Here is a 112,372-nt window from a genome sequence, read left to right as displayed (position 1 = left end):
GATGGCAGTGGGCGGACGATTTCGACCGCGTGATCGATGCCTTCGGGGGCGAGAACGTCGTGCGCGAATACGAGGTCTCGATGCTGCCGGAAGACGCGGATCGGCACGAATCACTAGACCGCTTCGTTCACATCCCGGCGATCGTCACCGCCGTCCCCGCTGCCGCCACCCGCGACGCGGCGAGGCTTGCCGCCGCCAAGCGCGCGCTGGCGCGCCGCGAGTCCCTTGACCAGGCCCACGGCGAGCTGCACCCGATGGGGGCGAACTGGTTGCGCTCCGCGGACCAGCTGCTGCGACTTGTTCCCGGGTGCGAGGAGAAGGTGGCCTACGCCGCCGAGCTCGCCTCGCAATGCGCGTTCACGCTCGACCTGGTCGCCCCGGAGCTGCCGGCGTACCCCACGCCCGAGGGGCACGACGAGATGAGCTTTTTGCGCCTGCTCACGCTGTCTAGCGCTCAGGTCCGCTACGCTTCCCGGACGCTGGATGTGCGTGCGCGGGCGAAGAAACAAATCGAGTATGAGCTGATGGTGATCGAGGAGCTGAACTTCCCCGGCTACTTCCTTATCGTCCACGACCTCGTCGACTTCTGCCGCCGCAAGAACATCCTGTGCCAGGGCCGCGGTTCGGCGGCCAACTCCGCAGTCTGCTTCGCGCTCGGCATCACCAGCGTGGAACCGATCGAGGCGGGCCTTCTATTTGAGCGATTTCTCTCTCCCGACCGCGACGGCCCGCCCGACATCGACTTGGACATTGAATCCGGTCGCCGCGAAGAGGTCATCCAGTACGTCTACACCCGCTACGGGCGCGACAACGCCGCCCAAGTGGCCAACGTGATCACGTACCGCACGAAAGGCGCTGTCCGCGACGCGGCGCGGGCGCTCGGGTACGCCCAGGGCGCCGCCGACAGTTGGTCGAAGGGGATCGCGGACCCGCCTGTTCCCGTCGCCGAGCTCGCCGAGCAGTTCCGCGGCCAGCCGCGCCACTTGGGCATCCACTCCGGCGGCATGGTGATCTGTGATCGCCCGATCGCGGACGTGGTGCCCACGGAGTGGGCGCGCATGGAGGACCGCTCGGTGGTGCAGTGGGACAAAGACGACTGCGCCTCCGCGGGCTTGGTCAAGTTCGATCTGCTGGGCCTCGGCATGCTCGAGGCGCTGCACCACATGATGGACTTGGTTTTGGACACCACCGGCCGCGAAGTGCGCCTGTGGGAGCTCCCGCTTGACGACGCCCACGTGTACTCCATGCTTTCCCGCGCCGATTCCGTCGGCGTGTTCCAGGTGGAATCCCGCGCGCAGATGGGCACGCTGCCGCGGCTGAAACCACGCTGCTTTTTCGACCTCGTCGTGGAGGTGGCGCTGATCCGCCCGGGACCTATCCAAGGCGGGTCCGTCCACCCGTACCTGCGCCGCCGCGACGGGTTGGAACCGGTCACCTACGACCACCCGGTGCTTGAGAAGTCGCTGGGCAAGACGTTGGGCATCCCGCTGTTCCAGGAGCAGCTGATGCAGATCTGCGTCGACGCCGCGGGTTTTTCCGGCCGAGAGGCCGACGGGGTGCGCCGCGCCATGGGCTCGAAGCGCTCCCCGGAGAAGATGGAGGCGCTCAAGCAGCGCTTCTTCGACGGCTGCTGGTCCACCAACCGGATCGAGGCGGAGGTGGCGGACCGGCTGTGGCAGAAGATCGTGGCGTTCGCCGCCTACGGTTTTCCGGAGTCGCATTCCCAGTCCTTCGCTTCGCTGGTGTACTTCTCCGCCTGGTTCAAGTTCTACTACCCGGCGCAGTTCTGCGTGGGGCTGCTGCGGGCTCAACCGATGGGGTTTTACTCGCCGCAGTCGTTGATCCAGGACGCGCGGCGCCACGGCGTGCGCGTGCTGCCTGTCGACGTGAACGAGTCGGGGCGCGAGGCGCGCTGCCTAGGCGGCGACCGCAGCGGCGGGACCATTCGTGTGGGCTTGAACCTCATCCGGGGGTTGGGCGATGCCGCCGCAGACCGCATCGAGGCCGCCCAGCCGTTTAGAGGCATCCCGGACCTCGCGCGCCGGGCGGACCTCACCGTGGAGCACGTCGAGGCGCTCGCCCGCGCAGGCGCGCTCGACTGCTTCGGCGTGGACCGCAGACAAGCGATGTGGCAGGCGGGTATCGCCGCCACGGAGCGGGAAGGCATGCTGCCGGGCATGTCGGCGATCAGCGCGCCCGCGCTGCCTGGCATGAACGCGTTCGAGCTGATGGCTGCGGACGTCGCCGCCACCGGTGTCACACCCGGCACTATGCCGGTGGAGATGCTGCGCAGCCGCCTCACTGCCGAGGGGGTTCTGCGCGCTAGCGAACTTGCCCACGTTGCGGACGGCACTCGTGTGCGTGTCGCCGGTGTGGTCACTCACCGCCAGCACCCCGCCACCGCCGGAGGCGTGACATTTCTCGGGATGGAGGATGAAACGGGGCTGGTGAACGTGGTGATCTCGGTGGGGCTTTGGAACCGGCAGAAGGTGGTTGCGCGCACGTCGAAGGCGATGGTGGTGCGCGGGATCGTGCAGAACGCCTCGGGCGCCGTCAGTGTGGTGGCTGACAGGTTGGAGGCGCTGGCAATGGGCGACTGGCTCTCCCGCGGCTCGCGCGATTTCCGTTAAGATTCAAGGCATTTACAAGGGGAGTTCTGTCAGGGGATGGAACAGGGGGCACGGTGGAACTATCGACAAATCCCGTGGATTCAGTGACGGCAGGGGTGCTACTGCAGTCCTTGCCAGGACCACTGCGGGAAAACTACGAGCAGCTGGCAGGAATAGGGGGAGAGGTGCTTGCTGCAAAGCTCTACCTCTGGAACACATACCTTGCGGCAGTGGTGTTACGGACTACCGGGGTTGTTGAGGTTGAGCTCAGAAACACCATTGATAATGGGTTTTCCTCGTGGAACCTCCGCAATGGCGGAACACCCGACTGGATCACGGCACCGGTGGATACTCGAGGCGTTGGAAAGGTCCCCCCTTGAATGAGGACAGCCCCCGTCACAAAGACGAGGGCCGTTGCCAATGTGCCGGCAAAATCCGGCTTAGTGTTCTTGACTATATCGCGCTAAGCGCTCGCTGGCAATGGGCGACTGGCTCTCCCGCGGCTCGCGCGATTTCCGTTAGCGGTTGCCGGTAGCCTGACACGCATGGCCAGCGTGACCTCCCCAGCGACCCCCACCGTGCTCTCCACCAACATTGCGCGCCCCGTCCCGGATCCGGGCGGGCTGAAGCGGCAAAGCGGCATCAACAAGATCCCGGCGGAAAAGATCGACGTGATCATTCCGGGACCGGACTACGGCGACGGCTCCGGTATCGCAGGCGACCACATCGGCGACACCAAGCACCACGGCGGCCAGCAGAAAGCGGTCTACGCCTACTCACGCGAGCTGCTTGACCAGTGGGGGCGCGAGCTCAGCCGCGAGCTGCCGAACGGTGCGTTCGGCGAGAACCTCACCACCTCGGGCATTGTGTGGGCGGACGCGGTGATCAACCAGCGCTTCCAGATCGGGGAAGCGGAACTGGAAGTCAGCGTGCCGCGCACCCCGTGCCGCACATTCGCGCAGTGGATGGGCGAGCGCGCGTGGGTGCGCCGCTTCACCGAGGCGGGGGACTGCGGCGCCTACTTCCGCGTCATTCGGGAGGGGGTGGTCCGGGCAGGTGACGTGATCGCGGCCAAGCCTGCCCCGTCGCACGGTTTCACCATGGGTGAGGCGTTCGCCGGCTGGATGGGCGACGACCAGCTTGCCCGCAAGATGTGGGAGCTGAACATCCTTCCGCCGTTCTACCAGCAGCGTTGGGACAAGCGCTTCGGTTAGATCCCGCCTGCGAAACCAAGCTGGCGCCACGCCTCGAACACCGCGACCGACGCTGAGTTGGTCAGGTTCATCGAGCGGCGTCCCGCGACCATCGGGATGCGCAGCCGGTCGGTCACGCGCGGGTGGTGCGAGTGCTCCTCCGGCAGCCCGGTCGGCTCAGTGCCGAAGAGCAGCGCGTCGCCCCACTCGTACGCCACATCCTGGTAAAACGTGGTGGCTTGCGTGGTGAACGCGAACACGCGCGCGTCCGGCAGCGCAGCCAGGCACGCATCGAGGTACTTATGGATCTGCACGTCCGCCAGATCGTGGTAATCCAGGCCCGCACGTTTTACGTGCTTGTCGTCGAAGTTGAAGCCGAGCGGCTCAACCAAGTGCAGCACGGCGCCCGTGTTCGCGGCGAGGCGGATAGCGTTGCCGGTGTTTCCGGGGATGACGGGGTTGTCGAAGATGATGTTCAGGGGGCGCACGGGGGTTAAGTCTAGAATCGAGGGCGTGACTGCGATCAAACTGGACGGAAAACTTTACCGCGAGGAGATCTTCGCTGATCTCAAGGAACGCGTCGCCGCGCTCAAGGAGCGCGGCATCACCCCGGGGCTTGCCACGGTGCTCGTCGGCTCGGACCCCGCCAGCCAGAACTACGTGCGCATGAAGCACAAGGACTGCGAGGAGCTTGGCATTGCTTCGATTCAAAAGGAGCTGCCGGAGGATACGACGCAGGAGGAGCTGGAGCAGCTTATCGACGCACTGAACAACGACCCAGCCGTCACCGGATACATCGTGCAGCTGCCCCTGCCGAAGCACCTCAATGAAAACCGCGTCCTCGAGCTGATCGACCCAGATAAGGACGCCGACGGTCTGCACCCGGTGAACCTGGGCAAGCTGGTGCTCAATGAGCCGGCGCCGCTGCCGTGCACCCCGAACGGCTCGATCAAGCTGCTGCAACGCTTCGGTGTGGAGTTGAACGGCGCGATCGTGTGCGTCATCGGCCGCGGCGTGACCGTGGGCCGGCCGATTTCGCTCATGCTCACCTCCCGCGGCGTCAACGCCACCACCGTGCTGTGCCACACCGGCACGAAAGACCTGGCCGCGGAAACGCGCCGCGCGGACGTGATCATCGCCGCCGCCGGCAAGCCGCACATGATCACCGCGGACATGATCAAGGAGGGCGCCGCGCTTCTCGACGTCGGCGTTTCCCGCGTCGACGGCAAAACCGTGGGCGACCTGCACCCGGATGTGTGGGAGAAGGCCGGCTGGGTCTCCCCGAACCCGGGCGGCGTGGGCCCAATGACCCGCACGTTCCTTGTGCGCAACATTGTGGAGAGCGCCGAGCGCCAGGCTGCGCAGTAACAACCGTGACGCATCCGACCCTGGACAACCCGCACGACCGCGGCAACGCGGCCTCCCCGCTGCCCAGATGGGCGCAGCGGGCGATGTGGGTGCTGCTTGTGGTCGGGGTGCTTGCCTCCGGCGTGTTCGCGGCCACTGAACACTGGCGCCGCGCCACATTTACCCTCGGCGCGTCGATGGTGTGGCTCGCGCTCATGCGCCTGACCTGTGACTCCCGCGAAATTGGGCTCGTCGCCGTACGCTCTCGGCGTTTCGATGCCGTGTTCGCCTCCGCGCTAGGTGCCGCGATGATGTGGCTCGCGTATTCCGTCGACGCGCTCGGGTCGTAGGAAAGTTCATCGAGTCGTAACTTTAAAGTAATTGACATATTACTATTGACCGTTATCATGCCCCGAGTGATTTTGGAAGGTACGAACCAAGTCTCCCTGCGCGGCGTGCGGCGCGAGTTTGCGGACGGCACCGGTCTGCACGAGACATCGCTGGATATCAAGAAAGGCGAGTTCGTCTCCATCCTCGGCCCGTCCGGCTGCGGCAAGTCGACGCTGCTTCGCTGCATCGCGGGCCTCGAAACCCCGGACGCTGGTGTGATCGAGTTCGCCGGAAGGGAAGTTTTCGGCCCCTCCGTCAATGTTCCCGTGAACAAACGCAACCTGTCCATGGTGTTCCAGGACCTTGCGCTGTGGCCGCACATGACTGTGGCCAAGAACGTCGAGTTCCCGCTGACCACCGGCAGCCAGAAGGTGGCTAAGTCCGAGCGTGAGGCGCGCGTCGCCCGCGCGATGGACATGGTCGGCATCAGCTCGAAAGCGCAGCAGCGCCCGAACCAGCTTTCCGGCGGCCAGCAGCAGCGTGTGGCCATCGCGCGTGCGCTGGTGTCCGACCCGGAGCTTTTGCTTATGGACGAGCCGTTGTCCGCCCTCGACGCCGCCCTCCGAACCCAGATCCGCTCGGAGCTGACCAAACTCGCCTACGAGTTGAACCTCACCGTGATCTACGTGACCCACGACCAGGCCGAAGCGCTGGCCATGTCGGACCGTGTCGCGGTCATGAACGCCGGCAACGTCCGCCAGTTTGCGGACCCGGTGGAGATGTACGACCATCCGGCCGACGCGTTCGTTGCCGGCTTTGTCGGCGTGACCAACACGCACGACCGTCTTCCGGCGAACCGGCCGGAAGATGTGCAGGTGACCCCGCTCGATGGGCAGCCGCCGGAGCCCCTTCCGGCGGACTCCATCGTCGGCGAGGTGGTGGAGAGCCACTACACCGGCGGTCGCTACGACATCCGGTGCACTGTTCCCGGCGCGGACGAGCCTTGGCTCGCCTACACCCGGCACCGCCTGGGCCGCGGCGACCAGGTTCTCCTGACCGTCAACGCCCGTTGATTGTTTCCCCTGTTTGACCAGAAGAAGGATTGTCATGAAGAAGTTTGCTTCGGCCGTTCTCGGCCTGTCCGCCGCGCTCACCCTCGCGGCCTGCGGCTCCGTCGAGTCGAACGACACCGCCACCCCGACCAGCGGCGCAGCTGACTCGAACGCTACCGCCGCGGAGTGGAAGGCACCTGAGGGCCTCTCCGGCTCCATCGACTACTACTCGGCGAACCCGCAGGGCCTGACCGACGCGCTTGTGGAGGCTTTCCAGGACCGCACCGGCGTCACCGTCAACGTCTTCGCCGGCACCACCGGCGACATCACGGCCAAGATCAAGGCTGAAGAGGCTAACCCGCAGGCCGACGTCGTCTACCTCGCATCCTGGAACGCTGCCTCCAAGCAGGCCGAGTCTGGCGCACTCGAGGCGTACGCGCCGGAGAACATTGCGGACGCCAACGCTGACTGGAACGCCTCCGACGACACTTTCCACGGCCGTGACGGCTCCGCTCTCGCCCTCGTTGCCAACACCGACGTTGTCTCCGACATCCCGACCGACTGGGAGGACCTGACCGACCCGAAGTACAAGGACCAGGTCATCATGCCGGACCCGCGCGAGTCCGGCACCGCGGCCGATTTGCTTGCCGCGATGGTGTCCGAGTGGGGCGAGGAGAAGACCTGGGAGATGTTTGACAAGCTCTTCGACAACGGCATGATCGTCCAGGGTGCTAACGGCCCGGCCCTCGATATGGTCACCTCCGGCTCGAAGGGCATCGTCTTCGGTGGCGTTGACTACTCGGCCTACTCCGCACAGGGCAAGGGCGAGCCGCTCGAGGTTGTCATCCCGTCCTCCGGCACCACCGTCACCCCGCGCCCGGTCATGATCATGAAGACCACCGACAACATGGATGCCGCTAAGGCGTTCGTCGACTTCATGTTCTCCGAGGAAGCGCAGCAGATCTCTGCGTCCAAGAACATGATCCCGGCGAACAAGAACGTCGAGCCGAAGAACGGCCCGGCGCTGAAGGACATCAAGCAGATCTCCGACGACTGGTCCGCGATCTCCAAGGAGTCCAAGAACATCCGCGAGCAGTTCGCGGATCGCTACCTGAAGTAAGTAGGACACCGCGCTCATGAGGACGAAAGCGAAGCCCAACGCCGGGCTCTACCTGGTGCTGGTCATCTTGCTCATTCTAGTAGCGGCACCGCTGTTCTCCGTGCTGGTGACAGCGGTGACCGGCTACCGGGGTGAGGACTCCGCACTGGACACGCTGCTGCGCCCGGAGATGCTCCGCATCATCGGCAACACGGTGTGGCTTTCCGTCCTCGTCGTGTTCTTCTCGACTCTCTTCGCCGCGCCGCTCGCCTTCTTCCGCGCATGGACGCCCATGCGCAAGGCGGGCTGGGTCGAGGTGATGGTCATGATCCCGTTCATGACCCCGCCGTTCGCTGCGGCGCTGGCGTGGATGGATTTCACGCGCCTGCGCGGTGTTGCCGACATGCTGCTGGGGGAGACCGCTGGCTCCGCTGTGCGCTCCGCCGTCAACTCCGTGTGGGGAATGGGCTTCGTTATGGCGGCGGAGCTGTTCCCCTTCCTGTATTTGATTCTGCGCAACGCACTCGCCTCCATCCCCGCCTCACAGCTCGAGATGGCGCAGGTCGCCGGCGCCAGCCGCTGGCAGCAGTTCACCCGAGTTGTCGCCCCGATGGTGCTCGGCCCGTACTCGCTCGGCGCGCTGATCGTTTTCATCAAAGCCGCGGGCGAGTTCGGCACCCCGGTTACGCTCGGCAACGCGATCGGTTACCAAGTCCTCGTGTCGTCGATCTACCAGGATGTGACGATTGATCCGCTGAACTTTTCGCAAGCGGCGGCGTCGTCAAGCGTGCTCTTTGCCCTCGGTGTGACCGCCTGGGCTATTCAGCAGTGGGCAGGGCGCGGCGGCCTTGCAAGCGGCGGACGCGTCTCTCGGCCGGTGTCGTTGCGGGTCTCGCGCGCTGGGATGGTGCTGGCGTGGATGTTCACCGCGGTGGTGTTCATCCTCACCGTGGCGATTCCGTACATTTCGATCACGCTTGCCGCGATGACGATCCTGCGGTCGAAGCCGCCAACACTGGACAACCTCACCTTCGACTACTTCGGGATCGTGCTGTCCATGCCCTCGGGTCAGGAGGCGCTGACCCGCTCGATCATCCTTGGCGCGATCGGTGCTACGACCGCAGTGATTTTGGCGCTGGCCGTCACTGTGCTGACCATGCGGCGCACCTCGCTGCCCGCGAAGCTCAGCGACTTTTTGGCCGTCGCGCCGGACACCGTGCCCGGCATCGTGCTCGCCATCGGTTTCATCCTGCTGTGGAACTCGCCGCGTCTGCCGTTTACGCCGTACGGCACTCAGTTCATCTTGGTGATGGCATTTACCGTGCTCTTCGTGCCTATGGCGGTGCAGAACATCAAGACGTCCGCGGCGTCGATGTCGCCTACGCTTTCTGAGGCCGCGGCTGTCGCGGGCGCGACCCGCGGGCAGTCGTTCTGGCGCATTACGCTGCCGATGCTCGCACCGGGCATTTTCGCTGGCTGGTTGCTCGCGTTCTTCGTCGGCATCCGCGAACTGGTGATGTCGTCGCTGATCCGCCCGACCCGCATCAACCTGCTTGCGCCGTGGATCATGAACCAGTTTGAGCAGGGCCACCGCGCCGAGGCAATGGCGATGACGCTCATCGGCGTCGGCACCTCCACTGTGGTGCTTGTGCTGATCCGCTGGTGGCAGTCGCGCGGCGCCGCGCAGGTGCAGTAGGAGCTAGATGTCGTAGGCGCCGCGGGCAACCGCGAGGTCGTGCGCAGACGGCGTGTCTCCTGTCAGCGCGATGAAGTTTCGCAGAATCCTGTCCATCTGGCGCGCCTCCACCAAAAACGCATCGTGCCCGACGGGGGATGACAGCTTTGCCATCGCGAGGAGGTTTCCCAGATTGCGGGAGATGTGTTCCTGCTGGTGGTAGGGGTAAAGAATATCTGTGTCCACACCAACGACCATGGTGGGCACCATGGAGCTCGCCAGCGCTTTGTTCAGCCCGCCGCGTCCGCGGCCGACGTCGTGGCGGTTGAGCGCTTCGGTGAGGGTGACGTAGCACGCGGCGTCGAATCGCTCGGTGAGCTTCTTCCCCTGGTGCGCGAGGTACGACTGCACCGAGAAGCGCTGCGCATCGTCACGGTAGGCCCCGAGCGGGTTCTCTCCCGGTTGCGCGGAGGTGCCGAACCGCTCGTCGATCTCCAGCTCGCCGCGGTAGGTCAGGTGGGCGATGCGGCGCGCGGCAGCGAGTCCTGCGTCGGGGGAGCGGCCGGTACCGAAGTAGTCTCCGCCCTGCCACGCCGGGTCTTGGGTAATTGAGGTGATCTGGGCGGACTGGATGCCGATCTGCCACGCGCTGGCGCGCGCCGACACGGCGAGGACGAGCGCGAAGTCAACCTGGTCGGGGTAGAGCAGCGTCCACTCCAGGGTGCGCGCGCCGCCCATGGAGCCGCCGATGACGGCGTGGACGCGACCGATCCCGAGCTTGGTTATGAACGCCTGCTCAGCCCGGACCATGTCGCGGATGGAAACTGCGGGGAAGCGCGACCCCCACGCGCCGCCGTCTGGGTGTTCGCTCGCGGGTCCCGTCGAGCCGTAGCAGGAGCCGAGCACGTTGGTGCAGATCACGCACCACTTGTCGGTGTCCAGCGCCTTACCGGGGCCGACCGCCTCGCACCACCACTCGGCGGCGTTCGAGTCGCCGGTGAGCGCATGCTCCACCAGCAGAATGTTGTTCTTGCCGTTCAGGTCCCCTTTGCGCGCTCCCCAGCGGCGGTACGCGATCTCCACATTGGGTATGCGGACGCCGGCTTCGGTGACAAGATCCCCGATGCTGATCGTGGCGAGCTCGCCCTCTGCTGCAAGGTGGGCCATGGGTGAAAAATCTAGTTGCTGCGGCACCGATACTGAACCGAGCTGTCTGTTATGGGGAGATGGCCTGCCGTTTTGGTTGAATAAATTTTCCAGACGGAACCAGTGGGGGAGTGGTGGCGTCTGATAGCTATGGCTGTTGATTGGGACCAACGGAAGTCGGAACTGAGTTCGCTCATCGTCGATCAGCGCAAACACACGCACCGCGGGCCGAAACTGGGCGACGTCGTGCAAGTCGGCGTGGTGACGTTCTTCCCGGCGCGCGAGTGGCAGGGGCTGCAGTATCACGAACGCCGCTACGTGGAGGAGAAAGCGGCCGCTATGGAGAGCAACGCTGCAGTCCTGCTGGGGCGCTCCGCCGCGCGAATGCACGGCCTACCGGGATGGTGGCCGCGGAACTTGAAACAATGGGTCGGCGCAAAAACATCAAGACAGCGCGAGAGTGGTTGCGCCACGCAACTGCGTTGTCAGACTCGCAGTACGAGTCCTACCCCGAGCGCTGCTGATCGCCGCGGGGATCTTGGGTACTGAGGCCCAAGTGGAAGTCAGGGGGTACCGCGTCGACCTGCTTATCGACGGCTGGCTCGTCATCGAGATAGACGGCAACGTCAAGTACAAGGACCCCGATGCGGAACGCGTCCGCCAAGCTGAATTTCTGCGGCAGAAACGTCTCAGCAACGAGGGGTACTACTTTCTTCGTTACACGCCCGAAGACATTCGCCGGAGCCCTCGCTCGTTCGTTGATGAGGTGAAGAGCACTTTGTGGTGGACGCCAATCGGGTGTCTAGAAGTGCGGGTTTGGAGGGCGATCCACTGTGCTGCCGCGCCACCCCGCCCAGAACAAAAAGCCCCGAGGCGGGGCACCTGCACCCCGCCTCGCGGCTCCATGCGGTGAACGCGATGCCGCAGCGGAAACTTACGCCTTCAAACCGTCGATGATCTTGTTGAAGGTCTCGGACGGACGCATGACCGCGGAGGTCTTCTCCTCGTCCGGCCAGTAGTAGCCGCCCAGGTCTGCGGCGCCGCCCTGTGCGTTCAACAGCTCGGCGTCGATCTGCTCCGCGTTGGCGCGCAGCTCCTCGGCGACCGGCGCGAACTTCTCAGCCAGCTCGGCGTCCTCGGTCTGCTTCGCCAGCTCCTCTGCCCAGTAGGTCGCGAGCCAGAAGTGGGAACCGCGGTCGTCGATCTCGCCGACCTTGCGCGACGGGGACTTACCCTCGTTGAGCAGCGTCTCGGTAGCGCGGTCGAGGGCGTCGCCCAGCACGCCGGCCTTGGCGTTGCCGTTCTGGTTCAGCTCGTGGCGGAAGGACTCTGCCAGTGCGAGGTACTCGCCGAGGGAGTCCCAGCGTAGGTGGTTCTCCTCTTCAACCTGCTGGACGTGCTTCGGCGCGGAGCCGCCGGCGCCGGTCTCGAACAGGCCGCCGCCAGCCATCAGCGGGACCACGGAGAGCATCTTCGCGGACGTGCCCAGCTCGAGGATCGGGAAGAGGTCCGTGTTGTAGTCGCGCAGCACGTTGCCGGTGACGGAGATGGTGTCCTCGCCGCGGCGGATGCGCTCGATGGAGGTCTTTGTGGCCTCGACCGGGGACTGGATGGAAATGTCCAGGCCTTCGGTGTCGTGGTCGCCCAGGTACTTCTCCACCAGGGAGATCAGGTTGCGGTCGTGGGCGCGCTCCTCATCCAGCCAGAAGATGGTCTTCATGCCGGACAGGCGTGCGCGGTTCACGGCGAGCTTGACCCAGTCCTGGATCGGGGCGTCCTTGGTCTGGGTGGCGCGCCAGATGTCGCCCTCCTCGACCTCGTGGGAGAGCAGGACATCGCCTGCGGAGTTGCGGACCTCGACGGTACCGGCGGCTGGGATCTTGAAGGTCTTGTCGTGGGAACCGTACTCCTCGGCCTTCTGTGCCATGAGGCCAACGTTCGGCACGGTGCCCATGGTGGTCGGATCGAATGCACCGTTAGCGCGGCAATCATCGATAACGGCCTGGTACACGCCGGCGTAGGAGGAATCCGGGATGGTTGCCAGGGTGTCCTGCTCTTGGTCCTCGGCGTTCCACATGTGGCCGGAGGTGCGGATCATCGCCGGCATGGACGCGTCAATGATCACGTCGGACGGCACGTGGAGGTTGGTGATGCCCTTTGAAGAGTTCACCATCGCCAGATCCGGGCCGTCTTCAAGCGCCTGCGTGAACGCGGCGCGGATCTCCTCGCCGTTTTCCAGCTCGGACAGGCCGTCGAGAATCGCGCCGAGGCCATTCTCGCCGTCGAGGCCGGCTGCGATGAGCTCCTCGCCGTACTTGTCGTAGACGTCCTTGAAGTACGCGCGCACCACGTGGCCGAAGATGATGGGGTCGGAGACCTTCATCATGGTCGCCTTCAGGTGCGCGGAGAAAAGCACGCCCTCCTCTTTCGCGCGGTTCACGGCGCCCAGCAGGAACGCGTCGAGGGCGCGCGCGGACATGTAGGTGGCGTCGATCACCTCGCCCTCCTGCACCTTGAGCCCGTCCTTCAGCACCGTCTCGTCGCCGTCGGCCTGAACCAGCGCGATGGTCAGCTCGTCGGCTGCCGGCATGATCACGGACTTCTCGTTGTGACGGAAATCGCCAGCGTCCATGGTCGCCACGTTGGTCTTGGAGTCATCAGACCATGCACCCATGGAGTGCGGGTGCTTCTTGGTGAAGTTCTTGACGGCCTCCGGGGCGCGGCGGTCGGAGTTGCCCTCGCGCAGCACCGGGTTCACGGCGGAGCCCTTCACCGCGTCGTACTTCTCCTGCGCATCCTCGTAATCGGGGATGTCGAAGCCGGCGGCCTGCAGCTCAGCGATAGCCTTCTTCAGCTGCACGAGCGAAGCGGAGATGTTCGGCAGCTTGATGATGTTGGCCTCCGGCGTCTTGGCCAGCTCGCCCAGCTGCGCGAGAGCGTCGTCAATGTGCTGCTCGTCGGTCAAGCGGTCCGGGAACTGCGCGAGGATGCGACCGGCAAGCGAAATGTCGGCGGTTTCCACGTCGATGCCCGCCTGGGACGCGAACGCCTCCACGATCGGCTTCAGCGAGTACGTGGCGAGCAGCGGTGCCTCGTCGGTGCGGGTCCAAATGATCTTAGACATATAGCTCCTTTGTTTTGTTCAGACTTCAACCCTCAAGCGTACCGGCTTGGTCCCGCCTGTAGGGTCGAAACTCATGAGTCTGACCATCGCCAGCGTCAACGTCAACGGCATCCGCGCCGCCACCAAAGTGCGCAACGAGGTCAACCCGGGAATGCTCGCCTGGCTCGAACAGACCCCCGCAGATGTGGTGCTGATGCAGGAGGTCCGCGCCACGGAAGCGGAGGCCGCCGCAGCGCTCGCCCCCGCGCTCGAGCAGGGCTGGCACCTCGAGGTCGCGCCGGCGGCAGCGAAGGGTCGCGCAGGCGTCGGCATCCTGTCGAAGCTCCCGCTCTCACGGGTTGAGGTGGGGATTACAGGCTTCGAGGATGCAGGGAGGTTCATCAGGGCTTCGCTTGACGACGCCACCCAGATCGCCTCCCTCTACCTCCCCTCAGGATCCGCCGGGACGGAGAAACAGGACGAGAAGTACCGCTTCCTCGATGCCTTCGAACCACTACTGGAACAGTGGTCGGCCGAGTACCCGGACATGGTCATCGGCGGCGATTGGAACATCTGCCACCGCCGCGAAGATCTGAAGAACTGGAAGACGAACCACAAGAAGTCCGGTTTCCTGCCGCACGAGCGCGCCTTCATGGACGCTGTCTTCGGTGCCTTCCCGGACGAGGAAGCGCAAGACCTCGAACTGAAGTCCGCACCGGGCTGGGCGGGCGCTGTCGATTACGCCTCCGACGCGCCGGGGCGCTGCGCCTGCGACAACCCGAACTGGTTCGATGTGGCCCGCCGGTTAAACCCGGACGACGCCGGCTACACGTGGTGGACGTTCCGCGGCCAAGCCTTCAATAACAACGCTGGGTGGCGCATCGACGTGCAGGCCGCCACCGCGAACATGCTCGAGCGTGCCCAAAGTGCGTGGGTGGATAAGGCTCCCACGGTGGAGGAGCGGTGGTCCGACCACGCCCCGCTGTTGGTCGAGTACCGCTAAGCGCCAGGGGATAGTATCTGCAGCCCGGCTTCGTTAGCTGCCTTCAACATGCGCTTGTCGTAGGCAATGAGGGTGTCCGCCTGCATATCCAAGGCAGTCGCGACGTGTAGGGCATCCAGGGATCTCAGATGCCGGCCCGGAAGTAATCCGGCTTGGTTGAAAACAGGTCGGTCGATCTGAACGACGTGAAACTTCCGCAGCAGGTTGGAGACGAGCTGCTGGGTGAGATTCTTTTCGCGCTGCGCCGCACGTCGCAACTCGGTCATGCATGTTTCGTGTCGCTGCAACCAACTGCGGAGACTCGGCCTCCCTCAGCAGCAGTTTCAGGGCGGCGGACGTGTCAAAGTACCAGGCGACCATAGCTTCCAGTTGCTAATCGCTCCGCAGTGCGGCCAGAATTTCTTCGGAACTGAGTTCGCCGTCGGCCATGTCGTCGACACTGAAACTGGCGGGCTCCGTGGGTGGGGTGATCACGAGGCGGCGCGTTCGCACATCGCGCGCTTCCTTACCTGCCCGTGCCCCAGCTCGCCCAGCCACGGTCCGACTAGTGCGGTACGTTCCCGACACAGACTTTTTAATCTTTACCGACCTGCTGTTCATACGCACAGGGTGTAGAGCTAAGTCGGGGCGGAGGGAATAGTAACTGCGGGAGCCAATTCCTGAACATCGTTCAACTAAGGCGCTACACTGCCACACATTCCCTGTTGTTGAACGGCGTTCAGGAGTACCCATGACTGCACCAGTTGAAACCAAAGACATCCTCGACATTGCCCGCGAGAAATGCCTCGAGCGCGGCGAGGGCCTGAACCAGGACGAAATCCTGCAGGTGCTGCAGATTGAGGACGACCGCCTCCAGGAACTGCTGGACCTCGCCCACCAGGTGCGCATCAAGCACTGCGGCGTGGACGTGTCACTTGAGGGCATCATCTCGCTGAAGACCGGCGGCTGCCCGGAGGACTGCAGCTTCTGCTCCCAGTCCGGCCTGTTTGAGTCGCCGGTGCGCGCCGTGACGCTGAACATCGCCGAGCTGGTGGAGGCCGCGAAGCAATCCGAGAAGATGGGCGCGAGCGAGTTCTGCATCGTGGCCGCGGTGAAAGGCCCGACCGACGAGCTGCTGGACCAGGTGGCCGAGGCTGTCACCGCCATCACCGAGGAAGTGGATATCTCCATTTCCGCGTCCCTGGGCATCCTCACCCGCGAGCAGGCGCACCGCCTCGCCCAGATGGGCGTGATGCGCTACAACCACAACTTTGAAACCGCGAGGTCTTTCTTCCCGAACGTGGTCACCACCCACACCTGGCAGGAGCGCAAGGACACCCTCGAGCACGTGCTCGCGGAAGGCATGGAGACCTGCTGCGGCGGCATCATCGGCCTCGGCGAGACCCTGGAACAGCGCGCGGAGTTCGCAGCCCAGCTGGCTGAGATTACGCCGCACGAGGTGCCGATGAACTTCCTCGATCCGCGCCCGGGCACCCCGTTCGCGGACCGCCCGTTGGTCCCGCAGGGCGAGGCGCTGCGCGCAGTCGCCGCGTTCCGCCTAGCCATGCCGTCGACCCAGCTGCGCTTCGCCGGCGGCACCGAGCTCGCGCTTGGGGACGACGGCACCGAGCAGGGCCTCCTCGGCGGCGCCAACGCGATTATCGGCGGCAACTACCTGACTACCTTCGGCCGCCCAATGGAGAAGGACCGCGACGCGGTTGACCGCGTGATGGATTCCAACCTGAACCTCTCCATCACCCCGGTGGGCCAGAAGCAGAACTCCGGCCACGGTGCGCTGTACGACACGCTGAAGTCCCTTTAATGCGCGTCCCCGATTCGACGGAGCTGGCCGACGCCGTGCTCAGCGGCGAAATCCAGCTCCCCCTCGATCCGGCGCGCCCCTACGACGCACCGCGCATTTGCCCCCTGTGCGGCCGCCGCATGGTGGTGAAAATCAGCCCCATGGCGTGGGAGGCGTGCTGCTCCCGCCACGGGCTGCTGCGCTCGGAGTGGCTGGAGCGGTAGGACCAAGCCTGTTCACAGTTAAAGGTCCAACTGGATCCGAAGGGCCCAATCAAGCTCAGATATTTGCTGATGGGAGAGTTGTGCGATGCGCCGGCTAAGCCGGTGCACGGAAACCGCTCTGATTTGCTCCGGTTGAGTTTTCGAGTCCAGCCGGAGGCCCGTTTCGTCAGCATCGAGCAGCGTCTGAAAGGGGTAGACGTTGGTGGTGTTCGAAGTAATCGGCACCGCCGTCACTACGCCTCCGTGGATGGCCGCGCTCTGGTTGGCGAGATCGTTGCTGACTATTACTGCTGGCCAGGTTTTATTGGCTTCGTGACCAACGGTCGGCTCAAAGTCCACCAGATAAATTTCACCCCTGAGCATCTGCGAGTCCATCTCCGGATACGACATCCCATTGTTCAGCTTCGGCTTTCCACGTGGGATCGCTGAAGCAGGAATCATAAGCACGAGCTAGGGATTCGCGCTGGAGCGCCCGGATTGCTGCTCTCACCCCCTGGGAGCGAGTCTGAAACTTATATTCCGAGACCAGAGCATCGAGCGTTAATTTTGACAACGTCAGTCATACCAAGAAACGTAGCCGCCACCGGGAATTGCGGTCTAGGGCTGTGCGCGCCCACTCATCGCACAAAGCTACGCGTGCGGGCGAACACAATCGCACACGCCGCCAGCACGATGCTTGCACCGAGCGTGACGGCAATGATGTAGGAGGTGGTGTGGAACGGAGCGAACGGATCTTCCGTTACCACACCGACTAAGACACCGACGAAGCTGCCGATGAACAGCGCGCCCATCAGTAGCCACAGCATGCGAGTGTCTTTTGCAAGACCGACTGCGAGGCCGACCAGCGCGATCGTGAGAAAGATGACGAAGTGGAACAGCAGGGTCAGCGCGGCCGAGGATGCGTCTTGCGCCGCCCCTTCGACGAGGTAGGGCTCGCCGTTACCGTCGATCCAGAGCATCGGCTCGCCGTTGGTGATGATGAACGGGTCGTACCACAAGTAATACGGACTGTGCGCTTGGTGGTACACCGCGGATGCGGCCGTTAGCGGCGCGAGCACAACCGCCGCCACCAGCGCCGTCAACACCGCCGAGTTCATCCAGCGGTTGAAGCTGGCCCCGAGCTGATTCAACGCTGGCCAATTCGCTGCGCCGGCCGCGAAGAACAGGCACAGAGCGGCGGCGCTCGCCATGGTCCACAGGCCCCCGTCGCCGAAAGCGAGGCGGCCGAGGGGAGCGACCAGGCACAACAGCACGAACCCGCCCAAGTAGATCGCCGGTTTGAAGGGGCTGAGGAAGAGTTTCATCGTGCGGTCCTTTCGGTGGCCATGAGGTCAATCAGTTCGGCGTCGTCCGGGTAAGAAATGGGCAGGTGGCACTCCTCATCGCGGAGGGGTTCGGCGAACGTGGCGCGCGTTGTCGGGCCGAGGCTGGACAATTCGGCGACGGGGAAGCGAGCGGCCAGCTCCTCTATCTCGGCGGTGGGGCCCGTGACCGTGGGGAAGCACAGACGCGCGTCATCCAGCGCCACCGGGCGCGAGACCTCACGGCCGAACACCTGAATCACGTGCGTGGCCAGGCCCGCGAAGTCCTCCGGCCGGTGCGACGCCATAATCACGGTGCGTTCCGGGCTTTCCGCCAAATAATCGATGAGGCGTTGGCGGACCTGTTTGCGCGTAGCGACGTCGATGCCGTCAAAGGGTTCGTCGAGAAGCAAAAGCTCTGCGCCCGTGGCCAGCGCGACCTCGATGGTGAGCAGTCGGCGCTGACCTACGGAAAGGTTCTTGATGCGCGCGTCGGGGAAATCCACCCGCGACATGGGGCGGGCGGTGCGGGCGGCGCGCAGATGATCGCCCACCGTGGTGCCCGCGAACTTTGCATCCGCACCCGCGGGGACGAATGCAGCGTGCGGGCCCATCAGCGAATGGAGGTAGTAGGTTTTGCCTGCGGCATTCGGCCCGACCAGGGCGTAAAAACCGGGGGTCAGGTTCATCGGTTGCGCTCCTTGGCAATCATGTCGGTCAGTTCTTCCGTAGTGAATCCGAGCTGGTCGGCGGCGTGGACAAAGGGTTCAACGAAATCCCGGGCAAACGCTTCACGACGAGTGCTTAACACCTGCTCCCGCGCCGAATCCAGCACGAACATGCCGAGGCCGCGACGCTTTTCCAGCAGGCCCTCGTTGAACAGCTCGGTGAGCGCTTTGGCCGAGGTGGTGGGGTTCACAGAGTGGTAGGCGGAGAGCTCGTTGGTGGACGGCACGCGGTCGCCCGGTGCCAGGGTGCCGGCACCGATCATGTCGCGGAGCTCGTCCGCAATCGCTTGGTATATGGGTTTACCACTCATGTGGGTAACTATAGAACTGGTGGGGCGTTCGTGTCAATGAAAAAACCAGGCCGTCACTCGGAAGTGAAGGCCTGGAATGGGGTTAAGGGTCTACGAAAGCTCGAAAGCGGCGAGTTCGCGGATCTTCGGAGTAATCTCGACGCGGCCCTTACCTTCCTGCTCGCGCTTGACCATGAGCTTCGCCGCCGCGATTTGGCCGCGTGACGGGCGATGTCCGGTGCTCCTTTGAGTGGCCCGAGATGAGTGTGTCGGAGTTGGCATTGTTCCTCCCTTCCGGCTCTTTCATCGACCATCCTAGATTGAATTACTAGTTCAGGGAATGTCGTTAACCTCATCGTGACCAAGCGCCGTTTTCTAGGGGAGCTGAGATGTGCGCTCGCTTGAACTTGCCTTTTGAAGCATCCCAGGCTTCCGAAACTGGTGGCACCCCATGTGCTGAAATACTAGTGAGCTTGGATGTGATGTCCATGGATAGACTGATGCGCATGACAAAGCAGCGCGTCCTCTCCGGCATTCAACCCACGGCGGATTCCTATCACCTCGGCAACTACCTTGGTGCGCTGAAGCAGTGGATTGACCTGCAGGACAACTACGACGCGTTCTACTTCATCCCGGATCTGCACGCCATCACCGTGGAGCAGGACCCGGAGGAGCTGCGAAACCGCACCATCGCCGGCTGCGCGCAGCTGATCGCCCTGGGCATCGACCCGGACAAGTCGACGCTGTTCGTGCAGTCGCACGTCCCGGCGCACGCCGAGCTGACCTGGATCCTGCAGTGCCTGACCGGGTTCGGTGAGGCGAGCCGCATGACGCAGTTCAAGGATAAAAGCGCCAAGCAGGGCCAGGACCGCACCTCGGTGGGCTTGTTCACGTACCCGATGCTCATGGCCGCCGACATCTTGCTCTACTCCCCGCAGCTTGTGCCGGTGGGGGAGGACCAGCGTCAGCACCTCGAGCTCACCCGCAACCTGGCAGAGCGCTTCAACGCGAAGTATGGCGAGACGTTCGTGGTGCCCGACGGGTTCATCCCCGAAGGCGCGGCGAAGATCTACGACCTGCAGGAGCCGACCGCAAAGATGAGCAAGTCGGGTGCGAACCCGAAGGGCATTATCAACCTGCTCGATGAGCCGAAGACATCCGCCAAGCGCATTCGCTCCGCGGTGACGGACGCCGACGGCGTGATTGCCTACGACAAGGAGAACAAACCCGGTGTGTCCAACCTCCTGGTGATCCAGTCGGCGCTGACGGGCACGCCGATCGACGACATCGTCGCAGGGTACGAGGGGCAAGGCTACGGGCAGCTCAAGGTGGACACGGCGGAAGCGCTCGAGGCGTTCACCACCCCGCTGCGCGCTCGTTACGACGAGCTGATGAGCGACCGCGGCGAGCTCGAAGCGATTCTTGCCCGTGGCGCGGAGCGCGCCCGCGAGGTTGCGGAGCCGTTGCTTGAAGACGTCTACGGCAAGGTTGGTTTTCTCGCCCCCAAGCGCTAGGCGCCGCCGGTGCTCTACGATGTAACTCCGGCATACGTAGGGCCTCGAAGAGGCACAGTGAACGGGAAGGGACGCCGATGGCAACTTCTACCTCGCCTCGAAAGGCATACACCGACGACCACGGCATTGAGCGCGCCACGAAGAAGCAGAAAAAGGGCGCGGCCGACGAGCTGAAGCAGAAGGCACCGGCTGTCGGCCACTTGATGCGCATGCAGGAACGCTTCGGTTCCGAGGGCGGCAACCAGTTCGCAGCCGGCATCACCTACTTCTCGGTGTTGGCGCTGTTCCCCCTGCTGATGCTGATGTTCGCCGGACTCGGTTTCTTCCTCAACGCCCGGCCTGAGCTGATGCAGGAGATCCAGGACCAGATCACCCAGAACCTTGAAGGGGAAGTGGGCGACAAGGTCAATGAGCTGGTGCAAACTGCGATCGATCAGCGTGGCGCGGTTGCCGGTGTTGGTTTGCTCACCACCTTGTGGTCCGGTTTGAACTGGATGAACCACCTACGCGTCGGCATTTCCGCAATGTGGGGCATCGATGCGAACGAAGGCGGGAACTTTGTGATGAAGAAGCTCTGGGACCTGCTTGGCCTCATCGTGCTCATCATCTTGTTCGTTGTCGCGTTCGGTGTCACCGCAGTCGGCACTTCCGGGTGGACTACCCAGCTAATGGCGCACTTCGGCCTGGGCGACTTCCCCGGTTCCCGCTTCGTGGTCTGGCTGGTTGGTCTTGCCGTGGGTGTCTTGGCCAACTTCATCGTCATGGTTTGGATGATGATCTACATGCCGCGCACCGACGTACCAGTGAAGTCGGGCCTGAAGGGCGCGCTGCTCGGCGCCGTTGCGTTCGAGCTGATCAAGCAGTTCGCGACCGTGATTGTCAGCTCCGCCACCGGCAACCCGGCCGGTGCGATTTTCGGCCCGATCATCGCGCTGATGGTAGTGCTGTACCTGATCTGGCGCGTGGTGCTCTACGTCGCGGCGTGGACCGCCACCACCGAGGAGTCGCTCAAGGCTGCCCCGGCCGATGCACCGGAGCCCGCCGTGATCAACGTGCGCGCCGGTGCAGCTGCCTCGCAGCACACCAACACCGGTGCAGCTGTGGGTGTCGGCGCGGCGCTCGGCGCGATCGGCGTTGGCATCGCCTCACTGCTCACCCGCAACTAGCGGCGCCCGAGCCCGCCGAGCCGCCTGCTGAGCCAGGCCGCTAAGGCGGCCAACACCGCGACACCGGCAACAATCGCAACCGGCAGCCACGTCTCCCGTGGGCCGGTTGCGGTTTCTTTTTCCGGCTCCTCGGTCACCGGAGCCGGCGTGGTTGTGGGGCTGGGCTCGGGACTCGGCTCCGCCGCGGGGGCGTTCAGGTTTGCCACCGACGCCGCGGGCGAGATCGGGTACGCGGCGTGGAGGAGCATTTGCGCTTGCTGCCACGCGCCGTGGTCCCACGCTGTGGTGTCCAGCACGACGGCCAGCAGCCGGCGTCCGTCGTGGTCGACCGCGCCGACGAACGTGTGGTTCGCGTCGTCGGTGTAGCCGGTCTTGCCGCCGATGCCGTCCGGGTCGTACAGGTACAGGTGGTTGTCGTTCCAGAGCTTGAACCCGGGTAGCTCGTCGAAGCCGGGGAAGTCGTAAGACTCCGTGTCGGCGATCTCAGCGAAGACCGGGTTGGTAAACGCCTCGCGGTAGGCCAGCCCCATGTCCCACGCGGAGGTGGACATGCCGGCGGCGTCGAGGCCCGAATAGGACGCTGCCCGGGTATCGGTCATACCGAGCTCCGCGGCCAAGGCGTTGACCTTGCTCAGCGCCACCTCATCGCCGCCGAGCTTTTGGGCGAGCGCGTGCGCGCAGTCGTTGCCGGAGTTTAAGATCAGCCCGTAGAGCAGATCGCGGACGGTGTACTGGCCGCCTGCGCCAATCCCAGCTGCGGATCCCTCCTGATTTGCTGATTCGGTGGAGACATCCACCGCGTCGTCAAGCGGAAGCTCCTCAATCACCACAAGGGCGAGCAGCACCTTAATGATGCTGGCGGGCCGGTAGCGCCCGTGCGGGTCTTTCATCGCAACCACGTCGCCGGTGTCCAGATCTGCCACCAGCCACGCGGAAGCGACCACCTCCTCCGGCACGTTGTAGCCGTCGGCCGCGGTGATGCCGCACGGCCCGTCGTAGGTCGCGGCCAGCGGGGTGGGGGAGCTCGCCGCGCGCTCGGAGGTGGAAACCGGTTCCGGCGGCCAGGTGGCCTGCGGGCAGGCATCGGTGTCCGGCGCGTGCTCGCGGCTCGGGGGCAACCATTCGGTCGTCGTCGTGGTTGCGGTGGTCGCTTGGGCTAGAGGACTCAAGCACAGGCTTATCGACGCCACCATCAACGCCCCCGCCGCTCTTTTCATCTACTCGTCTTCCTGGTTGTAGCGGGTGACAAGGCGGTCGATGAGCTCGTCGGTTAAGGCCTCGTCGGCAAGAATGATATCTAGCATGTCGGCGTTCACCGCCTCGGTCTCGGCCGGGTCGGGCTGCGGCGCGTCGTCGTAGGAGTCGCCGGCGAAGTCCACGCCCACGCCGTCGAACAGGCCTTCCTCAACCAGCTCCTCCGCGGCCGCAGCGGCGATGATCTCCGCGTCGATGGCGGGGAACTGGTTGGTGAACTCGTTGAGGAACTCGTCCGCGTCGTTGCGCGCGTCCACCGGCCGCTTGCCCTTGCGGATTTCGGCCTCGATGCGGCGCTGCAGCGCCTTTTCCATCTGCTTGTGGCGCCACGACCGGACGGTCTTCGGCTCGAGCTCGCGTGCTACGGCGCGCGACTTGTGCTCGGCCTTCTTGGCCAAGTGGGCGACCTGGGTCGCAGTCGCGTTCACCGGTGCGAACTCTGGATCTTGACTGATGCGCCAGTTGCCGTAGTAGCCAAAGAGGAACATGACGAAGCTGACCACGGGGCCAACGACCATCGCCACGGCCAAATATCCGGTCGCGTTGCCGATCAAGGTAATCACCGCGCATGCCACTGCCGGGATCACGGTGGGTTGGTTGCCGCCGAAGACCGACGGCTCGCGGCCCATCACCACGTCGCGGATCATGCCGCCGCCGGTGGCGGTGAACACACCCATCATGATGGTGGGAAGTGTAGGAAGGCCGTACTGGATCGCCTTCGATGCACCGGTAGAAGCCCACAGCGCGGAGACCAGTGCATCACCGTGCGACTGCAAAAACTCCCAGGCGCGGCCTTTGAAGTAAGTGAATCTGGCGATGAGGGCGCCGGTGAACGCGAGGATCAAGTATTCCGGCTGGCTCATCGCGGCGACGGTGCCTTGGTTGATCAGGACGTCGCGAAGCATGCCCCCTCCGAGCGCCGAGAGCATCGCGATGAAGAAGAACCCAACGATGTCGTACCCCCGCTGGCGGGCGAGCGTGCCGCCGATGATGCCCATCAGCAACACGCCCGAGACATCCATCCAGCGGTAGATAGAGCTGATGAGCGGGTCGACCTGGTCCACTGACATAGGTCGAAATTGTAAAGGTGCCACGTTTCGGCGGCACCTTCGGGCGCTGGGTCTAGAACTTGGAGAAGCGCTTGATCAGCTGCTCTTCCATCTCCGCCCACGCCTGGGCCTTGTCCGTAAACGGCGGGGACGGCACGTAGCCGGCAGCCTCGGTCGAGCCGAGCATGTACGCGAGGTAGTCCTGCATGCGCGGGTTGGCCAAAAGGAAGGAGTTCAGCGAGTCGTCCTTGGCCCAGTCGGCTGCGTCTGCCAGCAGCTCGTACGCCTTGCCCATCTGCTGGGTGTCCACGGCGTCAACGCTTTTCGCAATGTCATCGGTCAGTCCGCTGAAGGAGTAGGAGTTGTCCGGGTGGACCTCCACCTTCAGCTCGCCCGCGTGCGCGGTGTTCATCACATCCTGCCAGGTCGACACCGACGCGAGATCGTGGTCGTCGTTTTCTAGAATCCAGCGGCCGAGGTGCTTTGGGGTGGGGAAGGTGAAAATCTCGCCGTACTTGCCCAAGAACACCGGCGCGGTGCCGAGGTAGGTACGCAGCGTGTAGACCGTCTTGCCCTGGATGGTGATCTTCACCGGGTCGATGCCAGCGCGGCCCCAGTCGGAGGCGTCGTACGGGTCCTGCGCCGCAGTGCGCGCGGCCTCCGCGTCTTGGCGTTCCTGCTGGGCGCGCTCGTTTGCTTCCGCGGCCGCGGCGATAGAGGCCGCTGCCGCCGCAACCGCTTGCGGGTCGAGCTGGTCAGTCTCCACTACGCGGACGGCGCGGTCGAGGGAGTGCACGACCGACTCCCAGTTCTTCAGCACGACCCGCCCCACGCCGGACCATTCGTCGAGGCCGTTCTCGCCGGAGTAGTGGTCGGAGCCGCGGGTGACGTTGTTCAGGATCGAGTGCGAGGCGAAGAAGATTTGTGCCTGCTCGGCGCTGGCAACATCTGCCAGCGAGCGGGAGATCTGAAATACGCGCGACAGCGAAGAGACGTTCTCGTGGCTCGGGCGGCCGGCAAGGAAATCTGGCGCGCCAACGATGTCGTAGTACTGCTTGTCGTTGGGCACCACGCGGGCCTCGCCCTGGGACTGGAACTGCGCCCACTTGGGGTGGTCGCTCAAGTCGTGGCGCGGGGTTGAGTTCAAAAACGCGAGCAGCTCCTCGGGGGAGCGGAAGACCAGCACGGATTCGTCGTCGCCCAAGAAGGCCTGCCACTCGGAGCCCTTCTCCTTCCAGGTTGGCGCCCAGAGGGTGTAGAAGTCGCCCTCGGTTAGGGCCAGTTTGACGGGGAGAATCGCTCGCGTGCTCATGGGCGGAAAGTTTACCCGGTGGGCCTCCAGAACCCTTGGAATCCCATCCCCATGTTGCTCGTGCGCACCGGGTTCATTTGCACCGGGCTACCAGCCTCAACCATCATGCCGTCGCCCACGTACATCGCGGCGTGCCCGGTCCACAACACCAGGTCTCCCGGCAACAGCTCGTTGTAGGAGACCTGCCTGCCTACCGTCTGCGCCGCGGCAGTGCGCGGAATCTCTACACCGGCCTGCCTGTACGCCCACGACGTAAGCCCCGAGCAGTCGAACCCGCCCGGCGCCGCGCCGCCCCACACGTACGGGGTGCCGATTTGGGATTTGGCGGCGGCGACCGCGGCTTGGGCAGCCGGTGTCGGCCCCGCGCTTGAGCCCGACTGGCCCATCGGGTCCACCGTCGGCGGCGCGTGCACCACCTCCACCGACGCCGGCTGGGTGCGGGACGGCACTGCCGAAGGGCTCACCTTGGGCGGTGCGGCCGCGCTAGGGGTTACGGCTGGGGCAGGAGCGGATCCCACGAAACCGCGCAGCGTCTCCGACGCGGCGCTGGCGCCTGCGGAACCACCCGGTACCGCAACTGCGAGCAAGGCCGCGGTGGCGAGTTCGAGCTTGTCTTTCAACACACCGAGTTCGCGGTGCAGCGCCTCCAGCTCGTTGCACGCTTTTTGCACTCCATCTTGCATCACCACCGCTGCCGCAATGCCAGCACCGACGGGGCCGAGCACGCTCCCCAAGGCGAGCGCCCGCGACCCCTTATCCATCGTGTCAATGGCGATCGCCGTCATCTTCGAGGCCGTCGAAGCAACTAACAGCGACGCGGCGGCCACAGCGTCGCTAATCTCGCCTCGGTAGTCCCGCAAGCCCTGCACCATCGCCATGTGGCGCGCCGGGTCCGCGCCGACCACGGCGGCGAGCGGAGCGAAATCGTCGAACCCGGGTGTGCGGTAGCGGGGCATGGTCGGGATGAGGTCCGGCTTGTGCGCGAGGATCTTCAACCCGACTGAAACCGGGTCGAGGATGTGGCTGCCCAGGGCAGAAAACACAGGCGAGAGCGTCACAGCAGTGCCCCCAACCCGGCGCTTGTGGCACCGTCGACGCTGTCGGCTGCGTACACGGTCGTCTCCATGTTCGCGGCTATCCGGCGCGCTTCGTCGCGCACTTGCTGCGCCCGCCGCTCAGCCGCATCGATGGCGGTGCGGTACGCGGCGTGGAACACCTCGAAGGGAAAGCCGCTTGGGACAGGGACGTGGGGCAGGGGTGTGAGTGCGCCCGCATCCGCGCGCAGCGAGTCGGTGTGGGCGAAGACGGCGTGAGCATCCAGGGCGAAAGTTTCCATGGGTATTAGACGCCCAGCGGCGGGTGACGGTTCCCCCAGGCGCGAAACTTCCTACCATGGTCGTATGCACATCACCGTTGTGAACCACCCGCTGGCGGCGTCCCGCCTGACCATCATGCGCGATGAGCGCAGCAACAACGCGGCCTTCCGCGCCGCCCTGGCAGACCTCGGCGCCATGCTGATCTACGAGGCCAGCCGCGACCTCGAGGTGGAAACGTTCGATACCGCGACCCCGGTTGGCACGGCCAAGGGCTCCCGCTTGAAAACGCCCCCGATCGTCGTCCCCATCATCCGCGCAGGACTCGGCATGGTCGATCCCGCTTTGTCAATGATTCCGGACGCGCAGGTCGGCTTCATCGGCATGGCCCGCAACGAGAACACACACGAGCCGGTGCCCTACCTTGAGGCGCTGCCGCACGACCTGTCCGGCCAGCCGGTGTTCCTCGTCGACCCGATGCTGGCCACCGGCGGGTCCTTGATCCACGCGATCGACCTTCTGGTGGAACGCGGCGCGGACGACATCACCTGCGTCTGCATGGTCAGCGCGCAGCCCGGCGTGGACAGGCTTGAGGCGCACGGCGGCCCGGTGCGGCTGGTCACGGCGACCATCGACCCGGAACTCAACGCCGATGCGTACATCGTGCCGGGCCTCGGTGACGCGGGCGACCGCCTCTACGGTCCGCGCAACATCGATCTCTAAACACTTCGCCTGCGCATCCCTGGCGCGGTTTCTTAGCCTGTAATAAGCTGCTTCACAACAACTTTGGTGGGGTACTTGGGGGAGAAATCCGATGTCGGAATTGTTGCCGCAGTCGTATTGGGCGAGCTACGCCTTAACGTTGGGTCAGCGAGTGAAAATGTTGCGGCAGATGCGCGGGCTCACGCAGGTGCGGCTGGCGGAAATCGCCGGCGTGTCGAGATCGCTCGTGTCGAATTTGGAACGCAACGACTACAACGGCTCGCGCGCGGCCGATCCAACCATCAGCACAATATATCGCCTGGCAGGAGCGCTGTACGTCCCGCCAGCGGCGCTACTGCCGGGGGCTGGGGTGGTCGTCGAAAAGCTGTGCGTTGTACCCTCCGGCGACGACGTTGCGGTGACCGTCAACTGGCCGGCTGCGCCGACGGATACTGCGCGTTTCGCCGACGCCTATCTCAAGTGCGGCGCACCGCACGGCGTCGACAGGTTTCTGGCCTAGCGTAAAGTAACTGACTGGAACTTTTACGGGGTGGTGCGGTTCGGTGAAGGAGGAGCACTTCGGTGACAGAGGCGGTCGCAGCATCGATCTCGGCGCATGTGGATGCGTGGTTCGCAAAGCATGAGGACGCGGTGATCGGCTGGCGCCGACACATCCACTCGCACCCGGAGCTGTCCAACGAGGAGATAGCGACCACCGACTTCATCGTCGACGTCCTCGCCGAGCACGGACTCGAGGCGGTGCGGTTCCCGGGGACCGGTTGCTACGTGGATATCGGCCCGGCGCAAGGAGAGCGCATCGCGTTCCGGGCTGACATCGACGCGCTGCGCGTGCCGGAGCAGACCGGCTTAGAGTTCGCATCCGTTCACCCCGGTGTTTCGCATGCGTGCGGGCACGACGTCCACGCAACCGTGGTTTTGGCCCTCGCCTGCGCGCTGTCGACGGCGGACCTTTCCGTCCCGGTGCGGTGCATCTTCCAACCTGCTGAAGAAGTGATGGGCGGCGGCGCGCTGGATGTCATCGAGTGGGGCGGGCTGAGCGGCGTGTCCGCGATTTTCGCGCTGCACGCAGAACCGAAATTGCGGGTGGGCCAGATTGGGGTGCGCGCTGGCGCCATCACCTCGGCGTCTGACGTGCTCCGGTTGCGCGTGGAGGGCCCGGGCGGCCACACCGCGCGCCCGCACATGTCGGCGGACGTGGTCTACGCGCTCGGCGCGGTGGTTACCCAGCTGCCTGCTCTGCTCTCGCGCCGCGTTGACCCGCGCACCGGCACTGTCCTAGTTTTTGGGCACGTGGAGGCGGGCGACGCCGCGAACGCGATTCCGAAGCAAGGCATCCTCGACGGCACGGTTCGAACCGCCGACATTGGCACGTGGCGCGAGCTCGAGGGGATTCTGACCGACTTAATCGACCTGATCATCGCCCCCACGGGCTGCACGTACCACCTGGACTACGTCCGCGGCGTGCCGCCGGTACTCAACGACGACGCGGCAACGGCGATCGCGGTAGCGGCCGGCCGGTCGAAGGATCCGCACGCGATTGTCACCGCGCCGCAGTCTTCCGGCGGCGAGGATTTCTCCTGGTACCTGGAGCAAGTGCCGGGCACGATGGTGCGCCTCGGAGTGTGGAACGGCCAAGGCGCAAAGCCGGACCTGCACCAGGGCAATTTGCTTGTCGACGAGCGCGCCGTCGGCGTCGGCGTCCGCCTTTTCGGCGCCGTGGCGGAGCACTACTACTCGGCCACCTGCAAGGGCGGAGCTGAGAATGTGCCGGTAGACTAGCTGGCGATTTTGCCCCCAACGTTTGCCCTCAAGCTTTTAAGGAGAGTGCTGGTGTCGAAGAAGATTGTGATCATGGGCGGCGGCCCGGGCGGCTACGAGGCGGCGCTCGTTGCCTCAAAGTACGGCGCGGACATCACCTTGGTGGAGAACCAGGGCGCGGGCGGCTCCGCGATCCGCAAAGACGTCGTGCCTTCCAAGAGCTTCATTGCCGGCGCGAACATCAAAACCGACCTGCGCCGCGCCGACGCGATGGGCTTGAACCACGAGCTGGGTGAAGCTCGCCTGGCAATCAGCGCCTTGAACAACCGCGTGGTCGCGCTCGCTTCCGAGCAGTCCCGCGACATCCACGCGCAGCTAGAGCGCGCCGGGGTGCGCGTGCTTAACGGCCGCGCCCGCTTCTCCTCGGAGCAGCTGGGGCACACCACCCACCGCGTTGTCGCCGAGCTGGCCAACGGCGAAGAGGAGCGGCTGGACTGCGACATGGTGCTGGTGTGCACCGGCGCGTCGCCGCGCGTGCTCAAGGGCGCGGAGCCGGACGGCGACCGCATCTTGAACTGGCGCCAGATGTACGACCTGATCGAGATGCCGACGCACCTCATCGTCGTCGGCTCCGGCGTGACCGGCGCCGAGTTCGTCTCCGCGTACGCCGAGCTCGGCGTTGAGGTCACCATGGTTGCCTCCCGCGACCGCATCCTCCCGCACGACGACGCGGACGCCGCCGATGTGTTGGAGACCGTGCTCGAGGGCCTCGGCGTGCACCTGGAGAAGGACGCGCGCGTGGAGAGCGTGGAGAACACCGGCGACGGAGTCATCGTGCGCACCACCGACGGCCGCGAGATTCGCGGCTCGCACGTGATGATGTCCATTGGTTCCATCCCCAACACCGCCGACCTCAACCTTGAGGCGGCTGGCGTGGAGACGACCCCGTCGGGCCACATTCACGTCGACCGCGTGTCGCGCACGAACGTCGCCGGTATCTACGCCGCGGGCGACTGCACCGACCTCATGCCCCTGGCGTCGGTCGCGGCGCAGCAGGGGCGCATCGCCGTCGACCACGCGCTCGGCGAGGGTGTCGTGCCGATCCGGTTGAAGACGGTGGGCAACGCCGTCTTTACCCGCCCGGAGATCGCCGCTGTCGGCGTCACCGAGCAGCAGATCCGCGACGGCGAAGTCGAAGCCGACATCTACAAGCTGCCGCTGGCCACAAACGCCCGCGCGAAGATGCGCTCGCTGCAGCACGGTTTTGTGAAGATCTTCGCCCGCAAGGGTTCGGGCCAGGTCCTCGGCGGCGTGATCGTCGCCCCGACCGCCTCGGAGCTGATCCACTCGATCACCATCGCGGTGGCAAACAACCTCACTGTCCGCCAGCTGGCGGACTCGATGGCGGTTTACCCGTCACTGTCCGGCTCGGTGACGGAAGCTGCGCGGCGCCTCATCGCGCACTCTGACCTGGATTAGCCGGAAACGACCGCTGCGGGCACTGCTCGCGCGGGCACGTCTCGCACCCGGGCCCGATGGGGGTTGCGGAAGCAGGGGAGAGGTCCAACCCGTCGGCGTAGACCAACCGGTCGGCGTGCGCGGTGTCGCAACCGAGCGCGACCGCGTTCTCCTGCCTCGGTGAGCCGAACTCGGCCGCAGGTCCCTGCACCATGCGCGCCACCCACAGGTAGGTGCGCCCGTCCGGCATGACCGCTACTTGGCGGGTGACGCGGTTCGGTGTCTCAAACGCGCGGTGCACCACCCACAGCGGGCAGGTGCCGCCGCGCTGGGAGAAGTGGAACGCGGTGGTGGACTGCCGCTTGGAAATGTTGCCGGCGCGGTCGGTGCGCACGAACGCGAAAGGCACTGCCCGCGCATTCGGCCGCTGCAGGGTGCCCAAGCGCTGGCAGGTGGACTCGAAGCCGGTGCCGAAGCGCGCGGCGATCATGTCGATGTCGTAGCGCGTTTCCTCGGCCGCGGCAAGGATTTCGCCGTAGGGCATGGTCACCGCGGCGGCGAAGTACTGGGCCAGGCCGTGGCGGCCGAGGTTTGCTGCCGCCGGGTCGGTGATGGGGTTGAGGTGGGCGTCGATAAGCAAGCTGTGTCCTATCAACCCGTAGTGGTACGCGAGCTCGAAACACTGCTGCGCCTCGGTGAGCCCGGTGCGGAGCCGAAGCTCACGCGCTTCGGCGCTGCGCGCGGAGCGGGGGCCTGCGTCGTAGTGGTTGAAGCGGACGGTGTATCCGAGGTCCCGGTCGAACGCCGCGGCGAGGCGGGTGAGCCGAAGCTGGCGCGACGGCGCCTGCAGCGCGAACGCCTCCGCGGCGGTGTCGAGGTCGTCGAAGTAGTTGTTGTTGTCTTGGAAGAAGTCTCGGACGGTGGCGTGCGGGTTGCGCGCCGCGGGGTCAATCAGGGCTGGGATGTCGCGCACGGCGTCGGCGATGCGGGGGAAGCGCACCGCGAAATCGGCGATCTCGTGCTCGTCGACACCGGGGAGCAGCTCCGCCAGCTCGCCGACGGTGCGCTGCTGCGAATCGGGCGAGAAGTACGACGCGTCCAGCCCGAACACCCGGCTGAGCTGCAACAGCACCGTGACGGTGAGGGGGCGCTGGTCGTTTTCAAGCTGGTTGAGATAGCTGGCTGAGACGCCCAGTTTCTTCGCCATGTCCACCTGGGTGAGCCCCTGGGCCTCGCGCAGTGTGTGGATTCGCGCCCCCGCGTACAGCTTCGACATCCTGCTCCGTCCGTGAAAACGTGTGTCTACCTTGTGGTTTACAAAGTTTACATACTCGCTGTATTCACGACACAAAGATTCGCAAGAGCGAACATGATCTGAAACACACTTTGCTTCTTACTATGACGTGCAGCACCCATCCCTTGCTGAAAAGGAGCGAGCCGCATGATCGACCATGAAGTACGCACACGCAAATCCGCCGAGGATTTCCCGGTTGAGGAGCACCTCGCCTACAAGATCGCCCAGGTCGCTGCCGACCCCGTCGAGGTGCCGGAGGACACCAAGGAGATGATCATCAACCGCATCATCGACAACGCCTCCGTTGCGGTTGCCTCTTACGCCCGCCGACCTGTGACCACCGCCCGCGTGATGGCGCAGGCGCACCCGGCCGCCAGCGGCGGCGCCCAGGTCTTCGGTATCGACGGCGCATACTCCGCCGAGTGGGCCGCCTTCGCCAACGGCACCGCGGTGCGCGAGCTCGACTACCACGACACCTTCTTGGCCGCCGAGTACTCCCACCCCGGCGACAACATCCCCCCGATCCTCGCGGTGGCCCAGCACAAAGGCCTCGACGGCAAGGCGTTGATCCGCGGCATCGCCACCGGCTACGAGATTCAGGTGAACCTGGTCAAGGGCATCTCCCTGCACCAGTTCAAGATCGACCACGTCGCCCACCTTGGCCCTTCGGCGGCTGCCGGTATCGGCACCATGCTCGAGCTGGACGTGGATTCGATCTACCAGGCCGTCGGCCAGGCGCTGCACACGACCACCGCAACGCGCCAGTCGCGCAAGGGCCTAATTTCCTCGTGGAAGGCGTCTGCGCCCGCGTTCGCCGGAAAGATGGCCATCGAGGCTGTCGACCGCGCAATGCGTGGTGAGGGTGCCCCAGCCCCGATCTGGGAGGGCGAGGACGGCGTGATCGCCTGGATGCTGCACTCCCCGGACCGCACCTACACCGTCCCCCTGCCTGCACCTGGCGAAGGCAAGCGCGCGATCTTGGACACCTACACCAAGGAGCACTCCGCCGAGTACCAGGCGCAGGCGCCGATCGACCTGGCCCGCCGCATGAAGCAGACGATCGCCGGCGCCGGCAAGACCACCGCGGAGATCGACTCAATCGTTCTGCACACCTCCCACCACACCCACTACGTGATCGGCACGGGCGCGAACGACCCGCAGAAGATGGACCCGACCGCCTCCCGCGAGACCCTCGACCACTCGATCATGTACATGTTCGCCGTCGCACTCGAAGACGGCGCCTGGCACCACGTCGACTCCTACACCCCGGAGCGCGCCGGCCGCCCGGAGACCGTTGCGTTGTGGCACAAGATCTCCACGGTTGAGGATCCGGAATGGACCCGCCGCTACCACTCGAGCGACCCGGACGAGAAGGCGTTCGGCGCCCGCGCCGTAATCACCTTCACCGACGGCAGCGTGATTGAGGACGAGATAGCCGTCGCTGACGCCCACCCGCTCGGCGCTCGCCCGTTCGTGCGGGAGAACTACATTGCCAAGTTCCGCACGCTTGCGAGCGGCGTCGTGGACCCCGAGGAGCAAGAGCGTTTCCTTACCACAGTCCAGGACCTGGAAAACCTGACCGATCTCAGCGAACTGAACATCGCCGTCAATGACGCCGCTCGCGCCGAAGCACCGCAGATCCCCGGAGGCATCTTCTAATGTTCACACCCGAATCCACGCCCCACGAGCGCAGACAGAACTTGAGGGACTCGCTGAACAGTGAGACGATCACCAAACTGCCCGGCGCGTTTAACCCGCTCACCGCCCGCCTGATCGAGGACATCGGCGCCTTCGAAGGCGTGTACGTCTCCGGTGCGGTGATGGCGAACGACTTAGGCCTGCCGGACATCGGGTTGACCACGCTGACCGAGGTCGCCGCGCGGGGCGGGCAGATCGCCCGGGCCACCAACCTGCCGGTGCTCATCGACGCCGACACGGGATTCGGCGAGCCGATGTCGGCGGCGCGAACCCTCGCCGAGTTTGAAGCCGCCGGTCTTGCGGCACTCCACCTGGAAGACCAGGTGAACCCGAAACGCTGCGGCCACCTCGACGGCAAAGAGGTCGTGCCCCGCGATGTGATGGTGCGCCGCATCACCGCAGCGGTGCGGGAGCGCCACGACGACGCGTTTGTTATCTGCGCGCGCACCGACGCAGCCGGCATCGAGGGCATCGACGAGGCCATTGAGCGCGCCAAGGCGTATGCCGACGCGGGTGCGGATCTTATCTTCACCGAGGCGTTGTATTCGGAAGAAGATTTTGCGAAGTTCCGCGCTGCCGTCGACACGCCACTGCTCGCCAACATGACCGAGTTCGGCAAAACCGACCTGATCCCCGCGCCGCGCCTGGAAGCGCTCGGCTACAACGCGGTGATCTGGCCGGTGACCACCTTCCGCATCGCGATGGGGCAGACCGAGGCGATGCTGCGCGACATCGCCGAAACCGGCACCCAAAAGCCGTGGCTGGACAAGATGCAGCACCGTTCACGGCTCTACGAGCTGGTGAAGTACGACCAGTACAACCAGTTCGACCAGTCCGTTTTCACCTATTCCAAAGACACCTACAGCTCGACCTTCAACTAGCTCGACCTTGTTCGATTCCAAAGGAGTGAACCAGAAATGACTGATCAAGACATCCGCAAGGGCCTCAACGGCGTTGTTGCCGACTACACCGCCGTGTCGAAGGTCAACCCGGAGACCAACTCGCTGCTCTACCGCGGCTACCCGGTCCAGGAACTGGCCGAGCACTGCACGTTCGAAGAGGTTGCGTACCTGCTGTGGCACGGCGAGCTGCCGAACGAGGAGCAGATGGCGGAGTTCCGCAGCGGCTGCATGGCCAACCGCGACATCGACGAGGAGTTGATCCAGATCATCAACTTCCTCCCGACGGATTGCCACCCGATGGACGTGCTGCGCACCGCGGTGTCCTACCTGGGCACCCACGATCCGGAGAAGTTCACGCCGGACGCAGACCACTTGCGCTCCATCGGCCGCCAGCTTTTGGCCAAGCTACCGACCATTGTGGCGACGGACATCCGCCGCCGCCAGGGCAAGGAGTACATCGCGCCTTCCAAGGAGAAGGGCTTCTCCGAGAACTTCCTCTGGATGGTCTTCGGCGACGACGAGAAGTCCCCGGCGAACATTCCGTCTGACATCGAGGCGTTTGAGAAGACCATGATCCTCTACGCGGAGCACTCGTTTAACGCCTCCACGTTCACCGCCCGCACCATCGCGTCGACCATGTCTGACGGCTGGTCCGCCATCACCGGCGCTATCGGCGCTCTGAAGGGCCCGCTGCACGGCGGCGCCAACGAGTTTGTCATGCACCACATGGAGGAGATCGGCGACCCCGCCAAGGCGGAGGAGTGGTGCCTGGACAAGCTGAAGAACAAGGAGCTTGTCATGGGCTTCGGCCACCGCGTGTACAAGAAGGGCGACTCGCGCGTGCCGACCATGGAGGCCGCGTTTAAGAAGCTCGCCGCCGAGCACCCGGAGAAGGACTCCCAGAAGTGGGTTGAGATGTACGACATCATGGCGAAGACCATGTACGAGAACACCTCGATCAACATCCGCCCGAACCTCGACTTCCCGTCGGGCCCGGCGTATTACATTCTCGGCTTCGACATCGAGTTTTTCACCCCGCTGTTTGTGATGAGCCGCATCACCGGGTGGACCGCCCACATCATTGAGCAGTTCGAGAACAACTCGCTCATCCGCCCGCTGTCAGCGTACAACGGCCCGGAGGAGCGCCACATCGAGCGCTAGGGTTCCACCCCCGAAACGCGGGCTGTTGCTTGTCGACGCCCGCGTTTTCCCACCCCCACCCACACAACGAATGATGTGACCTGTATTAAACTGATGGTGTTCTATGACCCTCGTCCTTCCTTGAGAAAGGAACAATATGAACCCGGATAACCTCCCGCTGAACGACCTGCCGTCTTTCAAGAAAATCCTGGTAGCGAACCGCGGCGAGATCGCGGTGCGAGCGTTCCGCGCAGCGTTCGAGACCGGTGCCAAAACCGTTGCCGTCTACCCCCGCGAAGACCGCAACTCGTTCCACCGCCCGTTCGCGGACGAGGCAGTCCAGATCGGTATCGAAGGTCAGCCGGTCAAGGCTTACCTGGACGTCGAAGAAATCATCCGCGCCGCCAAGAAGACCGGCGCGGACGCCGTCTACCCCGGTTACGGTTTCCTCTCCGAGCGTGCGGAGCTGGCACGCCGCTGCGCTGAGGAAGGCATCAAGTTCATCGGCCCTACCGCCGAGACCCTCGAGCTGACCGGCGATAAAGCGGCCGCAGTGCACGCCGCCGAGCGCGCCGGGCTGCCGACGCTGAAGGACTCCGAGCCCTCCAGCGACCCGAAGCAGCTGGCGGAGTACGCCAAGGAGTTCGAGTTCCCTGTCTTCGTGAAAGCTGTGGCTGGCGGCGGCGGCCGCGGCATGCGCTTCATCGAGAAGATCGAGGACGTTGAGAAGCTCTCCGCCGAGGCGTCCCGCGAGGCTGAGGCCGCGTTCGGCGACCCGAACGTCTACATCGAGCGCGCTGTGATCAAGCCGCAGCACATCGAGGTGCAGATCATGGCCGACTCGTACGGCAACGTCGTCCACCTCTTCGAACGCGACTGCTCCGTGCAGCGCCGCCACCAGAAGGTCGTGGAGATTGCCCCGGCTCAACACATCACCGAGGAGCAGCGCCAGCGCATCTGCCAGGACGCGGTGAACTTCTGCAAGGAGATCAACTACGAGGGCGCGGGCACAGTCGAGTTCCTGGTTGACGAGAACGGCAACCACGTCTTCATTGAGATGAACCCGCGCGTGCAGGTCGAGCACACCGTGACTGAGGAAGTCACCGGCATCGACATCGTGAAGAACCAGATGTACATCGCGGCTGGCGCCAAGCTGGAGGACATCCACCTCACCCAGGACCTCATCGAGGTCAACGGCGCTGCGCTGCAGTGCCGCATCACCACCGAAGACCCGAAGAACGGTTTCCGTCCCGACTCCGGCACGATCACCGGATACCGCTCCCCGGGCGGCGCCGGCGTGCGCCTCGACGGCTCGGTCGCTGTCGGCACCCCGATTACCCCGAACTTCGATTCCCTTCTGGTGAAAATGACCTGCCGCGGCCGGAACTTCCAGGTCGCCATCGACCGTGCCCTGCGCGCGCTCAACGAGTTCGCGGTAGACGGCGTTTCCACCAACATCGGCTTCCTCCGCGCGCTGCTGTCGGAGGAGGAGTTCCGCCACGAGCGCGTCAACACCGGCTTCATCGCGGACCACCCGCACCTTCTCGAGGCACCCGCCGCGAAGGACGACGCGGGCAAGATCCTGAATTACCTGGCTGACGTCACCGTGAACAAGCCGAACGGCGCCCGCCCGACCACGATCCAGCCGTCGAAGAAGCTGCCGAAGGCCGATTACGGCGACCTGCCGCGCGGCTCGCGCGACGACTTGCTCGAGCTCGGCCCGAAGAAGTGGGCGGAGAAGCTGCGCAATCAGACCGCCCTCGGTGTCACCGAGACCACGTTCCGCGACGCGCACCAGTCGCTCCTCGCCACGCGCGTGCGCACCAACACGCTTGTGGCGGCGGCCAAGCACGTCGGCTACCTCACTCCGCAGCTGACCTCTGTGGAGGCGTGGGGCGGCGCCACCTTCGACGTGGGCATGCGCTTCCTCCACGAGTCGCCGTGGATGCGCCTCGACGAGATCCGCGAGGTGATGCCGAACGTGAACATCCAGATGCTCCTGCGCGGCCGCAACACCGTCGGCTACACCCCGTACCCGGACACGGTCACCCGCGCCTTTGTGCAGGAGGCTGCGACCTCGGGCATCGATATTTTCCGCATCTTCGACGCCCTGAACGACGTGGACCAGATGCGCCCGGCGATCGACGCCGTGCTCGAGACCAACACCACCGTCGCCGAGGTTGCGATGGCCTACTCGGGCAACCTGCTCGACCCGGCTGAGGACCTCTACACGCTGGACTATTACCTCAACCTCGCCGAGGAAATCGTGGAAGCCGGCGCTCACGTGCTGGCGATCAAGGACATGGCCGGCCTGCTGCGCCCCGCCGCAGCGACCAAGCTGGTCACCGCGCTGCGCGAGCGCTTCGACCTGCCGGTTCACGTCCACACCCACGACACCGCAGGCGGCCAGCTGGCAACTTACCTGGCGGCAGCGTACGCGGGCGCCGACGTGGTCGACGTCGCCTCCGCCCCGCTGGCCGGCACCACCTCGCAGCCGTCCATGTCCGCGCTCGTCGCGGCGTTCGCCGACACCGACCGCGACACCGGCATCTCCCTGCAGGCTGTCTCCGACATGGAGCCGTACTGGGAAGCTGTGCGCCAGGTTTACGCGCCGTTCGAGTCCGGTATCCCCGGCCCAACCGGCCGCGTGTACAAGCACGAGATTCCGGGCGGCCAGCTGTCCAACCTGCGCACACAGGCCAAGGCACTCGGTTTGGAGGACCGCTTCGAGCTCATCGAAGACTACTACGCGGCGGTGAACGACATCCTCGGCCGCCCGACCAAGGTGACCCCGTCGTCCAAGGTCGTCGGTGATTTGGCGCTGCACTTGGTTGGCGCCGGTGTCGACCCGTACGAGTTCGCCGACAACCCGCGCAAGTACGACATCCCGGAGTCCGTGATCGGCTTCCTGCAGGGTGAGCTGGGCACGCCTCCGGGCGGCTGGCCGCTTCTGCGCGAGAAGGCGCTTGAAGACCGCGCCGAGGTCGACCACACCGTGGAGGTGCCGGAGGAACTCGCGCCGGACCTCGAAAGCGAGGACCACGAGACCCGCCGCATCGCGCTGGACAAGCTGCTCTTCCCGAAGCAGTACGACGAGTTCCTCGAGCACCGCCGCACCTACGGTGTGACGGACCAGCTCGGCGACAAGACGTTCTTCTACGGCCTCGAAGAGGGCGAGGAGACGATGATCTACTACGGCGAGATCGACGACAACACCCCGCCGCTGGTGGTCCGCCTCGATGCTGTGGGCGAGCCGGACGAAAAGGGCATGCGCCAGGTCATCCTGACCGTCAACGGCCAGGTGCGCCCGATGTGGGTGCGCGACAACAACGCCGAGTCCACTGTCGCCGAGGTGGAGAAGGCCGACACCTCCAACCCGGGCCACGTGGCCGCCCCGTTCGCCGGCGTGGTGAACGTGACCGTCAAGCCGGGCGACGAGGTCAAGGCCGGCGACCAAGTCGCAACCATCGAGGCGATGAAGATGGAGGCTTCCATCTCCGCCACCAAGGACGGCACGGTCGAGCGCGTCGCGCTGCAGCAAGCCACCAAGGTGGAGGGCGGCGACTTGGTTGTGGTGATCAACTAACCGCCATGCCCCGCCGCAGTTCGCGGCGGGGCAGTTGCTTTTTTGCTGTCTGGGGCTATTTAGAGGTCAAACACCATGGTGTCGGGGTGGCCGTCCACGTCTTTGAACCCGAACTTCTCGTAGCGGTGGCGCGCCCGGGCATTGTCCGGATCCACCCACAACGCGAGCTTCGGTGAGCCCTTCTCCCGCGCGAGCGCCGCTGCCTCCTCAAGAAGTTGCGCAGCGAGGCGGTTGCCGGCGAAACGCTGTTCCACTGCGATCGCGATCTCGGGGATGTCGGCACCGAAGTTTGCGTGGCCATCGTCAGGCTGCGCCCAGTACCGCAGCCACACGCCACCAGCAGGTGTGCGCCACTCGTCGAAGGCAATGATGCCGCCGTCGCGCTCGGGGTCCCAGTCGTCGACGTAACCCGCGATGCCCTCGCGCTCTTCAGGTCCAATCTCTGCAGTCTCGTCGCCGAAGACGTCGGCGAGGAAGTTCAAGCGCTGAAGGTACGTGCGGTCTGATTCTGTGGCGTGTCGGAAGGTGAACTCAGGCATAACCACATCCTATTGGCTTTGCTTGAGGCTGCGCAGATGGTGGCTGTAGGCTGAGCCACCATGAGACAGGTTCCGGTGGCGGTTGCCGTGGCCGCGGTGATGGCAATTGGCGCGGCTCCGGCTGCGAACGCCCAAATAGTCGGCGTGACTCAGGGCAAGACAATCCGGGTCGGCTCCAACTCCCAATGCACGCTCGGCTTCATCGACAAGACCGAAAGCGAGCAGGTCGGTTACACCGCCGCGCACTGCGGCAGGAGCAACGACCGGGTCGCCGTACAGGTCGGCGGCCAATGGCACAACATCGGCCGCTTTAAACCTTCGGCAAACTACGTCGCACCCGGCACCGGCAGCGACTGGGGCCGAGTCGAGTTCGACCGGCCCCTCCACGGCTACAACCGGTACACAGGCGACACTGCCGCCGATATCGCCGATCTGCGACCGGGCGACCGCATCTGTTTTCACGGAGCGGCGAGCGGGTCGACTACCTGCTCGAACCTGATTGGGACGCTCGGCGGCAACATCTACTGGGAGGACACCGGCGCAGTCGCAGGCGACTCCGGATCGCCCGTGTGGATTGAGGGCCGAGACGGATTCCTTGGTGTGTTCACCGGGCAGAATATCGTCTACACACCGGGCGGGGAGTACCGCGCGCTGAGGGCCTCAGTTGCTCGAGACGTCCAAGGCCCGACCTCCGACCAAGAGATGGAGCTCATTGCCAAGCACTACGGCGAGCACCGGCCAGCCACCATTCAGGTGCGCACGCCAGTTGTCGTGCCCGCGGGTGGCGCGCAGACGCAAAATGTGAGCAACGACGGTGCGGACATCCGGCGCGTCACGCTTATTACGATCGCCGTGCTCTCGATCGTGGTTGTGGCGGCGCCGTTTATCGCGCAGGCGGCCGGGTTCTAGTCCTTCAGCTCCATCAGCACGGCTGCTTTGTTCACCTGCGCGCCGGGCTCGACTGCCAGCGCGGTCACGCGGCCAGACTTGTGGGCCTTAACCGGGTTCTCCATTTTCATCGCCTCGAGCACGAGCAGCACGTCGCCCTCGGCGACGTCTTCGCTCTCGGCCACGTTGACCTTGATCACCGTGCCCTGCATGGGGGAGGCGACGGCATCGCCTGAGATGGCGGTTTTGGCGCCGGCGCTGCGTCGTTTAGCGGGCTTCTTGCGCCCCGCGCCAAACACGAGGGAGCTGGGAAGCGCGATCTCGATGCGGCGACCGTTGACCTCCACAGCGTAGGTGCGCTTCTCGTCCGCCGCGTTCTCATCGGGCTCAGCGTCGGCGGGGGAGTTGAGCGTGTTGTCCCACTCCTCCTCGATCCAGCGGGTGTAGACGTCGAACCCCTTGTCGGTGCCGATAAAGGCCGGGTCGTTCAGCACCGCCTGATGGAACGGGATGACAGTGGGAAGGCCTTCGACGGTGTACTCGCCAAGCGCGCGGCGGGCGCGCTCAATTGCCTCCGCGCGCGTTTCTCCTGAAACGATCAGCTTTGCCAGCATCGAGTCGAACTGACCGCCGACAACGGAACCGGCGCGCACTCCGGAATCCACCCGCACGCCCGGGCCGGACGGCTCGGCGTACTTGGTGATGGTGCCGGGCGCCGGCATGAAGTTCTGCGCCGCGTTCTCGCCGTTGATGCGGAACTCGAACGCGTGGCCGCGCGGTGCGGGGTCCTCGGTCAGCCGCAAGGTTTCGCCCGCGGCGATGCGGAACTGTTCGCGCACGAGGTCGATGCCGGCGGTGACCTCGGTGACGGGGTGCTCCACCTGGAGGCGGGTGTTGACCTCGAGGAACGAGATCAACCCGTCCGAGCCGACCAGGTACTCCACCGTGCCGGCGCCGTAGTAGCCGGCCTCCTTGCAGATGGTCTTCGCGCTGGTGTGAATGCGCTCGCGCTGCTCATCGGTGAGGAACGGTGCGGGAGCTTCCTCCACGAGCTTCTGAAAACGGCGCTGCAACGAGCAGTCGCGCGTGCCCACAACCACCACGTTGCCGTGCTGGTCGGCCAGCACCTGAGCTTCGACGTGGCGGGCCTTGTCCAAGTACCGCTCGACGAAGCACTCGCCGCGGCCGAACGCAGCGGTGGCCTCGCGAGTCGCGGACTCGAACAGTTCGGGGATTTCCTCGCGGGTGTAGGCAACCTTCATACCGCGGCCGCCGCCGCCGAACGCGGCTTTAATCGCGATGGGCAGGCCGTGCTCGTCGGCAAAGGCAACGACCTCGTCTGCGTCGGCGACCGGCTCCTTGGTGCCCGGAGCCATCGGCGCATCGGCGCGCTCCGCGATCCGGCGGGCCGTAACCTTGTCGCCGAGCGCGGCGATCGATTCCGGCGAGGGGCCAATCCACGTCAGCCCGGCGTCGATCACTTTCTGGGCGAACTCAGCGTTTTCTGAGAGGAATCCGTAGCCCGGGTGGATCGCGTCTGCCCCGGCGTCGGCCGCAGCCTTCAAAATCTTGTCCATGTCCAGGTAGGACTCCGCTGCCGTCGCTCCACCGAGGGCGAACGCTTCGTCGGCGAGCTCCACGAACGGTGCGTCAGCGTCGGGCTCGGCGTACACGGCTACGGAAGCGATGCCGGCATCCTTCGCGGCACGGATAACTCGCACGGCGATCTCGCCGCGGTTGGCAATCAGCACCTTGTTGAATTCAGACACGAAAAATTTCCGTTTCTTCTCGATGTCACGGTCAGTTGAATAGATTTATCTAATCTATATCGTCGTCCGCGTCATCTATTACGGCAGGCGCGAGCGCGGCGGGATCAACTTCGATCGGAACCCGGACCATGTTGCCCCATTCGATCCACGAACCGTCGTAAAGCGAAACGCTTTCGAAACCCAAAATGTGCTTAAGCACGAACCAGGTGTGCGCCGAACTCTCGCCGCGCTGGCAGTACACCACGGTGGGCGCTTTGGGGTCGAAATCGTCGTAGATGGCGGCGATATCGTCAATGCTGCGGAACAGCGAGTTTGGGAAGACGGAGCGGCCCCACGGCACGTTGACAGCACCCGGAATGTGCCCGTGGCGGAGCGTCTGCGGCTGGGGGGTAGTGCCGGCGTAGAGGTCGGGCGTGCGAGCGTCAATAAGCTGAATGTCCTCAACACCCCCGACGAGTTCTGCGGCGAACGTGCGCATCGGTGAATCTGCGCGATCAACCGCCGGGTAGTCAGTCGCCGGGTAATCGGGCACCACGTAGGACGTGTCGCGCTCTTCGCCCATCCACGCGTCGCGGCCGCCGTCGAGGAGACGCACGTCTGGGTGACCGAACAGCTCGAACACCCATGCGGTGTAGGCAGCCCACCAGTTCGCCCGGTCGCCGTAGACCACCACGGTGTCGTCGCGGGAGATGCCGCGGTCGCGCATGAGCGCAGCGAAAGCCTCAGCGTCCACGAGGTCGCGCATGACCGGGTCGTTGAGATCGCGGGTCCAATCGATGCGCACTGCGCCGGGGATGTGGCCGATGTCGTACAGATAGGCGTCCTCGTCGCTTTCCACCACCTTCAGCCCCGGGGTGCCAAGGCGCGCGGACAGCCACGCCGCAGACACGAACTTCTCCGGGTGGGTGAAGCTTTGAAACTGCGGACTGCTGTCGAATTCGATGCCCACTTTGGTCTCCTCAACTCTGGCGCTTCTGAACCGTAAATACCGACGTTAAACGCTATAGGTAACACTACCTGTGAGAAAAAGCGCGCACGTGGTTCCAGCGCTGGACGACGCGTGGGGAAGCGCGCTGACGCGGGACGTTTGTGCGGTGTGTGAGGTTAAACACTAAACCTTGTGCCTGTCCTGTGAGGTCACCACTTCCGGCATACCCTTGAAGAGGAACAACTGGGTTTCCCGCGCCGCCTTTCGTGCGGTGACAATGCTAACCATTACGAGGAAAGGGATCGCACGTGAAGAAAGCGATTGTAGTTTTCGAGGTTGAGGGCGGCTCCGACAAGTCCTTCGACGGCCACCGCAAGGACACCATGCCCATCGTCAACGCCATCAAGGAAAAGGGCTGGCACTCCGAGGTCGTCTACTACCGCCCCGACTGGAGCGATGACCTCTTCAACTACGTTTCCGAGAACTTTGATGCCTACATCTCCCGCGTGAACCCGGGCAACATCCCGGGCGGCGAGAAGGGCTACTTCGACCTGCTCACCCGACTTTCTGAAGCTGGCCTTGTCGGCATGTCCACCCCTGAGGAAATGATCTCCTACGGAGCGAAGGACGCGCTGGTGAAGCTGAACCAGACCGACCTGGTTCCGTCCGACACCGCCGCCTACTACGACGTCGAGACGTTCAAGAACACCTTCCCGACCTCCCTGTCCTACGGCGAGCGCGTGCTGAAGCAGAACCGCGGCTCCACCGGTTCCGGCATCTGGCGCGTCCGCCTCGCAGACCCAGAGCTGGCCGAGTCTGTCGAGCCGGGTACCGCGCTGCCGCTCGACACCAAGCTCAAGTGCACCGAGGCTGTGGACAACCACACCGAGGACCGCGAGCTCGGCGAGTTCATGGACTTCTGCGAGCAGTACATCGTGGGCGACAACGGCATGCTGGTTGACATGCGCTTCATGCCGCGCATTGTCGAGGGCGAGATCCGCATCCTGCTGGTCGGCCCGCACCCGGTCTTCGTCGTGCACAAGAAGCCGGCTGAAGGCGGCGACGCGTTCTCCGCAACCCTGTTCTCCGGCGCGAAGTACACCTACCAGAAGCCGGAGGAGTGGCAGGAGCTCGTCGACATGTTCGCCGAGGCCCGCCCGGTCATCGCCGAGAACCTCGGTGGCGACAACATCCCGCTGATCTGGACCGCTGACTTCATGCTCGCCGACGACGATGAGACCGGCGAGGACACCTACGTCCTCGGCGAGATCAACTGCTCCTGCGTCGGCTTCACCTCCGAGCTCGACATGGGCATCCAGGAGATGGTGGCTGATGAGGCTATCAAGCGCGTTGAGGAGAAGCACGCGTAAGTTGGCGCCGCTTTACTAGCGCCTGTTTATTGGTCCGCTGACCGCAGCTTCGGGTGAGATTCCCGGAGACTGTGTCAGCGGGCCTTTTTCCGCGCAAAGGGGACTATGCGCGGCCTGTATGCGCGGCATAACAGTCTCAACCTCAACCTGACCGTTTTATGCCTCGCATAATCTTGCGCCGCGCAGAACCGTGCGCGCCGTCTACACGGTGCGCACGGTGTACGGAGATGCGCAGCACAGGCAGCCTTACTGTCCACCAACTACAGTTGGGTACCGAAATCATTAACGGAAGACGTAAGGAGACAGCACATGTCTACGCCGTACAACCCGACGGGTTCGAACGACAACAACGACCAGCCGGATTACCTGACCGACCGCAGCGCGGAGTCCTCGGAACCGACCACCAACTTCTCCCGCAGCGAGTCTGCGTCCGAGTGGGGCACGGGCGACGCCGCGTCATCTTCCGAGTGGGGCACCAGTGAGTCGTCGTCCTCCGCTTCGACCTCGGGTTCCAGCTCCAGCTCGTCGAACGAGGACAACCCGTGGGGCGCGCAGTCCCACGCGCAATCCCAGAACGGGCAGTCCGATTACTCGCAGTCCGACTACTCCCAGTCGGGCTACGGTCAGGCTCAGTCCTACAACCAGTACGGCCAGCCGCAGTACGGCCAGTCCGACTACTCGCAGGGTGATTACTCCCAGTCCGGCTACGGCCAGTCCGGTTACGGTTCGCAACCTCAGCAGCAGGACCAGTACCAGGCGCAGTACGGCGCGCAGCAGGGCCAGTACCCGCCGCAGAACCAAGGCCAGAATCAGGGCCACGCGCAGACCCAGTACGGTCAAAACGACTACTCGCAGTCGCAGTACCAGGGCCAATACCAGCAGGGCCAGTACCAGCAGCCGGCGCAGTTCGGCGCTCCGCAGGGCGGGTTCCAGCAGCCGGGCAAAGTGGGAAAGGGCGACCGCGACGGCTTCTTCAAGGCGCTGTTCGACTTCTCCTTCAGCCGCTACATCACGATTGACTTTGTCAAGGTCATCTACGCAATCGTGCTGGCGTTCATCGCACTAGGCTGGGTTGTCGGCCTCTTCGCTTCCTTCTCCGGCTTTGCTGACGGCGTTGGCACCGGTTTCCTCTTCCTCTTCGGTTACCTCATCTTCGGTACCGCAGTGGCGTTTCTGGCGTTGGTCTTCGCCCGTATCGGTCTGGAGTTCTACGTGGCGATGGTGAAGACCGCGCAGAACACCTCCAAGCTGGTGGAGTACGAAAAGGACAAGGCCTAAGCCCAGAAGTCGCTGGCGTCGAGGCCGAACGAGTAAAGGCTTCGGCGCAAGAGCGGCATCGAAAGGCCGATGACGCTGGTGGGGTCGCCGTCGATGGAGTCGATGAACCAGCTGCCCAGCGCTTCGAGTGTGAATGCGCCGGCGCATTCCAGCGGCTGCCCGGAACGGGCGTAGGCCTCAATATCCGCGTCAGAGACTTCCCCGAAGCGGATTGTGGTGGCGACGGTGTCCACCACCCACTGACCCCGGTATGAAACCGCGTGACCTGTGAGCAGGCGCGCGGTTTTTCCGCGTTGGGCCTTCCACCGCTCAATGGCCCGCTCGACGGTGTGGGGTTTGCCGAGTAGCGCGCCGTCAAGCAGCAGCATCGAATCGCACCCCACCACGACATCCTCGGGAAACTCCTCGGCAGCAGCAGCGGCCTTCGCCCTGGCTAAAGCCGCGACGACGTCCTCCGGCTCGACCCCGCGCATAGAGGCGATGACGGCGTCTTCATCGACGTCGGAGGGCCGCAGTACCGGTTCCACACCGCCCTGCGTAAGCAGCATGCTTCTCGACGGCGACTTCGACGCCAACACCAACCGCACGCCTTTGCCAGCCATAACTTTTTAGTAGTATGCGGCGCTGCCGAACGCGTGCGGGTTGTAGAGCGGCGATTGGTGGTAGCCGGGGCGGCTGACGCCCCAAGCGTTCCGGTCAGCCGGGGTCTGGGACTTCGTCGCCTCGTTGTGCAGCTGGCTGAGCAGCTGGGACAGGGCCTCGAGCTCGTCCGCGCTCGGGTTACCCTTCGTCACTTCGATATCCATTGAAGGGTTCTCCTTAGAGCGGGATGTTGCCGTGCTTCTTCACCGGCGGGTAGACGACCTTGCGCTCGAGCAGGCGCAGGCCTTCGAGCACGTGGCGGCGGGTGTGCGACGGCTCGACCACCGCGTCGACGAGCCCGCGCTCAGTTGCGACGTAGGGGTTCAGATTCTCTGCCTCGTACTCGGCGGTGTCTGTGCCGATCGCCTCGGCAGCCGTGGCAGCGTCCGAAAGCGCGATCTGCGCGGTCGGCCAGGCGAAGACCAAGTCCGCTCCGAGGCCCTTGGAACCGAGCACCATGTACGCCTCGCCGAACGCTTTCCGGGTGATGACAGTGATTATGCCGACTTGGGCCTCTGCGAACGCGTAGGCGAGCGCGGCAGCGCCGCTCAGCGCCTGGTCGTCCGCGAACCCCGGGCAGTCCACAAACTGCAGCACGGGAACGTTAAAAGCGTCGCAGGTGCGGATGAACCGGGCAGCTTTGCGGCCGGCGTCTGCGCTCAGCTTGCCTCCGGTTACCTTCGGCTGGGTGGCAACCACACCGACTGCGCGGCCGGCGACGTGGGCGAAACCGGTCAGCACGCTCCCGCCTTGCTCCGCGCCGAGCTCGAGGAAGTCGCCGTCGGTGACAGCGTTGACCACGTCGCGCATGTCGTAGGCTTCGTCGTCGTTGTCGGGCATGAAGACATCGAGATCGGGGCCGTCCGCACCGTTGCCGCCGTCAGCCTGGCCCAGCGGGGAGGCGGCGAGGTTGTTCTGCGGCAGGAACCCCAGAACCGCGCGGGCCTGCTCAATCGCCTCCGTGTCGGTCGCGGTGGTCAGGTGCGCCTCGGCGTCGACGCTTGCGCCCTCGACCTGGATGATGAAATCGGCGACCGGGATCGTCGTCGCGGCGATAGAGGAGGTGTCACCCGCAACGATTGCGATCTGCGGCACCAGCCCGGAGGCCTGCGAGACGGCCCGCAGGATCTTGGCTTGCATGTGGGCGGTGACGATACCTTCCTGGTAGCGGGGGCCGGCGGAGTCGTAGATGCCGACAACCGGCACGCCGGTCTTCGTCGCCAGCTCGTACAGCTTCAGGACCTTCTCGGCGTAGACTTCGCCGATCGCGCCGCCAAAAATCGTCGCGTCCTGGGAGAAGACGAACACGCGCTGGCCTTGGATGAGGCCGTAACCCGTGACCACGCCGTCCGTGGCCGGCTTGGTGCGGTACATCTTGTACGCCTCGACGCGGTGGCGGGCGAGCGCGTCGGTCTCGACAAACGTGCCGCTATCAAGCAGCTGCTCCACACGCTCGCGGGCGGTAGCGGAGCCGGCGGCGTGCACGGCGTCGACAGCGTCCTGACCAACCGGAGCTTGCGCCTCATCGAGGCGGTTGCGGAGGTCTTCTAAACGACCGGCTGTGGTGGTCAAGTCGGGTTTCGAAGTCATAGGGCTTAAGTGTAGATCGGGCCGAAACGTTTTCCGACTTACGGCTCCTGCCAGTCCAGGCCCCGCCGGATACGGATCGGGCCCTTCACGCTGGCGAAATCTACCTCATCGTCGCCTTGGGTGATTCTCACAACACGTTGCTGCGCAAGCTTGCCGGCAACCGTGCGCACGTCGTCCATGTAGTCGCGCCACGGTGTCAGCCGAGTACAAGTGACGTGCGGCCTCGGAGGGGCAGATGGAAGACTCGGGCTTGCGTTGCGCGAGAAGACCGAGGGTCGCCGCCTCGATGTCGCCAGCGGTCACATCCTGGTCAGCCACGCTTGTACACACGCCACGCGGAGCGAATGAGCGGTAGTTGCAGCGGGAGCCGGCCCAGCGCCACCGCCTTCTTCGCCAAGGGCTTGTCGCGCCACTGCCAGGCCATGTAGAAGTTCGCGGGCCAAACCGCAGTGAACAACGCGGCCGAGAACAGCCCGCCCGCTCGTCGCATAGCAGCGGAACGCCGGCGGTGGTCTGCGTTGCTGCGGGGGCCGAGGATTGGAGAGGCCAGCAGCACCGCCGCCGTGAGCTCCGCGGCGCCGGAGGCGTAGGTGTACATGCGGGCTTTGCCGGGCAGGGACGGCGGAACGATGTCATCGAACGGTTCCGGTTTGATGAAGTGGAGCGCGCCGGCGCCGGCCAGCAGTGAAACGAGGAAGCGGGGGGATAACTGCATTCCTCCAGAGTAGTCCGGCAGCCATCAACCGTAGTTAGACCACCCGTTCGAGAAAGCCAAAGGGCGTGTAGAGCTCAAATTTATACTTGAACGCGTAAACCAACGACCACCAACCCATGGCCCAGGGAGGCGCTATGACTGCGAAGCAACTGTCTTTTTCCACCACCATCCACGGCGTCGACCTCGAGGCTGAAATCTCTGTGGGTCCGCGCGGCGGCGGGTACGCCACGGAAGAACACCTCGAGTACGCGCGGGCGCTCACCGAGCACCTGATGGACCTCACCGCGGAGTACGAGCCGGAGGAAGACGCCCGCAACGAGTCGCTGGACGCGTACGCGGTCTTAGCTAACACGCTGCAGGTGCTCGACTTGGCGCGCGATTCAGAAGACACGACCGCGAAGCAGATTAAGGAGTACCTCTTCCACGCAGCGAGCAACTTGGAGGTGCTCGCTGCCTGGGACCCGCGTTTCGCCATGGCGTACCACTTGGCCAGGCTGGGTGAGGCCGAGGCAGGCAACTTCGACTACGTGCGCGTCTCCGACCTCGTGGAGAGCATCGAGACGTGGATGCCGCTGCGGTACGCGGATGCGGGGTACACGCCGCACCGCGTGATTGTGGACGACCGTCAGAGCGAGGAAGATTTCCAGGCCACCCGCATCCCCGACCACACCGCCGTCAGCATCCGCATGGTGGGCGACGAGGACGTGACGGATGACGATTTCAACGTCACCGGCCGCATGGTGTTGCCCGCGCCCATGTTCCCCGACGGCACGCTTGAGAACCGCGTGACGGTGCAAAGCCTCATGCACGACAAGACGGTGGTCTGCCGCTTCACCACGAACCGCGACGCATTCCACCTGCTGCGCACGCTCGGTGAGGCGGTGGAGATGTACACCACTGAACGCCGCGGCGAGCTTCCCATCGACTTCTACACGGAGCTCGCGTACGCGAAGCAGCTGTGCTGGGTGGCCGGCAGCAAGCGGTTCTTGGAGGACGGTATTTACCGCCGCAGCGTGATTGACGAGCTCTACCCATCGCTCATTGTCTTAAGCCTCTTCGGCCCGGAGTACGAGATGCCGAAGCACCTGGCCAAGCTCGCGGAGACGCTGAACGAGGACATGACCAGCGACGCAGCCATCCACATCGTCAACACCATCGACGCGTGGCTGCCGCGCGATGTGAAGGATTACGTGCCCGCCGGGTGGGGCGAAGACTTCGACGCGCAGATGCCGATGACGCTGCTCGACGGCATCAACGCCCTGCCGGGCGCCCGCTTCGTGGTGGTGTTCGACGACCAGACGCGAGAAGATTTCGAGGCCACCGGGTTGCCGGACAAGTCCAAGCTCATCCCCATGGACATCGGCCCCGAAATCGACCCGCGCGTCCTCGGCTCAGGCGGCGGGATTCAGGTGTTCCGCACTTGGGTCTAGCGCGGGTCTAGCGCGCCCTAGCGGTCCCAGACGCGGTGGCCGGCCAGCAGGTCCTTCACGGGGGCTGCAGCCGCGTCAGCGGTGTCCACTGCGGCGATGCCCGGCTGGTCCGCATCCACGCGCGCTGCCTCCAGGGCCGCTGCGCCTGACGCGCCCACCACAGCGATCGCCTTCTTGTGGCGCTCGAACTCGCCCAGCATGGTGTTGACGTCCGTGTTCGCCGGCGGGTTGACCACAACGGCGGCGTCGAACTCGATCGAGCTCGCCGTCAGGTAGGTGCGGGAAACCGAAACGTCCTTGCCGCCCACGGTGACCTTGCCGCCCTTGTCAGAGACCAGGAACGGGGTGGTGCCGGCGGCAAACAGGTCGTCGACAAGCTTGCCCACAGCCTCGGCGTCGTCGCCGGAAAGCTCGGAGGAGATCAGGATGGCGACCTGGCGGGCGTCGATAGGCCAGCTGCCGCCCGTCTGGGACAGCGCAGGGGACGGCTCAACGTCGGCCACTTCCTGCTTCTCCGGGTGCGGCAGGCCGAGGTTGTCGGCCACCGTCTCGGCGAGATCCTGGTCAACGTGCGCCAGCACGTCGAGGTAGCGGACCTTCACCGCCTCCTCGTAGCACTTACCCAGCTCGAAAGACAGTGCCTGGGTGAGGTGCTCCTGCTCGACATCGGTCAGGGAGATGTAGAACAGGCGGGCCTGCGAGAAGTGGTCGTCGAAGGAGACCGGGTGCTCACGTGTGATCTGGCCTTCGACGGGGCGCGGGACGTCGATAAACGCACCCTCTTCAACCGTCGCTTCCTTCGGCAGCCCACCGTCGAGCGAGTTCGGCTTGTACGGCGCCACACCGACGTGGGAGCCCTGCTGGCCCATTGCGTCGCGGAAGTTCGTGTTCACTGCCGTGTGCGGGCGGTTGATCGGCAGCTGGGTGAAGTTCGGGCCGCCCAGGCGCGAGATCTGGGTGTCCAGGTAGGAGAACAGGCGACCCTGCAGCAGCGGATCGGCGGTGACGTCGATGCCCGGGGGCAGGTGGCTCGGGCAGAACGCGACCTGCTCGGTCTCCTCAAAGTAGTTGCGCGGGTTCTTGTTCAGCGTCATCGTGCCGATGATCTCAACCGGTGCGAGCTCCTCCGGCACGATCTTGGTCGGGTCGAGCAGGTCGATGCCCTCGAACATCTCGTCCTCGGTGTCCGGGAACACCTGCACGCCGAGATCCCACTGCGGGAAGGCGCCGGCCTCGATCGCGTCGTACAGATCGCGGCGGTGGAAGTCCGGGTCCATGCCGCCGGTGATCTGCGCTTCCTCCCACACCTGGGAGTGCACGCCGAACTTCGGCTTCCAGTGGAACTTCACCAGCGTGGTCTCGCCGGCGTCGTTGATGAAACGGAAGGTGTGGATGCCGAAGCCCTCCATCATGCGCAGAGAGCGCGGGATGCCGCGGTCCGACATGTTCCACAGGGTGTGGTGGGTGGCCTCGGTGTGCAGGCCGACGAAGTCCCAGAAGGTGTCGTGCGCGGACTGCGCCTGCGGGATCTCGCGGTCCGGGTGCGGCTTGCCTGCGTGGATAACGTCCGGGAACTTAATCGCGTCCTGGATGAAGAAGACCGGGATGTTGTTGCCCACGAGGTCCCAGTTGCCCTCTTCGGTGTAGAACTTGGTGGCCCAGCCGCGGGTGTCGCGCACGGAATCGGCGGAGCCGCGGGAGCCGAGCACAGTGGAGAAACGGACGAAAACCGGGGTCTCTTTGTCCTTCTTAAACACGGCGGCCTTGGAGATCTTTTCTGCCTTACCGTTGGCCACGAACACGCCGTGGGCGCCGACACCGCGGGCGTGCACCGCGCGCTCGGGGATGCGCTCGTGGTCGAAGTGCGTGATCTTCTCGCGGAAGTGCAGGTCCTGCACCAGCAGCGGGCCGCGCTCGCCGGCGCGCAGCGACTTCGACGTCTCGCTCAGTCGCGCGCCCTGGGAGGTGGTGAGGTACTCGCCCTGCTGCGCGCGCGGGTCCGGTTCGGAGGCGCCAAAGTGGAACGGGCAGCCGTTGACGCTGACGGCCTCGGGGGCCTTGGTGGCCTCAGACGGGTTGTCCGCGCCTGCTGGTGCGCCGGACACGGTGTCACCGGCCGGGGATGCCTGGGTGACCGACGGCTTCGGATCTTGCGCGTTTTGCTCTTGCTGTGAAGCTTCTGAATTTGCCATGACCTTTACCTATGTGCTCGGGGTTATGGGACAAATCCGAGCATAGGCTGAAACGGGGACGCGCGTTGCGGGTGTGCTCGGCGCTAGGCTTAGTGCCCATGAGCATCAAGGATGTGCAGGCAGTGCAGGAGGCCGTCGCCGAGTACTGGCCGGACGTGCGGTGGGTCGAATCGACCGGTTCAACCAACGCGGACATGCTGCGCGAGGGCGAGCCGGGCACGGTGCTGATCGCCGACGAGCAGACCGACGCCAAGGGACGTTTGGGCCGCCAGTGGGTCACGCCGAAGGGATCGCAGCTGGCCATGAGCATGGTGCTGGACGCCTCGGAGCACCCGGGCGACTTCGGCCTTCTGTCCATTACGCCGGGCGTGGCCGTCACCGACGTGGTGCCGGAGGCGCAGCTGAAGTGGCCAAACGACGTGCAGATCCGCGGCAAGAAGATCGCCGGCATCCTCTCCGGCCTGGACATGCCGCGGGTGGTTGTGGGCATCGGCATCAACGTGGCGATGCGCCCAGAAGACCTGCCTGTGGAGACCGCGACCGCACTCAACCTCGAGGGCATCGACGTCGACTTCGACGACTTCACCATCGACATCCTCAACGCCATGGGCCGCCGCCTCACCCAGTGGCGCGAGGGCGACCCGCAGCTGCTCGAGGATTACCGCAAGGTCTGCGCGACCATCGGTCAGCGCGTGCGGCTGGAGCTGCGCACCAGCGACGACGAGGGGGAAGTCACCGGCACCGTCGACGGCATCAACGACCAAGGCGAGTTGCTTATCGACGGCACCCCGTACGCCGTCGGCGACGTCCACCACCTCCGCCCGAGCGAAGCGTAGTGGCGAGGCAGGCCGACTTTGCAGTCGGCGAGGACGAGGTAGTCCTCGCCGACGTCAGCGCGCCGATTTCGACGTTGGTCTTCCCCCTGCTGGAAGCGGTAGTGGTCACCGGCGTGGTGTGGATCGCGATCGGCTGGTTCGACGTCAACACCGAGCTCGACCCGCTGGTGCGCAACCTCGTCGTGCTGGGGTGGGTGCTGGTGGTGATCTGGCGCTTTATCGTGCCAGTTTCGCGCGCGCGGCGCCGCCGGTTCGTGGTCACAGACCGGCGCGTGCTCTCGCGCGGCCCGCGTGGCGCGGTTGATTCTATCCCCCGCCAGCACATCCATTCTGCGCGCAAGTCCGGCGGCGGCATCTCGCTTTCGGTCTACGGCTTCGAGCGGCCGCTTTTCTTCGACCAGGTGGGCAAGCCGAAGCAAGTCGAGAAGATCATCAACTCCTAGTTCTTCACCTCGGTGTGGTGGATCTGGTCGTCCAAGTCCTCCGGCGCGAGGTTGCCGCCCGCGAATTCCGCGGTGATCGGCAGGTGCAGCTCCATGTCGGTACCGGGGCACAGCTCGATGACAGCGTCGTCCACGGTGTAGTCGAGCACGTGGCCGCCCGAGGTGCGGTCGTCGTTGACGAAGTGGACGTGGCACCCCGGCACGCCGATGCCCTTGGCGTAGGCCGGTGTGCGGAAGCCGCCGATGATGCCGCTGACGTCGGTGAAGTTGTGCTCCGCATCGTCGCCCACCGCCTGCGACATCGGCGGGTAGGGCTTGAACTGCTTGCTCACCGTGCGCGTGGACACGTGGGAAAACGTGCCGGTGATCTTCACTGCGGTGAAGTAGTTGCCGCTCGGCTCTACGCTGTCGATGAAGCTGGACAGCTCGGAGCGGCGCATGCCCCGCGGGGCCTCGACGCGGATCCGCGGGACGAAGTTCGTCACCACGGTAAACGGGGTCCGCTGCTCCAGGCCGGCGACGCGGGCTTTGCCGTCGGAGGTGAGCTGGTGGCACACCCCGTCGATAATCAGCATCTCCCCGTCCAGCCCGTCGAACGTGCCGAGCCCGAAGTTGCCCTTCGACAGGATCTCGCCGATGGTCAGCTCTCCGTCGTAGATCCCGTCGAGCAGGGCGGTCATCAGCGAATTCTGGAAGATCGTGTGCCGCTGGATAGTTTCAGCCATGGGTGCGATGGTACTTCGAACTGCGACTACAGTGTTGGGAGTGAGTAACGCGTATGGGATGCCGGTGGTTGCGATCATCGGCGACGGGCAGCTGGCCCGAATGATGCAGACTGCCGCCATCGAGCTGGGGATTGAGACCCGCGTGCTGGCGGGAAGCAACGAGGCCTCCGCGGCGCAGGTGATTGCCGACGCCCGCCTGGGCGATTACACCTCGCTCGAGGATTTGGAAGCCGCCACCGAAGGAACCGACGCCGTCACCTTCGACCACGAGCACGTGCCCAACGAGCACCTGCAGGTGCTGATCGACAACGACCTCGATCCGGAGCCGCGCCCGTCTGCGCTCATCTACGCCCAGGACAAGCTGGAGCAGCGTCAGCGCCTCAACGCGCTGGGGGCGCCGGTGCCGGAGTTCGCCGCCATCAACACTGCCGAGGACGCGGAGGCGTTCTGGGAGCAGGTGGATGGGCAGGTCTGTCTGAAGGCCACCCGGGGAGGATATGACGGGAAGGGGGTGTGGTTCCCTGCGTCGTTAAGCGAACTGCTCTCCCTGGTTGAGGAGCTGGACCTGCCACTTATGGGTGAGCGGAAGGTGCCGTTCGACCGCGAGCTGTCTGCCATGGTGGCGCGCGGCCGCACCGGCCAGATTGCGGCGTGGCCGGTGGTCGAATCGATCCAGGACGGCGGCATCTGCCGCGTGGCGATCAGCCCGGCGCCGGGCTTGGACGAGAAGCTGGAGCGCGAAGCCCGCGAGCTGGCCTCCCGCATCGCGCAGGAGCTCGACGTGACCGGCGTGCTTGCCGTGGAGCTGTTCGTCACCGGCGATACCCTGCTGGTGAACGAACTTGCGATGCGCCCGCACAACACCGGCCACTGGACCCAGGACGGGTGCGTGACTTCGCAGTTCGAGCAGCACCTGCGCGCCGTGCTGGACTGGCCGCTCGGCGCGACGGAACCGACGGCGCCGGTGACCGTGATGGTGAACACGCTCGGCGGCGACACCGATCCGGAGATGCCGATGGCCGAGCGCGTGATCGAGGTGATGCGCCGCTACCCGCAGGCAAAGATCCACCTGTACGGCAAGGGCCACCGCCCGGGCCGCAAGATGGGTCACGTCAACGTCGCCGCGGATACGGTGGTCGAGGCGCGCGCCGTCGCGGAAGATGCCGCGCACTTCATCGTGAACGCGACGTGGCGCGACGAAAGCGCCGCAGGAGAGGAGTAAGAGGTATGCAACCGCTTGTTGGCCTGATCATGGGCTCGGATTCGGACTGGGACACGGTCGCGCCTGCCGCAGAGGTGCTCCGCGACTTCGGAGTGCGCTTCGAGGTGGGCGTTGTGTCCGCCCACCGCACGCCGGAGAAGATGCTGGCGTACGCGAAAAGCGCCCACACCCGCGGCCTGAAGTGCATCATCGCCTGCGCCGGGGGAGCGGCTCACCTGCCCGGCATGGTCGCCGCCGCCACGCCGCTACCGGTCATCGGCATCCCGCGCGCGCTTGCGGATCTCGACGGTCTCGACTCCCTGCTCTCCATCGTGCAGATGCCGGGCGGCGTGCCTGTTGCCACCGTGTCTATCGGCGGTGCCAAGAACGCCGGCCTGCTCGCCGTGCGCATCCTCGGCGCGGGCGACGACGCGCTGGTGGAGAAGATGGCCACCTACCAGGCCGACCTCGCCGCCGACGTCGAGCGCAAGGACGACGCGCTCCGCCAGCGCCTGCTCGGCGACTAATTGGTGAACCCGATCGTTGTCCTCGGGGCAAGGATTATCGACGGCCGCCCCAGTCGCATGCTCGCCTCCCGGTTAACCTCAGCGCTGTCGATTTACAACGCCGCACCCCGCCCCATTGTGGTGAGCGGGCGAGGCGAGGCCGAGGTCATGGCCTTATGGCTTGCCGAGCGGGGTGTTCCCCTCGAGCACATCGTAGTTGAACCGCACGCCACCTCCACCAACGAAAATCTCGAGCGGGCCCGCGCTCTTTTCCCAGATGCCGCGCGGTTGACGGTGGTCACCAGCAACTTCCACGTCGCTCGCACCGCTGTCTGGGCGTGGCACCTGGGCATCCCCGTCGACCTGGTCGGTGCCCCCATGCCGCCCGGGTACCCGAAGAGCAAGATCAAGAACTACTCGCGCGAACTCATCGCGGTGCCCCACTCCTTGGCCCGGGTACTGTGGCGCCGTCTGGTCGCGCAGGTGCGCGGGTGATTATGCCGCGCATAATCTTGGGGTCTCGGCGCGTAGCGCACCGAGACCCCAGCTGGTTGTAGCCAGCGGCATGAGCCCGCCAGCCGAAGACTGGCTACCCCTTCACGCCGCCGGCGGTGAGACCGGAGACGATTCGGCGCTGGAAGACCAGCACCATGATGATGAGCGGGATCGTCACCAAAGAACCCGCAGCCATGATCGCGGCGTACGGGTACTCGAATGCGCTCGGCCCGGAGAAGCGGGCTATCGCGACGGTGACGGGCTCGGTCGCGGTTGTGGACAGCTGGCGGGCGAGCATGAACTCGTTCCACGTGGTGATGAACGCGATGATCGCGGTGGTGAAAATCGCCGGCGCCGCCAGCGGCAGCAGAATGAGGCGGAACGCTTGTCCCCGGGTCGCGCCGTCGACACGCGCTGCTTCCTCAAGCTCCCAAGGGAGTTGCTGGAAGAACGAGATGAGCGTGTACACCGTCAGCGGCAGCGCGAACGAGATGTTGGGAATGATCATCGCGCGGTAGGTGCCGATCCACCCGAGGTCGCCGAAGAGCTGGAACAGCGGCGTGACCAGGGCGATACCGGGGAACATCGAGGCAGCCAAGATGATGCCCGTGATGAACCCCTTGCCGGGGAAGTTCAGCCGCGCGAGCGCGTAGGCCGTGAATACGCCGACGAGGACGGCGAGCGCAGTCGTGCTCACGGAGATGATCAGGGAGTTGCCGATCGCACCGAGGAAGTCGTTGCCCTTATCCGTCGCGAGCGCGTCGCGGAAGTTGTCCAGCGTCACGTGCGTCGGCCAGGGCGTGGTGTCGAAGGTGTAGCGCTTGTCGCGCAGCGCCGTTATTAGCATCCAGTAGAACGGGGCGAGCCCCCAGAACATGATGAAGATGACACCGAGGAAGTGTCCTACCTTTTTCATCGCGCAGCCTCCGACAGTCGTGCGTCTAGCGGTTCAGCGTCTTGAGCAGTTGCTTGTCGACGCCGCCTTTTCTTCTTCCTCTTCCCTTCTTCCTTCACAGCGCCGCCGACATCCGCGCCGAGGAACCGGATCATCACGAACGCCACGAAGAAGATCAGCAGGAAGATCAGCGTCGACAGCGCTGATGCCGAGTTGAAGTTGCCCTGCCTCATGTCCTCAACCACCAGCTGCGAGATCGTTGCTGTAGGCGAGTTCGAGGACCCGGAAATCATGATCACCGGCAGGTCGTACATGCGCAGCGCGTCGAGGGTGCGGAAGAGCACTGCCACCATGAGAGCGGGCCGCACCAACGGGAGCGTGATGCGGGTGAACTGCTGCCACGCGTTTGCGCCGTCGACGCGTGCTGCCTCGTAGATGTCCTGCGGGATCATCTGCAGACCGGCGAGGATGAGCAACGCCATGAACGGGGTGGTCTTCCACACGTCGGCGATGACGACGGCGAAACGGGCGGCCCACGGGTCCGTCGTCCACGCGATGCTCTGGCCGAGCAGCGAGTTAACAATGCCGTTGGGCGCGAACATGAACTGCCACAACTTCGCGGTGACAGCGGTGGGGATCGCCCAGGGGATGAGCACCGCGGCGCGGATCATGCCGCGCACCTTGGAGGGGTGGTTCATGATCATGGCCATCGCCAACCCGAGGATCGTCTCGAGCGCGACGGTGACCACGGTGAAGAAGAGCGTGATGCGCACTGCCGGCCAGAAGTCGGTGCTCAAAACGCCCGGCGGGCAGGAGCCCACCACCCCGGAGGGGCTCATGCACCGGTTCGTGAGCCAGTACAAGTAGTTGTCCAGGCCCGCGAACCCACCGTCGACGAAGACGCCCGTCTTGGGGTCGAGGTGGCGGTTTGACTGGAACGACAGCCAGATAGCGCGGACGATGGGGTAGCCGATAACGATGGCGAGCACGATCAGTGCCGGAGCCACCAAGCCGTAGGCCTTACCTACGTCGGACTGCTTCTTCTGGGTAACGGTGCTCATACGCGCCCTTCTCGTTGCACGTGGGGAGAAATGGGCTCACGCCCGCAACGGATTCTAAACCGCGCGGGCGTGAGCGTTTAGCAATGAGGCGTGTGAACTACTGCGCCTGCTGGATGGCTGCAGCCATGTCCTTGGTCGCGTCGTCGACGCTCTTGCCGGAGGTCAGCGCTGCGTACGCGTTGTCCTGGATGGCCTTGGAAATCGCCGGGTAGAACGGGGAAACTGGGCGCGGCTTCGCGTTCTCCAGGGACTCCTTGAGTGCCGGGAGGTACGGGTGGTCCTTGATCAGCTCCGCGTCGTCGTAGATGGAGGCAAGCACCGGCGGGAACGAAGCTTCGGCGAAGGAGAGCTGGTTCTCCTCAGAAATGATGAACTCGATGAAGTCGCGGGCGGTTGCCTTGTGCTTGGAGTTCACGTTGATGCCGTTGTTGTAGCCGCCGAGGGTGGAAGCGCCGACGCCGTTCTCGCCAACGAGCGGCTGCACCTCGAAGTTGACGCCAGCCTCTTCAGCGTTGGAGTACATGTACGGCCAGTTGATCGCGAACGCGGTCTCGCCGCCGGTGAACGCGAGGTTGGTCTCCTCCTCGGTTGCCGCGGTGGAGGCCTTCGCAATGGTGCCGTCCTCGTACGCGTCCACCAGCGCCTGCAGACCGGCCTTCGCCTCTGGGGACTCGATCGTCGGCTGGCCAGCGTCGTTGATGACCTCGCCGCCCCAGCCGTGGATGAAGCCGAGCGTGTTCACGGTCAGGCCCTCGTACTGCTTGAGCTGTGTGGTCAGGCAGTCGGTCTCGATTGCTTCGCACGCGGACTTGATATCGGCGAACGTGTCCGGCGCCTCCGGGATGACGTCGGTGTTGCGGAACAGGAGCTGGCCGTTGGTGTTCTGCGGCAGCGCGTAGAGCTTGCCGTTGTAGGTCGCGGAGTCGACGGTCGACTGCAGCAGGTCGGAGGTCTCGACGGCGTAGTCGCCCTCGAGCGGTTCCAGCCACTGGTTCGCCGCGAAGTCGGCGGTCCAGACAACGTCGAGCGCCATCACGTCGTAGTCGGCGTTGCCGGCCTGCAGGGACTGCACGAGGGTGTCGCGCTGGTCGTCGGCCTCGCCGGCGAGCTCGGAAAGGGTGACCTTCTCGTCAGGGTGCTCGGCGTTCCACTTGTCGATGATCGGGATGATCTTGTCGGTGTCGTTGCGGCCCATGGCGAAGGTGATGGGGCCGCGGTCTTCGCCGGCGTCGCTCGCCGCAGCGTCGCTCGCGGCGGCGGTTGTTGCGCCGGTCTCATCGTTGGTGGTGCCGGCGGTGTCGCCATCGTTGGAGCAAGCCACCAGTGCGGTGGAGGACAGTGCGAATGCGCAGATGGCCGCGCCGGTCCTGCGGGTTGCGTGACGGTTCATTCAAAAGGCCTTTCGGATCACAAGTCAGATCGGAGGTGACTAACAATGTAGAACCCAAAAGATTCGAGAACCGCCATTTTTGGTGTTTACCCAAATATGGGGGTGGATCTGGCGACTTAACCTTGAGTTAAGAAGTGCGTTACCTTTTCTGCCTGCGAGATGCGGTCTAAGTGCTCGGCCGGTATCAGCCCCGTCGCTACCACGACAGAACCGCCGGCCGCCAGCGGAGCGAGAACGTGCTCCTCGAACTGCGCTGCGGTACTCCACGGTGCCGACAGGTAGCGGTGGGGTCCGTACCCGGTGCGGGTAAACTGCCCGAGATCGGGGGAGTCCCCGAAGTAGGCGTCGCCGTAGAACCGCACCGTGGGACCGAAGTCCACCGCGCCCGCGGGCAGCGCGCCACCTGCTTCCTCCACGCCGCGGCCAAACGGGTCGTCCGACACCACCACGACATCCGGGGTGGCAGGCCACTGCTCCGCCCGTTCAGGGGAGGTAAAGACGACGGGCCAGGTGCTTGCCGACGCCGTCGCGTCTCCCTTCACCGCAAACTCCGGCTTCACCCCCGCGTTGTAGGCGCCGAGGGCGATCACGGCGGACTGCCAGCTGGGCGCGAGATCAATAAGCGCGGTATCGCCGGCTGCAAGGTCGAACTCCTCCTCGAGCATGTTGGCGACCTTGCTGGCCCAGTTGTCCAGCGTCTGCGCGGAAAATTCCATGCGGGTTCCGCGGTCCTCGTCGTACACCGTCAAGCGCGGCGAGGCGGGGTCGGATGCGAGAAGCGGTTGAAGCAAACTCATGCCTGCCCAGCGTAGAACAATTAGTTTACGCAGCGCGGGCCCGTTCCCTCCGCGGTGAACTCGGGCGCGATCTCCGCGGCGCCGAAGTCTTCGCCCGGGGTGCCGATCGGCTCGGCGTATTCAGTCCCGTCCGCGCCGCCGTCTTCCTCGATGGCGGCGGGGCCGTCGTAATCGTCGGCCACCACAACGATCAGGCTGCCCGGCTCGAGTCCTTCGTTGGAGGTGATTGGCAGCCCGCCCAGCATGCGGGCGAGCTCCACCGCCGCCGGGTCTGCCGGGTCGGCGGCTACAACCTGGGAGGTCGAGTAGATGCCGTCCAGGGCGTTCGAGACGCTGGCGACAGTTAGACCTTCCTTCTCAAGGTGCGTGCCCACAGCACCCGCCTGTCCAGGGCGCGCCCCGGCGTTGAGAACGTAGGCCTCGTAGCTGGTAAACACCGCAGCAGCCGGCGCTGACTCCGATGCGGCAGTGGAATCCTCCTCCGTCTCCTCCTCAGGTGGGTTGGCGGCCTCCTCCATGAATCGGTGCACTTGGCCGATGTCGACGGTGACGATGGATTCACCGTAGTCGCCCACGCCGTTGACCGAGGTCACCGGGATCGTGGCAAAGGTAACGTCGCCGCCGGCAAGCCCCGACATCTGCTGCGCGAACGCCATAATGTCCCAGCCCTGGTCCAGGGTGACGGAGCGCTCTGCGGCTGCGGCCAGGTCGCGCAGGCGCGCCGGGTTGGTGAGCGTGCCTGCGGACAATGTCTTCTGCACCAACGAGGCCATGTACGCCTGCTGGCGCACGATACGGTCGAAGTCGCCGCGGGGCAGGTCGTGGCGCTGGCGCACAAACGAAAGCGCCTCCGCCCCGTCGAGGGTTTGCCGGCCAGCCGGGAAGTGGGCGCCGGACAACGGCTCGTCGACGGCGTTGTTGAGGCAGACCTCGACTCCTCCCACGGCGTCTGTCAGCAGCGCGAAGCCGAGCAGGCCCACTTGCGCGTAGTGGTCGACTTCCACGCCGGTGAGGTCCGCGACCGCCTCGATCAAACCCAGCTGCCCGGCGCGGGCAACCTGCTGCTCAAGTTGCGGGCCCTGCGACATGCCGGCGGCGACCAGATCCTCGCGGCGCTTCTCCGCGTGGGCGGCGTAGACGCCGTTGATCTTCAGGTTGCCGAAGTCATCCGTGTGGACGTACGTGTCGCGGGGGATAGAGACGGCGGTTGCGCGGGAGCCGTCTTCGGGTACGCGGACAACCATGATGGTGTCGGTGTTGATCTCGCCGTCGGACACCCCGGCGTTGAGGCGGGCGAGCTCCTCCTCGGACAGGGGGTTGCCCTGGGCGTCGGTGCGGGAGTCGGAGCCGACAAGGAGGATGTCCACCGCGCCGTCGACAAGCGCTTGCTTCTTGGCGCCCTTGCCCCCGCGCTTCGGGGTCTGGATCTCCAGTTCTGAGGCGCTGAGCTGGTTGCCGAGGCGGCCGACGGTGGCGTACCCGACGCCGGAAACCAATAGGGTGGCGGCGGAGAAAAAGGCGAGCACGGCCTTCGCCGCCGGGTGGCCCGCTTGGCTCACGTCGCGCGCACGCGACGGCGCGGGTGCGATGCTGCGCGCGCGGCGGGGTTGGCCTTTGCGGGAGTTGTCCGTCACAGCCGGAAAGTATAGTGCGCGCGCCTGCCCGGGCTGACATGCAGCGCTGGGTAAGCTATCCCGCATTGTGATCGACGCTTTGCACCTTGACAGCAACCGCGGCCCCGCCTCAGAAGCACCTCTGGCCGTGGTCGCGGTGACGTATTCGCCCGGCCGCCACCTCGGTCAGCTGATCTCGTCGCTCAAGGCAGCGACATCCGCAGGCACCGTACTCGTCTGCGCGGACAACGGTTCCACTGACGGGGTGCCGCAGGCGGCGGCGCGCGAGCACGACAACGTCGAGTTCGTGCCCACGGGCGGAAATATTGGGTATGGAGCGGCGATTAACGTGGGTGTCGGCAAGCTGCAAGCTCTTCGGGCCCGCGGCGCGGTGAACCCCGACTACTTCCTGATCGTCAACCCCGACGTGGAGCTTGCGCCGGGCAGCGTAGACAAGCTGCTCGAGTGCGCCGATGCGAGCGGCGCTGGCGCGACCGGTCCGAGGATCGAGGAGGCCGACGGGTCGGCGTACCCGAGTGCGCGGCAGGTGCCCGGGCTGATCAACGGTATCGGCCACGCGCTGTTCGGCGACATCTGGCCGTCGAACCCGTTTACCGCGTCCTATAAGAAAGGTGCGGACATGGACACCCAGCGCACCGCGGGGTGGCTCTCTGGCGCGTGCCTTTTAGTGCGGTGGGACGCGTTCGACGCTGTCGGCGGGTTCGACGAGCGCTACTTCATGTACTTCGAGGACATCGATTTCGGCGACCGGTTGAGCCGTGCCGGGTGGGACAACTTCTACTGCCCGTCGTCGGTGATCTTCCACGATCAAGGCCACGTGGCCGGCAAACACAGCCGGGTCACCGTGCCGGCGCACCACGCCTCCGCGTACCGTTTCCAGCGCGATCGCCACCCGCACTGGTGGCAAGCCCCGATCCGCGCGGGATTGTGGCTCGGACTGAAAGTGCGCAGCGCGGTTTCGCTCGCTCGCGGGTAACTACCAGACAAAAGGAAGCAGCATGGTTGAGCAAGCACACCAGGCCTCGGGCCAGGTCCACCCAGCCGAGGTCGACGCCGTCATTCTCGTCGGCGGCCAGGGCACGAGGCTTCGCCCGCTGACGGTGTCGACCCCGAAGCCGATGCTGCCGACAGCCAACTACCCCTTCTTGAGCCACCTTCTGGCCCGCATCGCAGCCGCGGGAATGAAGCACGTGGTGCTCGGGACGTCGTACCGTGCCGAGGTGTTCGAGGAGTACTTCGGCGACGGCACCGACTTCGGGCTCGAGATCGAGTACGTGGTGGAGGAGGAGGCGCTGGGGACCGGCGGCGCGATCCGCAACGTGCACGACAAGCTGCGCTACGACACGGCGATGGTGTTCAACGGCGACGTGCTTTCCGGCGCTGACCTCACCGCGATTCTGCGCACGCATATCGAGGGCGACGCGGATGTCACGCTCCACCTCGTGCGAGTGCCGGACCCGCGCGCTTTCGGCTCGGTGCCGACGGACGAGGACGGTCGCGTGCTCGCGTTTCTGGAGAAGACCGAGGACCCGCCGACCGACCAGATTAACGCTGGCTGCTACGTGTTCAAGCGCGAGGTGATCGAGCAGATCCCCGCGGGTCGGGTGGTCAGTGTCGAGCGCGAGGTGTTCCCGGGCTTGCTTTCCGACGGCGCCCGGGTCCTCGGCCACGTCGACTCGTCGTACTGGCGCGACATGGGCCGGCCCAGCGACTTTGTGCAGGGCTCGTCCGACCTGGTCCGCGGGATTGCCCACTCACCGCTGCTCGAGGGCAAGACCGGCGAGTCGCTGGTTGACCCGTCCGCGGGCGTTGCCGCCGGGGTGATCTTGGTGGGGGGTACGGCAATCGGCCGCGGCTCGGTCATCGGCGCGGGCTCGCGTATCGACGACTCCGTGATTTTCGACGGCGTCACCGTCGAACCGGGCGCAGTCGTGCGGAACTCAATCATCGCCTCCGGGGCGACTATTGGCGCCAACGTGAAGCTGAAGGATTGCGTCATCGGCGAAGGCGCGCGCATCGGCGCCCGCTGCGAACTCGAGGGCGGCATGCGCGTCTGGCCGGGCGTGGAACTCCCAGATTCGGGGGTGCGTTTTTCGCCGGATGCATAAGCGACACGCCGAATCGCCAAACTAGTTAACTTCGGCGGGGGTGCCTACCAGATGTAGTACCCCCGCCGACTACCCCTGAAGGCGCATGGGTGAAACGCGTGTGACTGGTGTGACTAGCGCGCTGGGGGAACCATAGTTTTCGTGCTCGATCGGGCGGGCGAGGTTGCGGCTATTTAGTGGATGCGTGTTGAATCGCAAGCGTGTAATCCACCGGATGACCGGCAGACCTGAAAAACAACGGAGGAAGGGAGGGCGTGGAGTATGGGAGACGACGCATTTCTCCGCGGCGCGGCCGTGGGGGGCATGACGCTGGATGAGTTGTTCGGCACCGTCGAGCAGGAATGGCAGGATCAGGCCCTCTGCGCGCAGACCGATCCGGAGGCGTTCTTCCCTGAGAAGGGTGGCTCCACCCGCGAGGCGAAGCGTATCTGCAAGGCATGCGCTGTCCGCGATGAGTGTCTCGAGTACGCCCTCGAGCACGATGAGCGGTTCGGTATCTGGGGTGGGCTCTCCGACCGCGAGCGCCGCCGCCTGAAGAAGCAGCTCGGCTAGCACTTACCAGGGGAAACTTTCGTCGATGTCGCGCGGGTCCATGTTGAGGTAGTACGCGACAAGCGCAGTGAGCACCCAGGTAAGAAGTTCAGCCCGCTCTTCTCCCGAGCGGGCTCTTTGCTCGATGGGACTGCGGAAGACGACGAACCTGGCGCGGGTGGGGTTGCCGTTGCGGTCCACACCAGCCTCCAGCACGCGGCCGAGCGGCACGGGGCCATCGGCGACGATCTCTTCCGGCATCACCGTCATGTCTGCGCGCAGACGCATCCGCGGAATCATGTCCACCGCCAGATCCACGCCGGTGAGCTGGTCGAAGTAGGCGTTGTGGAGCGGTGCGTACATCTCTAAAACGAGTTGGTCGAAGGCCATCGACCGGCTGCGGTAGCGGGGGACACCGACGGGCACGAGCGGTCCGCGGGCGCCGCGGCCGTGGCGGTCGCGCCCCGGACGCAGGTGCAGGGGGCTAGCTGAATCGGTGCGCATACGGCTAGATAGTAGGGCTCGCGCGCGTACAGGTAGTCGGGGCGCGCCGCGTGCTACTCCCCGAAAACTCAAGCAGGGGTTTAGACTTAGGCGCCGTGAGCACTTTTCGACGTTGTTGCAGGCCCGGCTGCGGCCGGCCGGCTGTGGCCACGCTCGTCTACGCCTATGCCGAGTCCACCGCTGTGGTCGGCCCGCTAGCGCCGGTGCCGGATCCGCACGCCTGGGACCTGTGCGAGCGCCACTCTGCCCACATCACCGCCCCGGTCGGCTGGGAGATGGTGCGTGTAGAGCAGGTCGACATCACCGATGAAGAGTTCGACGCCATGGACGAGTCCGACCTCACCGCGCTTGCCGAGGCTGTGCGCGAGGCGGGCCGGGTGACCACCGGGCTGGTGGACACATCGCAGGACCCGATCGAGTACCAGCCATCGAAAGACTTCAACGACCCGGCAACCTCCAACCACCCGGTGCACCGCACGAAGCGCGTGGAGGAGCAGGCGGCAGCGCAGCGCGCGGCGCGCCGCTCCCACTTGCGTGTGGTGCCCGACCCGTCGAGCGGTGAAGGCGAGGCAGAAAGCTAAGCTTTCCCGCATGGTTTACACCAGCGAGCGCTTGAGCAAAGTAATTAAGGCGTACGACATCCGCGGCGTCGTCGGTGAGACGGTGGATGCGGATTTCGTCCGGCAGGTGGGCGCGGCGTTCGCGCACATTCTCCGCCGCGAGGGGGAGACCCGGATCGCAGTCGGTCACGATATGCGCCCGTCCTCGCCCGAGTTGGCGGCGGCGTTCGCCGACGGCGCCGCGGCCCAGGGTCTGAACGTGACGGTACTTGGCCTGACCAGCACCGACGAACTGTACTTCGTGGCCGGCACCCAGAGCTGCGCGGGCGCGATGTTCACCGCCTCGCACAACCCTGCGCAGTACAACGGCATCAAGCTGTGCCGCGCGGGGGCGGCGCCGGTGTCGACAGACACAGGGCTGGGGGAGATCCGCGAGCTGCTGCTCTCCGGTGAGTTGGAGGGGGCGGATGCGGGTGTTGAGGGGGGCGTCGACAAGCAAGATGTGCTCGGCGCCTACGCCTCGTTCCTGCGTGAGCTGGTGCCGGTGACGCGACCGCTCACAATCGCCGTGGATGCGGCGAACGGCATGGCGGGGCTGACGGTGCCGGCTGTGCTCTCCGACATGGACATCCGGCCGCTGTACTTCGAGCTCGACGGCACCTTCCCCAACCATGAGGCGAACCCGCTGGACCCGAAAAACCTGGTTGACCTGCAGCGCTTCACGCCCGAGCAGGGCGCCGACATCGGGCTCGCCTTCGACGGCGACGCCGACCGCTGCTTCGTGGTGGACGAGCGCGGCGAGCCGGTGTCCCCGTCGGCGATTACCGCGCTGATTGCCGCGCGCACCCTCAAAAAGAACTCGGGTGCGACGATCATCCACAACCTGATCACCTCCCGCGCAGTGCCCGAGATCGTCGCGGAGCTCGGCGGCACCCCGGTGCGCACCCGCGTCGGCCACTCCTACATCAAGGCGGAGATGGCCGAGCGGGGGGCGCTTTTCGGCGGGGAGCATTCGGCGCACTACTACTTCCGCGAGTTTTTCAACGCGGACTCCGGCCTCGTTGCCGCGCTGCACGTGCTTGCGGCGCTGGCGGAGCAGGACAAGCCGCTGTCCGAGCTGATGGCTGAGTACGAGCGCTACGTCGCCTCCGGCGAGATCAACTCCGAAGTGGAGGACCAGCAAGCGACGATGCAGCGCGTCGTCGACGCTTTCGCCGACCGCGCCTCGGACGTGGACTACCTCGACGGGGTCACCGTGTCGCTGAAAGACTCTAAGGCGTGGTTCAACGTGCGCGCTTCCAACACCGAGCCGCTGCTCCGCCTGAACGTGGAGGCTCCGACCGCGGAGGCGGTGGACGAGCTGGTCGCCGAAGTGCTCGGAGTTATCCGCGCGTAACTGCCTAGACTCGCGGCCATGGATTACTACTCCGGTGCCGGCCACTACGACCGCGAGACGGTTCGCTTCTTTGACGTCGCCCACGAGGGCGCGCAGCTGCGCGCGGTGGCGGGGGCGCTGCCTCAGATCGAGCGGCTGGGGGGTATCGAGCCGCGCTCGCTGGTGGTCATCGCAACGGACCAGCTCGCGGCGGCGGTTGCGCGGGCGGCGGTCGCGCTGTGCGAGCCGCATAAGCTGCCGGTGTGTGTTGCGGACCAGTTGCCCGCGTACGTCGGCCCGCTCGACGTGGTGCTGATCGTGGGCGAGCGCGCGACGCGGGAGTCCGATTCGCGCGCGCTCATCACCGCCTCAGGCCGCGGGGCTGAGGTGCTCCTCGCAGGTCCCGCTCGGGGGCCCTTGCTTAACGACGCCCCCGCCACCACCACAACCATCCCCGCCCTTCCAACCGCCGCGGGTCCCTCGCCCGCGCGCACGATTGCGGCAGTCACCGCGGTGTACGACGTTATTGCCGGCAGCGGGGCAGATGCGGCTGCCCGCTTGGAGGCCATCGCCGAGCAAGTGGATAGCGATCTCGCCGCCCTCTCCCCAGAGCGCGAGGAATCGGTGAACCCTGCCCGCCAGTTGCGCGCCTTCGCCGCGGACTCGCTGGTGGCGCATTCCGCTGCCGAGGTGGACGGCCTGGTGGGCAGCACGGCTGTAGGCCGTGCGGTGGCCGCCGTCGCCGCGGAACTATGGTCGGCGCGCGGCCTCGTCTCGGGCTTTGTCGCGCCCGAAGAGATGCCGCTCGACCAGTTCCAGGCGGGTGAGTTCCAGCTGGTACCGTTGAAGACCGTTCTGTGGGCGCTGCCGGGCGCTGCCGCCGAGGCGGCGTCGGCCGCGCCCAACACGCGCGCCGAGTCGGTTGAGGACGCAGGCCTCGGCCCGGTAGCCCAGTGCGTGCGGTTGGTTACCCGCGCGTACGCCGTAACCGCCTTCGACCCGCCGGCGGAGGAGATGTGGAGATAAGGAGCAGCCCGATGGAGTATCTCGAGCCCGCGTTGCGCACCTATCCCTGGGGTTCGCGCACCATGCTCGCCGAGCTGCGCGGAACCGAGTCCCCGGCGCCGACCCCCGAGGCGGAGCTGTGGTTCGGCGCCCACCCCGCGGCCCCGTCGACCGTCGGCGGCCGTTCGCTGCACGACGTGATCGAGGAGGACCCCGTGGCCGCGCTCGGTGCGCGGGTGGCGGACGCCTCCGGCGGGGAACTGCCGTTCTTGGTGAAGCTGCTCGCTGCAGGCGAGCCGCTGTCGATCCAGGCGCACCCGTCGAAGGCGCAGGCCGTCGAAGGTTTCGAGCGGGAGAACGAGCAGGGGATCGCGTTGGACGATCCGCGCCGGAACTACAAGGACGCGAACCACAAACCCGAACTCATCGTCGCGCTGACGCCGTTTAGGGCGCTCGCCGGGTTCCGGCCGACGCATCTCACCCGCGAACTGTTCGACGTGCTCGGTCCGCTCGAGCGCTACAGCGCGTTGCTCAGCGGCGACGACCCGCAGGAAAGCCTTCGCGCCGTCTTCACCACGTTGATCTCGCTGCCTGCAGGTCTGCGCGTGGCGCTGCTCGGCGGCGTCGAGGTGTCTGCCCGAGAGCTCATCGCCGGCGGGGCGGCAGACTGGATGTTCGAAGTGGCGGAGACGTTTTTGCAGCTGTCCGAGCGGTACCCGGGCGACGTGGGCGCGCTGGTCGCGCTCATGCTGAACCACGTCACGCTTGCGCCCGGCGAGGCGCTCTTCCTCGGGGCCGGGCAGCCGCACGCGTACTTGCACGGCCTCGGCGTGGAGGTCATGGCGAACTCGGACAACGTGCTGCGCGGCGGGTTGACCTCGAAGCACGTCGACGTGCCGGAACTTGCGCGCGTGCTCGACTTCACGGCGCTGAGCGACCCGCGCGTCGCCGCCGCCGAGGTCGAAAGCGGGTGTGAGTACCAGCTGCCGATCGACGAGTTCCGCGTGAGCCGACACCCCCTCGCCGGGGGAGCAACACTTGCGGTGGACAACGACGGTCCCGCAGTCGTCTTGTGCACGGCGGGTCGTATCCGCCTAGGCGGGCTCGAGATTGCTCCGGGAGCTGCGGTGTGGGTCCCCGCTAGCGCCGAGGCGTGCGTTGTTGAGCTAGCTGGGCAGGAGCCCGCCGAGGTTTTCCTCGTCCGCGTCTGATTCGGCGTCGCTCGGGGCCTCGCTGGCCGGGGTGGCGGCTGGCTCCTCAACCGAGCTGGCCTCAGCGCTTGGTTGCGCTTCTCCGCTTGTCAGCGTCTTTTTGTCTCCGGGTTCCTGCGGCGCGCTCGTCGGTTCTACCGGTGAGGTGGCGGGCGTCGTCGGCGCGTCAGTGCGCGAGGGTTCTGTCGGTTGTGTGGGCTGCGCTGGCTGCGAAGTCTGCGGGCTCTGGGTCTCAGGGACGCTGGTTGAAGGCGGCTGCGACGCCGGTGTCGGCGCGGTAGCGCGCGGTGCGGACGGTTGCTCCGGCGCAGTGGTCACCTGCTGCTCCGCCGGCCGCGCGTTGGTGGGGCGGTAGTGCGTGGTCGGGCCCACCGTAGGCGGCTGCGACGTCACTGCGTGCGGCGGCGCCAGCGGGTCATCCTCCATGCGGTACCGGCCCGGCGCTGGGGCTGCTTGAATGGCAGCCTCGTCCCCCGTCCCGCCGGCGGGTGCGGTGGGGTCGTAGCCGGCGTCCGCGGTGCGTCTGCGCTTGGAGGAGGGCTTCGGCGCCGCGCTTCGTGAGCTCTCTGTCTTGCCCGGGCGCGGCTGGGTCTGCGGGGGTGCCGGCGTGCGCTGCGGCGACGAGACATACGCCGCGCTGCCAACCGCCTCGTCAGCTTCCTGGGTGTAGCCAGCGGTGACGGAGCGCTGCGGCGTTGAAGTGTTCCACACCGCGAGTCCAATGACCACGGCCAGCACGGAGCCCGCGACCATAAACAGGCCAATGCCTCGCTGGTTGTGGCTCATTGCGGCTCCTTGGGCGGAATGACACTATGTTCGCGTTTATAACACGTCCGGCGCGGATCTTAAATTATTGTGGCCGGTAATACAGCCGGAACGCTACGCACAAAGGAGCTGAAACAAGGTGAGCACGTGGGACCAGGAAATCTTCGCTGACGACGCGAACATCGATTTCCTCGATGAGCTGGTGGATCTGGAGCCCGAGGAGATCCTCGAGGCCGTGCACGACGCCGTCCTGCTCGCCGCCGGTGAGGCTCCCAGCGACGAGGAGCTCGCCAACGGCCGCGCCGCGGCGACGATGGCCGCGATCTGGGCGGGAGCGCCGTTCTCCGCCGGCGAAGCCGCTGAAGCGTACCCGTTCATCCGCTCCAACCCGGGCGAGATCAGCGACCAGCTGGCGGAATCGGCCGTTGCGGTGCTCGAGGCGGCCGCAGAGGACACCGATTCGGACACCGACATCGACCAGTTCATCGAAGCGCTGTCCTAGCGCGCCGCCGTGTTGGGCGGTAGCGCTACAGTGGCCTGTGGTTTGTGAAGAAGCAGATTCACTGTTGAGGAGCGCACACTGAACATGGCAACGACGGATTTCAAGATCGCCGACATCAACCTGCACGAGTCGGGCCGCAAGCAGATTGAGCTTGCGGAGTACGAAATGCCGGGGCTCATGGCCCTGCGCGAGGAGTACGCCGCAGAGCAGCCGCTGAAGGGCGCGCGTATCGCGGGCTCGATCCACATGACCACGCAGACGGCAGTGCTGATTGAGACGCTGACTGCGCTTGGGGCGGAGGTGCGCTGGGCGTCGTGCAACATTTTCTCGACTGAAGACCCGGCGGCGGCCGCGGTGGTCGTCGGCAAGCACGGCTCCCCTGAAGACCCCCAGGGTGTGCCGGTCTTCGCCTGGAAGGGCGAGTCCCTGGACGAGTACTGGTGGTGCCTGCGGCAGGTGTTCAACTGGGGTGACGGTGTGTACCCGAACATGATCTTGGACGACGGCGGCGACGCCACCATGGCCGTGATCAAGGGCACCGAGTTCGAAGCTGCGGGTGCTGTGCCGCAGCCGCAGGAGGGCGACTCCGACGAGCAGATCGCCTTCTACAACATGCTGCGCGAGGTGCTCGCCGAGGATGCGACCCGGTGGACCACCACCGGCGCCGAGGTGAAGGGCGTCACCGAAGAGACCACCACCGGTGTGCACCGCCTGTACCACTTCGCCAAGGAGGGCCTGCTGCCGTTCCCGGCGATGAACGTCAACGACGCGGTGACCAAGTCGAAGTTCGACAACCGCTACGGCACCCGCCACAGCGTGATCGACGGCATCAACCGCGCAACGGACGTGCTCATCGGCGGCAAGAAGGTGCTGGTCTGCGGCTACGGCGACGTGGGCAAGGGCGTGGCTGAGGCGCTCAACGGCCAAGGCGCGATCGTGTCGGTCACCGAGGCCGATCCGATCAACGCGCTGCAGGCGCTGATGGACGGCTACGCCGTAGTCACCGTCGAAGATGCGATCGCGGACGCGGACATTGTCATCACCGCGACCGGCAACCTGGGCATCATCACCTTCGAGCACATGATGCGCATGAAGGACCACGCGATTTTGGGCAACATCGGCCACTTCGACAACGAGATCGACATGCACTCGCTGACCCACCGCGACGATGTCACCCGCACCAACATCAAGCCGCAGGTCGACCTGTTCGAGCTGCCCAGCGGCAACGCCATCATCGTTCTGTCCGAGGGCCGCCTGCTGAACCTGGGCAACGCCACCGGCCACCCGTCGTTCGTGATGTCCAACTCGTTCGCCGACCAGACGATCGCGCAGATCGAGCTTTTCACCAACTCCGCGAACTATGAGAACGAGGTGTACCGCCTGCCGAAGGTGCTGGACGAGAAGGTCGCCCGCATCCACGTCGAGGCCCTCGGCGGCACGATCACCGAGCTGACCAAGGAGCAGGCCGAGTACATCGGCGTCGACGTCGCAGGCCCCTACAAGCCCGAGCACTACCGGTACTAGTGCGATGATCATTGCGGTAGAAGGGATCGACGGCGCCGGCAAGCACACGCTTGTCGACGCGCTGTTGAACCACCTCAGCGCCACCTCCATCGCATTCCCGCGCTACGAGGATTCCGCAGCAGCTCAGCTCGCTCAGGCCGCGCTGCGCGGGCAAATGGGCGACATGGCGGAGTCGGCCTACGGCATGGCCGCGGTCTTCGCCCTCGACCGCCACGGGGTGAAAGGCGAGCTCGACCGCTTCACGGGTAACCCGGACGAGACGGTGATCTTAGACCGGTACTGCGCCTCCAACGCGGCCTACACCTGGGCGCGCACCGGCGACGAGACCGCTGTGCGGTGGGTCGAAGAGCTGGAGTTCGAGCGCCTCAGCCTGCCCCGGCCGGATCTCCAAGTGCTGGTGCCCACGAGCCCCGAGGTGGCTGCGGAGCGCGCCGCGCGCCGGGAGGCTGCCGACGATTCGCGCACGCGCGACCGCTACGAGCGCGATTTCGCGCTCCAAGAGGCCACGTACGCCGCCTACGCTGCGCTCGCGGAGCGGTCGTGGGCGAGTCAGTGGCTGGTCACCGCCGATCCGGCGGTTATCATCGATGCCATCAGCGCGAGAGCGACAAAGCGCTAGGCCGTAGCGAGCAGCAGTAAGGAGCCGACATGCCGCCGAAGATTTTGGTCGTGGATGACGACCCCGCCATCAACGAAATGCTCACCATCATCCTCGACGCGGAAGGGTTCCAAACGGAGTCGGTGACCGACGGCGCCGAGGCGGTGCCGGCGTTCCGCTCCTCCAACCCGGATTTGATCCTGCTCGACCTCATGCTGCCGAACATGAACGGCGTGGACGTCTGCCGCGAGATTCGCAAGGAGTCCGCGGTGCCTATTGTGATGCTCACAGCAAAGACGGACACCGTCGACGTGGTCTTGGGCCTGGAGTCTGGGGCGGACGACTACATCACGAAACCGTTCAAGCCGAAGGAACTCGTCGCCCGTATTCGCGCCCGTCTGCGCCGCACCGACGACGAACCGACCGAGGTGCTCAGCATCGGCGACCTCACCATCGACGTGCCTCAGCACATGGTTACCCGCGACGGCCAGGAGATCGCGCTTACCCCGCTGGAGTTCGACCTGCTTTTGGAGATGGCTCGACGCCCGAACCAGGTGCACACCCGCGAAGAGCTGCTGGCGAATGTGTGGGGCTACCACAACGCCACCGACACCCGCCTGGTCAACGTTCACGTGCAGCGCCTGCGCTCCAAGATCGAGCACGACCCGGAAAACCCCGAAATCATCCTGACCGTGCGCGGCGTGGGGTACAAGACGGGAAAGACCGAGGGTGCCTAACGCGAAAGCGCTGGCGGAATCCCGTTCGCTCCGCGGCGCGGGGGAGCGGATGTCCGAAGCGTGGCGCACCTCCCTGCAGCTGCGCTTCGTCGGCACGGTGCTCTTAGTCTCCACTGTGGTGATGCTGGTGCTCGGCTTCACACTTGCCACCGTTGTCTCGCAGCGCATTGCCCAGACGAAGATCGACGCCGCCAGCGCGGAAATCGACCGCGCCCGCGTGTTGGTGGAGGAGCAGATCGAGTCCAGCAGCGCCACCTCGTCCCTGCAGTCCCGGTTAAACTCCGCTCGCGCGAGCCTGACGCAGCGCACCCAGCAGAGCTCGGACGTGGCCAACGTCTACGAGCCCGTCATCATGGTCCAGTCGTCCGTCGGGGTGACCACCACCTCGCCGGAGTCGTACCGGCTGCCGGAGCAGCTCGTGCAGTACGTATCCCAGGGCAACGTGGCCTACCAGTTCGCCGTCGTGGAGCGCGCCGACGGCTCGCAATACAACGCGCTGATCGTGGGTACGCCGACGGACGCCGACGTGCCGAACTTGCAGCTGTACTTAGTTACCAACATGGACAACGAGGCGTCCACGCTCGCGCTCATGCGGGGCCTGCTCGCCTCAGCCGCGCTGATTGTCATCGTGCTCTTGGTCGGCATCGCGTGGCTCGCCTCGCAGCAGATCGTCGCGCCGGTGCGCTCCGCGTCGCGCACCGCCGAGCGCTTCGCCGCAGGCCATCTGCGCGAACGCATGCCTGTGGAGGGCGAAGACGAGATGGCGGTGCTCGCGCTGTCGTTCAACAACATGGCCGACAAGCTGTCCCGCCAGATCAACCAGCTGGAGGAGTACGGCGACCTGCAGCGCCAGTTCACCTCTGACGTGTCGCACGAGCTGCGCACGCCGCTGACCACCGTGCGCATGGCCGCGGACATGATCGCGGCGGACCAGGACAGCTTGGAGCCGGCCCAGCGCCGCGCTTCCGAGCTGATGACCCGCGAGCTCGACCGCTTCGAGGCGCTGCTCACCGACCTGCTCGAGATCTCCCGCCACGACGCCGGTGTGGCTGAGCTGGCGAGCACCGTCATGGACGTGCGCGCCCCGATCGAATCGGCTTGGGCTCAAACCCAGCATCTCGCCGAAGAGCTGGACGTTGCGGTCGAGTTCGACGTCCCTGCAGACGCGATGCAGATCGAGGGCGACCCCCGCCGCATCGAGCGCATCGTGCGCAACCTCATCGCCAACGCCATCGACCACTCGGAGGGCAACCCCGTGCAGGTGGCGCTGGCGCAGAACGACGAGGCAGTGGCCGTTACCGTCACCGACTGCGGCGTGGGCCTGAAACCTGGGCAGGAAGAGCTGGTGTTCAACCGCTTCTGGCGCGCGGACAAGTCGCGCAAGCGCCACTCGGGCGGCACCGGTTTGGGTCTTGCCATTGCCCGGGAAGACGCGCAGCTGCACCGCGGCTTGCTCGACGCGGCGGGCGTGCCGGGGGTGGGCTCCCAGTTCCGCCTGGTGCTGCCGAGGCATCCCGAGGAAGGTTTCGCCCGCGCGCCGGTCGAGCTGCAGGCACCGGGCGAACCGGACGGGGTGGCAGAGGCGCGCGCTGCGATGGAGGGCGCCGACGAGAACACTGTGGAGGTGGATTGCGATGCGAACGGTTCTCGCACGCAGGAGTAGGCGAGCGCAGCTCACAGCTGTGGTGGCGGTGACGGCGCTTTTGAGCAGCTGCGCGAGCTTGCCGTCCACCTCGAACCCGCACGTGCTGCGCACGTACAACTCCGAGGCGCCCGCCGCGCCGGTGATCGCCCCCGAGGCCGGCCGCGAGCCCGACTTGCTGCTGCGCGACTTCTACGCAGCCTCCGCGATCCCCTCGTCGGATTACGAGGCGGCGCGTGCGTTCATGACGCAGCAGGCCGCGCGCACGTGGGACCCGAACGTGGAGACCCTCATCGTCGACCGCATCGGTGTGACCACAATCGCCGGCGGCACAGGCGGGCGCCGCAGCTTCTCTGCCCACGGCAACGTCGTCGGCGTCCTCGGCGCGGGGGGCGCGTTCCGCCCCGAGCGCGGCTCCTACGAGGCCACGATCGACATGGAGCAGGTCGGCGGTGAGTGGCGCATCTCCTCCCTGCCGCCGGGTGTTGTCCTCGAGCGCACCGAGCTGCGCAACCAGTACCAGCCGCTCAACCTCTATTTCTTCGACAACCGCGGCCAAGAGTTGGTGACCGACCGCCGCTGGGTCTACTCCCGGCGCGAGACGCTGCCGAGCGCGCTCATCGCGCTGCTGATGGAGGGGCCGTCGCAACGCCTCCAGCCCGCGCTCAGCTCGATCCTGCCCGCCGGAGCGGCGTACCTCGGGGTAGAGGACGGCGCCTACAGCTTCTCCGGTTTCGGCGGGGTCAGCGAGGAAGACCGCGGGCGCTTCGCGTCGCAGGTGGTGTGGACGCTGGCGTCGGCAGGCATCAACGGCCCGTTTCGGCTGCTTGCCGACGGTGCGCCCCTGCTCACCTCCGCCGACACCCTGACCACGGACGACTTCGCCGACCTAAGCCCGGTGGTTCAATCCGCCGGCGCGTCAACGCTCTACTCGCTCACCGACGGGAGCATTTCGCTTATCGACGCCGCCTCGCCCACCCCCTTAAACTCCGAACTGTCCTCCGGCAACGTCGCCAGCGCCGAAATCACCGCGAGCGGCGGCTGGGTCGCCGTCTTCACCGACGGCCAGGGCACTTCCCGCTTGCGCGCCGGGTCGCTGGACTCCGGCGGGAAGGAGTCGTTCGAGCTGCTCGAGGCGGGCACCTTCACGCGGCCGTCGTTAGAAGGCAAGGCCTCCGCCGTCTGGACGGTTGCCGACGGCACCCGCATCCTTCGCTCCGTGCGCTCCGCCGCCAGCGGCGAGGTGACAAGCGAGGAGATTGTCGCCGAGCTGCCAGAGGGAGTCAGCGGCAACATCTCGGTGCTGCGGCTGTCGCGCTCCGGCGCGCGGGTGGTGATGGTCATCGACGGCCACCTCTACACCGGAATCGTGGCCCGCCGGGCGCCCGGCGACCGCGCCATCATCAACGTGATGGAGTACGCGCCCGACCTCGGCGGCTCTGTCGTCGCCGCCGATTGGCAGCCCGACGGTTCCCTGATCGTGGGCACCTCGAGCTCCGTCTCGCCGGTGCTGCGCGTAGAACAGGACGGCTCCTCCGCCGCGCCCCTGTCGGTGGGCAACATCTCGGCTCCGGTGGTGGCCGTCGCCGCGTCGCCGAACATGCTCTACGTCACCGACGCCAACGCGATCCTGCAGCTGCCCAACACCGGCGCCGACAACCCACTGTGGCGCGAAGTGCCTGGTTTGCAGGGAGTTCGCGCGCTCCCCATCGTCGCGCGCTGATCTGTGGCAAGCTAGTGCAGTTGTGGGGATCTTGGGGGACGTCGCCGAACTGTTGCTGCCTCGTCACTGCGCCGGCTGCGGCGAGCCGGGGCAGCTGCTTTGTAGCGACTGCCGCGTCCAACTCGCTCACCCTCCTGCGCGGGTGTTCCCGCCCACCTCGCCCCACGTCCCAGTCTTCGCGCTCGGTTCCTACGCAGACGCTCACCGCTCGGTGGTGCTCGCCATGAAAGAGCGCGAGAACCTCGCCGTGCGCCGCCACGTCGGTGCCGTCCTGGACGCTGCGCTGGACTACCTCGAGGCGCGCGGCGACATTCCCGACAGCTGCGCGCTCGTGCCCGCACCCACGCGGCCGTCTTCCGCGAGGGCGCGCGGTGGCGACCCCGTCGAGGCGTGCTGCCGGTCCACCCGTCGATCGGTTGTCCCAGTGCTCAGCCTCCGCGAGCGCACGGCGGACCAGTCGGAGCTCGACGCAGCGCAGCGGCGAGCCAACCTCGCCAACGCCGTGCGCATCTCCGCAGTGCCGGCCCAACCGGTCATTGTGGTCGATGATGTGGTGACGACGGGGGCGACGTTGCAGGCGAGCGTCGAAAAGTTGCTAGCCCACGGCGCCGATGTGAAAGCCTGCGTCGCATTATGTGCGGCATAACATGAAAACCACATTAACTCCGCATGACCAGCTGTATAATCAGAGGTGAACCCGGTTCCTACTACCTTCCGAGGAGGCAGAACATGACTTCTGCAGAGTATGACCAAAACGTTGGCTTGAGCCCCGCCGCCCAAGTCACCATCACCGGCCGAAACGTCGAAGTTCCGGAGCACTTCCAGGAGCGGGTCAACGGCAAGCTGGCGAAGATTGAGAAGCTCGACCCCTCGCTGACCTCCTTTCACGTGGAGCTGAAGCACGAGCCGAACCCGCGCCGCGAAGCGCAGGCCAACCGCATCCAGATCACCGCCTCGGGCAAGGGCCACCTCGCCCGCGCCGAGGCGAAGGAAGACAGCTTCTACGCCGCACTTGAATCCGCGGTGGGCAAGCTGGAGCGCTCCCTGCGCAAGGTGAAGGTGCGCCGCGAGATTTCCCGCTCGGGCCACCGCGCGCCCAAGTCCACCGGTGTCGTCGCCGCTGAGCTCGCTGCCGAGGCCGCCGACGTCCGCGAGGCGCAGCCGGGCAAGTACGACGTTGACCCGTACGCAGATCAGTTCGCCGACTTCGAGCCGGGCCAGATCGTGCGCAGCAAGCTGCACCCGAACACTCCGATGAGCGTCGACGACGCGCTGTCTGAGATGGAGCTGGTCGGCCACGATTTCTTCCTCTTCATCGATGAAGAAACGCAGCGCCCGTCGGTGGTCTACCGCCGCCACGCCTACGACTACGGCCTGATCGCGCTCGCCTCTGAGTCCGAGATCGCCGAAAACGGGGGCGAGGAGCAGTAACGTCTGCTTACGCCTGACTCTTCTCATCCACCCGCATCCTGGACCTCAGGGTGTGGGTTGTTTTATGCCCGGCATAATTTATGCGCGGCATAGTCGGCTACTCGAACGACAGGTCGGACCTGAACTCGTACTCACGCATGGGACCTTCGTAGTCGGCGGCGCGCTCCGGAAGTCCCCGATTGCGCGAGATGAAGCGGCTGCCGTCCTTGAACCTGAACTCTAAGTCGGGCCCTTCTTGCGTAATGTGTGCCAGTCCGTGGCTGACCTTGGAGTGGCAGGTTGAGCACAGGGGGATGAGGTTTCCGATATCGGTCCGACCCCCTTCGGACCACTCCTTAATATGGTGAATCTCGATGAAGCGGGTATGCGTGCAACCGGGCATAGCGCATTGGTGGCCCCATACATCGAGCAGCGCGCCGATCTGTGCGTCGCTGGCGAAGCGCCGTTCGCGCCCGTACGACAACGTCAACCCCGCGGGGTCCGTTATGTGCATGCGGTACATGGCGTTGGCGACGTAATCGCGCACCACCGACGACGGCACTTGTGGGTTCTGGGGCATCCACGCCTTGCCGTCCTCGGTCAGCATGATCGCCACGTTGGCGCCGGGAGCGCGGACCGGGGTGACCGGGTTTGCACGGACCATCTGGATCATGTTTACGAACGCGTTGTACAGGTCAACGTTGGCCACTGCACCGAAGCGGGTGGGGACGCGTAAGAGCTTCTCCATGGTGATCTTGGTATCTGGTCGCGGCGCGGCGACCTGCTCTCCGGGGCAGGCCTCTTCAATATCAGGACGCGGGACCGCGCATTCGTCCTCGGCGGTTGCCTGAGGGTCGCACGCGTCGACCAGCGCGTCGCCGAACATTTCGCGCAGTTCTTGCTCCATGACGGCCTTTACGTCTTCGTTGAGTAATCCCTCGATGTCCTCGCCTTCGAGGTCGTAGTTGGCCAGCTGGGCAATCTTGAGCGCCGATTTCAATATTTCGCCCATCATCGGTGTGAGAAGGAAGTCGCCAGCCCACATGCCATCCGACCGAGTGTCCAAGTTGAAATACGGCTCGTCCGGGTCCCTGTCGTCATCCTTCGGTGCCCCGGCGAGCGCTTGCCGCAGTTCCGCGTGGCACAGGGTGCGACCTAACTCCACCAGATCCGATTCGTTGGCTGCAGTCATGTACTGCAGCAGGAACCTGACGGTGGTGTAATCCAGCTCCGCTTTGCGGAATGCAGCGGCAAGCAGGGGAAAGTCCCGCAACTTTCGGCCGACGCGGACGTACTCGTAGGCAGTTGAGACGGGGTAGCGCAGCTCCCGTTGCAGCCAGTCAACGGTGCTGGACGCTCCGAGCGCCTCCGACAACTCGTGCTCGTCGAAATGGGCAATCAGTTCTAACAACTCGGCCTTAGCGACGTTGGTAAGGCGGTGCTGTTCGCGTATCTCACCCGCGATCGTCTTGGCATCGGTGCTGCGGCGGGGAGGGAGAAGCGTTGTGGTCATGGCGGTTTCCTTGCTCTGGCTGGGGAATTGTGGAGGTGAAACATCGGTGCGAACACTATACAAACCGCCTCGAACATACGATCGCACGTTATAGAACAAGCGTTCGAAAATTATGCCGCGCATAATCGGACGACCTCATTCACCTGCGCCCACCGGTCGCCCAATAAGGAAGTTCCCAGCCGGCTGCATCCTGGTTGCAAGGTAGCGGTGGGTACACTGGTTCGTTGGTATACCTGCAGAAACCTACAAAAGGATTTCTTTAACGTGTTTCAAGGACTAACGAAGCTGCTTCGCGCCGGCGAGGGACGCACCGTGAAGCGTCTGGCCAAGATCGCCGACCAGGTGATGGCGCTTGATGATCAGTATGCGGCGTTGACCGATGCGGAACTGAAGGCGAAGACTGACGAGTTCAAGGCGCAGCTTGCCGACGGGGCGTCGCTCGACGACATCCTCATCGACGCGTTTGCCACCGCCAGGGAGGCGTCGTGGCGCGTGCTCGGCCAGAAGCACTACAAGGTGCAGATCATGGGCGGCGCCGCGCTGCACTTCGGCTCGGTCGCCGAGATGAAGACCGGTGAGGGCAAGACCCTGACCTCGGTACTGCCGGCGTACTTGAACGCGCTTGAGGGCAAGGGCGTCCACATCGTCACGGTGAACGACTACCTGGCCAAGCGCGACGCGGAGATGATGGGCCGCGTCCACCACTTCCTTGGTCTCGAGGTTGGCGTCATCCTCTCCGAGATGCGCCCGCCGGAGCGCAAGGCCGCCTACGACGCGGACATTACCTACGGCACCAACAACGAGCTCGGGTTCGATTACTTGCGCGACAACATGACGCGCTCGCCCGCCGAGATGGTCCAGCGCGGCCACAACTTCGCCATCGTGGACGAGGTTGACTCGATTCTTATCGACGAAGCCCGAACCCCGCTCATCATCTCCGGCCCGGCTGACGGCTCGAGCCAGTTTTACACCGTGTTCGCGCAGCTGGCGCCGCGCATGCGCGAGGGCATCCACTACGAAGTGGACCAGCGCAAGCGCACGATCGGCGTGAGCGAGGAGGGCGTCGAGTTTGTCGAGGACCAGCTCGGCATCACCAACCTCTACGCGCCGGAGCACTCCCAGCTGGTGAGTTACCTCAACAACGCCATCAAGGCGAAGGAGCTCTTCGAGCGCGACAAGGACTACATCATCCGCCAGGGCGAGGTCCTGATCGTGGACTCGTTCACCGGCCGCGTGCTGGCAGGTCGCCGCTACAACGAGGGCATGCACCAGGCGATCGAGGCGAAGGAAAACGTCGAGATCAAGAACGAGAACCAGACGCTGGCGACCGTCACGCTGCAGAACTACTTCCGCCTCTACACCAAGCTCGCCGGTATGACCGGTACCGCGGAAACTGAGGCTGCGGAGCTGCACCAGATTTACAAGCTCGACGTGGTGGCGATCCCGCCAAACAAGCCGAACCAGCGCGTGGACCGCGACGACCTGATCTACAAGACCCAGGAGGCGAAGTTTTCCGCGGTCGCAGACGACATTGCGGAGCACGTCGAGAACGGCCAGCCCGTGCTCGTCGGCACCACCTCGGTTGAGCGCTCTGAGTACTTGTCCCAGCTGCTCACCCGCAAGGGCATCCAGCACAACGTGCTCAACGCGAAGCACCACGAGGAAGAGGGCCGCATCATCGCCGAGGCGGGTCTTCCGGGCAAGGTGACCGTGTCCACCAACATGGCCGGCCGCGGCACCGACATCGTGCTCGGCGGCAACCCCGAGGTGTTGCTCGACGCGAAGCTGCAGGAACAGGGTCTTGACCCGTTCGAGGACGAGGAACGCTACCAGGCGGCGTGGGACGAGCAGCTCCCGGCGGCGAAGGAACGTTCCAAGCAGCTCGGCGACCAGGTGCGCGAGTCCGGTGGCCTGTACGTGATTGGTACTGAGCGCCACGAGTCCCGCCGCATCGACAACCAGCTGCGCGGCCGCGCGGGCCGTCAGGGCGATCCGGGCGAGACTCGCTTCTACCTGTCGATGCGCGACGAGCTGATGGTCCGCTTCATGGGCACTTCCATGGAGAACATGATGAACCGCCTCAACGTGCCGGACGACGTCCCGATCGAGGCGAAGATGGTCTCGAACGCAATCAAGTCGGCCCAGTCGCGCGTGGAGAACCAGAACTTCGAAATGCGCAAGAACGTGCTGAAGTACGACGAGGTGCTCAACGAGCAGCGCAAGGTGGTCTACCGCGAGCGTCAGGAGATCCTCGATTCCAAGGACATCGCGGGCCAGGTGCGCCGCATGATCGACGAGACTGTCGGCGCTTACGTCGACGGCGCGACGCGCGAAGGCTACGTCGAGGACTGGGATTTGGACGAGCTGTGGAACGCGCTGGATGCTCTCTACGGCCCGTCGGTAAGCGCACAGCAGCTTATCGACGGCAACGAGTACGGCCGGCCAGGCGAGCTCACCCCAGCCCAGCTGCGCCAGGCGCTTGTCGACGATGCCCAGGCCCAGTACGACCAGCTCGAGGAGAACGTCGCGTCGATTGGCGGCGAAGAGCAGATGCGCAACATTGAGCGCATGGTCATCCTGCCGGTGATCGACACCAAGTGGCGCGAGCACCTCTACGAGATGGACTACCTCAAAGAGGGCATCGGCCTGCGCGCGATGGCGCAGCGCGACCCGCTGGTGGAGTACCAGAAGGAAGGCGGCGACATGTTCAACGCGATGAACGAGGCCGTCCAGGAGGAGACCGTGCGCCAGCTGTTTATGATGCGCAAGCAGTTCGAGCAGCCGGCTGAGTAGGGCGAAGTCGCTACAGCACCTTGAACGAGATGAGGCGGCCTGCGCGGATGCGGGCCGCGTATCCGTAGGGCTTGCCGCCCACTTCAACCGTGCCGAAGTACTCGCCGCGCTCGCGGGCGTGGCACGAGGTCACGGTCACTTTGCCCTTCGCGTCCGAGAAGCGGTAACGGGAACGCACGTGGGAACGGACCGCGAGGTCGAACAACGCGCCCGTGAGGGACTCGGGGTCGCGCTGCCCGAAGGATGCGTCGAGCGCCTGGCGCACCAGCGGGGCCATGGGGCTCGGCGGAAGCGCGTGCGCAGCGCGGGCGTGGGGGATATCGGGGCGGTGCGCACGCGGTACGACGACCTTGACGTGCTGGTGGCCCGGTGCCTGGTAATACACAGGTAGTATTGTGCACGTTCGCGCGGGGCCAGAAGAAGCGCCACCGCGTCCAAGAAAGTGAGCATGCGGGGCGGAACCGCAGGTCGACGACGAAGTGGAGATGTGATGCAGGGTTTGATCATTGACTACGCCGGGGTGCTGGACCAGGACCCGGAGGACCAGCAGCGGTGGCGGACCCTGATCGCGGCTGTCCGCGAGCGCGGTTTCTCCACCGCGATTCTCTCCAACGAGGCGGCTGAGGGGGAGGAAGCCGAGAAGATCCGCGAGTGGGAGTTCCGCGGCGATGTGGACGCTGTCGTGCTCAGCGGCGAGATTGGGGCGGAGAAGCCGGAGCGCGCCGCGTTCCAAGCCGCGGCTGACGCCCTCGACGTCGCGCTGAACGACGCGGTCATGATCGACGACGACATCATGAACGTTCGCGCCGCCGTGGAGTACGGCATGATCGGCATCCTTCACACCGCGTTCGACCGCAGCTCGGTCGAGATCCAGTCCCTCTTCGACATCGAGGGCGAGTTCTAGTGCGCGTCTACCTCCCCGCGACGTTCGCGATGCTGGAGTCGCTTGAAGAGAACGGGCTCATCCACGCCCGCAACGGCTGGGGTTTTGCCGCCACGCCGGAGCTCACCGAATTCTTCACCTCGGGCGATGAGGAGGAGATCGAGGCAGTGGCGTTCGACGACGCGGCGCTTGCCTCCCTCCGCCTCCTCGCCATCGGGGACGAGGAGAAGTTCCCGCACCGGCGCGTGGTGATCTCGGTGGATACTGAGGCTGAGGGCGCGCCGGATATGGGGGAGTCCGTCGTCAAGCTGCATGCCCCCGTCGAGCTGAAGGACGTTGCGGCGATCCACGTCGACGTCAAGGAAGCTGAGGAGGCAACGCAGAAAGCAGTGCAGCTTATCGACGCAGCCGATCTCGGCGACGAAGACGCCGAACTTGCCGTGGGCGACGCCCAAGACAACTACATGGCGTTTTTCGACCCGACCGAGCTACCGTTCCTCATCGAGCTGCTTTAGATCCCACTCGTTGTTCGAGTGCAGCGCCTGAAGCAGGCGGCGCACCGCTTGGACGCGGCGGCCGATGGGGGAGTCGGTGTCGAACTCGTCCCAGGCGCATTCCGGGTCAGCCGGGGGGCCGAGGTGGGTGCAGCCGCGGGGGCAGCGCTCGGCGGCGTCGGCGAGCTCGGGGAAGACATCGATGATCGCGTCCGGGGCGACGTGTGCCAAGCCGAAGGAACGGATACCGGGGGTGTCGATCACCCAGCCGCCGCCGGCAAGCGGCAGCGCCACAGATTGGGTGGAGGTGTGCCGGCCCTTGCCAACGCCGGACACCGCGCCGGTCTCCCGCCCAGCGTCCGGGACCAGCCTGTTGACCAGGGTTGACTTGCCCACGCCGGAGTGGCCGATCAGCGCCGAGGTGCGGTCGGTGATCAGCTCGAGCAGGGCGTCGACCGGTTCATCGATGCCGACCTCGTACACCGCGACGTTGAGGTCCTCGATCTCGCGCTGGAACTCGCCCGGATCCGCGAGATCCGACTTGGTCATGCACACCACGGGGGTGACACCGCCGTCGAACGCGGCGACGAGAGCGCGCTCCACAAACCCCGTGCGCGGCGGGGGATCGGCGGCGGCCACCACGATCAGCATGAGCTCCGCGTTGGCGACGATGATGCGCTCGTATGGGTCCGTGTCGTCGGCGGTGCGCCGCAGCACCGAGGAGCGCTCCTCGCGTTTCACGATCCGCGCCAGCGTGTCCTTCTGGCCGGACGTGTCGCCGACCACGCCCACGCGGTCGCCCACCTCCACAGAGATGCGTTTGAGCTCGCGAGCGCGCATGCAGGTCACTTGCGTGCCGGAGTCCAGGACCACGCCCCAGCGGCCGCGGTCTTTCGTCACCACCATGCCGAACTCAGCGTCGGCGTGGCTTGGGCGGTCCTTGGAGCGGGGGCGGGAGCCCTTGCCGGGGCGCACACGCGCGTCGGACTCGTCGTAGTCGGCAAAACCGCGCACTAGCCCTCCACCGCCGCGTTCACCATGCGCGCCCACATCGTTTCGAACCCGGGGAGCGTCTTCGCGGTGGTGGCGATGTCCTCCACTTCGACGCCGGCGGTGGTGAGGCCGATGATGGCGCCGGCCGTGGCCATGCGGTGATCGGCGTAAGACGACCACGTGCCGTCGTGGAGGCGGGCGGGGTGGATGCGCAGACCGTCGGGGAGTTCCTCGCAGTTGCCGCCGAGGTTGTTGATCTCGCGGGTGAGCGCTGCCAGACGGTCCGTCTCGTGGCCGCGCAGGTGGGCAATGCCGGTGAGCTCGGTGACCGTGGTGGCTTGGGTCGCGAGCGCCGCTACGGTTGGGGTGAGTTCGCCAATGTCGCTCATGTCGATGCGCAGGCCCTTGAGCGTGCCCGGCACCGGGCCTTCCACCTCGAGGGTGTAGTCGGCTCCATCGGCGCACAGCTCGACGCGGCAGCCCATGCGCTCCAGGATGAGGCGGATGACGTCTCCTGGCTGGGTGGTGTCCACCGGCCAGTGCGGCACGCGCACGGTGCCGCCGGTGACTGCTGCGGCTGCGAGGAACGGCGTCGCGTTGGACAGATCCGGCTCGATGACGAATCGCGCGGGCTTGATCGGTTGGGGGTCGACTTGCCAGCGCTGCCCGTCTGCTTTGACGTGCACCCCCGCGTCTTCGAGCATCGCTAGCGTCATTTCGATGTGCGGCATCGACGGCAGGATTCCGGCGGTGTTGACCACGGTCACACCTCGGTCGAAGCGGGCGGCGGAGAGTAGCAGGCCCGAGACGAACTGAGAAGACCCGGAGGCGTCGATCTCCACCACGCCGCCCTCGGCGAAGCCGCGGCCGTGGACGGTGAACGGCAGCGAGTCCCCGGCCACGGCGACGCCGAGTTTGCGAAGCGCGTCCAGGATGGTGCTCATCGGGCGGTTTTTGGCGTAGGCGTCGCCGTCGAAAAGCACCGGCCCCTGCGCGAACGCCGCAACCGGCGGCACGAACCGCATCACCGTGCCGGCGAGCCCGCAATCCACCTCGCAGCCGGTCAGTTGACCCGGCGTGACGCGGATCGTGCCGCCCTCGTGCGTGAAGGTGACCCCCATAGCCGCCAGCGCGCCCTCCATCAGATCGGTGTCGCGCGAGCGCAGAGCGCCGACAATGGTGGACTCTCCTTCGGCCAGCGCGGCGAGCACGTAGGCGCGGTTCGTCATCGATTTCGACCCCGGGATCTCGACGGTGTGCGTGATCGGGGCCGAGGCGAACGGGGCGGGCCACAGGTTTGTCATGTGCTCCATCATAATGGAGGCATGTGCGGACGCTTTGTGCTTTTCACCTCGGGCCACGACCTGTACGAGGAGGTCGGGGGCCTGCCGGGCGTGGACGCGGTGAAGGCACCGGACGGTACTCCGCCGCCGCGCTACAACATCGCGCCGACGCAACAGGTGCCGCTGCTTCGTATCGACGGGGCCATCGCGCGCATCGACCCAGCCCGCTGGGGGCTGTTGCCGACGTGGAAGAAGGACGAGACCGGCGCGCCGCTATTCAACGCGCGCGGCGAGACCGTTGCGGACAAGCCGTCGTTCCGCTCCGCGTTTCAGGCGCGCCGGGGGCTCATGGTGCTAGACGGCTACTACGAGTGGAAAGCTGGCGAGGCCGGCAAGACCCCCTACTACGTGCGCCCGGAAAAAGGGCTGCTCTACGCCGCGGCCCTGTGGGAGACGGGACTTAACCGCTTGTCGACGACGATGGTCACCACCGAGGCGACCGAGAACATGGCGTGGCTGCACCACCGTCTTCCGCTGTTTCTCTTGCCAGATGAAATCGAGCAGTGGGTGCACGGCAGCCCCGAGGAAGCGGCGGAGTTGATCGCGCCCTCTCGGGCCGCCGGAACGTTTATCTGGAGCGAGGCAGACAAGGCGGTCGGCAACGTGCGCAACGACTACGCGGCGCTGACTGGGGCGTCTACTGAGCGCTGATGTCGGCGAAGGTCGCGTTCGTCAGCGAGGCCAAGTCCTGAGGCGACATCGCGAGCGAGAGGCCTCTCTGGCCGGCGGAGAAGGTGACGGTGGGTTGGGGGGATAAGGCGGCGTCGATAAGCAAAGGAAGCTCCTTCAGCGACCCGAGCGGCGAAATACCGCCGACGACGTAGCCCGTCACCCGCTGCGCCTTAGCGGGGTCGGCCATCTCGGCGTGCTTCCAGCCGAGGGCCTTCGCGGCGGCTTTCAGCGAGAGGTGCCCGGCGACCGGGACGCAGCACATGGCCATCTCCCTCGGGTTGGCGGTGTTGACAATCACCAGCGTTTTTAAGGTGGTGGCGGGATCGGTTCCAAGCTCCTCCGCGGCGTGCTCGCCGAAGTGGTCCTGGCTCGGTGTGTACTCGTAAACCTCGTGCGGCGTGCCGGCGGCGGCCTCGAGAGCGCGGGTGCGCGCGGCCATGGCGACTCCTTTCAATACAATGACCACTATGCCCGAAACCGAGCTAGAGCCCGATTTGAAATCGCGCTTCACCGAAGAAGCCATGCCGCTTTTGGACCAGCTCTACGGCGGTGCGCTGCGGATGACGCGCAACCCGCAAGACGCCGAGGACCTGGTGCAGGAGACCTACCTGAAGGCGTACAACGCGTTCGACAGCTTCACGCCGGGGACCAACCTGAAGGCGTGGCTCTACCGGATCATGACGAACACGTACATCAACTCGTACCGCAAAAAGCAGCGCCGCCCGCTGGTCACTTCAGCCGAGGACGTGACCGACTCGCAGCTCTACACCTCGTCCTCGCACGACTCGACGGGGCTGGAATCCGCCGAGGTGGAGGCGTTGAAGCTGATGCCGAACTCGCGGATCTCGGAGGCGCTGAACGCCTTGAACGAGGACTACCGCATGGTGGTCTACTACGCGGATGTGGAGGGTCTGGCGTACAAGGAGATCGCGGAAGTGATGGATATCCCACTCGGAACCGTCATGAGCCGGCTGCACCGCGGAAGAAAACAGCTGCGCGAGATGTTGAAGGACGTAGCAAACGAACAAGGCATCGGCTTAGACCGGCCGAAATCGGAGGAAAAGTAGATGGCAACTTCAGACCCGAACCGCGGCTGCAACTGCGCAGACTGCGACGAAGATGCACAGCAACTCCTGAACGAGCTGTTCGACCCCGAAACCACGGCTGCGCGCTCAGCTGAGATCCTCCGGGCGATCGAGGCGTGCCCCGAGTGCTTCGGCCAGTTTGAATCCGAGAAAGCCGTGCGCAGTCTCGTGCGCGACTGCTGCGGTGGGCAGAAAGCGCCCGAGCCGCTGCGCGAGCGGATCATCGCCTCGATCTCGGTGACCGCGGTGAGCTACACCGAGGTGCGCTACCGCTAGCGGGGGTAAAACAAAGCGCCGCTCCTTCCCGAACTGAGACGGGTGAGAGCGGCGCTTTTGGTTGCTCAGCGCTTATGCGTTGGGGCGCTTGCCGTGGTTTGCGCCCTTCTTACGGCGATCCTTGCGCTTACGACCACGCTTGCTCATGTGGGCCTCCTTTATTGTGTGGCAGATATCGGTGTTTACTGTATCGCCCGGATGGGCAGGCGCGGAAATTAGGTGTTACACCGTGACGCTGGCGCGCTTGCGGGCGCGGGCCTTGTTGCGGCGCTTGAGCGCGCGGCGCTCCTCCTCGGACAAGCCGCCCCACACGCCGGCGTCTTGGCCGGTCTCGAGCGCCCACTTCAGGCACTGGGAGGTAACAGGGCAGCGGTTGCAGACCAGCTTGGCCTGGGCGATCTGGGACAGTGCCGGGCCGGAGTTGCCGACCGGGAAGAACAGCTCCGGGTCCTCGTCGCGGCAAATTGCTTCGTGGCGCCAATCCATGTCAAATACTCCTTACGGTCTTTACACGTCTCAATGAAAGTTGCGCACCACTTCAACCCCGACGGATCGGGGATGTTGCAAAGGAAGATTTGATTCCAGTTCACTAGGCGGTGTTCCTTGCTGGACCCGTCTTCCAGTTTCCCTGGCGTTAACCCCGTGGTGGCTTGGGGTTAAGGGCTGTGTAACCAGCCCGTTGTTTTTGCTACCCGAGGATGATGACACGATTCGTCAAATCGCGCTAGGGGTAGCGATGTAAATGTGATGCAACTCACAGAAAAGGCCCCCGTTTCGCTCGGTTGAGCTAGCAAACGGGGGCGATGGATCTGGGGGTGGGGAGTTGTGGGGACGGCGTGAAAACCGCTGTGACCACGGATGACGGTGCTCAATGGGACCGAGGAGTGTTTTTCTGCACCGTCAAATCGCCGCAACGCCAACTGCTGCCGGTTGGCTGTGCTTGGGCCTACGCGCGGCCGCGGTCAACGGCGTAGCGGGCCTCCGCGTAGCGGCGGGTGGCCGGGTGCAGGATGGTAAACAGCGTGAAGACCGCGGTGATGAGCGTGGCCAGACCCATCCACGGCGCGCCGCCGCGGAACATGTAAATTGCCACGCCGATGAGGATCATCTCAATCAGCATGACGGCGCCTTGGCTGCGCGGCCGGCCGCGCAGCGTCTCTGCGGCAACCCACGCGATGAAGCCGAAGATGATGGACAAAAAGATTGCGGTGCCGATGTTGACGTATCCGGCGGCAGCCGAATCGGACTCAAGCACGCTCTCGCCGCCGCTGAACTGGTTCAGCAACAGCGAAACGACGTAACCGAGCACGGCGAGGCACTGCAGCAGCACAACATACGCGCCGTAGCGCATCAGCGGGGGCATCACTGCCGCGTCTCGCTCGAGGGTCTCGCGGTCGGGTGCGGGTTTTGCTTCTTTGCGGCTCGTACTCACACTGGGAGTGTATCGCTGCTTATTGCGCCGCTAGAACGACGACCTCGTCCCCGCGTTTCTCCACGATCGTGGCGCCCGCGGAATCGATGGAGACGGGCCCCGAGTAGGTGCCGCGGTCGACGGGGATGATGCGGTCGACGGCGTTCGCGTCCCAGTCCACTACGGCGATACCGCCGTTGGAGGCGTAGAGCAGGCGGTCGCCGGCGGCGAACCCTGTGCCGAGGGCCCCTTGGAACACCCCGGTAGCGGCCAATTTCGACGGCTCCATCAACACCAGGTAGTCGCCCTCGTGGTAGGTCATGTGGTGCGGTAGGTCGGCGACCGGCAGAGGGTGCACGCCGTTATCCAGCGTCAACGGCCCCGGTAGGTCCGGCACCGAGGAGGCTGCGATCAGCGTCCCCTCCTTGTCGTAGGTGAGGATCTCGGAAGTGCCCGGGTCGTAGACCGCCGCTGCGTCCTGAGAGATCGCGACCAGGTAGGACTCCTCGGAGATGTCGACGCCGCTGTAGATCTCTGGTTTGCGGGAGTCTTCGGGCGTGGCGTCCTGCAGGCGCAAGAAGGAGCCGTCAGCGCACGTCTCGGTAACTGCGAACAGCTCGGTGCGGGTAAGCGCGGAGGTGATCTGGCAGCGGTTGGGCTGCATGTCCGGCTCCTGCGGCGCCTCGACGTAGCCGTACTCGACCGTGCGCACCATGTCGGAGCGCCACAGCTCAGCGCGCGTCGAGCCCACGTAGCCGATGCGGTCGTTGGAGGAGACCGATGTGACCATGTCCGGGGCTATCGCGGAGCGCGTGCCGGCGTACTGGCCGGTCAAAGCGTCAATAGCCACCACATCGCCGCAGCCCGCGTTGTCGCGGTAGGTGGCGACAACCTTGCCCCACGCCTGGCTGAGCGCGCACAGCTCGTTTGGGCGGTGGTAGGTCCAGGCGGTCTCGCCCGCAGGAGTTGTCGCGGTGACGGCGCCGTCGTTGTACGTCACGATCACGCCGTTGACCACCACCGGCTTGGTGTCGGGCGCGTGGTCGGGCAGGCGGAAGCTTTCGCTTAACTTTGTCGGCGCCACCGCCAAGCGGCCCACATTCTCCAACTCCTCGGGTGCTGGATCGAGCTGCGCCGACCTGACCGGGGCAGTCAGAAACGCGATAAGTAGGAGCGCGAGCGCGATCGCGGCAATGACGCCGCTGGCAATGAGGTCGCCCGTGGTGCGGCGCAGGGTGTGGCTCACCGGCGTCTGCCTCCTCGTGGTTGGTTTGTCCGTGCCCCGTGCACTTTACGCGCCGCGCCCACACTGCTCTTGGCCGACTCCGGAATATCAAGTGCCTCGCGCAGCTCTTCTGAGGTGGAGAACCACTCGGGGAGCGCGGCCTTGCCCAGGTTGAGTTCTGAGTCGATGATCTGCCACTTGTGGGCCTCGTCGTAACCGACCAACGTGACAGCGGTGCCGGAGTGGCCGGCGCGGCCGGTGCGTCCGATGCGGTGGACGTAGGTCATCGGGTCGTCGGGTGTTTGGTAGTTAATGACGTGCGTGACATCGTCGACGTCGATGCCGCGGGCGGCGACGTCGGTGGCGACCAGGATGTCGACCTCGCCGGCGCGGAACGCTTCCAGCGATTGCTCGCGTGCCTTCTGGCCCAAGTCCCCGTGGACAGCGCCGACCGAGAAGCCTCGCTTCGCAAGGTCCTCGGCCACCTCGGCGGCGGTGCGCTTGGTGCGGGCGAAAATAACGGTGCGGCCGCGGCCGTCGGCTTGCAGGATGCGGGCCACCACTTCAGGCTTGTCCATCCGGTGGGACTTGAACACCACCTGGCGCGTGGTGGAGTGTGTTGCGGGCGCGTCGCCGGATTCAGCGCGGATGTGCACCGGCCGGCGCATCTTGGAACGGGCTAGCGTGAGGATCGGCCCCGGCATCGTGGCTGAGAACAGCATCGTCTGCACATCCTCGGAGACCGCGCCCCAGATCTTCTCGATGTCCGGCAGGAAACCCATGTCGAGCATCTCGTCGGCTTCGTCGAGAACCATCACGGCTACGTCGGCAAGCGAAAGCTCCCCCCGCTCAAACAAGTCGATCAGGCGACCGGGCGTGCCGACCACGACATCGACGCCGCGCTGAAGCGCCTCAATTTGCTCCTCGTACGGCCGGCCGCCGTAGATGGTCGCGGTGCGCACCGGGGTGTACTTGGCGGCGCGCTCGAGGTCTTCTCCCACCTGGACTGCCAGCTCACGCGTGGGGACGACAACGAGCGCGCGCGGTGTGCCGTCGAGCTCAGCAATGTCTGCGTCATCGAACACCCTGTCTAAAAGCGGCACGCCGAACGCGTAGGTCTTGCCCATGCCGGTGCGTGCTTGGCCGATGAGGTCGCGCCCGTCGAGCGCGAGCGGGATGGCGAGCTCTTGGATCGAGAACGCTTCGGTGATGCCGAGATCCGCGAGCGCGTCGACGAGCTCGGCTGCGACGCCGAGCGAGGTGAACGTCGGCTGGCTGGGGTTTTCGGCGTTGTTCGGCACACCGACATCTTAGCCCGCGACCCGCGCACGCTTGCCCCGCGCGTTCTCGGCAGCCTAGGCGGTGTGTGCGCCACCGTTACAATGGCGGCATGGATATCAAGATTGGACTTGCTGAAAGCCCCCGTGAACTGGTTATCCGCCCGGCTGAGGGCAGCGAGGATGTGACCGCGGTTGTGGAGCGCGCAATCGAGGCCGGCACCCCGGTGATCAAGCTGAGCGACGACAAGGGCCGCAATTACCTGATCCGCACGGATCGCATTGTTTACGTCGAGCAGGGTTCGGCGACCACCCATTCTGTGGGCTTCATGCGCTAGATTAACTGCCTATGACGAAACGGCAGCAGCGCATCACTGACGCCGCCGACGACTGGGACGATTTCGACGATCCGAGTGCGTGGGAGGCGGAGGAGCCGCGCCGCCGCGACCGCCGAGACCGGCAAGAGCCGGTCTCGGTGCAGCGCGCTGCCGTGCCCGGCGGCGCCAACGACGGCAAGCTTGTGCAGCTCGCGCGCGACTACGGCTGGCGCGCCTACGCGATTCCGGTGCTGGCCGTGATCACCGTGTTCGTGATCATCAACATGGTGCAGAACCCGGACGGGCCAGTCGTCGGCGCCGCCAACACGATCGCTCAGGACGCACCGGGGGACGGGCACGCCGAGTCGGCGCCGGAGGGTGCTGACGTGCGCGAACCGGCGGCGCTACCCGAGGGTGAGCTTGATGTGAACATGCTGCCTCCCGGCGGGCCGTTCACCGAGAAGGGGACTGGCCAGTTCTTCGAAGTCGGCGCTCCCGGTGCATCGGGCGGCGAGGGTACCGAACTTACGGTGCGCTACGTCGTCGAGGTGGAAGAAGGCGTCGACACCGCTGCCTACGGCGGCAACGACGCGTTTTCCGCCATGGTGGATTCGACGCTGTTTGACCCGCGTGGTTGGACCAACGACCCCCGCTTCAAGCTCGAGCATGTGACCGCGGCGGACCAGCCGACGCTGCGTATCCGTCTCGCCTCCGTTGAGACCACCCGCGAGCTGTGCGGAGGCGAGCTCGGGTTGGAGACGAGCTGCCGCACCCGGATTACAGGCGAGGACACGGTGCTGATCAACGAGTCCCGCTGGGTGCGCGGCGCCGCGCCGTTTCAAGGCGATGTGGGCAGCTACCGCCAGTACGTGATCAACCACGAGGTGGGTCACGCGCTTGGCTTCGCCGAGCACGTGCCGTGCCCGTCCGATGGGGCGCTGGCGCCGATCATGATGCAGCAGACGCTGAGTGTGAACAACGCTGAGCTGCGCAGCTTTGACCCGTCGGAGGTTTACCCAGACAACTCGGATACGTGCAGGTATAACCCGTGGCCGTACCCGCGCCCGGCCGTGCTGTAAGCGTTTGAGGGAAAGGAACCAGGTGCGCATTCCGGAACACGTGTTGCACGCATTCCAGGTTGAGGGTAGCGGTGAGGACATGTCGCCAGCGTGGGACGGCGGACAGCGCTTCGGCCGCGTGGTTGTCTCCCCGGCGGTCGAGACGGCGGTCTGGTCCGCCAAGTGCCGGGAGAAGCTCGCCGGCGAAGTTGAGGGTGTCCGCATCGCTCGACCTGTGCGGGCGACCGACGGTCGGTTGGTCGTCGGCGGTTTCGCGGCGAACGAGTTCGCGGAGGGGGAGACCGCCGCGCGCATTGATGAGGCGGTGGGGGCTTCACTGCTTATCGACGCAGCGCTTACCTCCCACCCCTCCCAACCCCCGTCGGCGCCCCGCGAAGGCGATGTGTGGGCAGACGCCGACCGAGCTGTCTGGGCCGATGGCGACGTTGACTCCTCCGGCGTGGTGGCAAACCTTTCCATGCTGCGCCACTGCCTTTTCGACGGTATGTTGCCGCCGACGTTAATCGGTCTCGTGCCCTCTGCCGGGCTCCGTCCGCGCGGGTACACCGCCGCGATTGTCATTGTGGACGGTTTGCTCGCCTCCGCTGTCGACCCGGGCGTGATTCGCCGCTGGGCCCACGTTCCGCGCATCGACGAGCTAGTGCGCAGGGCGTATGAGTTCCGGGAGGCTGGAGAAGCGCACCTGGAATCGAACGCGCGTGCGAATTTGCGGCGTGTTCGGGAGATCGTGTTTGCCTGATGTGCCACGATGGTGGCTATGAGCTCACCAGACATTCCTTCCATCCCCGCAGCGGTAACGCCGCGGGCGTACCTCGTGCCCAGAACGCGCAGCGCACAGGCGCGGCAATGGGGCCGGAACCTTCCCGCGGAGGGGATGTGGAAGATTACAGGTGAGGCAGGCTCGGGCGTATCCAGCTTTCTCATCGACACCGCTGCCGCGGCCGCGTCGCGCGGCTCGGTTTTGGTGATCTCGTCGTCGAAAGAATCAGGTGCCCGGCTGCGCGCCGAGCTCTCGGATTTGCTCGCCGCTTCAGGCTACGTCGCAGACGAGCCTATGGTGCGCTCTGTGCACTCGCTCGCGTTCGCGTTGCTGCGTCAGCGCACGGAGCAGGAGATTCGACTCATCTCGGGTGCCGAGCAGGATGCCGTGATCCGTCAACTGCTGCAGGGGCACGCAGAGGACGGCGGCGGGAGCTGGCCGGAAGAGCTGCGGCCAGCCCTGCCCATGGTCGGGTTCGCTCGCCAGCTGCGAGATTTTCTGCTCCGGGCGGCCGAGCGCAATCTCGAGCCGGAAGACCTCGAGCGCCTCGGCGGCCAACACGGGATTCCTATTTGGGCAGCCGCGGGCGACTTCCAGCGCGAGTACCGGCAGGTGATGTCGCTGACGGGCGCGCTGCGATTTTCCGCCGCCGAGCTGGTAGGCGAGGTGTTGAAAGGTGAGCTGACCGAGCACTGGGACACCGTCATCGTCGACGACGCGCAGCACCTCTCGCCGGCGTCGGCCGAACTGGTGAAGCGTTTGTTGCAGCGCGCCACGCTCGGTGTAGTTGGCGGCGATGCTGAGCAGTCCGTCTTCCGTTTCCGCGGCGCGTCGCCGAAGTTCTACGCCGACCTCGGCGGTCTCGAGCACGGCGTGATCGATTTGGGGGCTTCGAAGCGAACGCCAGCCCGCTCCGTTGCCGTCGCGCCGGACGAGCAGACGCACCACGCCGCGATCGTGGACACGATCCGGCGCGCGCATTTGGAAGGCGGGGAGGCGTATTCCTCAATGGCGGTTATCGTGCGATCGACCCCCATGATCGAGCCGGTCCGGCGCGCCCTGCTGCACGCTGGCGTCCCGGTCGCGCTCGACCCCACCGACGTGGTGCTCTCGCAGCAGCGCATCGTCGTCGCGCTGTTGCTGGGCTTGCGCGCTCTGGAAGAGGATCTGCAGCCGTCGCAGTGGCGCGATCTCATCCTCGGGCCGGTCGGCGGCTCCGACCCCGTCACGCTGCGCCGCCTGCTTCGCGGCCTTCGCAGGTTGCAGCCCGCCCAGCGGGCAGAGGAAACCCTCCAGGACCTGCTGTCCAGGGATGCCGAAACCCCCGATTTTGGCGGAGTGCTCACAGAGCGCGAGATCGACATTCTCACCCGGATGCGCAGTGTGCTCGACGCTGGCCGGGGCGTGCTCGATGCGGGCGGCAGCGTCGAGGAAGTGCTGTGGGCGATCTGGGAAGCCACCGGGTTGTCTGGCCGGCTGTCTGCCGCGGCTTTGCGCGGTGGCGCGACGGGCTCCCAAGCCGACCGCGACCTCGATGCCGCAATGGCGCTGTTCGACGCGGCGGGTGACTTCACCGAGCGCCGCCCGTCCGCGGGCATCGGGCTGTTCATCCAGTTCATTGAGGAGCAGGAGCTGCCCACCGGTGTGCGCGACCGCCGCACCGCGAAACCTGACGCGGTGTCGCTCATGACCGCGCACGGTGCAGCCGGGCGGGAATTCGAGCGCGTCGTCGTTGCCGGGGTGCAAGAGCTGACGTGGCCGAGTCTCGGGGAGACGGGCACGATGTTCCGGCAGGAGGACCTCATCGACCTCGTTGATGCGGGTGTTGACCCAGCGGTTCCCGTTCCCCGCTCGGCCGAGCGTTTGGTGGAGGAGCGGCGCCTCTTCTACCTCGCCACCACTAGGGCGACTAAGCACCTGCTCGTGACCGCTGTCGACGACCAGGAAAGCGACGAGGTGACCCTGCCTTCCAGGTTCGTCGAGGAGTTCGCTGCTGAGCACGGCGTCGAGGTTCGCCGCGTGGCTGCGGCAGGCGAGGTCAGTGAGGTACTGACAAGTGGAAGTGCGTACGTGGTGCGCACGCTGTCGCGGGACGACGTGGTTGCGGAGCTGCGGCGGGCGCTGCAGGACCCGGACTGCCCGTCGGAGGCGCACGAGCAGGCAGCTCGTCAGCTGGCGAGGTTGGCAGATGCTGGCGTCGCGGGGGCGTCGGCGGATGAGTGGTGGGGGATTGGCGGGGCGTCGACAAGCGAAGCCCTGCCGAAGCGGACCTCCCTGTCGCCCTCGCGCATCGAGGGGCTGTTGGAATGCCCGATGCGGGTGGTGCTGGAGCAGATGGTCGAACTTGACGAAACCATGCACATGGTGAAAGGGCTGCTCGCACACGCCTATTTCGAGGCGCTGGGCAGGGGGATCGAACGGGATAAAGCTCGCGAGATAGCGGTTGCGGCGCGCGGCCAGATGGAAGACGGGCCGGCGTGGAAGGCGGGGCGCGACCTCGAGGATTTCGAGCGGATGCTGTCCAAGATCGACGGCTGGCTCGACGTTTCTCAGGCGAACCGGAACGCACTCGCCGTGGAAGCTGAGGTCGACGTGCGCGTGGGGCCCGAGCTGCGGATCCGGGGCCGCTCGGACCGCTTGGAGGTCGACGGCGAGGGACGCGTCCGGATCGTGGATCTGAAGTCCGGAACGAGCGCACCGACGAAGGAACAGGCGCAGGAGAACGCCCAGCTCATGGCGTATCAGCTGGCTGTTCGAAACGGTGTGCTCGACGGCGAGTCGGTGGTCAGCGGAGACGGGGACGGGCTCGAGATCGACAGCGCTGTTCTCCTGTACCCAGCTTCGACGACGAAGACGGCGAAGGTGCTCGAGCAAAGCGCGAAAACGGACGAAGAGCTTGACGCGTTTGCCAACCTCATCCAGCCGCTGCCGGGTGCGATGACGGGCCCTGCGCTTACGGCCCAGACCGGCCCCCACTGCGAATACTGCAAAGTCCGGGCACTGTGCCCGGTGCAACCTGAAGGAACGGTGATCACCGATGCGTAACACGATGTCCCCGGTGGCGCTGTCGCGGGCGCTGCAGCAGGAGTACCCGCCGACGCCGCAGCAGGCTGACGTCATTGGAGCGGACCCCGGCCCGCTGCTGGTGGTGGCGGGCGCAGGAGCCGGCAAAACCGAAACCATGGCCGCGCGAGTGGTGTGGCTGGTGGCGAACGGATACGCGCGCCCCGACCAAGTGCTCGGGCTGACGTTCACCAGGAAAGCTGCCCGCGAGCTGGACAAGCGCATTCGTGATCGGTTGGCTGTCTTGGCCGCAGACAGCGCGCTTGTGCAGAGGCTCGACCCGGGCGGTGAGCTGGGTAAGCACTTGGAGGTGATCGCCCCGACCGTGTCCACCTACGACGCGTACGCCGGCGACCTCATCCGCGAATACGGCCTGCTGGTGCCCGTCGAACCGGACGCGCGGCTGATTACGGACGCGGAGCTCCACGCGATTGCGACCGACGTTGTCACCAACTACGAGGGCACCCTGTTCGCCGAGGGCAGCGACAACACCTCGGTGAAGACGGCGGTGAGCAACCTTCTCGGGCTGATGACTTCGATGGGCAACGAACTAGCCACGGAGGCGAGCATCATCGAGCGCGCCGACATTTTCCTGAAAGAAACCGAAGCCCTGCAAGGCAACAAGCGGACCACGGGCGAGTACTCCCAAACCATGGGGAAGTGGCGCGCCAAGCAACAGGAGCGCGTCGCGTACCTGCCGTTGGCGAGGAAACTGCAGGAGGAGCTTCGCCGCCGGGGTGTGGTGACGTTCAACGAGCAAATGTCGGTCGCTTCTGCGATGGCGCGCGACCAGGCGCAGGTGGGCGAGAGCCAGCGCAGGCGCTTCCGCGTGGTGATGCTGGACGAGTACCAGGACACTTCCCACGCGCAGCGGGTGCTGCTGCGCAGCTTGTTCGGCGAGGGGGCCGACCCGGAACTGACCGTCACAGCAGTCGGCGACCCGATGCAGGCGATCTACACCTGGCGCGGCGCGACCGCGGCGAACTTGGAAGCGTTTGTCGAGGATTTCCCGCTAGCGGGCGGCGAGGCGGCGCCGAAGAAGCAGCTGACCACGTCTTGGCGCAACCCCCCTGAAGTGCTCGACCTGGCCAACGGGGTCTCGGACGCGATCCTCGGCACCGACGACGACCGCGCTGTGGCCCAGCTGCAGCCGCGCCCTGGCGCGGACGCGGGCGACGTGAAACTCGGTTACTTCGCCACCCAGGAGGAGGAGATCGCGTTTGTGGCAGACGAGATGGCGGCTCACTTCGAGCACTCCCAGCAGACGGGGGAGAAGCTGAAGGCGGCGGTGCTGGTCCGCAAGAACAAGCACACCGCCGCCGTTGCGCAGGCGCTGGAGGAGCGCGACGTGCCCTATGAGATCGTGGGTGTGGCGGGTCTGCTTGATATCCCGGAGGTGGCGGACACTCTGGCGGTTGCCACCATGCTGGTGCGTCCGGGAGACTCAGCCGCCGCGCTCCGCGTTCTGGGCGGGCCCGCGGTTGGGCTCGGCCTGGCAGATTTGAACGCGCTGGCCGCCCGCGCCAAGAATCTCCGTGCGCGCGAGCGGGGCGAGGAGGCCGAGGAGCTCACGCTGGTCGGCGACGACCCGTGGTCTCGCTACACCGCGCAGGTGGACGACATCGTGCAGCGCGCTGCGGAGATCAACGCCCGCGCCGAGCGCTCGGCTGGTCTCGCCGACGCGGTTGCTGACCTCGGTGAGCCGGAGCGCTACTCCGTCGAGGGCTATAAGCGGCTGCAGATCCTCGCGGCGAAACTGCGCTGGCTGCGCACCAACAGTCTGGGCAAGCGACTATCCGATCTGTTCGCCGACATCATCACAGTCTTCGGCATCAGAACTGAAGTTCTTGCCCGGCCGAGCGCGGCGCGCGCCACCCACCTCGACCGGCTGCTGGAAGAAGTGGCCGCATACCCCGGTGCCAGCTTGGAGGGGCTGCTGGATTACTTCGAGCTCGCGCGCACCTTCGAGGACGGCCTCGCGCCGGGTAACGTCGTGGTGAAGGACGACCGGGTGCAGCTGCTGACCGCGCACAAGGCCAAAGGCCTCGAATGGGATACCGTGGCGGTGCTCCACGCCGATGCCGCGACGTATAGTGCGAAGGCCGAGACGTTCTTGACGTGGGTGAAGTACCTGCAGGACGAAAACTTCGGCGACCCGGATCTGTTCCCCCAGTTCGCCGAGGTGGAAACCCGCGCCCAGTTCGAGAAAGCAGCGAACGGGTGGAAGGACAGCGTGCGCGACGAGCTCGCCGAGGAGTCGTCGCGTCTGTTCTACGTTGCAGTCACGCGCGCTGCGAAGAATCTCATGGTCACCGCGTCGCGCGCTGAGGCCGGCAAGGTCAAGCGCAGGGGCAAGAACAAAGGCAACGCGCCGTACGCCCACTTCGCGGAGATGAAAGACCAAGCGGGAGACGAGTGCATCGTCGCGTGGGTTGCTGATGAGGTTGAAGCTGACGATGCCAACGCCGTCGACGGTGAGCGCCGCGGCACCTGGCCGGCGCTCGAGCCGGAGGCGGGCAAGGTCAACGCAGCCGAGATGGTTGCGCAAGCCAGGAAGACGATGCCCGCGCCACCGGGCGCGTCGTCGCCGCAGCTGTTCACCCAGTGGGAGAACGACGTCACCGCGCTCATTGAGGAGCACGAGTCGCTTCGCCAGGAGGGGGTGCCGGTTGTCGTGCCGGCGGAGCTGACAGCCTCGGACGTGGTGGCCATGCGAGCGGACCCGGCGCAGTTCGCGCGGCGCGCCCGGCGCCCGGTGCCGTTCAAGCCGAACACCTTCGCCAAGCGCGGCACCGCGTTCCACGAGTGGCTGGAGGAGCTCTACGGCGCCCGCCCGTTGCTGGATGAGAACGAGTTGCCCGGCCACGACGAAGCGGACGCCGACCACGCTGTGCTCGAGCAGCTCAGGGCGTCGTTCGAGGCCAGCCACTGGGCGAATCGGACACCAGCGCACGTGGAGCGACCGTTCGAGCTGGCGCTTGGAGACGCGGTGGTGCGTGGGCGCATCGACGCCATATTCGAGGATGCGGACGGTTGGACAGTGGTCGACTGGAAGACCGGTCAGAAACCGCGTCCCGCAGACATGGAGGCCGCCAAGCTCCAGCTTGCGGTCTACCGCGAGGCGTGGCGGCGAATCACCGGCGATGGCCGCGAGGTCCGCGCCATGTTCTTCTACGTGCGCACGGGGGAGGATTACGCGCCGGTCGACCTCCCGGATGCTGACGAGCTCGTAACACTCATCACCCCTGAAGTGTCCGAAGCGTGGAGTAAGGTTCCTTCGGGCGGACAAGATGGCCGCAGTGCAATGGATAGCTTTGAGAAAGGTAGGCGTGAGTGAAATTACCGTCCGCGCTGACCTGGGGGAATCTCTTTCGGTCGAGCTCTGACGACCTCGAAGTTCCGGTCGACACTCTGACCGATGTCATCTCCATTCCGCGCTCTGCTCACATCACGCCGTGGGCGCTGATGGCTCGCCGCTTCGCGTACGCGGCGCTGCTCATCGTGGCAGTGGCGATACTTGTCTACATCGACCGGGATGGGTACTCGGAGTCACTGACGTTCATCGACGCTTTGTATTACTCCGCGGTCTCCCTGTCGACCACCGGCTACGGCGACATCACCCCGGTCACGCAGGGCGCGCGCCTAGTCAATATCTTCATCATCACTCCGGCCCGCGTGGCCTTCCTGATGCTCCTCGTCGGCACCACCTTGTCCGTGCTGACTGAGGATTCCCGCAAAACGCTCCAGATCCAGCAGTGGAGGCAAACCGTGCGTAACCACACCATCGTCATCGGATACGGGACCAAGGGCCGCTCGTCGATCGACGCGCTGCTGGCAGACGGCGCGTCGCCCTCCAGCCTGGTCGTGGTGGACACCGACCCGGTTGCGCTCCGTGCCGCCGAGAAGCGCGGCCTAGTCACGGTGCACGGCAACGCGACCAAGTCTGACGTGTTGCGCGTCGCCGGCGTCACCCGTGCCCGTTCGGTGGTGGTCGCGCCGTCGACCGACGACACCGCGGTGTTGGTCACTCTATCTGTGCGCGAGCTCGCGCCGAGCGCCATGATCGTGGCCAGCGCCCGCGAGAGCGAAAACCAGCACCTGCTGATGCAGTCGGGCGCGGATTCTGTCGTGGTTTCCGCCGAGACCACCGGTCGCCTCCTCGGCTTGGCTACCGTCACCCCGCCGGTGGTGGAGATGATGGAGGACCTGCTCAGCCCCGACGAGGGCTTCGCTGTCGCCGAGAGGCCGATCGCAGACGACGAGGTGGGCGCCAACCCCCGCCACCTAGCTGACATCGTTCTCGGCGTGGTCCGATCCGGCGAGCTATACCGCATCGACGCGCCGGAAGCCGAGACCGTTGAGCCGGGCGACCGCTTGCTCTACGTGCGCATGACCAAGCCCACGGACCACGGCGATGACTAAATACCTGCTCATCGATTCGGACAACGCGTTCCCGCTCACGCCGCAAGGGGAGCTTCTGCTTGCCGACGCTGCGCCGAACACCCCCTCCGCCCACGCCCGCATCAGCGACGGCGTGGTGGCAGTGCGCCTGACAGACCAGCGCGCTTCGGACATCAGCTTCACCACGGGGGACGCCCGCTCACACGCGAGCGACCCGGTTGTTTCCCGCGCGGTGGCGCTGCTGAGCGCGCGCGAACTAATGCGTTTCGATCCTACCGACGGCAGCGAACTTAACTGGGGAAACGACGGCGCCGCACGCGGAGCTTCCGGCCGGCCCATTTTCCCGCGCATCGACCCGTGCGTGATCGGCATTGTTGAGCACGCCGACGGCGAGCGGATCCTTCTCGGCGAGAACCGCCGCCGGCCCGGGTACTACACCTGTATCGCGGGCTACGTCGATGCGGGGGAAACCGCTGAGGCAGCGTTTTCCCGTGAGGTGTTGGAGGAAACGGGACGGCGCGTGCGCGACATCTCCTATGTCTGCTCCCAGCCGTGGGCGATGTCGGGCTCGCTTATGCTCGGGTTTTACTCGCGCACCGGCGACACAGATGCGCACGGTCCGCTGGACGGGGAGCTGGGATCGATCATCTGGGCCACGCGCTCCGATCTGGCGAGGTTGACCTTGGCGAAAACAGGTTCTATCGCTCGGGCGTTGATTGAGAAATGGGCGCGCGGGGAGTTGAAGGAGGCTTGCAGTGGCAATTGACTTGAGCTTGCTTGACAGCGATCAGCGTGTCGCCGCGACTGCCCCGCGCGGACCGGTGTGCATCCTTGCTGGCGCTGGCACCGGCAAGACCCGGACCATCACCTACCGCATCGCCAACCTAATCGACCAGGGCATGGTAGCACCACAGAAGGTGCTGGCGGTGACGTTCACACAGCGCGCTGCCGGCGAGATGTGCGACCGCCTGCGGGGGATGGGCATCGGCGGCGTTCAGGCGCGGACGTTCCACTCCGCGGCGCTGCGGCAGCTGTCGTACTTTTGGAAAGACATCGCCGGTGAGCTCCCGTGGAGAGTGCTGGATAACAAGTTCCCGCTGGTGGGCCGCTCCGCTCGCGCGGCGGGACTGGACTCCAGCAAGGAAATGGTGCGCGATTTGCTGGGTGAGATTGAGTGGGCAAAATCGAACGTGATCGGGCCGGACGATTACGTCACCCGCATTGCGGCGGTGAACCGCACGCCCCCGGCAGACGCCGAGAAGGTTGCGCAAGCGTACCGCCACTACGAAGACCAGAAGACGAGCCCAGAGGGCATGCTGCTGGACTTCGACGACCTGCTCTTGCACGTCGCTGCGGCCCTGGAAAATGTGCCCGCCGTAGCGGAGGAGTTCCGCCAGCAGTACCAGTCGTTTGTTGTCGACGAGTACCAGGACGTCACCCCGCTGCAGCAGCGCGTGCTGGAAGGGTGGCTGGGCCAGCGCGACGATCTCACCGTGGTGGGGGACGCGAACCAGACCATCTACTCCTTCACGGGGGCCACACCCGACTACCTGCTGAACTTCGCCCGGACGTACGACAACGCCACGGTGGTGAAGCTGCAGCGGGACTACCGCTCCACGCCGCAGATCACCGACCTCGCGAATACGGTCATCTCCAAGGCCACCGGCCGCGCCGCGGGCACGCGCCTTGAACTCGAAGGCATGCGGCCGGCGGGGCCCGCCCCGACGTACAGCGCGTACGACGACGAGCCGACGGAGGCACGCGAGGTCGCCGCCGCAATCAGGCGGCTGCTTGATCAGGGCGTGCCCGCCCGCGAGATCGCAGTGTTGTACCGCATTAACTCCCAGTCCGCGGCTTTCGAAGCGGCGCTGGCTGACGCCGGCATTTTGTACCAAGTCCGCGGGGGCGAGGGCTTTTTCAACCGCGGGGAGATCAGGGAGGCGATTAACCAGCTAGCCCGCGCCGCGAACAGAACGGATCTGCCGAACGATCCTGTCAAGGTCGCGCGCGCAGCGTTCGCCCCGCTCGGGCTGACGCCGCAGGAGCCCGAGGGCGCCCAGGCGAGAGAACGGTGGCAGGCCCTTTCCGCGCTGGTAGATCTCATTGAGGAGATCGTGACTTCCAAAGAAGCCGCGGACCTTCCGCAGGTGCTGCGTTCCCTTCGGCAGCGCGCGGAGGCGAAGCAGCCGCCTGCGGTTGACGGCGTGACGCTCGCAAGCCTTCACGCGGCGAAGGGCTTGGAGTGGGACGCGGTGTTCCTCGTTGGGTTGGTGGAGAACACGTTGCCTATCTCGCACGCCATTAAGGCCGGCGACGAACAAATTGAGGAAGAGCGCCGGCTGTTTTACGTCGGTATCACCCGCGCGCGCGAGCATCTCCATATGTCCTGGTCGCTGGCCCGACAGGAGGGCGGCCGCAAGTCCCGGTCCCGCTCGCGCTTCTTGGACGGCTTGGTGCCGGAGCTTGAGGTGGAGAAATCACCGCAGCGCCTGACACGCAGCCGCCTGTGCCGGGTGTGTGGTTTGCCCTTGTCGGAGCCAGCGGACAAGGCGGTGGGGCGCCACTCCACCTGCGAGGCGGATTACGACGATGATGTCTACGCCGCGCTCAAGCAATGGCGTTTGAGCGTCTCACGCGCGGAGGGTAAACCCGCCTACATGGTGTTTTCCGACGCTACGCTTATCGCGATCGCCGAGGCCATGCCGTACGACGAGGCGTCGCTGCTCGGGATCAGCGGGGTGGGGCCAGTGAAGGTCGAGCTGTACGGCGCCCAGATCATCGAAGTGCTCGCGCCGTTCCGGGATTAGGCGCAGACCGCTAGTAGCACACTCGACACCGCGGATGCGGCGCAACGGCGCGGGTCGTGACAGGGCGCGGTCCGAAAGGGTCGATCACGACGATTTCGCCGGGTGAGACAGACTGCGCGGACACGCCTGGCGGGTCTGGTACTCCGGCGACGCGGCGGATGACGGTCGCAGCGGCCGCCACACCCGCCGCCGCGACGACCGGGTCAGGGTCGTGCGAGCCGTGGGGGTTCTCAGTCAGCGTTGCTCGCCACAGCACATCAATGTCTTCGAAGTGCGCGTTCGCGCACATAAGGCACGGGTCGGTTGGGGCGAGGCGGATTGGACCGATGATGACGCGGGAGTCGATGTGCGTGACTGGGATTGCGGGGCCTGAGCGGTGTTTCGCTATGCGAGCCACCGCGGAGGCGTGAGCAAGCTGGTCCACCGCGACAAGCGGCACCCACGAGTCGGCGCTCTCAAGGTTGGTCGAAACGGCGAAACCGCATGTCTTCAGGAAGTCCGACAGCTGCTTCGCGAGTGGGCTAGCACCGATGAGCGCTACGTGGCGCGGCTCGGCGGGCACGAGGATCCGGTACGAGACGAGGTCTGCGGTAAGGCTGCGCGCCGCGTCGTGGCCGATGAGTTCCGCCATGGCGCTGGTGAGGTGGCGGGCAGGGGTGGGGATGCGGGCTGCGCGCATGATCGGCACAAGCTCTTGCGCGCACGCGGTTTCGATGATCCCCGTGCGCGTGGCGTCGAGTCCGAACTGCAACAGGTTCGGCCCCCGTTGGAAGACCGTGCTGCCTTTCGCTAGCTGGACCAGCGACAGATTGTTAACGCGCGCCATGCGCAAACCACCCCCCGATGTGTTCAGGCGACATCATACAATGAACCGCTGTGCCTGCAGATGAAATTGATTACCGCGTGATCCGCTCTGCGAAGCGCACCAAAACGGTGCAGGCGCGGATAGTGGACGGGGTGGCAGAAATCCGCATTCCGCAGCGTATGACCAAGGCGCAGGAACGCGAGGCGGTCGCTGAGATGCTTACCCGGCTCCAAGCGAAGGCGTCGCGCACACCCGCAACGGACGATCAGCTCGCGGTTCGCGCTGAAGCGCTGAACCGGCAGGTGCTGGAGTCGCGCGCGTCGTTCCGTTCGATTCGGTGGGTCTCGAACCAGCGCTCGAGGTGGGGGTCGTGTACCACCTCAACCGGCGATATCCGGATCAGCGACCGGCTGCGCGGTGCCCCCAGCTACGTGGTCGACGCGGTGATCGTCCACGAGCTCACCCACACGTTCGTCCCCGATCACTCGCCCGAGTTTTGGGCGTGGGCGGACCGTGCGCCGCGCTCTGAGCGAGCGAAAGGGTACCTCGAGGCGCTGCAGCGGTTCGTGTAACCCGGCTTGTTACAGTTCGGTGCCGTCTTCGCGGCCGTCGTCCTTGCCGTCGTCGTCCTCGCGCTTCAGCGTCGGGTTGTCGCGCAGCTCCTCTTCGAGCTTGGCAAACTCAGCGTCGAGATCGGTGTCTGGCTGGTCGTCCAGCAGCGTGTCAATGAACGCCGCCGGGTTCTCCAAATGCTGCGCGGTGGGCAGGAAGTCTGGGTGGTCCCACACCGCGTCGCGGCGCTTGATACCCACGGCGTTTTCGGCCCGGCGCCACAGCTCGGCGGCTTCGCGGACCTTCGGGGCGGACAGCTCGATACCGACCACGTTGGCAAACGCCTGCTCGGCGGATCCGCCGGTGGCGCGGCGGCGCGCCCACGCTTCCGCCAGCTGCGGGGCAGAAGGGATTCGCCCGTCGAGAGCCTCAGCGACCACCACGTCGACCCAGCCCTCGACTAAGGCCAGCAGCGTCTCGAGGCGGGAGGTCGCCGCCGCGTTGCGGGAACCAACGCGCGGGGAGAGGTCCTCGCCCTGCAGCGACTGCAGCGCCTCCTGAATCTGCTGCGGGTCGCCGGACTCCAGGTTGAGGTTGCGGGCAATCTCCTCGATGTGGGAGGTGTCGATTTCCAGGCCCGCGGCGTACTCCTCGACGGCGGAGACCAAACGCTCGACCAGCCACGGCACGTGCTGGAACAGGCGCTGGCGGGCAGCTTCGCGCGCGGCGATGTAGACGATGACTTCCTGGCCCGGCACCTCGAGACCCTTGGCAATCTCGGTCACGTTGCCCGGCAGGATGGCGGTGACGCCGCGCGGGGCGACCGGCAGGCCGAAGTCCGTGCCTGTGAGGGCTTGGCCAGCAAGGTCACCCAGAGCGTGGCCCAGCTTCATTCCCATCTGCATGGAGTTCATCTGGCGCATCATGCCCGCCATGGGGCCCATCATCTCGCGGGCTTCCTCCGGCATGGTGTCCAACTGTGCGCGGTTCATCTGGTCAGTGACCGGGTTGACCAGTCGCTTCCACATCGGCATCGTCTCGTCGATCCAGGTCTCGGAGTTCCAAGCCTGCGCCTTCGTGCCGGAAGCGGGCAGAGTAGTTGCCTCGTCCAGCCACAAATCCGCAAGCTTCACCGATTCTTCAACGGCCTTGGTGTCGCCGGCGGAAACCGCGCGGGTGCCTGCCACGCGCTGGCGCGCCATGCGGCCGGCGAGGGAGAAGTTCACCGCGTCGTCGGAGGCCTGAGTGTTCATCGAGTTACCCATGCCGGAGAGCATTTGACCGAACTGGTTCAGCATGTCGCCTAAACCTCCGGACGCGCCCTGCGGGTTAAAGCCCCCGAAGCCGAACGCGGCGAACGGGTTGTTGGCGCCGCCGTCGCCTTGGTTGCCCTGGTCTCCGCCGCCTTTGTCACGGTCGCGGTCGTTATCGCGGTCGTCGTTAGGGAAGGAGAATCCGAATCCGTTGCTCATACCCCACCACAGTACAGACGGTTCAACAGCACGTGGAAGCACTGCTGGGCCGGCAGCGCCGACCACTGCGCGCTGGAAGCGGCGCCGTCTGGGTTAAGCTAGCCTGCTGTGACTGGACAGCAACCGGGTGAAGTGCAACCTGCGGTCGGCGGGGTAAACACGGGCGACGAGGTGCGGCGCGTGCGCTGGGCCACTGTCGCGTGGGGTGCGATCCCTGTCGCGGCGCTGACCGCGCTGCTGACCTTCGACCACATCCCCGGCACCGATATCTCGCTGGCGGTGCCGTACGCGGCGCAAGGCCCGGGGCCGATGTTCGACACCCTCGGAGATGTGCAGGGCGAGCCCGTTGTGGCGATCAACGGTGCTGAGACCGACGAAACCTCGGGCACGCTGAACATGACGACGGTATCGGTTCGCACCAACATGACGCTGACGCAGGCGCTGAGCCGGTGGATCACCACCGACGACACGATCGTCCCTGTCGACCAGGTGTTGCCGCCCGACCTCACGCAAGAGGAGCTGCGCGAGTACAACGAGGCTGCGTTTGTCGCCTCGGAGGCATCGGCCACGGTCGCGGCGATGCATTACTTGGGAAAGCCCACAGTGGTCATCGTTCACGACGTGGTGGAGGGCAGCGCCGCTGACGGGCACCTACAACCTGAGGACGCAATCACGCGCGTCGACGGGAAGGACGTTACGAAGCCCGGTGAGGTGCAGGAGATTGTCCGCTCCAAGCAGCCGGGCGACTCGCTCGAGATCGCGGTCTCCCGCGGCGGCAGCGAGGTTCCAGTAACTGTTACCCTCGGCGCCTCGGAGGCGGACAAAAACACAGCAATGCTCGGAATTTTGATGACGTCCACGCCCGGCGACGGGGTCTCTGTCGCCTACAACCTCAACGACGTCGGAGGCCCGAGCGCTGGCATGATTTTCGCGCTCGCGGTGATAGACAAGCTCTCGCCCGGAGAGCTCACGCACGGGCGCGTTGTCGCTGGCACGGGTACTATCGACGAATCTGGCCAGGTCGGCCCGATCGGCGGGATCACCCACAAGATCGCAGGTGCGCGGGACGGGGGAGTGGAGCTCTTCCTAGCGCCCGAGGGCAACTGCAAGGAAGCAGCGAAGGCGAACGCGGGTGATATGACGGTGGCGAAGGTCGCCGACTTGGACGACGCTGTTCGCGCGATGGACGATTTTGCCGCTGGCCGACCAGTGACTTCCTGCGCGAACTAGCCGCGGCTTAGTGCTGGGTCGTCTCAGCGGCGGGCTCGGCGGCCTCCGATGTGGAGGACGTCGCTGCCGGCGAGGTCGTCCCCGAGCTGGTTGTGTGCCCGCCGGGCGTGGAGACTTCTTCCACCTGGTCCGCCAGGCCAAGCTCGTAGATGCGGGTGCGCGGGTCTGTCTCGTCGGTGGAGATCAGTTGCTGCATCACCTGGCCGGCTTCGTTGTCCACCACGGTGATGATCGCCGAGTTCGCCAGCACAGACCAACCCACGACCCGGTTGCCGGTGTCTTCGACCACGCGGGAGGAGCGCAGCTCCGTGAGCAACTGGGTGGTCGAGGCAGCCTTCGACTCGGAGTCAAAGAACTGGAACTGGCCAACTTCTTTGCCGCTGCAGTTGTAAGATCCGGCGATGCCGGCCTGGGAGCACTCGTCGAGCTGCGCGAACAGGGAAGCGGGTGCAAGGGTGGAGAATTGCTCGGCGACCGTTTCGACCAGGGCTGCGCCTTCCGCGGTCTTGCTTGTTGGTGCGGCGGGGGTGGTGCTGCGCGTCGTTGTCGTTGCCGCGGTGCTGGTGGTTGCGCTCGAGGTGGTGGTGGGGGTTGCGGCGGAGCTTGAGGTTTCGGGGCTCGTGCTTGCCGACGCCACCGTTTCCTCCACCGCCGTCGAATCCGTGTCCGCGTCGCCGCAGGCGGTCAGGGCGCCTGCCAGAGCAACAGCTGCGACCGCACCGGCCGCCGAGGAGGTGCGAGTAGGAAATTTCACATCCATCATCCTAAAGCAGGCAAAACGCTAAAGCAGGTCTTCCGGATCTTGGGACAGGCTGTACTGCAGTGCGGCGATCACCGTCGGCGCGACGTCGGGGCCGCCGCGCAACTCGATCCGGTCCTGCGCGAACAACCCGCCCTCTTCTAGCTCTTCGTCGGTGGGGCGAAGTTGCAGAAGGGTTTGAAACGTGTCGTCGTCACGCAGTGCTCCGGAGAACAACCGCGCTGGGCGCGGCTCGTCCGTGTCTGCGGAGGTGTCGCGGAACAAGATCTCCTGGGCGAGGATCACGCCCTCCACTTCGCGCGGCCACGCTACCCGGGCGACGTAATCCGCGAGCTCCTCTGAACCGGGGCGGATGTGCGCCGGAAGCTCCTGCACGACCAAGGTCAACGGCGAGTCGTCCTCGCGTTCGAGCTCTTCGAGCTGATCGACTAGAAGCGCGGTGGGGACGAGGCCGAACAACGTGGGCGGGGCGTCCCAGCCTTCGGCGTGGACGAACTCGATGGCTTCCATCATCGCTTTGTTGAGCGCTTGCTGCTGCATTGCGGGAACCCTTCTTCGGTTTCAATCGTTGAACTCTTTAGGCTAGAAGCCTACTGACCTAAGCCATCGCGAAAAGGAGAAGGATTGGCTACCCGTGTGACGCCGCCACGTCCAAACGCAAGGAAGTCGAATAAGGGGCTTTGGACCACCATTGGTGTCCTCGGCGTCATCTTATTCTTGTTGCCGATGCTGGTCGGTTTGTACACCGACTTCCTCTGGTTCGGCGAGCTCGACTACCGCAGCGTGTTCAACAAAGTCATTTTGACCCGGTTGCTGCTCTTCCTCATCTTCGGGGCTATCGGCGGCGCGGTGGCCTACCTCGCGGCGCGCCTCGCCTGGCAGGGCAGGCAGAAAAACGAGATGGACCCGTTCGCGCCGGACGCCCGTGCGCGCGCCCAGCTCGAGCAGGGGGTGCGCTCGCTGCTGGTGTGGGTCCCGCTCGTTGTCGCGATCTTGAGCGGTCTGGCAGGGCAGGGGCTCTGGCGCACGTTCCTGATGTGGTTCAACGGCCCGAACTTCGGTGTTAACGACCCGCAGTTCGGCCGCGACCTCGGGTTCTTCGCGTTCAGCCTCCCCGCGCTTTCAGCGATCGTCGAGTTGCTCTCGCTGCTGCTCCTCGCGGCGTTTCTGATCGGTTTGGTGGCCCACTACCTCCTCGGCGGGATCCGCGTCGGCAACCGCATGACGGGTGCCAAGGGTTCAGTGTCGAAATCCGCTCGCATCCAGCTCGCCGTCACAGCCGGTCTGTGGATGCTACTCAAAGCCGTGTCCTACTGGCTGGAGCGCTACCAGCTGCTCTACGCGCGCAACGACATTTTCACCGGTGCGTCCTACACCTCGATCAACGCGATGCTGCCGGCCAAGATCATCCTGACGGTGATCGCGGTGTTCGTCGCTATCGCCTTCTTTGCCTCCGTGGTGTACAAGGATCTGCGTATCCCGGTGCTGGCGACGGTGCTGATGCTAGTGTCGTCGGTCGTGGTCGGCAACGTGTGGCCGGCCCTGCTGGAGCAGTTCAGTGTGAAGCCGAACCGGCAGGCGAAGGAGTACGACTACATCGGCCGCAACATTGAGGCCACCCGCTTCGCCTACGGCTTGACGGACGACAAGGTCGCCTACGAGGAGAACTGGGGCCAATCGGCGACGTCGAACGCCGACGTTGCGCAGGACGAGGCAACCATTTCCAACATCCGCCTTTTGGACCCAGACATCATTTCCCCGACGTTCACCCAGAATCAGCAGCTGCGCAACTTCTACGGCTTCCCCGAGCAGCTGGCGATGGACCGCTACGAGTTCGACGGCGAGATGCGCGACTTCGTTGTTGCCGCCCGCGAGCTAAACCCGAACTCGTTGTCGGAGAACCAGGCCGACTGGATCAACCGCCACACCGTGTACACCCACGGCAACGGCTTCATCGCGGCCCAGGCCAACACGGTCGACGCCGCGGCGCAGGACGCCGGCTCGACCCGCGGCGGCCTGCCCATCTTCACCGTCTCCGACCTGCAGACCAACGCCATCGCGCGCGAGAGCGACCAGGCTGAGGAGCTGGGTATCCGTGTCGACGAGCCGCGGATTTACTACGGCCCGGTGATCGCTTCTGCCGCCGACGGGCTGGACTACGCCATCGTCGGCGACAACGGCCAGGGCCCGGTGGAGTACGACACTGACACCGCCACCTACACCTACACCGGTCAGGGCGGCGTGAACATTGGCAACTGGCTGAACCGCATCGCGTACGCGATTCGCTACCAGGAGCTGAACCTGCTGCTGTCCGACCGTGTCGGCGGTGATTCCAAGATCCTCTACGACCGCGACCCACGCGAACGTGTTGAAAAGGTTGCGCCGTGGCTGACCACGGACTCCAAGACGTACCCGGCGGTTATCGACGGTCGTGTGAAGTGGATCGTGGACGGCTACACCACGCTGTCCCAGCTGCCGTACTCCACGCGCACCACGCTTACCGACGCAACGCAGGACGCCCTCAACCCGGACGGCACTTCCCAGCGCATCATCAACGACAACCTGGGCTACATTCGCAACTCCGTGAAGGCCACG

The 112,372-nt window shown here is 65.5% G+C and carries 107 protein-coding genes and 1 pseudogene (2 of these 108 running past the window's edge); 62 read left to right on the top strand and 46 right to left on the bottom strand.

Features of this window, described 5'->3' with window-relative positions:
* On the top strand, window positions 1-2,630 hold the 3' portion of the coding sequence (locus V6D40_RS02580; protein WP_334288800.1) for an error-prone DNA polymerase. Its footprint begins 538 nt before the window's first position; only the last 2,630 of its 3,168 coding nucleotides appear in the window; the start codon falls outside the window, past its left edge; its stop codon occupies window positions 2,628-2,630.
* A gap of 524 nt (window positions 2,631-3,154) precedes the next feature.
* A complete protein-coding gene (locus V6D40_RS02575; protein ID WP_334288799.1) occupies window positions 3,155-3,823 on the top strand; it encodes an MOSC domain-containing protein in 669 nt (222 codons plus the stop codon).
* Here V6D40_RS02575 and V6D40_RS02570 read toward each other — a convergent pair.
* A complete protein-coding gene (locus V6D40_RS02570; protein WP_334288798.1) occupies window positions 3,820-4,290 on the bottom strand; it encodes a tRNA (cytidine(34)-2'-O)-methyltransferase in 471 nt (156 codons plus the stop codon). The two genes, V6D40_RS02575 and V6D40_RS02570, sit on opposite strands and share 4 nt — an antisense overlap.
* Window positions 4,291-4,315: 25 nt before the next feature.
* Between V6D40_RS02570 and V6D40_RS02565 the strand changes: the two genes are divergently transcribed.
* The 5 genes from V6D40_RS02565 (at window position 4,316) to V6D40_RS02545 (ending at window position 9,326) form a co-directional block, all read left to right on the top strand.
* The gene (locus V6D40_RS02565) at window positions 4,316-5,170 is read left to right on the top strand and encodes a bifunctional methylenetetrahydrofolate dehydrogenase/methenyltetrahydrofolate cyclohydrolase (protein WP_334288797.1); all 855 of its coding nucleotides are present in this window, start codon (window positions 4,316-4,318) and stop codon (window positions 5,168-5,170) included.
* Window positions 5,171-5,175: 5 nt separating this feature from the next.
* A complete protein-coding gene (locus tag V6D40_RS02560; RefSeq protein WP_334288796.1) occupies window positions 5,176-5,499 on the top strand; it encodes a DUF3017 domain-containing protein in 324 nt (107 codons plus the stop codon).
* 66 nt (window positions 5,500-5,565) lie between these two features.
* A complete protein-coding gene (locus V6D40_RS02555; RefSeq protein WP_334288795.1) occupies window positions 5,566-6,552 on the top strand; it encodes an ABC transporter ATP-binding protein in 987 nt (328 codons plus the stop codon).
* Between the two features lie 34 nt (window positions 6,553-6,586).
* Window positions 6,587-7,651 carry an ABC transporter substrate-binding protein gene (locus V6D40_RS02550; RefSeq protein ID WP_334288794.1) on the top strand — a complete coding sequence of 355 codons (1,065 nt, stop codon included), beginning with the start codon at window positions 6,587-6,589 and terminating at the stop codon, window positions 7,649-7,651.
* 16 nt (window positions 7,652-7,667) lie between these two features.
* Complete coding sequence (locus V6D40_RS02545) at window positions 7,668-9,326, top strand: ABC transporter permease (RefSeq protein ID WP_334288793.1); 1,659 nt, start codon at window positions 7,668-7,670, stop codon at window positions 9,324-9,326.
* A 3-nt stretch (window positions 9,327-9,329) separates the two neighbouring features.
* Here V6D40_RS02545 and metX read toward each other — a convergent pair whose 3' ends face one another.
* A complete protein-coding gene (gene metX, locus V6D40_RS02540) occupies window positions 9,330-10,472 on the bottom strand; it encodes a homoserine O-acetyltransferase MetX (protein WP_334288792.1) in 1,143 nt (380 codons plus the stop codon).
* Between the two features lie 439 nt (window positions 10,473-10,911).
* Here metX and V6D40_RS10865 point away from each other — a divergent pair, with 439 nt between their 5' ends.
* Window positions 10,912-11,364: a DUF559 domain-containing protein gene (locus V6D40_RS10865; protein WP_442891877.1), complete on the top strand. Its 453-nt coding sequence runs from the start codon at window positions 10,912-10,914 to the stop codon at window positions 11,362-11,364.
* Between the two features lie 21 nt (window positions 11,365-11,385).
* On the opposite strand, the gene V6D40_RS02535 is transcribed toward V6D40_RS10865, so the two are convergent.
* Entirely contained in the window at window positions 11,386-13,575 is a 2,190-nt protein-coding gene (locus V6D40_RS02535) for an NADP-dependent isocitrate dehydrogenase (protein WP_334288791.1), read from the bottom strand.
* A 73-nt stretch (window positions 13,576-13,648) separates the two neighbouring features.
* Between V6D40_RS02535 and V6D40_RS02530 the strand changes: the two genes are divergently transcribed.
* Entirely contained in the window at window positions 13,649-14,557 is a 909-nt protein-coding gene (locus tag V6D40_RS02530; RefSeq protein WP_334288790.1) for an exodeoxyribonuclease III, read from the top strand.
* Here V6D40_RS02530 and V6D40_RS02525 read toward each other — a convergent pair.
* On the bottom strand, window positions 14,554-14,823 hold the full coding sequence (locus V6D40_RS02525; protein WP_334288789.1) for a type II toxin-antitoxin system VapC family toxin: 270 nt from the start codon (window positions 14,821-14,823) through the stop codon (window positions 14,554-14,556). The genes V6D40_RS02530 and V6D40_RS02525 overlap by 4 nt on opposite strands.
* Window positions 14,824-15,287: 464 nt before the next feature.
* Between V6D40_RS02525 and bioB the strand changes: the two genes are divergently transcribed.
* Together bioB and bsaP are read left to right on the top strand one after the other, a co-directional pair.
* The gene (gene bioB, locus V6D40_RS02520) at window positions 15,288-16,358 is read left to right on the top strand and encodes a biotin synthase BioB (protein WP_334288788.1); all 1,071 of its coding nucleotides are present in this window, start codon (window positions 15,288-15,290) and stop codon (window positions 16,356-16,358) included.
* Window positions 16,358-16,561 (top strand): biotin synthase auxiliary protein BsaP, encoded by a 204-nt coding sequence (bsaP, locus tag V6D40_RS02515; protein ID WP_334288787.1) that lies wholly within the window; start codon window positions 16,358-16,360, stop codon window positions 16,559-16,561. Before bioB ends, bsaP begins: the two co-directional genes overlap by 1 nt.
* 18 nt (window positions 16,562-16,579) lie before the next feature.
* Here the strand turns inward: bsaP and V6D40_RS02510 are convergent, their stop codons facing one another.
* From V6D40_RS02510 to V6D40_RS02490, 5 genes are all read right to left on the bottom strand, one after another.
* Window positions 16,580-16,924 carry a type II toxin-antitoxin system PemK/MazF family toxin gene (locus V6D40_RS02510; RefSeq protein ID WP_334288911.1) on the bottom strand — a complete coding sequence of 115 codons (345 nt, stop codon included), beginning with the start codon at window positions 16,922-16,924 and terminating at the stop codon, window positions 16,580-16,582.
* A gap of 254 nt (window positions 16,925-17,178) precedes the next feature.
* Window positions 17,179-17,865: a hypothetical protein gene (locus tag V6D40_RS02505; RefSeq protein ID WP_334288786.1), complete on the bottom strand. Its 687-nt coding sequence runs from the start codon at window positions 17,863-17,865 to the stop codon at window positions 17,179-17,181.
* Window positions 17,862-18,551, bottom strand: coding sequence for an ATP-binding cassette domain-containing protein (locus V6D40_RS02500; protein WP_334288785.1), 690 nt, complete (start codon window positions 18,549-18,551; stop codon window positions 17,862-17,864). Before V6D40_RS02500 ends, V6D40_RS02505 begins: the two co-directional genes overlap by 4 nt.
* Window positions 18,548-18,901, bottom strand: coding sequence for a GntR family transcriptional regulator (locus V6D40_RS02495; RefSeq protein WP_334288784.1), 354 nt, complete (start codon window positions 18,899-18,901; stop codon window positions 18,548-18,550). Before V6D40_RS02495 ends, V6D40_RS02500 begins: the two co-directional genes overlap by 4 nt.
* A 90-nt stretch (window positions 18,902-18,991) precedes the next feature.
* On the bottom strand, window positions 18,992-19,162 hold the full coding sequence (locus V6D40_RS02490) for an RNA helicase (RefSeq protein WP_334288783.1): 171 nt from the start codon (window positions 19,160-19,162) through the stop codon (window positions 18,992-18,994).
* 224 nt (window positions 19,163-19,386) lie between these two features.
* On the opposite strand from V6D40_RS02490, the gene trpS reads away from it, so the two are divergent.
* Complete coding sequence (trpS, locus tag V6D40_RS02485) at window positions 19,387-20,394, top strand: tryptophan--tRNA ligase (RefSeq protein ID WP_334288782.1); 1,008 nt, start codon at window positions 19,387-19,389, stop codon at window positions 20,392-20,394.
* A 77-nt stretch (window positions 20,395-20,471) separates the two neighbouring features.
* Window positions 20,472-21,560: a YhjD/YihY/BrkB family envelope integrity protein gene (locus tag V6D40_RS02480; RefSeq protein WP_334288781.1), complete on the top strand. Its 1,089-nt coding sequence runs from the start codon at window positions 20,472-20,474 to the stop codon at window positions 21,558-21,560.
* Here V6D40_RS02480 and V6D40_RS02475 read toward each other — a convergent pair.
* The 5 genes from V6D40_RS02475 to V6D40_RS02455 are packed head-to-tail and all read right to left on the bottom strand — an operon-like array spanning window position 21,557 to window position 26,511.
* On the bottom strand, window positions 21,557-22,777 hold the full coding sequence (locus tag V6D40_RS02475; RefSeq protein ID WP_334288780.1) for a serine hydrolase: 1,221 nt from the start codon (window positions 22,775-22,777) through the stop codon (window positions 21,557-21,559). The genes V6D40_RS02480 and V6D40_RS02475 overlap by 4 nt on opposite strands.
* The gene (locus tag V6D40_RS02470) at window positions 22,778-23,884 is read right to left on the bottom strand and encodes a trimeric intracellular cation channel family protein (protein WP_334288779.1); all 1,107 of its coding nucleotides are present in this window, start codon (window positions 23,882-23,884) and stop codon (window positions 22,778-22,780) included.
* A 52-nt stretch (window positions 23,885-23,936) separates the two neighbouring features.
* Window positions 23,937-25,175 carry a hypothetical protein gene (locus V6D40_RS02465; protein ID WP_334288778.1) on the bottom strand — a complete coding sequence of 413 codons (1,239 nt, stop codon included), beginning with the start codon at window positions 25,173-25,175 and terminating at the stop codon, window positions 23,937-23,939.
* Between the two features lie 11 nt (window positions 25,176-25,186).
* The gene (locus tag V6D40_RS02460; RefSeq protein WP_334288777.1) at window positions 25,187-26,218 is read right to left on the bottom strand and encodes a C40 family peptidase; all 1,032 of its coding nucleotides are present in this window, start codon (window positions 26,216-26,218) and stop codon (window positions 25,187-25,189) included.
* An 11-nt stretch (window positions 26,219-26,229) separates the two neighbouring features.
* Window positions 26,230-26,511 carry a hypothetical protein gene (locus V6D40_RS02455; RefSeq protein WP_334288776.1) on the bottom strand — a complete coding sequence of 94 codons (282 nt, stop codon included), beginning with the start codon at window positions 26,509-26,511 and terminating at the stop codon, window positions 26,230-26,232.
* A gap of 64 nt (window positions 26,512-26,575) precedes the next feature.
* On the opposite strand from V6D40_RS02455, the gene upp reads away from it, so the two are divergent.
* The 4 genes from upp (at window position 26,576) to V6D40_RS02435 (ending at window position 30,448) form a co-directional block, all read left to right on the top strand.
* Window positions 26,576-27,211 carry a uracil phosphoribosyltransferase gene (gene upp / locus V6D40_RS02450; protein WP_334288775.1) on the top strand — a complete coding sequence of 212 codons (636 nt, stop codon included), beginning with the start codon at window positions 26,576-26,578 and terminating at the stop codon, window positions 27,209-27,211.
* Between the two features lie 91 nt (window positions 27,212-27,302).
* Window positions 27,303-27,710, top strand: coding sequence for a helix-turn-helix domain-containing protein (locus V6D40_RS02445; RefSeq protein ID WP_334288774.1), 408 nt, complete (start codon window positions 27,303-27,305; stop codon window positions 27,708-27,710).
* A 62-nt stretch (window positions 27,711-27,772) separates the two neighbouring features.
* Window positions 27,773-28,990: an amidohydrolase gene (locus tag V6D40_RS02440; protein ID WP_334288773.1), complete on the top strand. Its 1,218-nt coding sequence runs from the start codon at window positions 27,773-27,775 to the stop codon at window positions 28,988-28,990.
* A gap of 51 nt (window positions 28,991-29,041) precedes the next feature.
* A complete protein-coding gene (locus tag V6D40_RS02435; protein ID WP_334288772.1) occupies window positions 29,042-30,448 on the top strand; it encodes an NAD(P)H-quinone dehydrogenase in 1,407 nt (468 codons plus the stop codon).
* Here the strand turns inward: V6D40_RS02435 and V6D40_RS02430 are convergent.
* Window positions 30,423-31,703, bottom strand: coding sequence for a short-chain fatty acyl-CoA regulator family protein (locus tag V6D40_RS02430; protein ID WP_334288771.1), 1,281 nt, complete (start codon window positions 31,701-31,703; stop codon window positions 30,423-30,425). The genes V6D40_RS02435 and V6D40_RS02430 overlap by 26 nt on opposite strands.
* Window positions 31,704-31,868: 165 nt before the next feature.
* Here V6D40_RS02430 and prpD point away from each other — a divergent pair, with 165 nt between their 5' ends.
* From prpD to V6D40_RS02410, 4 genes are all read left to right on the top strand, one after another.
* Window positions 31,869-33,380, top strand: a complete 1,512-nt coding sequence (gene prpD / locus V6D40_RS02425; RefSeq protein WP_334288770.1) for a 2-methylcitrate dehydratase PrpD — start codon at window positions 31,869-31,871, stop codon at window positions 33,378-33,380.
* Window positions 33,380-34,300, top strand: a complete 921-nt coding sequence (prpB, locus tag V6D40_RS02420) for a methylisocitrate lyase (protein WP_334288769.1) — start codon at window positions 33,380-33,382, stop codon at window positions 34,298-34,300. The genes prpD and prpB overlap by 1 nt, the downstream gene beginning before the upstream one ends.
* Window positions 34,301-34,336: 36 nt before the next feature.
* Entirely contained in the window at window positions 34,337-35,482 is a 1,146-nt protein-coding gene (locus V6D40_RS02415) for a bifunctional 2-methylcitrate synthase/citrate synthase (protein ID WP_334288768.1), read from the top strand.
* A gap of 136 nt (window positions 35,483-35,618) precedes the next feature.
* Window positions 35,619-39,047, top strand: a complete 3,429-nt coding sequence (locus tag V6D40_RS02410) for a pyruvate carboxylase (protein WP_334288767.1) — start codon at window positions 35,619-35,621, stop codon at window positions 39,045-39,047.
* A 59-nt stretch (window positions 39,048-39,106) separates the two neighbouring features.
* Here the strand turns inward: V6D40_RS02410 and V6D40_RS02405 are convergent, their stop codons facing one another.
* Window positions 39,107-39,586, bottom strand: coding sequence for a GNAT family N-acetyltransferase (locus tag V6D40_RS02405; RefSeq protein ID WP_334288766.1), 480 nt, complete (start codon window positions 39,584-39,586; stop codon window positions 39,107-39,109).
* A gap of 60 nt (window positions 39,587-39,646) precedes the next feature.
* On the opposite strand from V6D40_RS02405, the gene V6D40_RS02400 reads away from it, so the two are divergent.
* Entirely contained in the window at window positions 39,647-40,495 is an 849-nt protein-coding gene (locus V6D40_RS02400; protein ID WP_334288765.1) for a hypothetical protein, read from the top strand.
* Here V6D40_RS02400 and V6D40_RS02395 read toward each other — a convergent pair.
* Both V6D40_RS02395 and V6D40_RS02390 read right to left on the bottom strand, forming a co-directional pair.
* The gene (locus V6D40_RS02395) at window positions 40,492-42,243 is read right to left on the bottom strand and encodes an acetyl/propionyl/methylcrotonyl-CoA carboxylase subunit alpha (protein WP_334288764.1); all 1,752 of its coding nucleotides are present in this window, start codon (window positions 42,241-42,243) and stop codon (window positions 40,492-40,494) included. The two genes, V6D40_RS02400 and V6D40_RS02395, sit on opposite strands and share 4 nt — an antisense overlap.
* A gap of 49 nt (window positions 42,244-42,292) precedes the next feature.
* The gene (locus V6D40_RS02390) at window positions 42,293-43,192 is read right to left on the bottom strand and encodes a sulfurtransferase (protein ID WP_334288763.1); all 900 of its coding nucleotides are present in this window, start codon (window positions 43,190-43,192) and stop codon (window positions 42,293-42,295) included.
* A 287-nt stretch (window positions 43,193-43,479) separates the two neighbouring features.
* On the opposite strand from V6D40_RS02390, the gene V6D40_RS02385 reads away from it, so the two are divergent.
* Entirely contained in the window at window positions 43,480-44,541 is a 1,062-nt protein-coding gene (locus tag V6D40_RS02385; RefSeq protein ID WP_334288762.1) for a Cj0069 family protein, read from the top strand.
* 309 nt (window positions 44,542-44,850) lie between these two features.
* Window positions 44,851-45,819 carry a DUF4282 domain-containing protein gene (locus V6D40_RS02380; RefSeq protein WP_334288761.1) on the top strand — a complete coding sequence of 323 codons (969 nt, stop codon included), beginning with the start codon at window positions 44,851-44,853 and terminating at the stop codon, window positions 45,817-45,819.
* On the opposite strand, the gene V6D40_RS02375 is transcribed toward V6D40_RS02380, so the two are convergent.
* The 5 genes and pseudogenes from V6D40_RS02375 to V6D40_RS02355 all read right to left on the bottom strand — a co-directional run bounded on the left by V6D40_RS02375 (window position 45,816) and on the right by V6D40_RS02355 (window position 48,766).
* On the bottom strand, window positions 45,816-46,406 hold the full coding sequence (locus tag V6D40_RS02375) for a Maf family protein (protein WP_334288910.1): 591 nt from the start codon (window positions 46,404-46,406) through the stop codon (window positions 45,816-45,818). The genes V6D40_RS02380 and V6D40_RS02375 overlap by 4 nt on opposite strands.
* Window positions 46,407-46,427: 21 nt before the next feature.
* Window positions 46,428-46,625, bottom strand: a complete 198-nt coding sequence (locus V6D40_RS02370; protein WP_334288760.1) for an acyl-CoA carboxylase subunit epsilon — start codon at window positions 46,623-46,625, stop codon at window positions 46,428-46,430.
* Window positions 46,626-46,638: 13 nt separating this feature from the next.
* Window positions 46,639-48,051 carry an acyl-CoA carboxylase subunit beta gene (locus tag V6D40_RS02365; RefSeq protein WP_334288759.1) on the bottom strand — a complete coding sequence of 471 codons (1,413 nt, stop codon included), beginning with the start codon at window positions 48,049-48,051 and terminating at the stop codon, window positions 46,639-46,641.
* 38 nt (window positions 48,052-48,089) lie between these two features.
* Window positions 48,090-48,354: pseudogene (locus tag V6D40_RS02360) on the bottom strand (DUF3253 domain-containing protein).
* A 7-nt stretch (window positions 48,355-48,361) separates the two neighbouring features.
* The gene (locus V6D40_RS02355) at window positions 48,362-48,766 is read right to left on the bottom strand and encodes a DoxX family protein (protein WP_334288758.1); all 405 of its coding nucleotides are present in this window, start codon (window positions 48,764-48,766) and stop codon (window positions 48,362-48,364) included.
* A 134-nt stretch (window positions 48,767-48,900) separates the two neighbouring features.
* On the opposite strand from V6D40_RS02355, the gene V6D40_RS02350 reads away from it, so the two are divergent.
* On the top strand, window positions 48,901-50,196 hold the full coding sequence (locus V6D40_RS02350; protein WP_334288757.1) for a hypothetical protein: 1,296 nt from the start codon (window positions 48,901-48,903) through the stop codon (window positions 50,194-50,196).
* A 17-nt stretch (window positions 50,197-50,213) separates the two neighbouring features.
* Here V6D40_RS02350 and V6D40_RS02345 read toward each other — a convergent pair whose 3' ends face one another.
* Window positions 50,214-52,388 carry a catalase gene (locus V6D40_RS02345; RefSeq protein ID WP_334288756.1) on the bottom strand — a complete coding sequence of 725 codons (2,175 nt, stop codon included), beginning with the start codon at window positions 52,386-52,388 and terminating at the stop codon, window positions 50,214-50,216.
* Window positions 52,389-52,486: 98 nt separating this feature from the next.
* Between V6D40_RS02345 and V6D40_RS02340 the strand changes: the two genes are divergently transcribed.
* Window positions 52,487-53,224, top strand: a complete 738-nt coding sequence (locus tag V6D40_RS02340) for a biotin--[acetyl-CoA-carboxylase] ligase (protein ID WP_334288755.1) — start codon at window positions 52,487-52,489, stop codon at window positions 53,222-53,224.
* Entirely contained in the window at window positions 53,224-53,667 is a 444-nt protein-coding gene (locus V6D40_RS02335; protein WP_334288754.1) for a hypothetical protein, read from the top strand. Before V6D40_RS02340 ends, V6D40_RS02335 begins: the two co-directional genes overlap by 1 nt.
* Here the strand turns inward: V6D40_RS02335 and budA are convergent.
* Window positions 53,664-54,392 (bottom strand): acetolactate decarboxylase, encoded by a 729-nt coding sequence (gene budA / locus V6D40_RS02330; RefSeq protein ID WP_334288753.1) that lies wholly within the window; start codon window positions 54,390-54,392, stop codon window positions 53,664-53,666. The two genes, V6D40_RS02335 and budA, sit on opposite strands and share 4 nt — an antisense overlap.
* 40 nt (window positions 54,393-54,432) lie before the next feature.
* On the opposite strand from budA, the gene V6D40_RS02325 reads away from it, so the two are divergent.
* The 3 genes from V6D40_RS02325 to V6D40_RS02315 are packed head-to-tail and all read left to right on the top strand — an operon-like array spanning window position 54,433 to window position 56,594.
* Window positions 54,433-55,614 carry a 5-(carboxyamino)imidazole ribonucleotide synthase gene (locus V6D40_RS02325; RefSeq protein WP_334288752.1) on the top strand — a complete coding sequence of 394 codons (1,182 nt, stop codon included), beginning with the start codon at window positions 54,433-54,435 and terminating at the stop codon, window positions 55,612-55,614.
* A 5-nt stretch (window positions 55,615-55,619) separates the two neighbouring features.
* Window positions 55,620-56,120, top strand: coding sequence for a 5-(carboxyamino)imidazole ribonucleotide mutase (purE, locus tag V6D40_RS02320; protein WP_334288751.1), 501 nt, complete (start codon window positions 55,620-55,622; stop codon window positions 56,118-56,120).
* A gap of 3 nt (window positions 56,121-56,123) precedes the next feature.
* Window positions 56,124-56,594, top strand: a complete 471-nt coding sequence (locus V6D40_RS02315; protein ID WP_334288750.1) for a YdcF family protein — start codon at window positions 56,124-56,126, stop codon at window positions 56,592-56,594.
* A gap of 94 nt (window positions 56,595-56,688) precedes the next feature.
* Here V6D40_RS02315 and V6D40_RS02310 read toward each other — a convergent pair whose 3' ends face one another.
* From V6D40_RS02310 to V6D40_RS02290, 5 genes are all read right to left on the bottom strand, one after another.
* Window positions 56,689-57,510, bottom strand: coding sequence for a carbohydrate ABC transporter permease (locus V6D40_RS02310; RefSeq protein WP_334288749.1), 822 nt, complete (start codon window positions 57,508-57,510; stop codon window positions 56,689-56,691).
* The gene (locus tag V6D40_RS02305) at window positions 57,507-58,550 is read right to left on the bottom strand and encodes a carbohydrate ABC transporter permease (protein WP_334288748.1); all 1,044 of its coding nucleotides are present in this window, start codon (window positions 58,548-58,550) and stop codon (window positions 57,507-57,509) included. The genes V6D40_RS02310 and V6D40_RS02305 overlap by 4 nt, the downstream gene beginning before the upstream one ends.
* 97 nt (window positions 58,551-58,647) lie before the next feature.
* Complete coding sequence (locus tag V6D40_RS02300; RefSeq protein WP_334288747.1) at window positions 58,648-59,940, bottom strand: ABC transporter substrate-binding protein; 1,293 nt, start codon at window positions 59,938-59,940, stop codon at window positions 58,648-58,650.
* 116 nt (window positions 59,941-60,056) lie between these two features.
* On the bottom strand, window positions 60,057-60,737 hold the full coding sequence (locus tag V6D40_RS02295; protein WP_334288746.1) for a TIGR03089 family protein: 681 nt from the start codon (window positions 60,735-60,737) through the stop codon (window positions 60,057-60,059).
* Between the two features lie 20 nt (window positions 60,738-60,757).
* On the bottom strand, window positions 60,758-62,371 hold the full coding sequence (locus V6D40_RS02290; protein WP_334288745.1) for an LCP family protein: 1,614 nt from the start codon (window positions 62,369-62,371) through the stop codon (window positions 60,758-60,760).
* A 67-nt stretch (window positions 62,372-62,438) separates the two neighbouring features.
* On the opposite strand from V6D40_RS02290, the gene V6D40_RS02285 reads away from it, so the two are divergent.
* From V6D40_RS02285 to V6D40_RS02275, 3 genes are all read left to right on the top strand, one after another.
* Window positions 62,439-63,347 (top strand): glycosyltransferase family 2 protein, encoded by a 909-nt coding sequence (locus tag V6D40_RS02285; RefSeq protein ID WP_334288744.1) that lies wholly within the window; start codon window positions 62,439-62,441, stop codon window positions 63,345-63,347.
* A 22-nt stretch (window positions 63,348-63,369) separates the two neighbouring features.
* The gene (locus V6D40_RS02280) at window positions 63,370-64,479 is read left to right on the top strand and encodes an NDP-sugar synthase (protein ID WP_334288743.1); all 1,110 of its coding nucleotides are present in this window, start codon (window positions 63,370-63,372) and stop codon (window positions 64,477-64,479) included.
* Window positions 64,480-64,782: 303 nt separating this feature from the next.
* Entirely contained in the window at window positions 64,783-65,031 is a 249-nt protein-coding gene (locus tag V6D40_RS02275; protein ID WP_187370955.1) for a WhiB family transcriptional regulator, read from the top strand.
* 3 nt (window positions 65,032-65,034) lie between these two features.
* Here V6D40_RS02275 and V6D40_RS02270 read toward each other — a convergent pair whose 3' ends face one another.
* Entirely contained in the window at window positions 65,035-65,514 is a 480-nt protein-coding gene (locus V6D40_RS02270) for a metallopeptidase family protein (protein WP_334288742.1), read from the bottom strand.
* Between the two features lie 95 nt (window positions 65,515-65,609).
* Here V6D40_RS02270 and V6D40_RS02265 point away from each other — a divergent pair, with 95 nt between their 5' ends.
* Genes V6D40_RS02265 through manA form a run of 4 tightly spaced genes read left to right on the top strand, consistent with a single transcriptional unit; the run spans window position 65,610 to window position 69,665 of the window.
* Window positions 65,610-66,095, top strand: a complete 486-nt coding sequence (locus tag V6D40_RS02265) for a DUF3499 domain-containing protein (RefSeq protein WP_334288741.1) — start codon at window positions 65,610-65,612, stop codon at window positions 66,093-66,095.
* Between the two features lie 10 nt (window positions 66,096-66,105).
* A complete protein-coding gene (locus V6D40_RS02260; protein ID WP_334288740.1) occupies window positions 66,106-67,470 on the top strand; it encodes a phosphomannomutase/phosphoglucomutase in 1,365 nt (454 codons plus the stop codon).
* Between the two features lie 18 nt (window positions 67,471-67,488).
* The gene (locus tag V6D40_RS02255) at window positions 67,489-68,475 is read left to right on the top strand and encodes a hypothetical protein (RefSeq protein WP_334288739.1); all 987 of its coding nucleotides are present in this window, start codon (window positions 67,489-67,491) and stop codon (window positions 68,473-68,475) included.
* Window positions 68,476-68,486: 11 nt separating this feature from the next.
* Window positions 68,487-69,665: a mannose-6-phosphate isomerase, class I gene (gene manA, locus V6D40_RS02250; protein ID WP_334288738.1), complete on the top strand. Its 1,179-nt coding sequence runs from the start codon at window positions 68,487-68,489 to the stop codon at window positions 69,663-69,665.
* On the opposite strand, the gene V6D40_RS02245 is transcribed toward manA, so the two are convergent.
* Window positions 69,621-70,451, bottom strand: a complete 831-nt coding sequence (locus V6D40_RS02245) for a hypothetical protein (protein WP_334288737.1) — start codon at window positions 70,449-70,451, stop codon at window positions 69,621-69,623. The genes manA and V6D40_RS02245 overlap by 45 nt on opposite strands.
* Before the next feature lie 118 nt (window positions 70,452-70,569).
* Here V6D40_RS02245 and V6D40_RS02240 point away from each other — a divergent pair, with 118 nt between their 5' ends.
* The 8 genes from V6D40_RS02240 to hpf all read left to right on the top strand — a co-directional run bounded on the left by V6D40_RS02240 (window position 70,570) and on the right by hpf (window position 78,587).
* Complete coding sequence (locus V6D40_RS02240; RefSeq protein ID WP_334288736.1) at window positions 70,570-70,932, top strand: DUF4259 domain-containing protein; 363 nt, start codon at window positions 70,570-70,572, stop codon at window positions 70,930-70,932.
* Between the two features lie 84 nt (window positions 70,933-71,016).
* Window positions 71,017-72,456, top strand: a complete 1,440-nt coding sequence (gene ahcY / locus V6D40_RS02235; protein ID WP_334288735.1) for an adenosylhomocysteinase — start codon at window positions 71,017-71,019, stop codon at window positions 72,454-72,456.
* A 4-nt stretch (window positions 72,457-72,460) separates the two neighbouring features.
* Entirely contained in the window at window positions 72,461-73,075 is a 615-nt protein-coding gene (locus tag V6D40_RS02230) for a dTMP kinase (RefSeq protein WP_334288734.1), read from the top strand.
* A gap of 29 nt (window positions 73,076-73,104) precedes the next feature.
* Window positions 73,105-73,791, top strand: a complete 687-nt coding sequence (gene mtrA, locus V6D40_RS02225; RefSeq protein WP_334288733.1) for an MtrAB system response regulator MtrA — start codon at window positions 73,105-73,107, stop codon at window positions 73,789-73,791.
* Between the two features lie 49 nt (window positions 73,792-73,840).
* Window positions 73,841-75,454: an MtrAB system histidine kinase MtrB gene (mtrB, locus tag V6D40_RS02220; protein ID WP_334288909.1), complete on the top strand. Its 1,614-nt coding sequence runs from the start codon at window positions 73,841-73,843 to the stop codon at window positions 75,452-75,454.
* Entirely contained in the window at window positions 75,426-77,156 is a 1,731-nt protein-coding gene (locus V6D40_RS02215) for an LpqB family beta-propeller domain-containing protein (RefSeq protein ID WP_334288732.1), read from the top strand. The genes mtrB and V6D40_RS02215 overlap by 29 nt, the downstream gene beginning before the upstream one ends.
* A gap of 22 nt (window positions 77,157-77,178) precedes the next feature.
* Window positions 77,179-77,802, top strand: a complete 624-nt coding sequence (locus tag V6D40_RS02210) for a ComF family protein (protein WP_334288731.1) — start codon at window positions 77,179-77,181, stop codon at window positions 77,800-77,802.
* 83 nt (window positions 77,803-77,885) lie between these two features.
* A complete protein-coding gene (gene hpf, locus V6D40_RS02205) occupies window positions 77,886-78,587 on the top strand; it encodes a ribosome hibernation-promoting factor, HPF/YfiA family (RefSeq protein ID WP_334288730.1) in 702 nt (233 codons plus the stop codon).
* Between the two features lie 97 nt (window positions 78,588-78,684).
* On the opposite strand, the gene V6D40_RS02200 is transcribed toward hpf, so the two are convergent.
* Complete coding sequence (locus V6D40_RS02200) at window positions 78,685-80,079, bottom strand: HNH endonuclease signature motif containing protein (protein ID WP_334288729.1); 1,395 nt, start codon at window positions 80,077-80,079, stop codon at window positions 78,685-78,687.
* A gap of 264 nt (window positions 80,080-80,343) precedes the next feature.
* On the opposite strand from V6D40_RS02200, the gene secA reads away from it, so the two are divergent.
* Window positions 80,344-82,872, top strand: coding sequence for a preprotein translocase subunit SecA (gene secA / locus V6D40_RS02195; protein ID WP_334288728.1), 2,529 nt, complete (start codon window positions 80,344-80,346; stop codon window positions 82,870-82,872).
* Between the two features lie 10 nt (window positions 82,873-82,882).
* Here secA and V6D40_RS02190 read toward each other — a convergent pair whose 3' ends face one another.
* Window positions 82,883-83,257, bottom strand: coding sequence for a hypothetical protein (locus V6D40_RS02190; protein WP_334288727.1), 375 nt, complete (start codon window positions 83,255-83,257; stop codon window positions 82,883-82,885).
* Between the two features lie 105 nt (window positions 83,258-83,362).
* Between V6D40_RS02190 and V6D40_RS02185 the strand changes: the two genes are divergently transcribed.
* Both V6D40_RS02185 and V6D40_RS02180 read left to right on the top strand, forming a co-directional pair.
* Window positions 83,363-83,776, top strand: coding sequence for an HAD-IA family hydrolase (locus V6D40_RS02185; protein ID WP_334288726.1), 414 nt, complete (start codon window positions 83,363-83,365; stop codon window positions 83,774-83,776).
* Window positions 83,776-84,270, top strand: coding sequence for a DUF6912 family protein (locus V6D40_RS02180; protein WP_334288725.1), 495 nt, complete (start codon window positions 83,776-83,778; stop codon window positions 84,268-84,270). Before V6D40_RS02185 ends, V6D40_RS02180 begins: the two co-directional genes overlap by 1 nt.
* Here the strand turns inward: V6D40_RS02180 and rsgA are convergent.
* Together rsgA and aroA are read right to left on the bottom strand one after the other, a co-directional pair.
* Complete coding sequence (rsgA, locus tag V6D40_RS02175) at window positions 84,244-85,263, bottom strand: ribosome small subunit-dependent GTPase A (RefSeq protein ID WP_334288724.1); 1,020 nt, start codon at window positions 85,261-85,263, stop codon at window positions 84,244-84,246. The two genes, V6D40_RS02180 and rsgA, sit on opposite strands and share 27 nt — an antisense overlap.
* The gene (aroA, locus tag V6D40_RS02170) at window positions 85,263-86,555 is read right to left on the bottom strand and encodes a 3-phosphoshikimate 1-carboxyvinyltransferase (RefSeq protein WP_334288723.1); all 1,293 of its coding nucleotides are present in this window, start codon (window positions 86,553-86,555) and stop codon (window positions 85,263-85,265) included. The genes rsgA and aroA overlap by 1 nt, the downstream gene beginning before the upstream one ends.
* Before the next feature lie 12 nt (window positions 86,556-86,567).
* Between aroA and V6D40_RS02165 the strand changes: the two genes are divergently transcribed.
* On the top strand, window positions 86,568-87,236 hold the full coding sequence (locus V6D40_RS02165) for an SOS response-associated peptidase (protein ID WP_334288722.1): 669 nt from the start codon (window positions 86,568-86,570) through the stop codon (window positions 87,234-87,236).
* Here the strand turns inward: V6D40_RS02165 and V6D40_RS02160 are convergent.
* A complete protein-coding gene (locus tag V6D40_RS02160) occupies window positions 87,223-87,696 on the bottom strand; it encodes an aminoacyl-tRNA deacylase (RefSeq protein ID WP_334288721.1) in 474 nt (157 codons plus the stop codon). The genes V6D40_RS02165 and V6D40_RS02160 overlap by 14 nt on opposite strands.
* 28 nt (window positions 87,697-87,724) lie before the next feature.
* Between V6D40_RS02160 and V6D40_RS02155 the strand changes: the two genes are divergently transcribed.
* Both V6D40_RS02155 and rsrA read left to right on the top strand, forming a co-directional pair.
* Window positions 87,725-88,324, top strand: coding sequence for a sigma-70 family RNA polymerase sigma factor (locus V6D40_RS02155; protein ID WP_334288720.1), 600 nt, complete (start codon window positions 87,725-87,727; stop codon window positions 88,322-88,324).
* On the top strand, window positions 88,325-88,618 hold the full coding sequence (gene rsrA, locus V6D40_RS02150) for a mycothiol system anti-sigma-R factor (protein WP_334288719.1): 294 nt from the start codon (window positions 88,325-88,327) through the stop codon (window positions 88,616-88,618).
* Between the two features lie 72 nt (window positions 88,619-88,690).
* Here the strand turns inward: rsrA and V6D40_RS10860 are convergent, their stop codons facing one another.
* The 5 genes from V6D40_RS10860 to V6D40_RS02130 form a co-directional block, all read right to left on the bottom strand.
* Window positions 88,691-88,765, bottom strand: coding sequence for a 50S ribosomal protein bL37 (locus tag V6D40_RS10860; RefSeq protein ID WP_370513275.1), 75 nt, complete (start codon window positions 88,763-88,765; stop codon window positions 88,691-88,693).
* Between the two features lie 75 nt (window positions 88,766-88,840).
* Window positions 88,841-89,104: a WhiB family transcriptional regulator gene (locus V6D40_RS02145; RefSeq protein ID WP_334288718.1), complete on the bottom strand. Its 264-nt coding sequence runs from the start codon at window positions 89,102-89,104 to the stop codon at window positions 88,841-88,843.
* A gap of 460 nt (window positions 89,105-89,564) precedes the next feature.
* Window positions 89,565-90,050: a hypothetical protein gene (locus tag V6D40_RS02140; RefSeq protein WP_334288717.1), complete on the bottom strand. Its 486-nt coding sequence runs from the start codon at window positions 90,048-90,050 to the stop codon at window positions 89,565-89,567.
* 19 nt (window positions 90,051-90,069) lie between these two features.
* Window positions 90,070-91,275 (bottom strand): Rv3212 family protein, encoded by a 1,206-nt coding sequence (locus V6D40_RS02135; protein WP_334288716.1) that lies wholly within the window; start codon window positions 91,273-91,275, stop codon window positions 90,070-90,072.
* Window positions 91,272-92,555: a DEAD/DEAH box helicase gene (locus V6D40_RS02130; RefSeq protein ID WP_334288715.1), complete on the bottom strand. Its 1,284-nt coding sequence runs from the start codon at window positions 92,553-92,555 to the stop codon at window positions 91,272-91,274. The genes V6D40_RS02135 and V6D40_RS02130 overlap by 4 nt, the downstream gene beginning before the upstream one ends.
* Window positions 92,556-92,644: 89 nt before the next feature.
* Between V6D40_RS02130 and V6D40_RS02125 the strand changes: the two genes are divergently transcribed.
* The 8 genes from V6D40_RS02125 to V6D40_RS02090 are packed head-to-tail and all read left to right on the top strand — an operon-like array spanning window position 92,645 to window position 104,958.
* On the top strand, window positions 92,645-92,869 hold the full coding sequence (locus tag V6D40_RS02125) for a DUF3107 domain-containing protein (RefSeq protein ID WP_334288714.1): 225 nt from the start codon (window positions 92,645-92,647) through the stop codon (window positions 92,867-92,869).
* Window positions 92,870-92,880: 11 nt separating this feature from the next.
* The gene (locus V6D40_RS02120; protein ID WP_334288713.1) at window positions 92,881-93,927 is read left to right on the top strand and encodes a DUF3152 domain-containing protein; all 1,047 of its coding nucleotides are present in this window, start codon (window positions 92,881-92,883) and stop codon (window positions 93,925-93,927) included.
* Window positions 93,928-93,949: 22 nt separating this feature from the next.
* Window positions 93,950-94,666, top strand: a complete 717-nt coding sequence (locus V6D40_RS02115) for a hypothetical protein (protein ID WP_334288712.1) — start codon at window positions 93,950-93,952, stop codon at window positions 94,664-94,666.
* A gap of 18 nt (window positions 94,667-94,684) precedes the next feature.
* The gene (locus V6D40_RS02110; RefSeq protein ID WP_334288711.1) at window positions 94,685-97,732 is read left to right on the top strand and encodes an ATP-dependent DNA helicase; all 3,048 of its coding nucleotides are present in this window, start codon (window positions 94,685-94,687) and stop codon (window positions 97,730-97,732) included.
* On the top strand, window positions 97,725-101,087 hold the full coding sequence (locus V6D40_RS02105) for an ATP-dependent helicase (protein ID WP_334288710.1): 3,363 nt from the start codon (window positions 97,725-97,727) through the stop codon (window positions 101,085-101,087). The genes V6D40_RS02110 and V6D40_RS02105 overlap by 8 nt, the downstream gene beginning before the upstream one ends.
* A 14-nt stretch (window positions 101,088-101,101) precedes the next feature.
* Window positions 101,102-102,172: a potassium channel family protein gene (locus V6D40_RS02100; RefSeq protein WP_334288908.1), complete on the top strand. Its 1,071-nt coding sequence runs from the start codon at window positions 101,102-101,104 to the stop codon at window positions 102,170-102,172.
* A complete protein-coding gene (locus V6D40_RS02095) occupies window positions 102,165-102,917 on the top strand; it encodes an NAD(+) diphosphatase (RefSeq protein ID WP_334288709.1) in 753 nt (250 codons plus the stop codon). The genes V6D40_RS02100 and V6D40_RS02095 overlap by 8 nt, the downstream gene beginning before the upstream one ends.
* The gene (locus V6D40_RS02090; protein WP_334288708.1) at window positions 102,907-104,958 is read left to right on the top strand and encodes an ATP-dependent DNA helicase UvrD2; all 2,052 of its coding nucleotides are present in this window, start codon (window positions 102,907-102,909) and stop codon (window positions 104,956-104,958) included. The genes V6D40_RS02095 and V6D40_RS02090 overlap by 11 nt, the downstream gene beginning before the upstream one ends.
* 10 nt (window positions 104,959-104,968) lie before the next feature.
* Here the strand turns inward: V6D40_RS02090 and V6D40_RS02085 are convergent, their stop codons facing one another.
* Window positions 104,969-105,784 carry a hypothetical protein gene (locus V6D40_RS02085; protein WP_334288707.1) on the bottom strand — a complete coding sequence of 272 codons (816 nt, stop codon included), beginning with the start codon at window positions 105,782-105,784 and terminating at the stop codon, window positions 104,969-104,971.
* A 50-nt stretch (window positions 105,785-105,834) separates the two neighbouring features.
* On the opposite strand from V6D40_RS02085, the gene V6D40_RS02080 reads away from it, so the two are divergent.
* On the top strand, window positions 105,835-106,335 hold the full coding sequence (locus V6D40_RS02080) for a M48 family metallopeptidase (RefSeq protein ID WP_334288706.1): 501 nt from the start codon (window positions 105,835-105,837) through the stop codon (window positions 106,333-106,335).
* Between the two features lie 9 nt (window positions 106,336-106,344).
* Here V6D40_RS02080 and V6D40_RS02075 read toward each other — a convergent pair whose 3' ends face one another.
* Entirely contained in the window at window positions 106,345-107,787 is a 1,443-nt protein-coding gene (locus tag V6D40_RS02075) for a zinc-dependent metalloprotease (protein WP_334288705.1), read from the bottom strand.
* Between the two features lie 171 nt (window positions 107,788-107,958).
* On the opposite strand from V6D40_RS02075, the gene V6D40_RS02070 reads away from it, so the two are divergent.
* The gene (locus V6D40_RS02070; protein WP_442891880.1) at window positions 107,959-109,017 is read left to right on the top strand and encodes a YlbL family protein; all 1,059 of its coding nucleotides are present in this window, start codon (window positions 107,959-107,961) and stop codon (window positions 109,015-109,017) included.
* Between the two features lie 7 nt (window positions 109,018-109,024).
* On the opposite strand, the gene V6D40_RS02065 is transcribed toward V6D40_RS02070, so the two are convergent.
* Both V6D40_RS02065 and V6D40_RS02060 read right to left on the bottom strand, forming a co-directional pair.
* A complete protein-coding gene (locus tag V6D40_RS02065; RefSeq protein WP_334288704.1) occupies window positions 109,025-109,771 on the bottom strand; it encodes a hypothetical protein in 747 nt (248 codons plus the stop codon).
* Window positions 109,772-109,798: 27 nt separating this feature from the next.
* The gene (locus tag V6D40_RS02060; RefSeq protein WP_334288703.1) at window positions 109,799-110,317 is read right to left on the bottom strand and encodes a PPA1309 family protein; all 519 of its coding nucleotides are present in this window, start codon (window positions 110,315-110,317) and stop codon (window positions 109,799-109,801) included.
* 84 nt (window positions 110,318-110,401) lie between these two features.
* On the opposite strand from V6D40_RS02060, the gene V6D40_RS02055 reads away from it, so the two are divergent.
* Window positions 110,402-112,372, top strand: the 5' portion of a protein-coding gene (locus V6D40_RS02055; protein WP_442891876.1) for a UPF0182 family protein. It continues 1,020 nt past the right edge of the window; 1,971 of the gene's 2,991 nt are visible here — the first part of the coding sequence; its start codon is at window positions 110,402-110,404; the stop codon falls past the right edge of the window.

The sequence above is a fragment of the Corynebacterium sp. Marseille-Q4381 genome (genome assembly GCF_036881695.1).
Taxonomy (GTDB): domain Bacteria; phylum Actinomycetota; class Actinomycetes; order Mycobacteriales; family Mycobacteriaceae; genus Corynebacterium.
The sequence above is the reverse complement of the archived record's forward strand: the minus strand, read 5'-3'. Positions and strand labels throughout refer to the sequence as shown.

What these genes read in the sequence shown, in the direction of transcription:
- V6D40_RS02155 (WP_334288720.1), top strand. Translation starts at nt 87,725, where the DNA reads ATGCCCGAAACCGAGCTAGAGCCCGATTTGAAATCGCGCTTCACCGAA.
- V6D40_RS02245 (WP_334288737.1), bottom strand. Translation starts at nt 70,451, where the DNA reads ATGAGCCACAACCAGCGAGGCATTGGCCTGTTTATGGTCGCGGGCTCC.
- V6D40_RS02475 (WP_334288780.1), bottom strand. Translation starts at nt 22,777, where the DNA reads ATGAAAAGAGCGGCGGGGGCGTTGATGGTGGCGTCGATAAGCCTGTGC.
- rsrA (WP_334288719.1), top strand. Translation starts at nt 88,325, where the DNA reads ATGGCAACTTCAGACCCGAACCGCGGCTGCAACTGCGCAGACTGCGAC.
- V6D40_RS02165 (WP_334288722.1), top strand. Translation starts at nt 86,568, where the DNA reads ATGTGCGGACGCTTTGTGCTTTTCACCTCGGGCCACGACCTGTACGAG.
- V6D40_RS02300 (WP_334288747.1), bottom strand. Translation starts at nt 59,940, where the DNA reads ATGAACCGTCACGCAACCCGCAGGACCGGCGCGGCCATCTGCGCATTC.
- V6D40_RS02095 (WP_334288709.1), top strand. Translation starts at nt 102,165, where the DNA reads ATGACTAAATACCTGCTCATCGATTCGGACAACGCGTTCCCGCTCACG.
- V6D40_RS02410 (WP_334288767.1), top strand. Translation starts at nt 35,619, where the DNA reads ATGAACCCGGATAACCTCCCGCTGAACGACCTGCCGTCTTTCAAGAAA.
- V6D40_RS02495 (WP_334288784.1), bottom strand. Translation starts at nt 18,901, where the DNA reads ATGAGTGGTAAACCCATATACCAAGCGATTGCGGACGAGCTCCGCGAC.
- V6D40_RS02465 (WP_334288778.1), bottom strand. Translation starts at nt 25,175, where the DNA reads ATGAGCACGCGAGCGATTCTCCCCGTCAAACTGGCCCTAACCGAGGGC.
- V6D40_RS02470 (WP_334288779.1), bottom strand. Translation starts at nt 23,884, where the DNA reads ATGTCAGTGGACCAGGTCGACCCGCTCATCAGCTCTATCTACCGCTGG.
- V6D40_RS02275 (WP_187370955.1), top strand. Translation starts at nt 64,783, where the DNA reads ATGACGCTGGATGAGTTGTTCGGCACCGTCGAGCAGGAATGGCAGGAT.
- V6D40_RS02200 (WP_334288729.1), bottom strand. Translation starts at nt 80,079, where the DNA reads ATGACCACAACGCTTCTCCCTCCCCGCCGCAGCACCGATGCCAAGACG.
- V6D40_RS02345 (WP_334288756.1), bottom strand. Translation starts at nt 52,388, where the DNA reads ATGGCAAATTCAGAAGCTTCACAGCAAGAGCAAAACGCGCAAGATCCG.
- V6D40_RS02185 (WP_334288726.1), top strand. Translation starts at nt 83,363, where the DNA reads ATGCAGGGTTTGATCATTGACTACGCCGGGGTGCTGGACCAGGACCCG.
- V6D40_RS02295 (WP_334288746.1), bottom strand. Translation starts at nt 60,737, where the DNA reads ATGAGTTTGCTTCAACCGCTTCTCGCATCCGACCCCGCCTCGCCGCGC.
- V6D40_RS02145 (WP_334288718.1), bottom strand. Translation starts at nt 89,104, where the DNA reads ATGGATTGGCGCCACGAAGCAATTTGCCGCGACGAGGACCCGGAGCTG.
- V6D40_RS02255 (WP_334288739.1), top strand. Translation starts at nt 67,489, where the DNA reads ATGGATTACTACTCCGGTGCCGGCCACTACGACCGCGAGACGGTTCGC.
- V6D40_RS02400 (WP_334288765.1), top strand. Translation starts at nt 39,647, where the DNA reads ATGAGACAGGTTCCGGTGGCGGTTGCCGTGGCCGCGGTGATGGCAATT.
- budA (WP_334288753.1), bottom strand. Translation starts at nt 54,392, where the DNA reads ATGGCTGAAACTATCCAGCGGCACACGATCTTCCAGAATTCGCTGATG.
- V6D40_RS02160 (WP_334288721.1), bottom strand. Translation starts at nt 87,696, where the DNA reads ATGGCCGCGCGCACCCGCGCTCTCGAGGCCGCCGCCGGCACGCCGCAC.
- V6D40_RS02415 (WP_334288768.1), top strand. Translation starts at nt 34,337, where the DNA reads ATGACTGATCAAGACATCCGCAAGGGCCTCAACGGCGTTGTTGCCGAC.
- V6D40_RS02125 (WP_334288714.1), top strand. Translation starts at nt 92,645, where the DNA reads ATGGATATCAAGATTGGACTTGCTGAAAGCCCCCGTGAACTGGTTATC.
- V6D40_RS02380 (WP_334288761.1), top strand. Translation starts at nt 44,851, where the DNA reads ATGTCTACGCCGTACAACCCGACGGGTTCGAACGACAACAACGACCAG.
- V6D40_RS02305 (WP_334288748.1), bottom strand. Translation starts at nt 58,550, where the DNA reads ATGAGCACCGTTACCCAGAAGAAGCAGTCCGACGTAGGTAAGGCCTAC.
- V6D40_RS02365 (WP_334288759.1), bottom strand. Translation starts at nt 48,051, where the DNA reads ATGACTTCGAAACCCGACTTGACCACCACAGCCGGTCGTTTAGAAGAC.
- V6D40_RS02525 (WP_334288789.1), bottom strand. Translation starts at nt 14,823, where the DNA reads ATGACCGAGTTGCGACGTGCGGCGCAGCGCGAAAAGAATCTCACCCAG.
- prpB (WP_334288769.1), top strand. Translation starts at nt 33,380, where the DNA reads ATGTTCACACCCGAATCCACGCCCCACGAGCGCAGACAGAACTTGAGG.
- V6D40_RS02215 (WP_334288732.1), top strand. Translation starts at nt 75,426, where the DNA reads ATGCGAACGGTTCTCGCACGCAGGAGTAGGCGAGCGCAGCTCACAGCT.
- V6D40_RS02260 (WP_334288740.1), top strand. Translation starts at nt 66,106, where the DNA reads ATGGTTTACACCAGCGAGCGCTTGAGCAAAGTAATTAAGGCGTACGAC.
- V6D40_RS02575 (WP_334288799.1), top strand. Translation starts at nt 3,155, where the DNA reads ATGGCCAGCGTGACCTCCCCAGCGACCCCCACCGTGCTCTCCACCAAC.
- V6D40_RS02355 (WP_334288758.1), bottom strand. Translation starts at nt 48,766, where the DNA reads ATGCAGTTATCCCCCCGCTTCCTCGTTTCACTGCTGGCCGGCGCCGGC.
- manA (WP_334288738.1), top strand. Translation starts at nt 68,487, where the DNA reads ATGGAGTATCTCGAGCCCGCGTTGCGCACCTATCCCTGGGGTTCGCGC.
- V6D40_RS02535 (WP_334288791.1), bottom strand. Translation starts at nt 13,575, where the DNA reads ATGTCTAAGATCATTTGGACCCGCACCGACGAGGCACCGCTGCTCGCC.
- V6D40_RS02270 (WP_334288742.1), bottom strand. Translation starts at nt 65,514, where the DNA reads ATGCGCACCGATTCAGCTAGCCCCCTGCACCTGCGTCCGGGGCGCGAC.
- V6D40_RS02120 (WP_334288713.1), top strand. Translation starts at nt 92,881, where the DNA reads ATGACGAAACGGCAGCAGCGCATCACTGACGCCGCCGACGACTGGGAC.
- V6D40_RS02445 (WP_334288774.1), top strand. Translation starts at nt 27,303, where the DNA reads ATGTCGGAATTGTTGCCGCAGTCGTATTGGGCGAGCTACGCCTTAACG.
- aroA (WP_334288723.1), bottom strand. Translation starts at nt 86,555, where the DNA reads ATGGAGCACATGACAAACCTGTGGCCCGCCCCGTTCGCCTCGGCCCCG.
- V6D40_RS02060 (WP_334288703.1), bottom strand. Translation starts at nt 110,317, where the DNA reads ATGCAGCAGCAAGCGCTCAACAAAGCGATGATGGAAGCCATCGAGTTC.
- V6D40_RS02280 (WP_334288743.1), top strand. Translation starts at nt 63,370, where the DNA reads ATGGTTGAGCAAGCACACCAGGCCTCGGGCCAGGTCCACCCAGCCGAG.
- V6D40_RS02505 (WP_334288786.1), bottom strand. Translation starts at nt 17,865, where the DNA reads ATGAAACTCTTCCTCAGCCCCTTCAAACCGGCGATCTACTTGGGCGGG.
- upp (WP_334288775.1), top strand. Translation starts at nt 26,576, where the DNA reads ATGCACATCACCGTTGTGAACCACCCGCTGGCGGCGTCCCGCCTGACC.
- V6D40_RS02310 (WP_334288749.1), bottom strand. Translation starts at nt 57,510, where the DNA reads ATGAAAAAGGTAGGACACTTCCTCGGTGTCATCTTCATCATGTTCTGG.
- V6D40_RS02550 (WP_334288794.1), top strand. Translation starts at nt 6,587, where the DNA reads ATGAAGAAGTTTGCTTCGGCCGTTCTCGGCCTGTCCGCCGCGCTCACC.
- V6D40_RS02455 (WP_334288776.1), bottom strand. Translation starts at nt 26,511, where the DNA reads ATGGAAACTTTCGCCCTGGATGCTCACGCCGTCTTCGCCCACACCGAC.
- prpD (WP_334288770.1), top strand. Translation starts at nt 31,869, where the DNA reads ATGATCGACCATGAAGTACGCACACGCAAATCCGCCGAGGATTTCCCG.
- V6D40_RS02350 (WP_334288757.1), top strand. Translation starts at nt 48,901, where the DNA reads ATGACTGCGAAGCAACTGTCTTTTTCCACCACCATCCACGGCGTCGAC.
- purE (WP_334288751.1), top strand. Translation starts at nt 55,620, where the DNA reads ATGCAACCGCTTGTTGGCCTGATCATGGGCTCGGATTCGGACTGGGAC.
- V6D40_RS02530 (WP_334288790.1), top strand. Translation starts at nt 13,649, where the DNA reads ATGAGTCTGACCATCGCCAGCGTCAACGTCAACGGCATCCGCGCCGCC.
- V6D40_RS02075 (WP_334288705.1), bottom strand. Translation starts at nt 107,787, where the DNA reads ATGAGCAACGGATTCGGATTCTCCTTCCCTAACGACGACCGCGATAAC.
- hpf (WP_334288730.1), top strand. Translation starts at nt 77,886, where the DNA reads ATGACTTCTGCAGAGTATGACCAAAACGTTGGCTTGAGCCCCGCCGCC.
- mtrA (WP_334288733.1), top strand. Translation starts at nt 73,105, where the DNA reads ATGCCGCCGAAGATTTTGGTCGTGGATGACGACCCCGCCATCAACGAA.
- trpS (WP_334288782.1), top strand. Translation starts at nt 19,387, where the DNA reads ATGACAAAGCAGCGCGTCCTCTCCGGCATTCAACCCACGGCGGATTCC.
- V6D40_RS02490 (WP_334288783.1), bottom strand. Translation starts at nt 19,162, where the DNA reads ATGCCAACTCCGACACACTCATCTCGGGCCACTCAAAGGAGCACCGGA.
- V6D40_RS02370 (WP_334288760.1), bottom strand. Translation starts at nt 46,625, where the DNA reads ATGGATATCGAAGTGACGAAGGGTAACCCGAGCGCGGACGAGCTCGAG.
- V6D40_RS02430 (WP_334288771.1), bottom strand. Translation starts at nt 31,703, where the DNA reads ATGTCGAAGCTGTACGCGGGGGCGCGAATCCACACACTGCGCGAGGCC.
- bioB (WP_334288788.1), top strand. Translation starts at nt 15,288, where the DNA reads ATGACTGCACCAGTTGAAACCAAAGACATCCTCGACATTGCCCGCGAG.
- V6D40_RS02545 (WP_334288793.1), top strand. Translation starts at nt 7,668, where the DNA reads ATGAGGACGAAAGCGAAGCCCAACGCCGGGCTCTACCTGGTGCTGGTC.
- V6D40_RS02500 (WP_334288785.1), bottom strand. Translation starts at nt 18,551, where the DNA reads ATGAACCTGACCCCCGGTTTTTACGCCCTGGTCGGGCCGAATGCCGCA.
- V6D40_RS02110 (WP_334288711.1), top strand. Translation starts at nt 94,685, where the DNA reads ATGAGCTCACCAGACATTCCTTCCATCCCCGCAGCGGTAACGCCGCGG.
- bsaP (WP_334288787.1), top strand. Translation starts at nt 16,358, where the DNA reads ATGCGCGTCCCCGATTCGACGGAGCTGGCCGACGCCGTGCTCAGCGGC.
- V6D40_RS02230 (WP_334288734.1), top strand. Translation starts at nt 72,461, where the DNA reads ATGATCATTGCGGTAGAAGGGATCGACGGCGCCGGCAAGCACACGCTT.
- V6D40_RS02105 (WP_334288710.1), top strand. Translation starts at nt 97,725, where the DNA reads ATGCGTAACACGATGTCCCCGGTGGCGCTGTCGCGGGCGCTGCAGCAG.
- ahcY (WP_334288735.1), top strand. Translation starts at nt 71,017, where the DNA reads ATGGCAACGACGGATTTCAAGATCGCCGACATCAACCTGCACGAGTCG.
- mtrB (WP_334288909.1), top strand. Translation starts at nt 73,841, where the DNA reads ATGTCCGAAGCGTGGCGCACCTCCCTGCAGCTGCGCTTCGTCGGCACG.
- V6D40_RS02405 (WP_334288766.1), bottom strand. Translation starts at nt 39,586, where the DNA reads ATGCCTGAGTTCACCTTCCGACACGCCACAGAATCAGACCGCACGTAC.
- metX (WP_334288792.1), bottom strand. Translation starts at nt 10,472, where the DNA reads ATGGCCCACCTTGCAGCAGAGGGCGAGCTCGCCACGATCAGCATCGGG.
- V6D40_RS02480 (WP_334288781.1), top strand. Translation starts at nt 20,472, where the DNA reads ATGGCAACTTCTACCTCGCCTCGAAAGGCATACACCGACGACCACGGC.
- V6D40_RS02085 (WP_334288707.1), bottom strand. Translation starts at nt 105,784, where the DNA reads ATGGCGCGCGTTAACAATCTGTCGCTGGTCCAGCTAGCGAAAGGCAGC.
- V6D40_RS02510 (WP_334288911.1), bottom strand. Translation starts at nt 16,924, where the DNA reads ATGCTCAGGGGTGAAATTTATCTGGTGGACTTTGAGCCGACCGTTGGT.
- V6D40_RS02340 (WP_334288755.1), top strand. Translation starts at nt 52,487, where the DNA reads ATGAGCATCAAGGATGTGCAGGCAGTGCAGGAGGCCGTCGCCGAGTAC.